The organism is Streptomyces sp. NPDC030183 (assembly GCF_055573455.1).
This window is the reverse complement of record NZ_JBVIBK010000010.1, coordinates 112592-224779: the sequence shown is the minus strand read 5'-3', so window position 1 is coordinate 224779 and position 112188 is coordinate 112592. Positions and strand designations below refer to the sequence as shown.

104 protein-coding genes, 1 tRNA gene, 1 other RNA gene, 2 pseudogenes and 1 riboswitch (2 of these 109 only partly in view) are annotated in these 112188 nt (G+C 71.7%); of the genes and pseudogenes, 56 read left to right on the top strand and 52 right to left on the bottom strand.

The genetic code is table 11. The features are described from left to right. The 6 genes from ACZ4Z2_RS14795 to ACZ4Z2_RS14770 all read right to left on the bottom strand — a co-directional run. Window positions 1-304 carry the start of a glutamine synthetase family protein gene (locus tag ACZ4Z2_RS14795; RefSeq protein ID WP_468075853.1) on the bottom strand. The gene continues 1088 nt to the left of window position 1, outside the view, so only the first 304 of its 1392 coding nucleotides appear in the window; it begins with the start codon at window positions 302-304; its stop codon lies off the left edge, out of view. Window positions 305-342: 38 nt separating this feature from the next. Then, window positions 343-1776 (bottom strand): amino acid permease, encoded by a 1434-nt coding sequence (locus ACZ4Z2_RS14790; protein WP_468075852.1) that lies wholly within the window; start codon window positions 1774-1776, stop codon window positions 343-345. A gap of 172 nt (window positions 1777-1948) precedes the next feature. Continuing rightward, complete coding sequence (locus ACZ4Z2_RS14785) at window positions 1949-2953, bottom strand: hypothetical protein (protein WP_468075850.1); 1005 nt, start codon at window positions 2951-2953, stop codon at window positions 1949-1951. Window positions 2954-3169: 216 nt separating this feature from the next. After that, the gene (locus ACZ4Z2_RS14780; RefSeq protein WP_468075848.1) at window positions 3170-3364 is read right to left on the bottom strand and encodes a hypothetical protein; all 195 of its coding nucleotides are present in this window, start codon (window positions 3362-3364) and stop codon (window positions 3170-3172) included. Continuing rightward, a complete protein-coding gene (locus ACZ4Z2_RS14775) occupies window positions 3364-3804 on the bottom strand; it encodes a hypothetical protein (RefSeq protein WP_468075846.1) in 441 nt (146 codons plus the stop codon). Before ACZ4Z2_RS14775 ends, ACZ4Z2_RS14780 begins: the two co-directional genes overlap by 1 nt. A 109-nt stretch (window positions 3805-3913) precedes the next feature. Continuing rightward, on the bottom strand, window positions 3914-5152 hold the full coding sequence (locus ACZ4Z2_RS14770) for a helix-turn-helix domain-containing protein (RefSeq protein WP_468075844.1): 1239 nt from the start codon (window positions 5150-5152) through the stop codon (window positions 3914-3916). A 743-nt stretch (window positions 5153-5895) separates the two neighbouring features. Here ACZ4Z2_RS14770 and ACZ4Z2_RS14765 point away from each other — a divergent pair. From ACZ4Z2_RS14765 to ACZ4Z2_RS14725, 9 genes are all read left to right on the top strand, one after another. Then, on the top strand, window positions 5896-6330 hold the full coding sequence (locus ACZ4Z2_RS14765; protein ID WP_468075842.1) for an NUDIX hydrolase: 435 nt from the start codon (window positions 5896-5898) through the stop codon (window positions 6328-6330). Window positions 6331-6365: 35 nt separating this feature from the next. Then, complete coding sequence (locus ACZ4Z2_RS14760) at window positions 6366-8255, top strand: radical SAM protein (RefSeq protein ID WP_468075840.1); 1890 nt, start codon at window positions 6366-6368, stop codon at window positions 8253-8255. After that, window positions 8252-8893 carry a hypothetical protein gene (locus tag ACZ4Z2_RS14755; protein ID WP_468075838.1) on the top strand — a complete coding sequence of 214 codons (642 nt, stop codon included), beginning with the start codon at window positions 8252-8254 and terminating at the stop codon, window positions 8891-8893. Before ACZ4Z2_RS14760 ends, ACZ4Z2_RS14755 begins: the two co-directional genes overlap by 4 nt. Next, window positions 8890-9618, top strand: a complete 729-nt coding sequence (locus ACZ4Z2_RS14750) for a hypothetical protein (protein WP_468075836.1) — start codon at window positions 8890-8892, stop codon at window positions 9616-9618. The genes ACZ4Z2_RS14755 and ACZ4Z2_RS14750 overlap by 4 nt, the downstream gene beginning before the upstream one ends. Then, a complete protein-coding gene (locus ACZ4Z2_RS14745) occupies window positions 9615-10259 on the top strand; it encodes a nucleoside/nucleotide kinase family protein (RefSeq protein ID WP_468075834.1) in 645 nt (214 codons plus the stop codon). Before ACZ4Z2_RS14750 ends, ACZ4Z2_RS14745 begins: the two co-directional genes overlap by 4 nt. 11 nt (window positions 10260-10270) lie before the next feature. Next, window positions 10271-11167, top strand: a complete 897-nt coding sequence (locus tag ACZ4Z2_RS14740) for a protein kinase domain-containing protein (RefSeq protein WP_468075832.1) — start codon at window positions 10271-10273, stop codon at window positions 11165-11167. Between the two features lie 114 nt (window positions 11168-11281). Continuing rightward, complete coding sequence (locus ACZ4Z2_RS14735) at window positions 11282-11431, top strand: hypothetical protein (RefSeq protein WP_468075830.1); 150 nt, start codon at window positions 11282-11284, stop codon at window positions 11429-11431. A 104-nt stretch (window positions 11432-11535) separates the two neighbouring features. Next, the gene (locus ACZ4Z2_RS14730) at window positions 11536-12456 is read left to right on the top strand and encodes an aKG-HExxH-type peptide beta-hydroxylase (RefSeq protein ID WP_468075828.1); all 921 of its coding nucleotides are present in this window, start codon (window positions 11536-11538) and stop codon (window positions 12454-12456) included. After that, window positions 12453-13814: a serine hydrolase domain-containing protein gene (locus ACZ4Z2_RS14725; protein ID WP_468075826.1), complete on the top strand. Its 1362-nt coding sequence runs from the start codon at window positions 12453-12455 to the stop codon at window positions 13812-13814. Before ACZ4Z2_RS14730 ends, ACZ4Z2_RS14725 begins: the two co-directional genes overlap by 4 nt. Before the next feature lie 141 nt (window positions 13815-13955). Here ACZ4Z2_RS14725 and ACZ4Z2_RS14720 read toward each other — a convergent pair whose 3' ends face one another. The 5 genes from ACZ4Z2_RS14720 to ACZ4Z2_RS14700 form a co-directional block, all read right to left on the bottom strand. Then, the gene (locus ACZ4Z2_RS14720) at window positions 13956-14525 is read right to left on the bottom strand and encodes an ATP-binding protein (RefSeq protein ID WP_468075824.1); all 570 of its coding nucleotides are present in this window, start codon (window positions 14523-14525) and stop codon (window positions 13956-13958) included. A 541-nt stretch (window positions 14526-15066) separates the two neighbouring features. Further along, window positions 15067-16491, bottom strand: a complete 1425-nt coding sequence (locus tag ACZ4Z2_RS14715) for a DUF6177 family protein (RefSeq protein WP_468075822.1) — start codon at window positions 16489-16491, stop codon at window positions 15067-15069. Beyond that, a complete protein-coding gene (locus ACZ4Z2_RS14710; protein WP_468075820.1) occupies window positions 16488-17321 on the bottom strand; it encodes an immunity 49 family protein in 834 nt (277 codons plus the stop codon). Before ACZ4Z2_RS14710 ends, ACZ4Z2_RS14715 begins: the two co-directional genes overlap by 4 nt. Before the next feature lie 46 nt (window positions 17322-17367). Beyond that, window positions 17368-19875 (bottom strand): hypothetical protein, encoded by a 2508-nt coding sequence (locus tag ACZ4Z2_RS14705; protein WP_468075818.1) that lies wholly within the window; start codon window positions 19873-19875, stop codon window positions 17368-17370. After that, complete coding sequence (locus ACZ4Z2_RS14700) at window positions 19875-20264, bottom strand: DUF6507 family protein (RefSeq protein ID WP_468075816.1); 390 nt, start codon at window positions 20262-20264, stop codon at window positions 19875-19877. The genes ACZ4Z2_RS14705 and ACZ4Z2_RS14700 overlap by 1 nt, the downstream gene beginning before the upstream one ends. 470 nt (window positions 20265-20734) lie before the next feature. Here ACZ4Z2_RS14700 and ACZ4Z2_RS14695 point away from each other — a divergent pair, with 470 nt between their 5' ends. Further along, entirely contained in the window at window positions 20735-21919 is a 1185-nt protein-coding gene (locus tag ACZ4Z2_RS14695) for a DUF6907 domain-containing protein (RefSeq protein WP_468075814.1), read from the top strand. A 245-nt stretch (window positions 21920-22164) separates the two neighbouring features. Here the strand turns inward: ACZ4Z2_RS14695 and rnpB are convergent. The 3 genes from rnpB to ACZ4Z2_RS14680 all read right to left on the bottom strand — a co-directional run bounded on the left by rnpB (window position 22165) and on the right by ACZ4Z2_RS14680 (window position 24367). Continuing rightward, window positions 22165-22569: RNase P RNA component class A (gene rnpB / locus ACZ4Z2_RS14690), an RNA gene on the bottom strand. A gap of 18 nt (window positions 22570-22587) precedes the next feature. After that, window positions 22588-23529 carry a DMT family transporter gene (locus tag ACZ4Z2_RS14685; protein WP_468075812.1) on the bottom strand — a complete coding sequence of 314 codons (942 nt, stop codon included), beginning with the start codon at window positions 23527-23529 and terminating at the stop codon, window positions 22588-22590. Between the two features lie 82 nt (window positions 23530-23611). Further along, entirely contained in the window at window positions 23612-24367 is a 756-nt protein-coding gene (locus ACZ4Z2_RS14680) for a helix-turn-helix domain-containing protein (protein ID WP_468075982.1), read from the bottom strand. Between the two features lie 366 nt (window positions 24368-24733). Between ACZ4Z2_RS14680 and ACZ4Z2_RS14675 the strand changes: the two genes are divergently transcribed. Further along, window positions 24734-25645 carry a DUF6924 domain-containing protein gene (locus ACZ4Z2_RS14675; RefSeq protein WP_468075811.1) on the top strand — a complete coding sequence of 304 codons (912 nt, stop codon included), beginning with the start codon at window positions 24734-24736 and terminating at the stop codon, window positions 25643-25645. Window positions 25646-25812: 167 nt separating this feature from the next. Then, window positions 25813-26418, top strand: coding sequence for a LuxR C-terminal-related transcriptional regulator (locus tag ACZ4Z2_RS14670; protein ID WP_468075980.1), 606 nt, complete (start codon window positions 25813-25815; stop codon window positions 26416-26418). An 18-nt stretch (window positions 26419-26436) separates the two neighbouring features. On the opposite strand, the gene ACZ4Z2_RS14665 is transcribed toward ACZ4Z2_RS14670, so the two are convergent. From ACZ4Z2_RS14665 to lanKC, 4 genes are all read right to left on the bottom strand, one after another. Then, entirely contained in the window at window positions 26437-28314 is a 1878-nt protein-coding gene (locus ACZ4Z2_RS14665; RefSeq protein WP_468075809.1) for an ATP-binding cassette domain-containing protein, read from the bottom strand. After that, window positions 28311-30461 (bottom strand): ABC transporter ATP-binding protein, encoded by a 2151-nt coding sequence (locus tag ACZ4Z2_RS14660; protein WP_468075807.1) that lies wholly within the window; start codon window positions 30459-30461, stop codon window positions 28311-28313. Before ACZ4Z2_RS14660 ends, ACZ4Z2_RS14665 begins: the two co-directional genes overlap by 4 nt. Before the next feature lie 84 nt (window positions 30462-30545). Continuing rightward, a complete protein-coding gene (locus tag ACZ4Z2_RS14655; RefSeq protein ID WP_468075805.1) occupies window positions 30546-30674 on the bottom strand; it encodes a SapB/AmfS family lanthipeptide in 129 nt (42 codons plus the stop codon). 6 nt (window positions 30675-30680) lie between these two features. Next, window positions 30681-33296: a class III lanthionine synthetase LanKC gene (gene lanKC, locus ACZ4Z2_RS14650; protein ID WP_468075803.1), complete on the bottom strand. Its 2616-nt coding sequence runs from the start codon at window positions 33294-33296 to the stop codon at window positions 30681-30683. A gap of 284 nt (window positions 33297-33580) precedes the next feature. On the opposite strand from lanKC, the gene ACZ4Z2_RS14645 reads away from it, so the two are divergent. Both ACZ4Z2_RS14645 and ACZ4Z2_RS14640 read left to right on the top strand, forming a co-directional pair. Then, window positions 33581-34402, top strand: a complete 822-nt coding sequence (locus tag ACZ4Z2_RS14645) for a MerR family transcriptional regulator (protein ID WP_468075801.1) — start codon at window positions 33581-33583, stop codon at window positions 34400-34402. Then, on the top strand, window positions 34399-35142 hold the full coding sequence (locus ACZ4Z2_RS14640; protein WP_468075799.1) for a hypothetical protein: 744 nt from the start codon (window positions 34399-34401) through the stop codon (window positions 35140-35142). Before ACZ4Z2_RS14645 ends, ACZ4Z2_RS14640 begins: the two co-directional genes overlap by 4 nt. On the opposite strand, the gene ACZ4Z2_RS14635 is transcribed toward ACZ4Z2_RS14640, so the two are convergent. Beyond that, complete coding sequence (locus ACZ4Z2_RS14635; protein ID WP_468075797.1) at window positions 35093-36640, bottom strand: RNB domain-containing ribonuclease; 1548 nt, start codon at window positions 36638-36640, stop codon at window positions 35093-35095. The two genes, ACZ4Z2_RS14640 and ACZ4Z2_RS14635, sit on opposite strands and share 50 nt — an antisense overlap. A 235-nt stretch (window positions 36641-36875) precedes the next feature. On the opposite strand from ACZ4Z2_RS14635, the gene yaaA reads away from it, so the two are divergent. Both yaaA and ACZ4Z2_RS14625 read left to right on the top strand, forming a co-directional pair. Next, complete coding sequence (yaaA, locus tag ACZ4Z2_RS14630; protein ID WP_468075795.1) at window positions 36876-37658, top strand: peroxide stress protein YaaA; 783 nt, start codon at window positions 36876-36878, stop codon at window positions 37656-37658. 42 nt (window positions 37659-37700) lie between these two features. Next, a pseudogene (locus tag ACZ4Z2_RS14625) lies at window positions 37701-37946 on the top strand (keto-deoxy-phosphogluconate aldolase); the annotation flags it as partial. 12 nt (window positions 37947-37958) lie between these two features. Here ACZ4Z2_RS14625 and ACZ4Z2_RS14620 read toward each other — a convergent pair. The 3 genes from ACZ4Z2_RS14620 to ACZ4Z2_RS14610 are packed head-to-tail and all read right to left on the bottom strand — an operon-like array spanning window position 37959 to window position 41092. Beyond that, complete coding sequence (locus tag ACZ4Z2_RS14620; RefSeq protein WP_468075793.1) at window positions 37959-39419, bottom strand: bifunctional RNase H/acid phosphatase; 1461 nt, start codon at window positions 39417-39419, stop codon at window positions 37959-37961. A gap of 57 nt (window positions 39420-39476) precedes the next feature. After that, window positions 39477-40220 (bottom strand): zinc ribbon domain-containing protein, encoded by a 744-nt coding sequence (locus tag ACZ4Z2_RS14615; protein ID WP_468075978.1) that lies wholly within the window; start codon window positions 40218-40220, stop codon window positions 39477-39479. Continuing rightward, window positions 40217-41092 carry a Nif3-like dinuclear metal center hexameric protein gene (locus ACZ4Z2_RS14610; RefSeq protein ID WP_468075791.1) on the bottom strand — a complete coding sequence of 292 codons (876 nt, stop codon included), beginning with the start codon at window positions 41090-41092 and terminating at the stop codon, window positions 40217-40219. Before ACZ4Z2_RS14610 ends, ACZ4Z2_RS14615 begins: the two co-directional genes overlap by 4 nt. Before the next feature lie 264 nt (window positions 41093-41356). Between ACZ4Z2_RS14610 and ACZ4Z2_RS14605 the strand changes: the two genes are divergently transcribed. Further along, window positions 41357-42745, top strand: a complete 1389-nt coding sequence (locus ACZ4Z2_RS14605) for a hypothetical protein (RefSeq protein ID WP_468075790.1) — start codon at window positions 41357-41359, stop codon at window positions 42743-42745. A gap of 143 nt (window positions 42746-42888) precedes the next feature. Further along, the gene (locus ACZ4Z2_RS14600) at window positions 42889-43050 is read left to right on the top strand and encodes a hypothetical protein (protein WP_468075788.1); all 162 of its coding nucleotides are present in this window, start codon (window positions 42889-42891) and stop codon (window positions 43048-43050) included. A gap of 556 nt (window positions 43051-43606) precedes the next feature. Here ACZ4Z2_RS14600 and ACZ4Z2_RS14595 read toward each other — a convergent pair. The 5 genes from ACZ4Z2_RS14595 to ACZ4Z2_RS14575 form a co-directional block, all read right to left on the bottom strand. After that, window positions 43607-44557, bottom strand: coding sequence for a 3-oxoacyl-ACP reductase (locus tag ACZ4Z2_RS14595; RefSeq protein WP_468075786.1), 951 nt, complete (start codon window positions 44555-44557; stop codon window positions 43607-43609). Window positions 44558-44667: 110 nt separating this feature from the next. Beyond that, window positions 44668-45744, bottom strand: a complete 1077-nt coding sequence (locus ACZ4Z2_RS14590) for a Zn-dependent alcohol dehydrogenase (protein WP_468075784.1) — start codon at window positions 45742-45744, stop codon at window positions 44668-44670. 93 nt (window positions 45745-45837) lie between these two features. Further along, window positions 45838-46698, bottom strand: a complete 861-nt coding sequence (locus ACZ4Z2_RS14585) for a MaoC/PaaZ C-terminal domain-containing protein (RefSeq protein ID WP_468075782.1) — start codon at window positions 46696-46698, stop codon at window positions 45838-45840. Window positions 46699-47035: 337 nt separating this feature from the next. Next, window positions 47036-47893: a hypothetical protein gene (locus tag ACZ4Z2_RS14580; protein WP_468075780.1), complete on the bottom strand. Its 858-nt coding sequence runs from the start codon at window positions 47891-47893 to the stop codon at window positions 47036-47038. Between the two features lie 56 nt (window positions 47894-47949). Continuing rightward, complete coding sequence (locus ACZ4Z2_RS14575) at window positions 47950-48489, bottom strand: SigE family RNA polymerase sigma factor (protein ID WP_468075778.1); 540 nt, start codon at window positions 48487-48489, stop codon at window positions 47950-47952. A 236-nt stretch (window positions 48490-48725) separates the two neighbouring features. Here ACZ4Z2_RS14575 and ACZ4Z2_RS14570 point away from each other — a divergent pair, with 236 nt between their 5' ends. Both ACZ4Z2_RS14570 and ACZ4Z2_RS14565 read left to right on the top strand, forming a co-directional pair. Continuing rightward, the gene (locus ACZ4Z2_RS14570; RefSeq protein ID WP_468075776.1) at window positions 48726-50213 is read left to right on the top strand and encodes an MFS transporter; all 1488 of its coding nucleotides are present in this window, start codon (window positions 48726-48728) and stop codon (window positions 50211-50213) included. Between the two features lie 142 nt (window positions 50214-50355). Next, entirely contained in the window at window positions 50356-51006 is a 651-nt protein-coding gene (locus ACZ4Z2_RS14565) for a class I SAM-dependent methyltransferase (protein ID WP_468075976.1), read from the top strand. 31 nt (window positions 51007-51037) lie between these two features. On the opposite strand, the gene ACZ4Z2_RS14560 is transcribed toward ACZ4Z2_RS14565, so the two are convergent. Next, window positions 51038-51502, bottom strand: coding sequence for a TerD family protein (locus ACZ4Z2_RS14560; protein WP_468075974.1), 465 nt, complete (start codon window positions 51500-51502; stop codon window positions 51038-51040). Window positions 51503-51711: 209 nt separating this feature from the next. Then, a pseudogene (locus ACZ4Z2_RS14555) lies at window positions 51712-51930 on the bottom strand (restriction endonuclease); the annotation flags it as partial. A 1464-nt stretch (window positions 51931-53394) separates the two neighbouring features. Between ACZ4Z2_RS14555 and ACZ4Z2_RS14550 the strand changes: the two are divergent. The 4 genes from ACZ4Z2_RS14550 to ACZ4Z2_RS14535 all read left to right on the top strand — a co-directional run bounded on the left by ACZ4Z2_RS14550 (window position 53395) and on the right by ACZ4Z2_RS14535 (window position 56842). Continuing rightward, window positions 53395-54384: an N-acetylmuramoyl-L-alanine amidase gene (locus ACZ4Z2_RS14550; protein ID WP_468075774.1), complete on the top strand. Its 990-nt coding sequence runs from the start codon at window positions 53395-53397 to the stop codon at window positions 54382-54384. A 172-nt stretch (window positions 54385-54556) separates the two neighbouring features. Beyond that, window positions 54557-55387 carry a hypothetical protein gene (locus ACZ4Z2_RS14545; RefSeq protein ID WP_468075772.1) on the top strand — a complete coding sequence of 277 codons (831 nt, stop codon included), beginning with the start codon at window positions 54557-54559 and terminating at the stop codon, window positions 55385-55387. Window positions 55388-55508: 121 nt separating this feature from the next. Further along, entirely contained in the window at window positions 55509-56519 is a 1011-nt protein-coding gene (locus ACZ4Z2_RS14540; protein WP_468075770.1) for an LLM class F420-dependent oxidoreductase, read from the top strand. Between the two features lie 35 nt (window positions 56520-56554). Continuing rightward, on the top strand, window positions 56555-56842 hold the full coding sequence (locus tag ACZ4Z2_RS14535) for a hypothetical protein (RefSeq protein WP_468075768.1): 288 nt from the start codon (window positions 56555-56557) through the stop codon (window positions 56840-56842). Between the two features lie 207 nt (window positions 56843-57049). On the opposite strand, the gene ACZ4Z2_RS14530 is transcribed toward ACZ4Z2_RS14535, so the two are convergent. Genes ACZ4Z2_RS14530 through ACZ4Z2_RS14520 form a run of 3 tightly spaced genes read right to left on the bottom strand, consistent with a single transcriptional unit; the run spans window position 57050 to window position 60395 of the window. After that, a complete protein-coding gene (locus ACZ4Z2_RS14530) occupies window positions 57050-58129 on the bottom strand; it encodes a prenyltransferase (RefSeq protein WP_468075766.1) in 1080 nt (359 codons plus the stop codon). Next, a complete protein-coding gene (locus tag ACZ4Z2_RS14525; protein ID WP_468075764.1) occupies window positions 58126-58914 on the bottom strand; it encodes a class I SAM-dependent methyltransferase in 789 nt (262 codons plus the stop codon). Before ACZ4Z2_RS14525 ends, ACZ4Z2_RS14530 begins: the two co-directional genes overlap by 4 nt. Next, complete coding sequence (locus ACZ4Z2_RS14520) at window positions 58908-60395, bottom strand: glycosyltransferase family 4 protein (RefSeq protein ID WP_468075762.1); 1488 nt, start codon at window positions 60393-60395, stop codon at window positions 58908-58910. The genes ACZ4Z2_RS14525 and ACZ4Z2_RS14520 overlap by 7 nt, the downstream gene beginning before the upstream one ends. A 209-nt stretch (window positions 60396-60604) precedes the next feature. Between ACZ4Z2_RS14520 and ACZ4Z2_RS14515 the strand changes: the two genes are divergently transcribed. Further along, a complete protein-coding gene (locus tag ACZ4Z2_RS14515) occupies window positions 60605-61255 on the top strand; it encodes a TetR family transcriptional regulator (RefSeq protein WP_468075760.1) in 651 nt (216 codons plus the stop codon). A gap of 393 nt (window positions 61256-61648) precedes the next feature. Here ACZ4Z2_RS14515 and ACZ4Z2_RS14510 read toward each other — a convergent pair whose 3' ends face one another. Further along, window positions 61649-61882 (bottom strand): ferredoxin, encoded by a 234-nt coding sequence (locus tag ACZ4Z2_RS14510; RefSeq protein ID WP_468075758.1) that lies wholly within the window; start codon window positions 61880-61882, stop codon window positions 61649-61651. Next, entirely contained in the window at window positions 61882-63372 is a 1491-nt protein-coding gene (locus tag ACZ4Z2_RS14505) for an aldehyde dehydrogenase (protein ID WP_468075756.1), read from the bottom strand. Before ACZ4Z2_RS14505 ends, ACZ4Z2_RS14510 begins: the two co-directional genes overlap by 1 nt. A gap of 178 nt (window positions 63373-63550) precedes the next feature. On the opposite strand from ACZ4Z2_RS14505, the gene ACZ4Z2_RS14500 reads away from it, so the two are divergent. Continuing rightward, a complete protein-coding gene (locus ACZ4Z2_RS14500; protein WP_468075754.1) occupies window positions 63551-64579 on the top strand; it encodes an MBL fold metallo-hydrolase in 1029 nt (342 codons plus the stop codon). Between the two features lie 81 nt (window positions 64580-64660). Here ACZ4Z2_RS14500 and ACZ4Z2_RS14495 read toward each other — a convergent pair whose 3' ends face one another. Beyond that, entirely contained in the window at window positions 64661-65359 is a 699-nt protein-coding gene (locus ACZ4Z2_RS14495; protein WP_468075752.1) for a phosphotransferase, read from the bottom strand. Between the two features lie 44 nt (window positions 65360-65403). Continuing rightward, a riboswitch (cobalamin riboswitch) is annotated at window positions 65404-65528 on the top strand. A 126-nt stretch (window positions 65529-65654) separates the two neighbouring features. Here ACZ4Z2_RS14495 and ACZ4Z2_RS14490 point away from each other — a divergent pair. The 7 genes from ACZ4Z2_RS14490 (at window position 65655) to ACZ4Z2_RS14460 (ending at window position 73805) form a co-directional block, all read left to right on the top strand. Next, the gene (locus ACZ4Z2_RS14490; protein ID WP_468075750.1) at window positions 65655-66980 is read left to right on the top strand and encodes a prenyltransferase/squalene oxidase repeat-containing protein; all 1326 of its coding nucleotides are present in this window, start codon (window positions 65655-65657) and stop codon (window positions 66978-66980) included. Next, complete coding sequence (locus tag ACZ4Z2_RS14485; RefSeq protein ID WP_468075748.1) at window positions 66977-67702, top strand: SCO2322 family protein; 726 nt, start codon at window positions 66977-66979, stop codon at window positions 67700-67702. Before ACZ4Z2_RS14490 ends, ACZ4Z2_RS14485 begins: the two co-directional genes overlap by 4 nt. Before the next feature lie 256 nt (window positions 67703-67958). Beyond that, a complete protein-coding gene (locus ACZ4Z2_RS14480; protein WP_468075972.1) occupies window positions 67959-69056 on the top strand; it encodes an energy-coupling factor transporter transmembrane component T in 1098 nt (365 codons plus the stop codon). Next, a complete protein-coding gene (locus ACZ4Z2_RS14475; RefSeq protein WP_468075746.1) occupies window positions 69053-70915 on the top strand; it encodes an ABC transporter ATP-binding protein in 1863 nt (620 codons plus the stop codon). Before ACZ4Z2_RS14480 ends, ACZ4Z2_RS14475 begins: the two co-directional genes overlap by 4 nt. Beyond that, window positions 70912-71772 (top strand): ECF transporter S component, encoded by an 861-nt coding sequence (locus tag ACZ4Z2_RS14470; protein ID WP_468075744.1) that lies wholly within the window; start codon window positions 70912-70914, stop codon window positions 71770-71772. Before ACZ4Z2_RS14475 ends, ACZ4Z2_RS14470 begins: the two co-directional genes overlap by 4 nt. A 347-nt stretch (window positions 71773-72119) precedes the next feature. Beyond that, a complete protein-coding gene (locus ACZ4Z2_RS14465; protein ID WP_468075742.1) occupies window positions 72120-72533 on the top strand; it encodes an aggregation-promoting factor C-terminal-like domain-containing protein in 414 nt (137 codons plus the stop codon). Window positions 72534-73094: 561 nt separating this feature from the next. Continuing rightward, on the top strand, window positions 73095-73805 hold the full coding sequence (locus ACZ4Z2_RS14460; protein WP_468075740.1) for a hypothetical protein: 711 nt from the start codon (window positions 73095-73097) through the stop codon (window positions 73803-73805). A 50-nt stretch (window positions 73806-73855) separates the two neighbouring features. Here ACZ4Z2_RS14460 and ACZ4Z2_RS14455 read toward each other — a convergent pair whose 3' ends face one another. Further along, window positions 73856-74068, bottom strand: a complete 213-nt coding sequence (locus ACZ4Z2_RS14455; protein WP_468075738.1) for a hypothetical protein — start codon at window positions 74066-74068, stop codon at window positions 73856-73858. After that, window positions 74065-74445, bottom strand: a complete 381-nt coding sequence (locus tag ACZ4Z2_RS14450) for an ATP-binding protein (protein ID WP_468075736.1) — start codon at window positions 74443-74445, stop codon at window positions 74065-74067. Before ACZ4Z2_RS14450 ends, ACZ4Z2_RS14455 begins: the two co-directional genes overlap by 4 nt. 147 nt (window positions 74446-74592) lie before the next feature. On the opposite strand from ACZ4Z2_RS14450, the gene ACZ4Z2_RS14445 reads away from it, so the two are divergent. Together ACZ4Z2_RS14445 and ACZ4Z2_RS14440 are read left to right on the top strand one after the other, a co-directional pair. Next, window positions 74593-75441, top strand: coding sequence for a helix-turn-helix domain-containing protein (locus ACZ4Z2_RS14445; protein ID WP_468075734.1), 849 nt, complete (start codon window positions 74593-74595; stop codon window positions 75439-75441). Next, window positions 75401-75697: a DUF397 domain-containing protein gene (locus ACZ4Z2_RS14440; protein WP_468075732.1), complete on the top strand. Its 297-nt coding sequence runs from the start codon at window positions 75401-75403 to the stop codon at window positions 75695-75697. The genes ACZ4Z2_RS14445 and ACZ4Z2_RS14440 overlap by 41 nt, the downstream gene beginning before the upstream one ends. On the opposite strand, the gene ACZ4Z2_RS14435 is transcribed toward ACZ4Z2_RS14440, so the two are convergent. Next, the gene (locus ACZ4Z2_RS14435; RefSeq protein ID WP_468075730.1) at window positions 75681-76850 is read right to left on the bottom strand and encodes a steroid 3-ketoacyl-CoA thiolase; all 1170 of its coding nucleotides are present in this window, start codon (window positions 76848-76850) and stop codon (window positions 75681-75683) included. The two genes, ACZ4Z2_RS14440 and ACZ4Z2_RS14435, sit on opposite strands and share 17 nt — an antisense overlap. A gap of 224 nt (window positions 76851-77074) precedes the next feature. On the opposite strand from ACZ4Z2_RS14435, the gene ACZ4Z2_RS14430 reads away from it, so the two are divergent. Then, window positions 77075-78310 (top strand): cytochrome P450, encoded by a 1236-nt coding sequence (locus ACZ4Z2_RS14430; protein WP_468075728.1) that lies wholly within the window; start codon window positions 77075-77077, stop codon window positions 78308-78310. A gap of 77 nt (window positions 78311-78387) precedes the next feature. Next, window positions 78388-78981, top strand: coding sequence for a glycine betaine ABC transporter substrate-binding protein (locus tag ACZ4Z2_RS14425; protein WP_468075726.1), 594 nt, complete (start codon window positions 78388-78390; stop codon window positions 78979-78981). A 26-nt stretch (window positions 78982-79007) separates the two neighbouring features. Here ACZ4Z2_RS14425 and ACZ4Z2_RS14420 read toward each other — a convergent pair whose 3' ends face one another. After that, on the bottom strand, window positions 79008-81035 hold the full coding sequence (locus ACZ4Z2_RS14420; protein ID WP_468075724.1) for a bifunctional glycosyltransferase 87/phosphatase PAP2 family protein: 2028 nt from the start codon (window positions 81033-81035) through the stop codon (window positions 79008-79010). A 313-nt stretch (window positions 81036-81348) separates the two neighbouring features. On the opposite strand from ACZ4Z2_RS14420, the gene ACZ4Z2_RS14415 reads away from it, so the two are divergent. Both ACZ4Z2_RS14415 and ACZ4Z2_RS14410 read left to right on the top strand, forming a co-directional pair. Then, window positions 81349-82641: a DUF2330 domain-containing protein gene (locus ACZ4Z2_RS14415; RefSeq protein ID WP_468075722.1), complete on the top strand. Its 1293-nt coding sequence runs from the start codon at window positions 81349-81351 to the stop codon at window positions 82639-82641. 115 nt (window positions 82642-82756) lie between these two features. Beyond that, window positions 82757-83428 carry an O-methyltransferase gene (locus tag ACZ4Z2_RS14410; RefSeq protein ID WP_468075720.1) on the top strand — a complete coding sequence of 224 codons (672 nt, stop codon included), beginning with the start codon at window positions 82757-82759 and terminating at the stop codon, window positions 83426-83428. Between the two features lie 47 nt (window positions 83429-83475). Here ACZ4Z2_RS14410 and ACZ4Z2_RS14405 read toward each other — a convergent pair whose 3' ends face one another. Next, a complete protein-coding gene (locus ACZ4Z2_RS14405) occupies window positions 83476-83871 on the bottom strand; it encodes a hypothetical protein (protein ID WP_055519135.1) in 396 nt (131 codons plus the stop codon). A 118-nt stretch (window positions 83872-83989) separates the two neighbouring features. Between ACZ4Z2_RS14405 and ACZ4Z2_RS14400 the strand changes: the two genes are divergently transcribed. Beyond that, window positions 83990-84394 carry a DnaJ family domain-containing protein gene (locus tag ACZ4Z2_RS14400; RefSeq protein ID WP_468075718.1) on the top strand — a complete coding sequence of 135 codons (405 nt, stop codon included), beginning with the start codon at window positions 83990-83992 and terminating at the stop codon, window positions 84392-84394. Window positions 84395-84540: 146 nt separating this feature from the next. Here the strand turns inward: ACZ4Z2_RS14400 and ACZ4Z2_RS14395 are convergent, their stop codons facing one another. Together ACZ4Z2_RS14395 and ACZ4Z2_RS14390 are read right to left on the bottom strand one after the other, a co-directional pair. Further along, on the bottom strand, window positions 84541-85158 hold the full coding sequence (locus ACZ4Z2_RS14395; RefSeq protein WP_468075716.1) for a hypothetical protein: 618 nt from the start codon (window positions 85156-85158) through the stop codon (window positions 84541-84543). 5 nt (window positions 85159-85163) lie between these two features. Continuing rightward, window positions 85164-85883, bottom strand: a complete 720-nt coding sequence (locus ACZ4Z2_RS14390) for a hypothetical protein (protein WP_468075714.1) — start codon at window positions 85881-85883, stop codon at window positions 85164-85166. 254 nt (window positions 85884-86137) lie between these two features. On the opposite strand from ACZ4Z2_RS14390, the gene ACZ4Z2_RS14385 reads away from it, so the two are divergent. Beyond that, complete coding sequence (locus ACZ4Z2_RS14385) at window positions 86138-86668, top strand: GNAT family N-acetyltransferase (protein ID WP_468075712.1); 531 nt, start codon at window positions 86138-86140, stop codon at window positions 86666-86668. On the opposite strand, the gene ACZ4Z2_RS14380 is transcribed toward ACZ4Z2_RS14385, so the two are convergent. Beyond that, complete coding sequence (locus ACZ4Z2_RS14380) at window positions 86625-88745, bottom strand: MDR family MFS transporter (protein ID WP_468075710.1); 2121 nt, start codon at window positions 88743-88745, stop codon at window positions 86625-86627. The genes ACZ4Z2_RS14385 and ACZ4Z2_RS14380 overlap by 44 nt on opposite strands. Before the next feature lie 198 nt (window positions 88746-88943). Between ACZ4Z2_RS14380 and ACZ4Z2_RS14375 the strand changes: the two genes are divergently transcribed. Both ACZ4Z2_RS14375 and ACZ4Z2_RS14370 read left to right on the top strand, forming a co-directional pair. Further along, complete coding sequence (locus ACZ4Z2_RS14375) at window positions 88944-90014, top strand: peptidoglycan-binding domain-containing protein (RefSeq protein WP_468075708.1); 1071 nt, start codon at window positions 88944-88946, stop codon at window positions 90012-90014. A 45-nt stretch (window positions 90015-90059) separates the two neighbouring features. Further along, window positions 90060-90434: an antibiotic biosynthesis monooxygenase family protein gene (locus ACZ4Z2_RS14370; protein ID WP_468075706.1), complete on the top strand. Its 375-nt coding sequence runs from the start codon at window positions 90060-90062 to the stop codon at window positions 90432-90434. 43 nt (window positions 90435-90477) lie between these two features. Here ACZ4Z2_RS14370 and ACZ4Z2_RS14365 read toward each other — a convergent pair whose 3' ends face one another. Both ACZ4Z2_RS14365 and ACZ4Z2_RS14360 read right to left on the bottom strand, forming a co-directional pair. Continuing rightward, window positions 90478-91143: an HAD family hydrolase gene (locus ACZ4Z2_RS14365; protein WP_468075704.1), complete on the bottom strand. Its 666-nt coding sequence runs from the start codon at window positions 91141-91143 to the stop codon at window positions 90478-90480. Between the two features lie 167 nt (window positions 91144-91310). Next, window positions 91311-91892: a TMEM165/GDT1 family protein gene (locus tag ACZ4Z2_RS14360; RefSeq protein WP_468075702.1), complete on the bottom strand. Its 582-nt coding sequence runs from the start codon at window positions 91890-91892 to the stop codon at window positions 91311-91313. 660 nt (window positions 91893-92552) lie between these two features. Between ACZ4Z2_RS14360 and ACZ4Z2_RS14355 the strand changes: the two genes are divergently transcribed. From ACZ4Z2_RS14355 to ACZ4Z2_RS14335, 5 genes are all read left to right on the top strand, one after another. Further along, window positions 92553-93197: an HNH endonuclease family protein gene (locus ACZ4Z2_RS14355; protein WP_468075701.1), complete on the top strand. Its 645-nt coding sequence runs from the start codon at window positions 92553-92555 to the stop codon at window positions 93195-93197. Window positions 93198-93341: 144 nt separating this feature from the next. Continuing rightward, window positions 93342-94991 carry an alkaline phosphatase D family protein gene (locus ACZ4Z2_RS14350; protein ID WP_468075699.1) on the top strand — a complete coding sequence of 550 codons (1650 nt, stop codon included), beginning with the start codon at window positions 93342-93344 and terminating at the stop codon, window positions 94989-94991. A gap of 166 nt (window positions 94992-95157) precedes the next feature. After that, window positions 95158-97215 (top strand): FAD/NAD(P)-binding protein, encoded by a 2058-nt coding sequence (locus ACZ4Z2_RS14345; RefSeq protein ID WP_468075697.1) that lies wholly within the window; start codon window positions 95158-95160, stop codon window positions 97213-97215. 54 nt (window positions 97216-97269) lie between these two features. After that, window positions 97270-97722, top strand: a complete 453-nt coding sequence (locus ACZ4Z2_RS14340; protein WP_468075695.1) for a DoxX family protein — start codon at window positions 97270-97272, stop codon at window positions 97720-97722. A gap of 300 nt (window positions 97723-98022) precedes the next feature. Continuing rightward, window positions 98023-98634, top strand: coding sequence for a DedA family protein (locus tag ACZ4Z2_RS14335; protein ID WP_468075693.1), 612 nt, complete (start codon window positions 98023-98025; stop codon window positions 98632-98634). 64 nt (window positions 98635-98698) lie between these two features. Here the strand turns inward: ACZ4Z2_RS14335 and ACZ4Z2_RS14330 are convergent, their stop codons facing one another. Further along, window positions 98699-98932, bottom strand: coding sequence for a DUF2277 domain-containing protein (locus tag ACZ4Z2_RS14330; protein WP_468075692.1), 234 nt, complete (start codon window positions 98930-98932; stop codon window positions 98699-98701). 190 nt (window positions 98933-99122) lie between these two features. Here ACZ4Z2_RS14330 and ACZ4Z2_RS14325 point away from each other — a divergent pair, with 190 nt between their 5' ends. Further along, window positions 99123-100034 (top strand): ketopantoate reductase family protein, encoded by a 912-nt coding sequence (locus tag ACZ4Z2_RS14325; RefSeq protein ID WP_468075690.1) that lies wholly within the window; start codon window positions 99123-99125, stop codon window positions 100032-100034. A 24-nt stretch (window positions 100035-100058) separates the two neighbouring features. Here the strand turns inward: ACZ4Z2_RS14325 and ACZ4Z2_RS14320 are convergent, their stop codons facing one another. After that, a complete protein-coding gene (locus tag ACZ4Z2_RS14320) occupies window positions 100059-100988 on the bottom strand; it encodes a LysR family transcriptional regulator (protein WP_468075688.1) in 930 nt (309 codons plus the stop codon). 137 nt (window positions 100989-101125) lie between these two features. Here ACZ4Z2_RS14320 and ACZ4Z2_RS14315 point away from each other — a divergent pair, with 137 nt between their 5' ends. Both ACZ4Z2_RS14315 and ACZ4Z2_RS14310 read left to right on the top strand, forming a co-directional pair. Further along, a complete protein-coding gene (locus ACZ4Z2_RS14315) occupies window positions 101126-101479 on the top strand; it encodes a hypothetical protein (protein WP_468075687.1) in 354 nt (117 codons plus the stop codon). Window positions 101480-101633: 154 nt separating this feature from the next. Then, window positions 101634-102320 (top strand): hypothetical protein, encoded by a 687-nt coding sequence (locus tag ACZ4Z2_RS14310; protein ID WP_468075685.1) that lies wholly within the window; start codon window positions 101634-101636, stop codon window positions 102318-102320. An 80-nt stretch (window positions 102321-102400) separates the two neighbouring features. On the opposite strand, the gene ACZ4Z2_RS14305 is transcribed toward ACZ4Z2_RS14310, so the two are convergent. After that, window positions 102401-102472: transfer RNA gene (locus tag ACZ4Z2_RS14305), tRNA-Val, on the bottom strand. 183 nt (window positions 102473-102655) lie between these two features. Between ACZ4Z2_RS14305 and ACZ4Z2_RS14300 the strand changes: the two genes are divergently transcribed. From ACZ4Z2_RS14300 to ACZ4Z2_RS14290, 3 genes are all read left to right on the top strand, one after another. Continuing rightward, window positions 102656-103450 carry a DUF4097 family beta strand repeat-containing protein gene (locus ACZ4Z2_RS14300; protein ID WP_468075684.1) on the top strand — a complete coding sequence of 265 codons (795 nt, stop codon included), beginning with the start codon at window positions 102656-102658 and terminating at the stop codon, window positions 103448-103450. A gap of 196 nt (window positions 103451-103646) precedes the next feature. Then, window positions 103647-105047, top strand: a complete 1401-nt coding sequence (locus tag ACZ4Z2_RS14295; protein ID WP_468075682.1) for a hypothetical protein — start codon at window positions 103647-103649, stop codon at window positions 105045-105047. 91 nt (window positions 105048-105138) lie between these two features. After that, the gene (locus tag ACZ4Z2_RS14290; protein ID WP_468075680.1) at window positions 105139-105801 is read left to right on the top strand and encodes a DUF4383 domain-containing protein; all 663 of its coding nucleotides are present in this window, start codon (window positions 105139-105141) and stop codon (window positions 105799-105801) included. Here the strand turns inward: ACZ4Z2_RS14290 and ACZ4Z2_RS14285 are convergent. The 3 genes from ACZ4Z2_RS14285 to ACZ4Z2_RS14275 all read right to left on the bottom strand — a co-directional run bounded on the left by ACZ4Z2_RS14285 (window position 105789) and on the right by ACZ4Z2_RS14275 (window position 110570). Beyond that, a complete protein-coding gene (locus ACZ4Z2_RS14285) occupies window positions 105789-106928 on the bottom strand; it encodes an amidase domain-containing protein (protein WP_468075679.1) in 1140 nt (379 codons plus the stop codon). The genes ACZ4Z2_RS14290 and ACZ4Z2_RS14285 overlap by 13 nt on opposite strands. 107 nt (window positions 106929-107035) lie before the next feature. Beyond that, a complete protein-coding gene (locus tag ACZ4Z2_RS14280) occupies window positions 107036-108328 on the bottom strand; it encodes a polysaccharide deacetylase family protein (RefSeq protein WP_468075677.1) in 1293 nt (430 codons plus the stop codon). A gap of 46 nt (window positions 108329-108374) precedes the next feature. After that, entirely contained in the window at window positions 108375-110570 is a 2196-nt protein-coding gene (locus tag ACZ4Z2_RS14275; RefSeq protein ID WP_468075675.1) for a transglycosylase domain-containing protein, read from the bottom strand. 396 nt (window positions 110571-110966) lie between these two features. Between ACZ4Z2_RS14275 and ACZ4Z2_RS14270 the strand changes: the two genes are divergently transcribed. Beyond that, window positions 110967-111191 (top strand): FmdB family zinc ribbon protein, encoded by a 225-nt coding sequence (locus ACZ4Z2_RS14270; RefSeq protein ID WP_468075674.1) that lies wholly within the window; start codon window positions 110967-110969, stop codon window positions 111189-111191. 85 nt (window positions 111192-111276) lie between these two features. After that, entirely contained in the window at window positions 111277-111981 is a 705-nt protein-coding gene (locus tag ACZ4Z2_RS14265) for a DedA family protein (RefSeq protein ID WP_468075672.1), read from the top strand. A 31-nt stretch (window positions 111982-112012) separates the two neighbouring features. Here ACZ4Z2_RS14265 and ACZ4Z2_RS14260 read toward each other — a convergent pair whose 3' ends face one another. Further along, window positions 112013-112188, bottom strand: the 3' end of a protein-coding gene (locus ACZ4Z2_RS14260) for an HAD family hydrolase (protein ID WP_468075670.1). The gene runs 643 nt beyond the window's last position; the window shows 176 of its 819 coding nt (coding positions 644-819); its start codon lies beyond the right edge, outside the window — the gene reads right to left on this strand; the stop codon is at window positions 112013-112015.

Genomic DNA, 112188 nt, shown 5'->3' with positions numbered 1-112188 from the left:
ACAGGGCCGGTTGCACGGACAGGTCCTGGTAGCCGGTCTCCCATGAGGTGAGAGCGAAGCCGTCCGCCGGACTCATGTCGATGTCGGTGGCCAGGACGTAGGCGCACACCTCGGCGCGGTGATGCGCGACGCGCTTGAGGAAATGGTCCGCGTCGTAACGCTTCCCCTTCAGTCTCCCCTGTAGATCGGGGACGGCGAGCAGCACCGTGTCGATGGCGCCCGCCTTGACGAGGTTCCGCAGGTCGGACAGGGAGAACGCCTTCTCGGAGCGCCCGCGCTGCTCGGGGACGGACGCGGCAGTCATGCGTGCCACGGTGCCGTTGCCGCTCGTGGTCCTCGTCATCAGACGACCTCGTCTTCGTACGTGGCCGCCGAGCGGTCGAAGTTCTGGGCCGGCACCTCGTACGAGCTGCCCTGCTTCCGCCACCACGCCCATGCCAGCGCGAGGACGACGAGCAGAGCGACCGGCGCGTAGTTGAAGGTCTCCACGGACACCAGGCCGCCGCCGGCGGGGCGGGTGTGCGGCAGACAGAACAGCGCCGTCACGAACACCACCCAGACAACGGCGATCGTGCCGACGGCCACGCCCCAGCTGCCGAGGTTCCATGGGCCGGGCCGGAAGCGGTCCCGGTTCTTGACGCGCAGGTAGATCGGGATCGCGTACGCCGGAGTGATACCGACCACGTTGATGCTGGTGATCGCCGCGTACGCGACCGGGCTGTACAGGCTCGGCAGGGCCAGCACGGCTGCGCACACTACTGCCAGCAGCACGGCCATGCGCGGAGTGCCGGTGCGGCGGTCGACCTGGCGCCACAGGTGCGAGCCCGGCAGCGCCCCGTCACGGGAGAACGCGAACACCATCCGGCTGGCCGCGGCGGTCTCGGCGTTGCCACAACACAACTGCGCGATGATCACGATCAGGAGGAGTGCCTTCGCCCCCGCCAGGCCCAGGGCATCCAGGAAGATCTGCGCCGGAGGCACCCCCGTCGCCGTGGCCACGGTGCCCGCGTAGTCCTGAATCGCGAACGTGAGCCCGGCGAGCAGGACGAACCCTGCCAGCCACGACCAGCCGATCGCGTGGATGATCCCGCGGGACGCGGACACCTGCGCGTCGGTCGTCTCCTCCGACAGGTGCGCGGAGGCGTCGTATCCGCAGAACGTGTACTGGGCCAGCAGCAGACCGAGCACCGCCGCGTAGAGGGGGCTCCAGCCGGTGTTGTTGACGAACTCGCCGAACACGAAGTCCGAGGACTGGTGATGGGAGGGGACGATCGCCAGAGCGCCGACGATCACCGTGACGCCGCCGAGGTGCCACCAGACGCTGATGCTGTTGAGGATGCTGACCAGCCGGACCCCGAAGAGGTTCAGGGCGAGGTGCAGGGCGAGGATGCACAGGAAGATCACCATGATCTTGCCCGGCGTCGGCTCGAATCCCCACTGCAGGTTGAACAGGGCACCCGTGAACAGCGCGGCCCCGTAGTCGATGCCGGCGATCGCCCCGAGCAGGCCCAACAGATTAAGCCAGCCCGTGTACCAGCCCCACTTCCGTCCGCCGAGCTGCTCCGCCTGGTAGTACAGGGCCCCGGAGGTCGGATAGGCGGAGGTCACCTCGGCGAGGGCAGCGCCGATGAACATCACCATGGCACCGACGACGAGCCAGCCCCACAGCATCACCGACGGGCCGCCGGTGTTCAGGCCGAAGCCGTACAGGGTCATACAGCCGGACAGGACGCTGATGACGCTGAAGGAGATCGCGAAGTTTCCGAACGGCCCCATGCGTCGGGTCAGCACGGGCTCGTAGCCGAGCTCCCGCAGGTATGCGTCATCGGACTTCCGGGACGACGCACGGGGGTTCGGACTCAAGCGGGACACAGGTCAGCCTCCAGGCTCAGAGAGAAACAAATGGACAGGTTCATGCCAATGGGACTTCATGGGCAGCTGATTCTGGTTACGGGTGCACCCCGGCGCGTGGCCTGCGGGTACGGGCGTAGGCCAGGGACTCGGCGCGTGCTCGAAGAAGCAGCGCCTCACCCGGGTCTGGCCCTACGGCCCCGTCATGCACCGACGCCCACGGCTCGCGGGCCGCGTACGGGCCCATCGCCTCGAACACCTCGGCGGCTTCCAGATACTGGTGGCCGGCCCACAACGCGTAGGCAAGAAGGCTCAGGTCAGCCACTGAGCGCTGCTCTCCGTGCGTTTTGTGGAACCAGTCTCGGAAGGCGGTCAGCGTGTAGTCGAGCGTCGACTCCTGCGCCCACTGTCGCCGCCACAGCGGATCGACGCGCGATCGCCGTCGGAGCTCGACCTGCGCGTACGCGGGCAGAAGCAGCAGTGCCGATCCGACGGGCCGCTGCGAGGCGACGGCCCGACCGAAGTCGACGACCGCGGCCAGGGAGGCACCCGGCGGACCATCCAGGGAGAGCATGAACTGCAGCACCCGGTGGTAGGCCTCCCGATTGAACGGGTCACGCCGGTTGACCTCGTACAACAGCCCCCACGGACCGCTGGGCATCATCGGCTCTCCGGGGTTCACCCGGTGTTCCTGGCGCAGCTGCCGAGTGTCGATCTGCGCCAGAGCCAGGAGGCACACCCACGGCACGGGATCATGCGGCGCGCGACGAGCCGCCAGCAGCGCATCACGCCGAGCCCTGATCTCGAACTCCATCGTCTGCGGATGCTGTTGCCTGTGCGCGCGCAGCGCCCGCTCGACGGCCACGCGGGCACCCATCAACTGCGCGTCGTAGCTGCCAGGCTCTTCGTCGAGCCACACGCCCACCACATCCGACCGGGCGGCAGCCACCGCCAGCAGCTGGGTGCGTGACGTTCGCAGTGCCCAATGCGTGGCCGTGGCCAGCAGCAGTTGCCGTGCCGTTCTCCAGCGGCCGGCCTGCAACTCAACCAGGGCCACGCCCAGGTCGTCGTCGTGGCCGGCGGGGTGATACACGAGGCGCATCAGAGTCCCCCGCCGTGAACGGGACTGTGGCGAAACGCGAGTTCGAGGCCGCTCGTCCGGCGTGTTCGAACTGTGCGAGGCGGCGTCGTGCGCTCTGGGTTGAACGTCAATGTCATCGGGGGCCTCAGGCAAGTTGGGGGTGGGGCCGCGAAGTGGGTGGGTGCATCGCCGCTGGGAAGCGAAGCAGTGACCGGGTCGGGGACCGAGTCGGGCTGCCTAGAAGCGAACCTGGCCGATCATGTCCGCGATGCTGGTCATGAACCGGTCGATGCTCGGAGCCACAGAGGTGCTCGACAGGAAGAACCCGAAGAGCGCGCAGACGATCGCGGGTCCAGGATTCACGGACTTGCTGCGGATCAGAACGACCACGACGATGCCGAGCAACAGCACGAACGAGATGCTCAGAGCCATCAGGAGGCCGCTTCCTCCGCAGACCCCTGCCGCTCCCTGCGTGCCTGGCTCAGCGCGCGGCGCAGAGCATCGGCCCGGGTCAGCGATCGCGGGGCCTTGGGAAAGACGTGCCAGTGCATCCCCGGAGGCGTCGTGCTCTCGGCGGACGGCACGACGACGTGGCACTTCTGCCCCAGCGCAACGGTCCCCGGCTCCTCCCAGCGGGCCGCGGTGCCCACCGGAACCAGGAAGTACAGCCGGGGCTCCGGACCCCCGTGGTCCAGGATCACCGGGCCGACCGGCTCGCCACCCTCGCCGAGGATCTCGATCGCGCGTCGGCCCACGGCCTCCACGGCGCGTACGGCATCCCACCACTCCCCCGCCGAGCACAGCTCGGGCTCCTCGCCGATGGGCATCCAGCGCGGCGGGTTCGCACGAGCCGCGGGACTGTCGTCGGACATGGAAAAGGCCTCCTCACCACTGCGTGTGAAGAGACCATTCCATTCAGCAAGGTGCCCTGCGCGGACAGTCTGTCCGTGGGGTCCGTTCGTTGAGATCCTTGACAGAAGCTCAGGTTGTGCTGATGCCCGTCCAACTGCCGAACGTGCAAAGCTCGTTGGAGGGGTGCGAGTCCATCCTGAGCAGCGCGGCGGTGGTCTCGCGAACGGACGGGTGGAACCGTGTGTGGTTGGGTGCGACCTTCCGTGCGCGCTTGAGGTCCGCGAAGGCACCGTCCCGGTCGTTCTCCGCGAGCTTCGCGGAGGCCACGTCGATGAAGTGGTGGCTCGACCGCTCACCGACGGTCGTGCTGGGCGGCGCCCACTCTCCGCCGGAGACCGGAGACCACTCGCCGAGACGGGCGAGGGCCTGCTCGGTGTCACCCGTGTCGATCATCGCGTGCACCTCGTGGATGCGGATGTTCGTCGGGCCGAACGACATCTCGTACGCCAGGGAGTCCCGGTTGCCCGCCATGCTCGCGACCTGCTCCGCCTCCCGGAGGTAGTCGTCGGCGCGATCGGAGTTGTTCTCGCGGGCTTCGAGAACAGCCAGTTTCAGCAGCAGCGCACCGTCGACCGCGAGCGCATCCTGCGTGAAGGAGTGTTCGGGCTGGAACCGCTCCAACTCGGTCCGCAGCCCGAGAAGCCTGCGGCGCGCCGGCGAGTACGCGCCCTGTCGCAGCATCGCTCCCGCGACCAGGTAACCGGCGGTGAACTGCATCAGCGGGTCACCGGAATGGTCGGCCGCCCAACGGACGCGCTCCAGCGCCGTGTTCGACAGGTCGTGGTGCCCCATCTTGTGGGCCAGCGAGTTCACGGCGCGATAGGCCCGGGCCAGGTGCCAGAACGCCTTGGCCCGGTCGCCGTTGTCACCGCCGAGGGCCACGTGCGTCAGTTCGGTGATGATCGGCGGAAGCAGGGGGCCCATCGGAGCGTAACGGGCGTCGCGCCGCAGGGCCGCCACCTGGTCCACCTCCGAAGCGAGCACGGGGAGCGCCCGCGGAGCGATCTCCAGATCGTCGGGGCTGTCGTAGCAGAGCAGGAGGCGGCGGAGCTCGGGTATGACGGCGTGGACGCCGTCCTCCGCCTCCGGCTCACCGTAGTACGGCTGGCCGGTCAGGACCTCGGGGCCGAAGCGCAGCGCCTTGGCGAGAGCCAGCACCAGCGAGGGTGAGGCCTTGCGTGCGCCCGACTCCAGCTTCTGCACGTAGCTCGGGGAAACGGCGACCTTCTGTGCCAGTTGGGCGGCAGACAGTTTCCGCGTCCTACGAGCGATACGGAGACGGTCTCCCAGCGTCAGGTTTTCACTCATCGGTGGCTCTGTCCCTTCGCGATGGAGCACTCAGGTCAGGGTACGGAAAAGGCCCTGGACCGCGACCGTGGTCGCCAAGTGTTAACAGAGCCGGAAGCGCCCCGATCGGCGGGCGAAGCCTGCTGGTGCCACCTTCAAGCTTCCAGCAAAGGCTTTGGATTCTGGCCAAACAGGGGCATCACCCCACAAACAGGCCAACATTTGGAAGTCGTTGCAGCCCTGTCGTCAAGAGCCCACAGAGAAGTGCCTATGGACAAACTGTCCGCGCCACGTTGACCCGCGACGACCTTCAAGACTGCCGAACCGCGAACCTCAACGGGTCGCTCGACACGCCACCTCCGCACCCCCGATGGCCAGTAGACCACGCCACGGGCGCTGCCTCGCCCGGGCGGCGCGGCGGCAACGGAAAGCCCGGCACCTTTACCACAACTCCATTCTACAGAAGCCGAGTTCACCAAGAGTTCCTACGGACAGCCTGTCCGCTGAGAGCACCAAACAGCTGGCAGGCTCTTTTACAAGGCCATCGCCCAGGGGCGGTCAGGTCGCGCACCAACTCCCATCAGCCGCATACGAGTTCGACCGGTTTCAGGAGTGCCGTGACGTCCAGTCACAAGATCTAGACTCAGGGTCGCGCGCCAGGTACCGGATGCCCGCCACAAGGTGGTCTACGAGTCCGTGCGCCATGACCTCGGGCGTTGCCACCGTTCGCGCCCGGTTCCAACGAGTTGAAGAGGGGTGTTCCCGTGCCCGAGAAGGTCACCAAGGACAAGGTTCTCTGCTACGTCGTACGCGACGGCAAGCTGTTGGTGTTCCGTCACACCAACTACAGCTACGAGGAAGTCGGCATCCAGGTTCCGGCCGGCAGTATCCGTGAGGGTGAGACCCCGGAGTCGGCGGCCCTGCGCGAGGCCCGCGAGGAGACCGGCCTCAAGGACTTCAAGATCGTACGCAAACTCGGCGAGACCGAGTACGACATCAGTCCGTACCGGTTCGAGATCCAGCGCCGTCACGTCTTCCACCTGGAACTCACCGAGCCGACCCCGGAGCGGTGGGCCAGCCAGGAGGACCACGACGGCGAGCAGGAGCCCACGCACTTCGAGTGCTTCTGGGTCCCGCTGGAGGCCGCCCACATCCTCCAGTCCGGCCAAGGCGCCCTGTTGGGACGCCTGTCCGACTGATCCCCTTCCGGTCTCGGCCACCCAGGAGGCAGCCGATGCGCCACACCCCCGAACAGCACGACCCGATCGCCCAGCTGTACCGAGGACTCGACACCGAGGACACTGCCAGCGCCGTATCGGTGATCTTGAAGTTACGCGGTGACACCTGCGACATCGACTGTCTGTACTGCTACGAGAAGCGCAAGGAAGCCCCGGGAGGAGCCCGAATCGACGCCGGTCAGGTGCACCGGCTCGCCGAGCTCTTCCGGGGGCGCCCCCTCGCGGTCGAACTACACGGCGGGGAACCGCTGACCGCCGGCCGCGACCACATCGCCGACATCCTGCGAGAACTGGCCGCACTGCCCAACGTCGTCCGCGTCTCACTCCAGACCAACGGCGTGCTGCTGGACGAGCAGTGGCTGGACCTCTTTGACGCGCTGTACCCCCGCCTGCAGATCGGCATCTCCCTGGACGGCGACGCCCGGGGCAACGCCTGGCGAGTCGGCTACGACAGCAGACCCGTCTACCCGCGCGTCGCCGACGCCCTGCGGCTGCTGGGCAGTCGTGGGCGGAAGGTGGGCGTGATCGCGGCGGTGACTCCCGCCGTGCTCGGCCGCGCCGAGGACGTCCTCGACCACCTCACGGACTTCAAGGCCGTGAACGCGGTCAGCTTCGTTCCCTGCTTCGACACCGCTGTCCGGCGTCCGACCGCTGTCACGGGCCGCCGCGTGCCGGCGAGCCGCATCCTCCAGCAGGCTGCCGTGGGCGACGCCGACGGTCCTGGCTGGGCCATCAGGCCCCACGAGTACGTGGAGTTCGTACTCGCCGCGACCTCCCATTGGATCAGCACCGGTCGCTTCGGCCGTGTGAAGTTGGAACCGGCCGTCTCGGCCATCCGGCGGCTGCGCGGGCTGGGCTCCGGCTTCTGCCACTTCTCCGACATGAAGTGCGACCACGTCTTCACTCTGTACCCCGATGGCCGGCTCGGCAGTTGCGACGAACTTCCGTGGCCGCAGGCCCGGCTCACGCTCCTCGACGAGAACCCTGTCGAATCCGATGTCGTCAAGGCTCAGCAAGGCTCGAACCTGCTGAACCAGGGCAAGGCCTTGATGGAGAAGTGCGTCACCTGCGACTACCGGTCGACGTGCGGCGGCGGCTGTATCGCCACGCGGTGGCGCTACGACCTGGCAGGGGATCAGGACGCCTACTGCGACTACCGGATACGGTTGATCGACGGTATCGCCGCGCTCCTCGCCCAACCCGGGCACACGACAGGTGTCTGGTGCCGCACAGCGCGCTCGCGTCCACGCACACCGAACAGCATGCGTGACGTCGGCGCCTTCCTCGCCCGCTGGAACCAGGCCGATTCGTTCAGGTCGCCTGTACGCGTCCTCACCAGCGCGCACGGCAACATCAACACCGTCGGCCTGCCCGGAGTCCACGAGGCCGACGACCTGGACCCGGCACATCCCCAGTGGCACGAGGCGATCGAGCCCGGGATCCGGCCCTTGGTCGACGCCATCACCAGGGACTGGCAGCTTGTCACGTACGACAGCTGCCAAGGGCACCCCTACGCCGGCTTGGAACTGCGGCCCGCCGAGCGCCGGATCGGCATCCTCCCGCGCACCCCGGCCGAGTACGCCGCAACGGCCGCCGCCTTGTGCCGGGCACTCACCGTAGCCGCCGTTTCCCTGCCGACCACGGTGAGTGTGACCCTCGGACGGTCCGAACTGGAGTGCGAGACCACGGGCCGGACAACGCCCGTGTTGGACCTGACACTGCTGCCGACTCCCGGCCACGACTGGGCAGCGTACTTCGACGCCGTGGACACGGCCACCGCGGTCATCGCGGAAGCCTTGCGCAACGAGCGCCCCACGCCACAGGCCGAATGCCCGTGCCCGGTACCGCAGACCGCCGCAGATGCTGCCGAGGGGGTGATGGCGTGATCAGCGCCGCGGACACTCAGACCGTTCACCAGCTACTGGGGCGGATCGTGTACTTCCACGCCCTGATCATCGAACCCGCACTCCGGCCGGGTCCGCCGCCCGAGCCAGGTCCGGCGTGCTGCAACCACGGCGTCCCGGCACTCGGAATCCGCCGCACCGTCGACGAACTGCTGCCCGACTCGGCCTGGGCCGCGCTCGGTGACGTCGCCGCCACACTCCCGGATCACCACCGTCCTTGTCCCGACGCCGCCGGGGCGTGCTGCGCCACCTGCTCCATCGCGTCGGCGGCTGCGGCCGTGGCAGCCGGATGGGCTCAGACCGAGTGCCATGGATACCGGAAGGAAGACGCCACGGAAGCGCTCCTGCGCGTCTGCGGAGATGCGGCGACCGTCAGACTCGGGCGGGTTTTCGCCGCCCAGCACGACGCCCCGTGCCCCGCGCTGCTTGGGTCCGACGAGGTCCTGGCCATGCGGGAGGCACTGCCCGGCCCGGAGCAGCTTCCGCTGACCGGCGAGCTCCTGGCCCTGTGGGCCGATCCGACCGTGACCACCCACCAGCCCGTGGCCAGTTGGCTCAACCACTGCACCGGCCTGGACGACGTCCGCCGTGTGCTCGACACGAGGAGGAGCGGCACGTGATCCACATAGCCGAGACCGTCACGGTCGGCAGCGTCGAGGGGTTCCTCGACGACGACGAGCGAGCCCGACTCGCCACCGTGATGAGCGGCTTCCTCGCAGACGAGGGGCCTGCCCACTTCGACGCGGGGCGGACGACCTCGATCCACGAAATCCCCGGCCACTCCCCCGAGCAGGCAATGGCCGTGTACGAGCCGGCCGGGCGGGTGGAGGTTCCACGAATACCCGGCGAGGCGGAGAAGCTGCTGCAGCACGCCTTCGACCGCGCCCGCCCGGCCCTGTCGCGTGTCATGCCGTCGATCACCACCTGCCGTCCTTGGACGTACGTCGAATACGGCCCCGGCCAGCACATCACAGGCCACGTCGACGGCATCGCCCCCGACCCACTGGCCTGGCCGCGGCAGATCGCCGGAATCAGCGTGGTGATCAGCGAGGCGGAGGCCGGCGGCGCGTTCTACGTCGAGAGCTGCTCCAGCGACCACCTGTGGAACGCCCGCCTGGAGGGCCGAACGGACGGCTACGCGGACGGCATGTGGCTGGCCCACGACGGATCGGACCTCTCCGCCGACTGGTTCACGGCAATGCCTCGGACCCGGTGGAAGGTGCACCCCGCGCCGGGCACCGCGCTGCTCTACGGCTCCCAGCTCACCCACGGCACCGAGCCGGTGACCCGTGGCCGGGTCTCGAAGTTCATCAGCTGGCTGATCGCCGAGAAGCCCGAGGAGTGAGCCTCGTGTTACTCGCCCTGGAAGGCATCGCCGGATCGGGGAAGAGCACGTTGCGTGACCGGCTCCTGCGCTTGGTTGCGGCCGAGGGCATCCAGGTCGGCCATGTCGGCCAGTTCTCGTGGCTGTCCTTGGAGGCGACCCGGACCATCATCGGGCTGCGTGCCGGCCGACCGGCACAGGACAGCGACCAAGCGGTGGCGGCCGTTCGCCGAGATCTTGAGCTCCATGCCCGCCACAATCTCGTCCCCGCCAGGTCCGTCGGGCCGCTGATCGCCGACAGGCTCACCCTGTCGACGGCGTGTCTGCTCGCCGTCCTACACGATCGGCCTGTCGCCGACTGTGTGCGGGAGTTGGCCGATGTGGCGGCAGCCAGGGCCGAGCTGACCGTGCTGCTGACGACCCCACCCGAGCTCTGCCGCACACGGCTGTCCCGCCGGTCCACCCCGCGCCGCTTCGGCGAGGACCTGCCGACCGCGGCCCGGCTCGCCGAGCTGTACGAGGCGGCAGCCACCGCGTGGTCCGAGGCGACCGGGCTGCCCGTGCTGCGGCAGTCATGCGCCACCGAGTCCGATCTCGACCTGCTGGCCGCCGCTTGCATGGACCGGCTACGTGCAGCCGTCCCGCGAGTTGCCCGAACCTGAGGAGCCTCTCCATGCGACTTCACCCGCTGCATCCCGCTTCGTGGGTTCTCGATCAGGTCCGTTCCGCAGGGTGGGACGTGCTCGACCTGCTCTCGTTCACCCGTGCAAGCACCTTGGTGCTCGTCAGCCGCGACAGCGCGCCCGCAGTGGTCCTCAAGGCCGGCTTCGGCGGCAACCACGTCCTAGCCGAGCTCGACGAGGACGATCGCAGAGCCGCCTACGGGTTCTACTGGTATGCCGCAATGACCCAGGCCGAACGGGCTCTGACCCGCGAGGACTTCCGCCACGAGATCGACGCCGCCCGGGTCGCCGAGAACGCCGACCACGTCGTACCGCTACTGGAGGAAGGCAGTACCGACCGGTTCGACTGGTACACCATGCCCTACTGCGACGGCGGCAACTTCCAGCCCCGACTCGCAGCCGCCGCGTCCGGGCAGGGCGAGGACGTCGCGGCGGGCCTGGGCATCCTGGCCGACGTCGCCGAAGGGCTGTGGACCCTTCACGAACGTGGGATCGTGCACCGCGACGTCTACCAGGAGAACGTCCTCGTCCACCACGGCCAGGGACTGATCACCGATCTCGGAGCCGCCCGCCGGATCAACACCCCTCGCGGGCCGGTCAGGCGCGGCCCGGAGGTGCACTGGCCGCCGGAGTACTCGACCTGCTACGACCGCGCCACCCCCGCCGCCGACGTCTTCAGCCTTGGGGTCCTGGTGTACCGCTTCGTGTGCGCGGACATCCCGCGCCACGGTCACTCCCGGCTCGACGCCGCCCCCTCCATCCTCCGCTCGGTGATCCCCGCGGCCCTCGCTTACGCGCCGGAGGACCGACCGACGATGGCCGAGCTGCGCGACGCCCTCCGGCGGACGGCCATCCCAGCCACCGCGCTGACCCAGCACGGTCATTGACCCACTCCGCTGGAGGGAGACCGCGGTGCCCACCGCCCGCTCACCGCCGCACGACGTGGCGCCACACCCAGTACACGGACCCAACATCTCCGTCTGGAAAGGACGAGCACTCTCATGGACAACGACCAGATCAGCGCCTTCCTCGCCGCCGTGGACGACCTGCGCGGTGAGGACGAGACCGTCCGCACCACCGCTCACACATCCAGCGTCTCCGCTGAGGGATGGCCGACCACCGAGGCCCCCACTGGCTCCGACGCGGCCTGAGCTCCACGCACCACACCAGCAGCCGAGCATAGGTGAGCACAGCCTGGGGTCGGACCACCACTTGGTCCGGCCCCAGGCCCAACCCCGCCGGAAGGACCCGCCTCGTGAACACGACCACCATGGACTTCTCGTTCGAGCCGATCCGGACCCTGCACCGCGACCGCGCCCGCCAGATCCACACCCTCATACAGTCCGCCACTCAGCATCCGACCGAGACAGAGGTGCCGTCGGCGGTCGCCGTCGACTACTGCCTGGCCCACCACGTCCTAGAAGGTGCCGAAGCCGCCGCCCGAACCCGCGACGCCGCTGTCTTCGACTGGTACGGCGCGCACCCGGACGCGGACACTCCAGACTTGTCCACACACACCCTCGTCGGCCCGCGCGTCGTGGTCGCTCCCGACCTGGACCGCCTGCCTCGCTCGGGAATCTCGGAGACCCCCTATTACGTGCTGGGCCCCGACACCACCGCCGCCCCGACGGCCCTGCGAGAACTGGTCGCCACCGCGTGCGCCACCGGCGCCCGGAACGGATTCGCCTCCCTGCTGGCAGACCACGCCGTCGTCGTCTGCCTGCTGCGCCGTAAGGGGCTCGGCGACACCCTCGACAGTTGGACCATCACCCGTCTGCCCGGCACCGTCTTCTGCGACCATGTCGGCGACCCCGTAGTCGTTGCCCGCGATCTCATCCACGAGGCGGGCCACAACTGGCTCAACGACGCCTTGACCGCGACTGCCTGCAAGATCAGCGACGAGGCGCGGTTCCACTCCCCGTGGAAGAGGACGATGCGCCCCGCCTTCGGCTTCCTGCACGCCTGCTGGGCATTCCCGCTGACCATGATCTACACCGCCCGTGTCCTGGAGGAGACCACCGGAGACCTGCACCGCTTCCTGGCCGCCTACCTGGACCAGCAACGCGCCCTCCTCTCTCAAACTGCCAACGACCACGCCGACGCGCTCTCCCTCGTCTCCGACACCGGCCTGCGGCAGCGTCTGTACTCCGTCCACGAGGAAGCCCTCAGCCTGTGAACAACTGCGCCCATCTGACAGCCTCCGTAGCCACCGGGCCCGGGGCCGGGACGCCTGAGCCTGGCGTAATCCTGCTCATCCGCCCAGTCGGCGGGCCAGCGACGCAGGCACACGCCGGAGCAGCGAGCCTCGAAATGAACACGCCCATCACAGAGAACACCGCCTTCAACGTCGGCTCCGTCGCCAAGCAGATCACCGCGTACCTGTGCGTGAGCGCTGCCCGTGCCGGCCTGTTGCGACTCGACAGCTCCGTGGACAGCATCCTCCCCCGCTTCCGCGTCCCCGGCGTGACTGTCGCCGAACTCATCCAGCACCTCGGCGGCATCCGTGACGCCGAGTCCATGCTCTCCCTCGCCGGGCTCCGTGACCTTGACCACTACACCGCCGACGACTTGCTGCAACTGGCCTATCGCCAGCGCGACCGAGCCGTGGAACAGGGCCGGTTCCTCTACAGCAACACCGGTTACCTCCTCCTGGCGGAGGTTCTGAGGCACGTCCACAACGCCCCGCTGCAGAAAATCGCCGAGCAGCAGGTCTTCGCCCCGCTCGGTATGTCCTCAGCACGTTTCAAGGGTGATCCGCGCGAGGTCATCGCCGGCTCGGCGTCCAGCTACCAAGCGACCGCCACCGGCTGGTCCCACGAGCAGCGCCCCGTCACCCTGCCCGGCCCAGGCTCACTGTGGTGCACCGCCGCTGACCTGGACCGCTGGCTCGGCCACCTCTGGCACGAATGGCAGACGACACCCGACGGCACGCTCCCGTTCGGGCAAGACCTCAGCTACGGGCCCAGCGACCACGCCCACTTCACGTACGGGGCCGGCCTGTACGCCGATCCGCGTCCCGGCCGCACCGCCGTCTTCCACTACGGACACGAGCAGGGCTTCTCCGCTGCAGCCTTCCTCACCAGCACCGGCCTCCGCATCGTCTGTCTGTCCAACCACTCCGGCATCGCGGCCGACCACATCGCCGCAGCAGCCATGACCGACCCGGCCCACGACGCCGCCACCGACACCGGACGACGCCTGTCCCGCATCCTTCGCGACCAGTCCTCACCGAGAAACGCGGCGGCGGACGACCGCAGCAGCGAGGAGGAGATGCCGCATGCACCGGTCGGTACATACGCCTGCGGGGAGGTACCAGGAACGGTGCGCCTCACCCTCAGCGGGGACTCCCTCTACCTGTGGCGGCGTGGCACCCGAGACCTTCTCACAACCACCGGCACGTCGACATACGCGGCGAACGGCTACACGCTGACGCTGCCGACGAAGCTGACGGGCGGCAAGGAGACGCAGGTCGACAGTTTCGTCCTTGACCTCGATCGCGCCCCGGGGCTGCGCTATCAGCGGTGCCCCGACTGACATGCTCGTCCAAGGGAGGCACATCGGCGTTGCAAGACCGGTCGCTCACCGCGCACAGAAGCTGCTCGGTTCCGAAGAGGCGTGCCCAGCCTGTGGCGCTTCCAAGCGGGCCGCAGGAGTCCACTGCTTCGAAGCACGACCTCAGGCGGCTTGATGCTGCTTCCTCATGGCGGGTGGACCGAACGGCAACCACGAGTTGATGGCCGAAGGTGACATGCGGGGTTGGTCATCGGCACCTCGCTCAGCGGATCCACAACCACGAACTGAAGACGGCGCACCTGCCGAGCTGCTGCCCATACCACCTACTGATGGCTCCGCCACGATCTCGAACCACATCGTCTTGCCCTGCGGTTCCGGTTGTGTCCCCCAGGCATCCGCCAAGGCGTCCACCAGCAGCAGGCCTCGACCACTCTCATCGTCCATCCCGACCTCAACGACGCTCGGCACCGACGCATTGGTGTCCGTGACTTCGACTCGAAGCCGTTCATAGGATCGCCTCACTGAGACCTCGCACGGGGCCCCCGTGTACAGGATGGCGTTGGCGATGACCTCGCTGGCCAGCAACTCGATGGTCTCCAGTGCATGGTTCGACAGTGGAAGGCCGAGATCCTGGGCCAGCGAGACGACTCGGCGGCGGGCAGTCGGGACAGCATCGACAGTGGCCGCAACCGTAAATCCGCATGTCGGATGTTCGGGACCGCGACGCGCCATGACAATAACCTCACCTCGGTAGTGGCCTCAGTGAAGAGAAGACTTCCACTCGCCAGGTCCCGTACGAGGACAGTCTGTCCGTAGGTGCATCCAGCAAGGCGCCTTGAACCACTCAGGGGTTGTGGTATTTGACCAGAACCTGGTGACGCCGGGAAGAGAGAAGGGCGTATGTCACGTTGCACCGTAAGCTTCCATACCTCGCGCCAAACCTACCCTGCCGAACACGACTGCACTCACCGTGACCGATTAACTGCCGACGACGCCATACCCGGACAGTTCTCAGTGGCGTTCAACGACTCGAAATACGTGCCCGGCATCGTTGTCTTGCCGAGGACTTCGCGCACAGAGAACCGAGCCCTATTGACCGCGTCCGCCCTGCGTACCAGCTAAGAGCAGAGTTCGCACGCTCAACCGGCGACAGAGCTCATGGACCGTTGTCCAGGAGCATGAGTAGGAACCCTGACAGGGCGGCATAACGACTGCCTCCGGCAGGCTTCGCATCATCCACCTTTGCCACTGACGAGTTCGGCAGGGTCCCCGGCTAGATCGCTCCAGGAGCCGCCTTGAAATGGGTAGTGAGGTGCTGCAACGCGTTCCACGCATCAGCGTTGGTTCCGTCGCCGAAGGGGTAGTGCAGGGCCGGGTGCTTGCGTGCGCCCAGGAGTTTGGGGCTTAGGGCGAGGGGCGGGCGGCGGGCGCGGGTGAGCCCGATGGCGTTGACGTCCCGGGCACCGAGGGTGAAGGACACCGGGATGGGCGGAGCCGCGAGACGCGGGGGCAGCGTCAGGTCCGCGCGCCCTGCCCGGAGCGTGGTGAGCATCGACACCAGGCCGTGCTCATCGACCAGCGCGGCTGCAAGGGATTCGACGGCGTCCAGAGGGACGTCCGCAGCTGATGTGTATCCGAGGGTGAGCGTGATGTCCTGGGCGACGCCAGCCTTCGTGCGCGCCGTACGAAGGGTGGCGATGGACGGATGGCCCTCTGCGCCGATCGCGACAAGATGGGTCGGAGAAGGCGACCGTTCGCGGGCCAGATCCGTCAGCTGGCGAGGTGACCAGGGCAGGTTGACCGGCTCTGATGTACTCCACCCCACCGGCGCCGAGCCGGTCAGGTGGCGCCAGGCGGTCTCCAGGCTGCGGCCGAGGACCAGGTCGGCGGTGGGGGCGTGGAGCGTGCGGAAAGTGAGGGTCAGCTGGCGTTCCGAGGTGGACTCGGTGTTCTGGGTGAACGCGTCGGCCACTGTGGTGCTGGTGGGGTTGAACGTTCCCTGCTTCCAGGCAAGGGCGACCCCGGACAGGCCGTCGTAGTAGCCGCCGGCCGGGTCCTGGACCACCCACCGGTTGGGGGCGCCCCGCAGCGCTGTGCGCAGGGGGAGAGTGAGCCGGGTCTGGGGCGGGGTGACCAGGTGCAGGGCGCGGTTGGGGGCGCTCGTGGTGCGGAGCACTTCGGAGAGCCAGGTGGTGAAGGCGAGGACGGGACGGTCGGAGATGACGACCGCCGTGGAGTCGGTCAGGACGTCGACCGAGGGAACGGCGGGAGCGGAGAAGCCGACGACTTGCTCTGCGTCGTCGGCCGACTGCTCCTGCGGAATGGCCACCAGGAGTGTCGTACGTGTGCCGCGCGGCCACACCGTCCCGCCGAGCAGCGTGGTCAGGCGTCCGCACACCGAATCAGCGAGAGCTTCTGCTTCGGGTACCGAGGTCGAGGCGTGGGTCTCGGTCCACCAGTACGGCGGCGGCGGCGCGGACACATCGGGGCCGAGGAGGCGTTCCGCTTCGCCGGGTGTGTGGACCAGGAGCGGCGCCTCAACGGAGACCAGCGGACGGCCGACACTGGTGCACAGCTGAAGGACACCGCCGTCACCGGTCGAGGTCAGCCCCAGGTCGGGGCCGCCGGCGGAGAGGCTGGCGAGCAAGGAGCGGGTGTCCGGCATCTTCGGGGTGAGAGCTATGACGTCCTTGGTCACGTCGGGAACTCGCCGACCCAGGAACGTTCGAGGAGGTGCTTGGGCAGGTACGCGGATTCGACGTCGACCGGGATGTCCGCGTCGAACGCCATGCAGGCGACGGCCAATGGCCCCAGAGCCACGAGGCCTTCGCTGCTCTGTGACCGTGTCTCGCTGTCGGTCCAGTACTCGCGATGCCAGGTGAGTGCTTCCGCCAGAGCCGTGTTGAAGGACTCCGGCTCCTGCCGCTGGTAGCGATGGAACATTTCCAGCGGCGGGTAGAGGATTTTCAGCATGAGCTCGGCACTGGCGATGTGGGGGGCTGCGGGGTCCGTGCCGTCGATCGCGGCCACCAGGGTGTTCCAGGTTTCCGGACGGCCGAACCAGGCGTTCTGCAGGGTCTCTACCCAGGCGTAGATGTATTCGTCGAACTCCACACCCGATGCGCGCAAGAATGAGACGGGCACGCGGGCGAGTTGATCGAGACGCTCGTTCTCCCGGCAGATCACCGCCAAGTAGTACGTGGTGAGCCAGTTACCGGCGTGCAGATACTCCTGCGGGCCGGTTGCCGGAAGACTCTTGATCTCACCTTTGCTTCCGATCCTGCATGGGACAGGACCTTCCGTAGCGGCTCCGGAGATGAACAGGCCCGATCCGACCTGCATCGCGGTGACCCACGCCTCCCACGTCGGGAATTCTTCGCCCACGGGATCCATCAGGCAGTTCCATTTGGCGACGGTCAGTGAATAGTCCAAGGCGTCGAATCGGTCGAACTCTGATGTTTCGAGTTCTGCAAGCGCTTCCTCGTTGCTCTGGACGATCGGCGCCATGGCTACGGCCACGTTGTCCACGGGGAAGTCGTGACGGGGAATATGGATGACCACGCGCCCATCTTTCTCACTTGATTTTCATGTGTTCAATGACGACGCCAGCATAGAGGGTGCCGTCCGGTTCCTGGACCTTGACCAGGACGTACTGCAACTTCCCGTCCTTGAGCGCCTGCCTGAACTCCCACGCGAGTGCGGCGTCCCGACCGCCTCGTTTCGTCATCTCGCCCAGAATGGTCCGCAGGTACAGATACGTCCCCTGCTTCACTCGCATACCGGCCGCCCCGCCGTCGTCGCCGACGTGCGGTTGCGCAGGATCCTCGGGGTCCGCCCGCCCCTGTCGCCACTGGAGGTCGTTTCCCGGCGCCTTGTCCTCGACGATCAGGATCTTGTCTTTCTCGAGCCTGTATGCACCGTCGAACATGTGGGCCCCTGTGGGCGTCTTCGGGAGGTCGATCTCCTGAGCGTCCGGGAACTCACGTCGAATGGCGTGGAGCCTGGACGCTTCCTCGCCCAGCCTCTCGGAGATCTTGCTGTTCGGAGGCACGCCTCTGAGCTCTTTGCCATAGACCTCTTGAGCGGCGGCAAGGGCCTCGCGGTTCGATGCCGAGGGCGTCTCGTCGAAAGCTTTCTGGGCGTTCATGAGATCCATATAGGCGCGACGTTCAGCAGTCCTTTTGTCGAGCCTCGGAAGAACGTCATCCGGAGCGGTACTCCGCGGAAGCGGCTTCGCACCGAACCGGGTCTCGGACGGACCACTCGGCAGGTCGTGTTTGGCCACGAAGCGCCCTTGGGCATCCTTCACGAGCTGGGGAAGTTCGACGCCGTCGACGAGCCCGATGTTGGGCTTCCTGCGTCCGAGGGTGTCGTAGTGCTTCTTGCGCCACTCCGGGTCTTCGTTGGCCTTCCGGACGTGCTCGTCCTGGATCGCCTTGCGCTCGGCCGTAGTCAGCTTCCGCTGTCCTTCGTCACGGGAGCCGTCGCCGTCCGCCCGATCCGCCCGATGCCCATCGGTTCCTGTGGGCCGTGTGACGCGATCACGCGGCCCGCCATGTCCAGGGTCGGAGCCGGTTGGGGTCCCCCTGCCCGTTCCCGGTCCGTCACCCGAACCATGCCCAACACCGTTCCCTGCGGCGCGCTCGCCCGTCCGGCCCACGTCGGCAACAGAATTCCTTCCCGCGTGAGCACCGACGAGTTCAGGCTCCCTGACTCCTGTCACCGGGGCGCGGGACGTCGAGTCGTCACCGGCTCGGGCGGCGGACGACGGCTCGGCCTTGGCCTGGGAGGCGTGCTGGTGAAGGGTGCCGTCGGCGTTGAGCAGGTGGCCCTTGTCGGTGAGGTAGACGACCCTTCCGGTCGCGTCGTCGACGTACGGGATCGCGTTGTCGGGGACCTTGGGCGACCGGAGGGCATCGCCTCGTTCGAGCAGGTCGAGTGTCGCCCCGGAGTCAAGTCTCTTCAAGGTGCTGAAGGCGTCACCGACCTTGATGTACGCGAACTTGCCCGCCTTGCCGACATACGTGAACGGGTCGACAGCCCGGCCCACCTTGCCCACCACCGACACGGCACGGGCCGCCGCACCGGTCCGGCCGGCACCGGTGGCCGCCGCGCCCGTCCCTTCGGTGCCCAGCAGGCCAAGGACGTTGAAGCTGACGGCGCCGGCGGCCCGGGCCGGGTTGCTCTCCCATGTGTCCCAGGCGACGAAGCCCTTGACGGTCTGCTTGTAAGTGGTGCGGGAATCACGCAGCCACGAGGGGAGTTTGTCGTCGGGCACCAGCCACCAGGTGCCGAAGGTGGCGCCGGTCAGGAACGAGGCGGTGCCGAGCTTGGCCAGGCCCGTCCAGGCCTCGCCCGCCGCGTCGGAGCCGTCCGCGCCGAACAGGGTGCCCACGCCATGAACGGTGCCCATCACACCATCGGTCCAGAAACCGTCCCAGACCTGCCCTGTCGTGTGCGTGAACCAGTCCCAGCCCTCGTACTCCTGCTCGACCGCCGCACCCCACGGGGTCTCCCCTGCCTGATCGAGGTCTTTGGCGCGATAGCCGTACATGTTCTCGCCGTGCGAGCCGTCGTCGACGGTCAGCGCGGTGCCGCCGACCAGAGCGGTGATCTTGTTGTGGCAGGCGAGCTCGGCGGCCTGGAACGCGGCGACCGTGGCGTTCACGTCATGCCACAGGTCATTGTTGGTGTCGACCTTGTCCTTGTCCTTGCGCCAGTCGTCGTCCCCGGCCAACGAGTCCACGAACGTCCGCGCATCCGCCTTGAGCGTCGCCAACTTCGCCACCAGCGGCCTGACTTCGACTCCGTACTCGTCCAGCGCCCCGGCGACCTTCTCCAGATCGTCCGCGAACGCGTCTGCCTTCGCCTTCACCGGCTGCGTCGACGAGAACAGGTCATGGGCCTCCGGGGCACGGTAGAAGGCCGACAAACCCTGGAAGGCGGTGTGCAGATCCGCGCCCGAGGCCCGGAACTGGCCCGCGTTCGCGTACAGCAGCATCACGTCGACGCCGAGCGTGGACAGATCTCCGAGGAACTGCGGTATGCCGGAGGGGTCGATGAGATTCGCCTCGTCAGCCATCACTGACCCTTGGCCGGCGAGTCGACTCCGGGCAGCTCGACCTTCGGTTCCTTGGCGGCTTCCCGCTGCGCGTTGGCCGCCAGAGTCAAGTCGCCCTCGATGTAGTGCCCGGTGGCTTCCGCCGCCCCGCTCAGCGACTTAGACGCCCGCTGGGCGATGTAGAGCAGGTCATGGCTCCAGCGCTGCAGGAACTCCCCCAGCGCCGCGCCCACAACCCCGACCGTGCTGGTGTAGGGCCCGTGCTGACTGGTGATCATCCCCGCTGCCGAAGCCGCCTCCTCCAGGTTCCCCTGGATCGCAGAACCCGCTTCCAACAGGTTTTTCCCATGCGTACCCGACGTCTCCAGAACACCACGCACCCCGACCGGGTCTATGTCCCACCCCGTCACACCGTCTCCCAACCCCCGTACACGTCAAGAGCCACCCGATACAGAGCGTCAGCCCCTGCCGCCACACCGACCGTCCCGACAAGGCAGACACCCCGTCGATCATCGAACATGCTCTCGCGTACGCCAGTGCAGACACAACATCGCACCACGGCATGAGGCTGGAACCAGTCAGTTCACCAGGCGAGAACGGGCGCCTGCTCGCCCCCTTCAACCGAAGCGATTCCACCAGTTCGCCGACGTCACGTTGCCTACACAACGCTCCACCGCGCTCCGCTGCGCCACAAAGTCGCGCAGTCTACCGCTGAGCGGCCAGTTCTGAGGCAAGTGCCGCTCGAACGGAGAGGCAGGCGCCTGACCTTGGCGAGGCTGGACGACCACGAGGACCCAAGCAGCAGAACAGCCGTGCATTCGACAGTTGCGCCCACAGGCCAACGTCTCTGCCTCAGCCTTTCTGCAACAAGGAGAGAAGCGTGAGCATCATCGCAACGACAGCCACTGAGAGCGACGAGGACTTCCCCGCCCAGGCCCTCCAACTTGCCGACGCCCCCTCGAAGCCCCCGACCGAGGCAAGCCCCGATTCCAGCGACCGGCAGCCGTGCACCGTCCACCCTGACTGGTGCACAGAAACCGGCAGCCACCACGACCACTTCGGAACACTGCACACCGTCAAGGGCAATGACGGCCGGGAGCTGCTGAACGCGCACCTTCTGGATCTGTCCGGTTCGAAGCCAATCATCGGCCTGGGGGACACAGACACGACTGCGGCCGAGGCCCGCGTCAAGGCGACGGAGCTTCGCAGGTTCGCCGACGAGCTCGAGACCCTCGCCGACAAGGCGGAGGTCTCCGCCAGCCACGACCAACCGGGCACTCCGCAGACGACCGCCTGCCCCGACGGCGTCTCGTTCTGCGATGGAAACCCCAGGGACCACGAGGACCCACGCGAACACCTTCACCACGGCCCGCTCATCGCCATGGGAGCTCACCGCCCTTACTCCTGTCAGCGCAGGGACGGCATCATGGCGTTCCAACTGTCCCAGCTCGACGACGAAACGCCCGGGCTGGACTTCGTGGCCGGCGGCGACTGGCCGACGCTCGACCTCGGAGAGGTCGACGAACTGATCAGCGACATGAGCGCGCACTTGGCGAATCTCCGGGCAGCACGTACGCAGCTCGCGTGCCTGGTACCCAGGCGGACCGGCGAGACGGCCACAGCGCTTGACCGCACCTGGATGTACGACGACAGGTACGGCACCCGGCACACCGTCACCTGCCCGTCCTGGTGCACCACGGACCACACCTACGAAATGAAGGGCAGGCCCCACCCGGCCGACGTACACCACCAGATGTACGGCGCTGTGGCCTCTGCCGAATACACCGAGGCCTACGAGGAGTTCGAGTCCTGGCAGGTGCTCTGCGCACACCTCGCCGTAAGTCCGGACTCGACAGTCAGCCCGGCCTACCGAGTCCCGCACGTACTGGTCGAAGTAGCCGCCGACATGTACACCCGCCCGATGGGTCCGGACCAGCTGGCCGAGTTCATCGAAACGGTGGCTGGGCAGCTGGAAGAGCTTCGCGCCATGCACCCTCGGCTCACCGCAGCCCGCGCCGAATGGGCCGCGCGGAACGACACGACGGCCGACGCCGAGGCTGCGTAACCCCGCCGGGCCAGGACCGCCACGATGCCCGCGGCTCCAGCGCCATGCTCCAACAGCTGTCGCGAACACCCAGCTCAGAGGCGTCGCCCGCCCCTCCGCTCCAGGGACTTTTCAGGGACTTTCAGCTCTGTCTGAGGGACTTCCGAGGGACTTTTTGCCGCCTAACGCGGCAAGCTCCTGAAAGACCGGAAAGGGCCTCCGACGCAGGTCAGAGGCCCTTCCCCAGGCAAAGCCGCATGTGGCGGCAGACGAGTCGGGCTGTACGCCGGGTTCTGTTCCGGGGGTCCTCGCGGACCTCCCGGTGACGGCCATCCATCTAGGGCCGGTGTTGCCACCGGCCTCGTGCGGTCTACCCGCGGACTCGGGCGGGCAGCCCTCCAACGTCCGCGCAGGGCCGCTTCTTAGGGCGGCCCCTCTTGACCTTGCTCCGGGTGGGGTTTACCTAGCTGCCCAGGTCACCCTGGGCACTGGTGGTCTCTTACACCACCGTTTCACCCTTACCGAGGACCGAGGTCCCCGGCGGTTTGTTTTCTGTGGCACTGTCCCGCGGGTCACCCCGGGTGGCCGTTAGCCACCACCCTGCCCTGTGGAGCCCGGACGTTCCTCGGGAAGTCCCCTAGGGGGCTCCACGCGGCCGTCCGCCCGGCTCGTCTGCCGTGTCGACCATGTTACCGGGCGGCCGGGGCGCCCCGTCCCCTTCGACCCCGTACCGACGGCCCCCGTACCGACGACGCCCTCCCCGTCGGCCTCGGTCCCCCGGACGCCGCCGTCGCCAGGAACGAGCCCGCCAGGATCAGGGCGAAGGCCACCAGGACCGTCCCCGTCAGGCGCTCGTCCAGGAAGAGCGCGCCCGCCGCCACCGCCACCGCCGGGTTGACGTACGTGAAGACCGTCGCCCTCGTCGGGCCGACCTCGCGGATCAGTTCCAGGAAGACGACGAAGGCGAGCGCCGTGCAGATCACTCCCAGGCCCGCCAGGGACGCCAGGACCGAGGGTGAGGGCATGGTTTCCGGCCAGGTCAGAGCCGCCGCCGGGGCGTAGACGATCGCCGACAGGAGCAGGACCGGGGCTATCAGCTGCAGCGTCGGGACCTGCTTCAGGTGGCGGGCCATGATCAGTGGGGCCGTGGCGTAGCCGATCACCGTGACCGCCACCTCCGCCAGGGAGCGCGCGTCGCCCCCGGTCAGGTGCGGGACCGTGAGGACCCCTACTCCGGCCAGGCCCAGGATCAGTCCCGTCAGCCGCCGGGCGCCCAGGTGTTCCGTGTCGCCGAAGAAGCGGGTCAGGAGGACCGCCACGATCGGTACGCCCGCGATCAGGAGGCCGGCCGTGGAGCTGGAGAGGTGGCGTTCGGCGTCGGTCAGGGTCCACCAGGGGCCGATCACCTCGATCACGGCGAAGGCCAGCATGGGGCGCCAGTGGGTCCGTACGGTCGCGGCCAGTCCGCCCTGGCGGATCGCGAAGGGGAGCAGGAGTGCCGCGCCCAGGGCGCAGCGGACGAACACCACCGTCGACGGGGACACTCCGTCCACCGCCACCTTGATCATCAGATAGGGGATGCCCCAGAGGACTCCCATCACGGAGAAGAGGAACCAGCCGCGTGCAGTCATGGAATCAGTGTCCGGCCGGTGGGGGCCCGGGTCTTGAACGTTGTTGCAGGGAGAGGAGGGCGGGCGGCCCGCCCGTCGGGGCCTACTGTCGTACGCCCGTCCGGTACGCCGCCGGGGTCACCCCGAGGACCCGTCCGAACCAGCGGGTCATGTGGGCCTGGTCGGCGAAGCCCACCTGGCCGGCGACCTCTGCCGGGCGGCCGCCGAGTTCCAGGAGGGTGCGTGCCCGGCTCACCCGGTACTGGGCCAGCCAGGCGTACGGGGGCATGCCCATCGTCGTGCGGAAGGCGCGCAGCAGTTGGTAGCGGGAGAGGCCCAGGTCGGCGGCCAGGTCTGCGAGGGAGGGCGGGGCCTGGAGTTCGTCGGCGAGGCGGTCGCGTACCGCGAGGGCGATGGTGCCGGCGCCGGGGACCGTGTCGGAGGAGGGGCGGGCCGTGGAGTGGCGGCGGGCCAGCGCCGTGAGCAGCCAGGGCAGGCGGGACTCGGCCTCCAGCGGGTCGGGGCAGGTGCTCAGCTCGGTGTGGGCGGTGCGTAGGGCGGCGGCCAGTTCGGGGTCGTGGAGGAGGGGCTCGCGGAAGTGCGGGGTGCCGCCGAGGATGCCGTCGGTGAGGAGGGTGGGGGCCGGGTAGAGGGCGCGGTAGGCGTAGGTGCCGTACGCCGACTCGCCGGTGTGGACCTCCCCCGGGGCCAGCACGACGATCGAGCCCTCCCCCACGGTGAGGGCGCCGCCCCGGTAGTCGATGCACGAGGCGCCGAGCACGCAGATTCCCACGCTGAACTCCTCGTGGGTGTGCGGCGCGTAACGGTGGCGGTCGAAGCGGGCGGTCAGCAGGTCCAGGGGGCGGTCCGGACCGCCGAGGGTCGCCCGTGTCCACCGGGTCCGCGGTTCCTGCTGCGTCCGCGCGTGTGTGTGCTGCGTCTGCCTCTGTGTCTGATGCGTCTGCTGCGGCTGATGCCTCTGCCGTGTCTGATGCGTCTGCCGTGTCCGGTGCGTCTCCTGCTCGGTGCCGCCCACGTCCCGCGCCCCCTTCGACGGTCGTCCCCGACGGTGCAACGCGCGAGTGGCTCGATTCCCTTCCCACGCCGGGCACCGGGCTGCCGGCCCGGCCGCGGCAGCCGGTGACCCGGACCCGTCACCAGGCCCATTCCATTCCACCCTGCCCCTCTACGCTTCCGAGACGTAAGCGGCGGGCACAGAAGCACGATGGGGTTCTCCGTGCAGCGTTCCACCTGGCCGCTCCTCGACGGTCGCACCCGGCCACTCAAGGTGAAGGAATGGGGGGACCTGGCCGTCATGGATCCCGACGCCGGCAAGCCGCCGCGCGGACACGGGTTCCTGGCCGCCGAGAAGGACTGGCTGCACATCGACGCCGGAAGCAGCCTGGAGAACCCCGTCGTCACCCTCTACGCCGGTCAGGACCCGGGTGCGGAGTGCGGCTGGGACGAGGTCGAGGAGATCACCGTGGTCTCCACGACCGGCTTCCTCGCCCTGTGCGACAGCGGGTACGAGCCGTTGCGCAAGGAGAATCTCGCCACCGCGGGAGCCGGCCCCTACCTGGTCCGCGTCCACGCCAGCGACCGTTCCTCGAAGGACAAGCGGCCCCGCTTCCTGATCCAGGTCATCCCCGGCGACCGTACGAGCGCCGAGCCCGAAGCGCCCTCCGCCACCATCGAGGACGCCGCCGCCACCATCGAGGACGTCGCCGGGCCGCTTCTGGTGCGGACGTCCTTCGAGCAACCGGACGCGTGGGCCCGCCTGCTCCAGGCTGTCGAAGAGGGCTCCGAGCGCCATGAGCCGCTGGAGTCGCTCACCGTCGTCGACAACCGCGCCTACGCCGGCTTCACCGCGGAGCAGGTTCTCGCGCGGATCGGGCGCGACGACGAGGACTGGCCGAACAGCACGCTCGTCCTCGTCGCCGACGAGCGGGCACTGGGCTCGGCGGAGTACCCCTTGCTGGCCGTGAACAACCTGCCCGACGAGGACGACGCCCCGTTCAGGATCACTCTCGCGGCCGCCGGTTCCCTCGTCGACAACATGGAGCTGGCGAGCACCTACTTCGGCGAGTGGGCCGTCGGTGTCGAGGCGGACGGCGTCTACCGGGAAGAGCACGACTGACAGCTCGCCGGACCATGCCTCACAAGGCGCCTATCGGATCAGAGCATGACATTCCGGCACATGGAGTGATGATCGGCGATACTTCCCATGACGTCTTCGGGCATTCCGGAGTGCGGGCGTTCCGGAATGCCGGTGAGGGAGGCCGCGTGGGCTCGGGTGGGAGCGATGTGATCCGTGTGCTGCTCGTGGAGGAGACCGGGCTCGTGCGCGGGGCGTTGGCGGCTCTGTTGACGCGGGAGGACGACATCGAGGTCGTCGCTGCCTCTCCTGGGCATGAGCAGACCGTTGCCCGGGCTCTGTCGCATCGGCCCGACGTCGTCGTCATCGATGTCGACGGGGGTGAGGACGGCGCGCTCGGGACCTCGCGTGAGCTGGCCGTGCGGTTGCCCGAGTGCCGGACGCTGTTGGTGACCGGGGCCGCCACCGCCGGGTTTCTGCGGCGGGCGCTCGCCCTGCGGGTCATGGGGCTCATCGGGAAGAACAGCAACAGCGACCTGCTGGCCCAGGGCGTGCGCAGGGTGGCCTCCGGGGAGCGGTTCGTCGATCCCGAGCTCGCGTTGGTAGCGCTGTCCTCGGAGGAGAGTCCGCTGACCGCCCGCGAGAGCGAGGTGCTGCGGCTCGCCGCCGAGGGCATGCCGACCCGTGAGATCGCCGAGCGGCTCGCCCTGTCCGTGGGGACCGTCCGCAATCACCTCAACGCCGTGTCCCGGAAGACCGACGCCCGGAACCGGATCGACGCCATTCGCATCGCGCGCGAGGCTGGGTGGTTGTGACGGTCACCCGGTCGGGACTCAGGACGGGACCTTCGTCGTCGTTCTGTCCCAGTGGCCTATCAGGTCGCGGTAGAGCTCGCAGGTCGTCATCAGCTCGTCGTGGGTGCCCAGCGCGTGGCGGGGGCCGTCCAGGACCAGGGTCAGATCGGCGCGCAGGGCCGAGCTGATGCGGTGGGCGCAGACGATCAACGTGGACGGGCGGGTCGCGAAGGCGCGTTCGGCGCGGGCCTCCGCCGAGGGGTCCAGGTGGCAGGTCGCCTCGTCCAGGAGGCGCAGGTGGGTGGGGGGTAGCAGCGCCCTCACCAGGGCTATCTGCTGGCGCTCTCCTGCCGAGAGGCGGGTGGGGTCCAGCTGTGCCTCGTAGCCGCCCAGGCGTTCGATCAGGGCGGTCGCGCCTATTTCCTCCACCGCCTCGTCCAGGGTCGCGGTGGGTGCCGTCGGGTGGAGGTACGTCAGGTTCTCGCGCACGGTGCCGGTGAAGACGTACGCCTCCTGGGGGATCAGTACGCGGGCGTCGCAGAGCCGGGTCGGGTCCAGTGCGCCGACCGCCGCACCGCCCAGGCGGATCTCTCCGGTCTGCGGTGCCAGGAGGCCCGCCGTCAGGGCCGCGAGCGTCGACTTTCCCGCGCCGCTCGGGCCCACCACCGCCAGGTGGGTTCCTGGGGGCAGGGTCAGGTCCAGGTCCTGCACCACCGGTTCCGCGGTCCGGGCGTAGGAGAAGGTGACGCCGTGCAGTTCTACGGCGCCGTCTCCGGGGACGGTGCGCAGAGGCGAGGGGGGTGAGGGGCGTGAGGGGGGTGACGGGTGGGGTGTGGTTCCCGCCGACGTCGTCTCCCTCGTTCCCTCCGTCGTCTCCAGGATGCGGGTCGTCGTCACCAGGAGCCACAGGCCGCTGCTTCCCACCCCCTGGACCAGGCCCCGGAGGGCCGGCTGGAGGCTCTGGGAGATGTACGTCAGGGCGCCCAGGATCGCGCCCGCCGTCACGCCCCGGTCCACCAGCCACGGCGCGCCGAACAGGATGAGCGCCAGGGGGAGCCAGCCGCCCACGCCGAGGGCCGCCGTGCGCAGGGCCGTGAGGCGGGCCAGGGTTTTCGCCGCTTCCGCGGCCGTGTCGATGAGGGCTCCGGTCCGGGCCCGTACGAGGTGTTCGGCGCCGCAGGCCGTCACGTCGCGGAGGCCGCCGGCCACCGCGTGCACCTGCTCGGCGATGGCCTCGTCCGCCAGGACCACCGCCCGCTGCCGTGCCGCCAGCGCCCTCAGGGCCAGCACGAACAGGGTGAGCCCGGCGGCCAGCGGCGGTACGACGAACAGCAGGAGCGCCGGGTCCAGAGCCGTCAGGCCCAGCAGCACGCTCACCGCCGTCACCGTGAACGTCTGGACGAACATCACGACCGCCCCGTACGACTCACGGGCGATCTCCACCTGCTCCGTCAGGCGCGCCACGCCCGCGGTGTCCGCGGGGTGGCCGAGGCCGGCGGAGCGGCGCAGGGTGCCCATGGTGACCAGCGAGACCAGGTCGTCGCGGAACGGTTCCACGACGTCCGCCAGGTGCAGCGTGGCCTGGCGCGTGCCCCAGGCGCCGATCAGCACGGAGATTGCCAGCAGGCCGAGCCAGCCGAGGCCCTCGGCGGTGCGGCCCGCGAGGAAGCCGTCGTCGACGGCCTTCGCGACCAGCCAGCCCGAGAGCAGCGCGGGGACCGCCTGGACCAGGGACCAGCCGGCGAGCCGGACGAATCGCCGGCGGCGCGTGCGGAGAGTGGCCCGCAGGAGGCCGCGTGCGGTGGGCGGGGCCGGCGCGGTCTGCGGTCGTGCGTCGTGTGGGTGGGGCGTGCGCTCAGGTCGTCGTGCGCCGCGCGGGTTCGGCGGGCGCTCCGGTCGCGCACCCGTCGGGCTCACCGCCCGCTCCCGTCATGGGCGCGCCCGGATCGTACGGTCCCGGTCCCGGATCGTACGGTCCCGGTCCCGTCGTGCGCCGCCCGCTCGGGGCGTACGGTCCTGGTCCCGTCGTGCGCCGCCTGCTCGGGGCTTACGGCCCGCTCCCGCGCTCTCTCCGAGCGCGGCTCCCGCTCCTGCCCCTCCCCCTCCTGCCCCTGCCCCCTGAACACGGCCCGGTACTCCTCGTCCTCCCACAGCTCTCTGTGCGTGCCCTCCGCCCGTACGTGCCCGTCGGCCAGCCAGACGACGTGGTCGGCCCTGGCCGCCGTCGACGCCCGGTGGGTGACGACCAGGCGGGTGCGGTCGGCCAGGGGGCCCGTCGCGGTGAGGGCCTGGGTGATGTGGTGCTCGGTGACCGTGTCCAGGCTGGCGGTGACGTCGTCGAGCACGAGGAGGCGGCCCGTCGGGGCGCACTGGGTGAACGCGCGGGCCAGGCCGAGCCGTTGGGTCTCGCCACCGGACAACGGGGTCGAGGCCAGGGGCGTGGCGTAGCGGTCGGGCATGGTGCGGATGAACGGGTCGGCCCGGGCCGCGGACGCCCCGGCCCGTACCTCGGCGTCCGAGGGGGTGCGGGGGCCGAAGGCGATCGCGTCGGTGAAGGTGTCGCCGAGCAGGGCCGGGCGTTCGAAGCCGTAGGCCACGGTGCGGCGCAGTTCCGTGCGGTCCACCTCCCGGAGGGGTACGCCGTCGAGGCGGACCTCGCCGTCGTCGGGGTCGGTGAGGCGTCCGGCGAGGGCCGCAAGGAGCGACTTGCCGGAGCCCGAGCGGCCCACGACGGCGGTCAGGGTGCGGGGGGCGAGGTCCAGGTCGATGCCGTTGAGGGCGGTGGCGCCGTCGGCGGTGCGGACCGTCACCCGGCGGAACTCCAGGTGGCCGCCGCCCCCGGGCGGCAGGCGCCGGATGCCGTACGTGGCCGTCGGTTCGTCCAGCACGTCCGCGACCCGGCCCGCGGTGGCGCGGGACGCGGCGAGCTGGTTCACCGACCCGACCAGGGAGCTCACGCCGGTGGCCAGCAGGACGTACTCGCTCGCGGCGAGCATCTGGCCCGGTGTGATGCGGCCGCGGGCCAGTTCGAAGCCGGCCACGGCCAGCACGGCGACCTCCAGCAGGGGGACGATCGCGGCGTCGCGCGCCGAGACGCGGGCGAACGCGCGCCACATGCCCCGGCCGTGGCGGTGCAGCTCCGGCAGCGGTTCCAGGACGCGGTCGGCCTCGCGGGTCATGGTGCCCGCGGCGGTGATGGTGCGGATGCCGGTGAGGGCGTCGGCGAGACGGGTGGCGATACGGCCCTGGACGGCGAAGTAGCGGTCGTTGAGGTCGGACACGTCGCGGACGAAGGCGCGGACGATGAGGACGATCAGGGGGAGCCCGGCGACGAACGTCAGGCAGAGCCAGGGGTCGATGAGGGCGAGCGCGATGATGGCGCCGATCGGCGGGATCAGTTCCGTCACCGCCCAGACGAGGCCCGAGGGGGCGCTGCCCGCCTGCGCCGAGTTGCCGACGAGACGCGTCACCAGGTCGCCGGGGGTGTGCCGGCGGGTGGCGCCTGCGCCCAGGTCGAGGACGTGGCCGAGCAGGGTGTGCCGCAGCCAGGCGGTGGAGCGGGCGTTGGCGACGGCGCCGGCGTAGTCGTCGGCCGCGTCGCACACCACCAGCAGCCCGACGGCCACGGCGGACAGGGTCAGCCACAGGACGGCGTCGCCGTCGCCGAGCACCGCGTCGACGGCGCGGCCCATCACGGCGGGCAGCACGACGAAGACCACGGCGAGGAGGAGCGACGCCACGGCGAGGACACCACCCCAGGCACCGCCCCGCCGCACCACCCGCAACAGGAGCCGATCCGCCGGTCCCCGGTTCACCGCCCCGGCGTCGTCCACCGCGCCCCGCTCCCCCGACCCGGCGTCGTCCACCGCGCCCCGCTCCCCCGACCCGGCCGCGCCCACCGCCGCACCCCCGCCCACCGAACCAGCCGCGTCCACCGCACCCCCGCCCACCGACCCGGCCGCGCCCACCGCACCCCGGTTCGTCGCGGGGCCGGCCGGCGCGGTCTTGTCCGCCGGGTCGCGGTCGGCCTCAGGGTGGCTGTCCGGCGTCGTTCGTCGGTCCACCGGCCGCTCCTGTCGTCGCACGGTTCCAATGAAGGAGCGGGGGCACCGGAAGTGCCCCCGCCGTGGCGGTTGGAGGCCGAGCCTCTAGCAGAAGAGCAGGCTGAAGATGCTGCCTCCTCCGATGAAGCATCCCTTGCTCGCCCGGCTGCCCAGGGGCGGCTTCAGCCCGGTCTCGGACTCGATGGTCATGCCCTGCAGTTCGAGAAGCGACATCGATCCTCACCTCCTCTCTCTTACGTGAGTGGCGAACGGAAGGTCGTGTGCGGCCGCACCCGGTGTCAGGAACGGCAGGCCGGTCGGCCGGGAGTGGAAGGCAGCGCCCAGGGCGAGCAGGACGCCCGCGCCACCGGTCGCGAGGTCCATCGACAGCCGCATCAACTGGTCGCCGGGGAAGGCGAGGCGGCCGTCGAGCAGGCAGGCGTGGCGGGCCAGGCGGCGTACATGGCCGGCGATCACGGGATCCCGCTCGGCGGCCGTACCGGGCGGGTGGGCGCGGCTGAGGTGCAGGATCATCCCGGCGACACCGTCGAAGAGGCCGGGCTCGACGTAGAAGGACGCCCTGGCCGCCCTGCGGATCGCGGCGGCGGCCGTCGCGAACGTCTCGTCCGCGCGATGGGCCAGGTAGTCGTCGAGGACCATGCCGATGCCCACGCTGCCGTCGGCGAGGTAGGGCATGGTGCGGTAGCCCTCGTTGACCTCCATGGACCCCTCCTCGCGCACGACGCAGCGGCGCAGGTCCTGGCGGAGCGCGGTGGCGGCCAGATCGAGGTGTGCCGGGTCGCCGCCCTGCTCGTACAGGCGCAGGAACAGCAGGGCCGGCCCGGACGACCCGTACATCAGCCCCGCTCTCGGGTGCGTGCCTCCGCTGGTCTCGGGGACGCCGTCGGCCGGGCCCAGCCGGGCGGCGACGAGGTCAGCCACGCGGTGGGCGGCGTCCCGGCAGGCGCTGTCGCCGGTGGTCGTCGCGAAGTGGAGCAGGGTGAGGCCGATGCCGGACAGGCCGCCCTTGAGGTCGAGGGCCAGGGCGTCCCAGCGTTCGGCCTGGCACATGTCGAGGATCTTGACGGCCTCCTCGTGGTGCCCCAGGTGCTCCAGGACGTACGCGATGCCGTGCAGGCCGTCGTAGAAGCCGAGGTGGGTACCGCGCCGCGACCGGAGCGCGCGCCGGATCAGCCACTCCTCGTGCTCGGGGCGGCGTCCGGCACCGGCCACGTCCAGCGCGTACAGGACGCCGGCCGCGCCGTGGGCCACATCGAGACCTCCGCCGGGGAAGGCGAACTGCTCGATGTCGCCGGGGAAGAGCCGGTCGTGCCGCTCGGGTGTGGCGGCGGCGAGGACGGCGCCGGCGATCGAGTCCCGGGCGCGCAGCCAGCCGGAGCGGTCCGGTTCGAGGCGGGGTTCCGTGTCCGCCCCGGCGGCCGTCCCGCCGTCACCGGTGATGGTGCGGACGGCCTCGTCGAGGAACGGGCGGGGGACGGGGAACAGCCGTGCGGCCTCCCGGGCGAGCTGTCCGGCCTTGCCGCGGTCCAGCTCGATCAGACCGGTCAGGGGCATGAACAGGGCGAGCCGCAGGCAGGCCAGGGCGTACCGGTCGATGTCGAAGCCGCTGGCCCCGCTCGGGGCGACGAAGCCGGGGGCCGCGAGGACCTGGTGGGAGGCCCTCGCCACGTCGGCCGCGCCCTCGAAGTCGATCAGCACGGCCCCGCCGTCGGGGCGGACGAGCACGTTGTACGTGTGGACGTCACCGATCACGATGCCCCGCTCGTGGACCGCCGCGACCGCGTCCTCCACCTGCCGGACGATGTCCAGGGCCCAGAAGGTGTACTCGGCGAACGCCGCCGGGTCCGGGTCCAGCGCGGCGAGCGGGGAGCGTTCGACGAACAGGTCGTGCAGGGGTGTCCCCTCGATGTAGTCCTCGACGAGGAAGTGGTGGCCGCCCAGTTCGAAGTGGTCGCGCAGCGCGGGCACGCAGGGCAGGCCGCGCAGCCGCTCGAGGGCCTCCCGTTCGCGCTCCAGCCGGGTGACGGCGTCCGCGCCGTCGGGGGTGAGCCCCGCGTGCGGCCGGGCCTCCTTGAGGACGACCCGTTGCCCGCCGCGGGTGTCCACCCCGGCGTAGAGGCCGCCGCCGTTGGAGAAGTGCAGTGCCCTCTCGATGCGGTAGGGCAGGTCGGTGACGGTGGTCCGGCGGCTCTCGGCGAGGTGGGGTTCGAGGAACTCCGGCAGCCGCACCCATTCCGGGACCTGGAAGGTCGGTCCGCGCACATCGGGCACCAGCCGCCCCGACGGGTCCTCCACCGCCTGCTCCACCACCCCGGCGTCCGATACGCAGTACCGGTCGTCGAAGGCCCCGTACCTGACGTAGAGCGGGCCGGCGCCCCACCGCAGGTCGCTCAGGATGTACGGTCCCGGCTCGCCGCCGATGACGGCGTCCAGTTCGGTGAGGACGCGCTCGCACTGGGCCTCGTCCCGGGGGTAGATGGTGACGAACTTCCCGCTGGACCCGCGGTGCGCGTACTTCATGTTGGCGAGGAACAGGACCTCGACGCTCGGCAGGAACTTGAAGGGGATGCGGCGCGGTACGCAGTGGTCCCACACCGCGTCCAGGATCGACTGCGCGTTGTCGGGACGCGCCGAGGCGTGGATCTTCCAGCCCTGGGGTGGGAGGACCACGTCGGTGGGGCGGCAGACGAGCCAGTCGCCGAGTTCCTGACGGGACCAGAGATCGGGAAGCGGACTCCGCGTCTGCCGGAACCCTTCGCTCGTCCGCGTCCGGGACGCCGGCGTGTCGTAGAAACGCGGGTCGGTCAGGCAGTAGAGCTCGTACCGCTTGTCCACGGGGCCTCCAGTCGGGCCGCGCCCCTCAGGGCGTTCTCCCGGTGCGTTCCAGGACGTTCCCCAGTGCGCCTCAGGGCTTTCCCGGAGCCTCTCCTTTCCCACGATGGCAGAGGCGCCGGGGCGCCTACATCATTCGTCTGTCACCGGCCGGGTGTGGGATCCGCATGGGGGGTCCGTGCGTTTCGCACACCCGGCGGGTGTCGGGCGCACTCGCCGAGGGTTGCCGCGTGGGCTGCGCCGGTCTCGTTTGACCCTGCCGCGACGTCAACGTTTCTACTGGTGCCATGCGGATCGGAGAGCTGGCCGCGACCGTCGGGGTGACCACGCGGGCGGTGCGGCACTATCACCACCTGGGGCTGTTGCCGGAGCCGGAGCGGCGGGCCAACGGGTATCGCGACTACACCCTGCGGCACGCCGTCGTGCTCGCGCGGATCCGCCGGCTGACGGAGCTGGGGCTCGGGCTCGCCGAGGTACGTGACGTGCTGGCCGATGACGCGGGGCGTGAGCTCGCCGAGGTGCTCGGGGAGCTGGACGAGGACCTCGCGCGGCAGGAGTCGGCGATCCGGGAGCGGCGGGCCCGGCTGCGGGTCCTGATGGAGGACGCGCGGCGGGGGCGGCTGCCTGCCGAGGGACCCGTGTCGCCCGAACTGGCCGCTTTCTTCGGGAAGTTCGGGCCCGTGGCGCCCGAGTCCCCCATGGCCGCCAAGGACCGCGAGGTGTTCGCGCTCCTGGAGACCACCGCTCCCCCGGAGGTTCGGGCCGAGCTGCTGGTCGGGCTGGAGGCCATGATGGCGGCGCCCGGCGCGGTGGAGCGGGCGCACGAGGCGTACGCGCTGCTCGACGACCTCGCCGACGCCGGCCTCGACGACCCGCGTGTCGACGAGGCCGCCCGGCTCCTCGCGGACCTCATCCCCGCCGAGCTCATTCCGGCCGACCTCGACCTCGGTCTCGGCCTCGGCAAGGGCACTGGGACCGGCACCGGCGGCTCCGACGCGCGCGGCGGCGGCAACAGCAGCTTTCTGCAGGCCTTCTTCGCCGACTTCGCTCCCGCCCAGGCGGAGGCCATCCGCCGCACGTTCCGGATACTCACGGAGGACCGCCGATGAACCCACCGAGGACGCAGAGCACGCGGATCACGCGGATCACGCAGAAAACGCGGAAGAGGCGGAAGACTCGGAAGACGCGGAAGACACCTGCGGTACTGATCCGGGCCCACCGGGTCGGCCGCGCCCTCGTCCGGCATGAACTCCTGCTGCTGGCCAGCCTGTTGCGCTGGGTGGTCCGGCGACCGCACGGGGTCGGCGGCGGGCGGGCCTTCGGGTACGCGCGGGGGCAGGGCGCGATGATGCTCGGCTTCGGGTTCGTGTGCGTCGTCGAGACGGTGACGATGTCCGTCCTCCTCGACGACCATCCGTCGGCGCACCGGGTCTTTCTCGTCCTCGACCTCTACACCGTCCTGATCGTCACCGGACTGCACGCCGCATCCGTGACCCGCCCCCACGTCCTCACCGACACGACCCTGCGGCTGCGCCGCTTCGCCTCCGTGGATCTCCTGGTCCCGCTCGCCGATGTCGCCTCGGTCCGCCGCGAGCTGTGTCTGACGCACGAGAAGAAGGACGGGGAGCTGAGCCTGGAGGCCGGTTCGCGGACCACCGTCACCCTCGAACTCGCCCGCGAGGCCGAGTACTCGACGTTCTTCGGGCGGCCCAGGGTGGTACGGCTCGTGCGGTTCCACGCCGACGACGCCGAGCTGCTCGTGGGCGAGATCGACCGACTCCGCCGGGACCAGGGGGACATCACGCCGGCACGAAGCGGACCTTCGCCACTCCCGGCTCGGCCTGGGTGAGCCGTACGCGCAGCCGTTCCCCCAGGGGGAGCGGCTCGCCGTCCCGGGCGTCGACGCGGCCGATGACCGCCGGGGACTCCAACTGGACGGTACCGGCCACCGATGCGCCCTCCCCGGCCGCCCCTTTACGTTCCACCACGTCCACCACGCACCCCTCGAAGACCTCGCCGACCCTGTTCCGGAGCAACGCGGCTTCCACCAGGTCCACGCACTCCCGCTCCACGCGGCTCGCCAGACGGCCGCCGACGGACATCTCCTCGGGGAGGGTGTCGAGGGCGGCCAGCACCCAGTCGGGGGCCGGGGTGCCGGAGGCCGCGGCGAGGCAGAGTTCCGAGGTGTAGCGGTCGACCAGACGGCGGAGCGGAGCCGTGCAGTGGGCGTAGGGCGCGGCCACGGCGGAGTGCGTCGTGATGTCGGGGCGGTCGCCGTCGCGGAAGACCGTGTAGTGCGCGCCGCGCAGCAGCGTCGTGCACTCCTGGAGGAAGGCGGCGTGGCGGGGGTCGCGCGGGTCGAGGGTGCGGACCAGGTGCGCGTACGAGACGTGGTGCGGCCAGTCGACGCGCAGTGCCTTCGCGGTGCGACGGAGCCGGCCGACGGCGCCGTCCGGGGCGGCGGGCAGCGTACGCAGGATCCCGGTGCCGTGGCCGAGCATCAGCTCGGCGGCGGCCATGCCGGTGAGCAGGGAGATCTGGGCGTTCCAGCCGTCGGCGGGGAGGGGCGCCCGATAGGCGAGTTCGAGTGCGTACGTCCCGGACGCCGCATGGCTCTCGGGGTCGGGGTCGTACGTCCCCTGCGTCCCCCGGCCCTGGGTGTCGTCCCGTTCGACGATCTGCTGTTCGGGGACGTTGAGGGAGATGCCGCCGCGTTCCGCTTCGCGGCGCTCGCGCAGCTGCCCGATCTCCCTGAGGAGGGCGAGGGGTTCCTCCGCGGTGCCCGCGTCGATCTCCTTCTGCACCGCCTCGTAGTCGAGCCGGGCGTGGCTGCGGACGAGGGCGCGGCGCACGTCGACGCTCTCGGTACGGCCGTCCGCGTCGAGGTCCAGCGTCCACAGCACCGCCGGGCGGGTGTGGTCCGGGAGGAGGCTGGCGGCGCCCTCGGAGAGGCAGGCGGGATGGAGGGGGACCTTGCCGTCGGGGAAGTACAGGGTCGTCACCCGGCGGTGGGCCTCCACGTCGAGCGCGGTGCCGGGGGTGACGAACGCGGCGACGTCGGCGATGGCGTACCGGACGCGGTAGCCCCGGCCGCCGCCCCTGCCCGGTCGGCGGGACAGGTGCATCGCCTGGTCGAGGTCGGTGGAGGCGGGCGGGTCGATGGTGAAGAGGGGGATGTCCGTGGCGTCGTACGACGGGAGGCGGGGCGACTTCGCGGCGTGCTCCGCCTCGACGAGGACCTGGAGCGGGAAGACGTCGGGCACCCCGAGTTCACCGCGGAGCGCGCGCAGGGCCGCCCGCAGGGGAGCCTCGGGGGCGCCCAGGACGCGGAGGTGGCGGCGGGGCATGCGTCGAGCGTAGGGCGGTGCGGGCGCGACGGCATGCCGACGGGAGTCCGGTGCGGGTCGGCACCGCTTGTCGGCACCGGTTGTCGGCACCGGCTGTCGGCACCGCTTGTCGGCACGGGTGGTGGGCATGGGTGGTCGGCACCCCGGCGGGGGCCCCGGTGCGGGCCGACCGGGTAGCCGGATGGTCGGCGCGCACCCCGTACCCTGTCGCGGAGCCCTATCCGAAGGAGTACCCGTGCTCGTCCTGCTGCCCCCGTCCGAAGGAAAGGCCCCCTCAGCGGGCGGCGCTCCGCTGAAGCTGGAGTCCCTTTCCCTCCCGGCGCTCACCGAGGCGCGGGAGGCCGTGCTCGGGGAACTGGTCGAGCTGTGCGCGGGCGACGAGGACAAGGCCCGCGAGGTGCTCGGCCTGAGCGAGGGGCTGCGCGGCGAGATCGCCAAGAACGCGGAGCTGCGGACGGCGGGGGCACGGCCGGCCGGCCAGATCTACACCGGTGTCCTGTACGACGCCCTCGACCTGGCCTCCCTCGACAGCGCCGCGAAGAGGCGGGCCGCCCGTTCACTGCTGGTCTTCTCCGGGCTGTGGGGCGCCGTCCGTGTCACGGACCGCATCCCCTCGTACCGCTGCTCGATGGGCGTGAAGCTGCCCGGCGTCGGAGCGCTCGGCACGCACTGGCGTACGCCGATGGCGTCGGCGCTTCCCGAGGCGGCCGGCGACGGACTCGTGCTGGACCTGCGGTCCTCGGCGTACGCCTCCGCGTGGAAGCCGAAGGGCGAACTCGCCGGGCGGACGGCGACCGTACGGGTGCTGCACGCGCCGACCCGGAAGGTGGTCAGCCACTTCAACAAGGCGACCAAGGGCCGCATCGTCCGCGGTCTGCTGTCGGCCGGCGCCGCGCCCAAGGACCCGGCGGCACTGGTGGAGACGCTGCGGGACCTCGGTTACGTGGTGGAGGTCGAACCTCCGGCGGGGGCGGGGAAGGCGTGGACGCTGGACGTGCTGGTGACCGAGGTGCACTGACGCCACCCAGCGCGTCGTGGACTGACGGCCCCCTTCTCACGGAAGTTCTTCCCGGCGCAGGCGGCGGGCGGTACGGCGTATCTGAGGTCGCTCGCGGGGCCCTTGCCGCAGGCGCGGTTCTGTCCAACCGGCGGGATCATGCCGGACAACGCGCCCGAGTACCTCTCCCTCCCCAACGTCGGCTGTGTCGGCGGGACCTGGATGCTGCCGGCCGACGCGATCGCCGCGCGGGACTGGGCGCGGGTCGAGGCGCTGGCGCGCCGGGCCGCCGCTCCGCGGGAGGCGTAGGGCGGCCGCCGCTCAGCGCAGATGGGACGTGTCGTTGAGGAGACGGAGGGTGGCGTTGCCGTCGGCGTAGTACGCCAGGGCCGTCAGGGAGGCCGCCGAGAGCTCCATGCGGAACAGGGACTCGGGGGGTGCGCCGAGGGCCAGGCGGACCAGGGTCTTGATCGGGGTGACATGGCTGACGAGCAGCACCGTGCGGCCCCGGTGCGCCTCGGTCAGCCGGTCGCGGGTGGCGGCGACCCGGCGGGCCACGGCCTCGAAGCTCTCGCCGCCGCCGGTGGGCTCCGCGTCCGGCGAGGCGAGCCAGGCGTTCATGTCGTCCGGGTACCGTTCCCGCACCTCGCCGAAGGTCAGCCCCTCCCAGGCGCCGAAGTCGGTCTCCCGCAGTCCGTCCTCGACGGTCACGCCGAGCCCGAGGCGGGCCGCGACGATCTCCGCCGTCTCCCGGCAACGGGCCAGCGGCGACGACACGACCTCCTGGATCGTCCCCCGGGCGGCCAGCGCGGCGGCGACCCGCTCCGCCTGGTAGCGGCCGACATCGGACAGGGACGGGTCGGAACCGCCGCTCCCCGAGAACCGCTTCTGCGGTGTCAGGGGCGTCTCCCCGTGCCGGAGCAGTACGAAGGTGGCGGGGGTGCCGAGATCAGGGGCGGCCGAGGCGACGTTCCTCGCGGCCCGGACATCGTCGGCGGCCTTCCTGACGGCAGAGGACCCGGCGGCGGCCCCGGCGGCAGCAGAGGGCCCGGCGACGGCGGAGGCCTCGGCGGCAGCAGAGGCCCCAGTCGCGGCGTCCGACTCCGCGGCGGCGTCAGCCTCGGCGGCGGCCGTATGCGTGGCCGCGCCGCCCCCGTTCCCGGCCTCGCCCCGCGCCCCCGCCAGGGCGGCCCTCGCCCGCGCCGCTCCCGCGGCCGCGTCCCCGGGAGGACCCGACGGCTCCGGTACGGCGGAGGCGGCCGGGAGGGAACCCGCGGCGGCCCCCGTACCCGTACCCGTGCCCGTACCCGCACCCGTCCGGGTCGCCCGGGTGTCCAGGTCCGCCGTGGACGTGGACGGCGACCACTGCTCGCCCCGTTTGCCCGCGTCCATCGCCTCGTTGGCGAGCCGGTCGGCGTGCTTGTTCTGGTCGCGCGGGATCCACTCGTACGTGACGTGGCCGGGCGGGAAGACCCGCAGGGCCTCGGCGGCCAGCGGCTTCATGTCGGGGTGCTTGATCTTCCAGCGGCCCGACATCTGCTCCACGACGAGCTTGGAGTCCATACGGACCCGGACGACGGCCGCCGGGTCCAGCTGGTACGCCGCCTTCAGACCCGCGATGAGGCCCCGGTACTCGGCGACGTTGTTCGTGGCGACCCCGATGTACTCGGCGGCCTCCGCCAACGGCTCGCCCGTCGCCCCGTCGAGGACGACCGAACCGTAGCCCGCGGGCCCCGGGTTGCCCCGGGACCCCCCGTCGGCCTCGACGATGAACTCCCGCACCACACCAACCTCTTGGTCTGTCGACTACGGCCGCTCACCGGCCCCGGCACACCCCGGCTACAGACCCGACTCCGCCGTGCGCACCAGGATCCGGCGGCAGTTCTCGCAGCGGACGACCGTGTCGGGCGCGGCCTTGCGGATCTCGCTCAGCTCGGTGATCGCCAGCTCCTGGCGGCAGCCCTGGCAGGTGCGCTGGTACAGCTTGGCCGCGCCGATGCCGCCCTGCTGCTCGCGGAGCTTGTCGTACAGCTTGAGCAGGTCGGCGGGGACGGACGCGGCGATGACCTCGCGCTCCTTCGTCACCGAGGCGGCCTCGCCGTCGATCTCCTCGAAGGCCGCGTCCCGGCGGGCGGTCGCGTCGTCGATCCTGCCCTGGACGGCGCCGACCCGCTCGGTCAGCTCGGCGACCCGCTCCTGCGCGGACTCCCGGCGCTCCATGACCTCCAGGACGATGTCCTCCAGGTCGCCCTGCCGCTTGGCGAGGGAGGCGATCTCGCGCTGGAGGTTCTCCAGGTCCTTCGGGGAGCTGACCGCGCCCGAGTCCAGGCGCTGCTGGTCGCGGGTGGCGCGCTGGCGCACCTGGTCCACGTCCTGCTCGGCCTTGGTCTGCTCGCGGGCGGTGTCGCTCTCCTCGGTCTGCGCGGCCACGAGGAGGTCGCGCAGCTGGGTGAGGTCCTTCGTCAGCGACTCGATCTCGGCGTGCTCGGGCAGGGACCTCCGCTTGTGCGCGAGCTGCTGGAGACGCACGTCGAGGGCCTGGACGTCGAGGAGTCGGATCTGGTCGGCGGGCGCGGCGTTCAGTTGGGGGCTCCCAGGTTCTCGGTGGCGGTGGTGGACGCCGCGTGGGCGGTCCAGGGGTCGGTGACCGTCTTCGAGACGTGGACGCGCAGGCCCCATCCCTTCCGGTCGGAGATCTCGTCGAGCTGGGCGGCGGCCAGCTCGCACCAGGGCCATTCGGTGGCCCAGTGCGCCGCGTCGAGCAGCGCGAGGGGGGTGGCGGCGGCCTCCGTCGTACGGGCGACGGCCTCGGAGGCCGGGTGGTGGCGCAGGTCCGCGGTGAGGAAGGCGTCGACACCGGCCGCGCGTACGTCGTCGAAGAGGCTGTCGCCCGAGCCGCCGCTGACGGCGACCGTGCGGACGACTGCCTCGGGGTCGCCGGCGACCCGGATGCCCTGCGCGGTGGCGGGCAGCCGCTCGGCGGCCCGCGCGGCCAGCTCCCGTACCGTCAGCGGATGGTCCAGCTCGCAGACGCGGCCGAGGCCGCGCCGCCCGGCGGGGTCCGAGGGGTCCGGCACGAGCGGCCGTACGACCCGCAGGTCCAGCGCCCCGGCGAGGGCGTCGCTGACGCCGGGATCGGCGGTGTCCGCGTTGGTGTGGGCGACGTGCAGCGCGATGTCGTTCCTGATGAGGGTGTGCACGACACGGCCCTTGAAGGTGGAGGCCGCCACCGTCGTCGTCCCGCGCAGATACAGCGGATGGTGGGTGACCAGCAGGTCCGCCCCCAGCTTCACCGCTTCCTCGACGATCTCCCGGACGGGGTCGACGGCGAACAGGACGCGGGTGACCTCCTGGTCGGGGTCGCCGCAGACCGTGCCGACCGCGTCCCACCCCTCGGCCCTCTCGGGCGGCCAGAGGGCGTCGAGCTCGGTGATGACTTCAGACAGACGGGGCACGGACAAAGGCTACCTGCACCGGTGCGGTCCCCGACCGGCCACGGGTCACTTGACCAGCCGCCCGGCTTCCGCGACCACGGCGACCGCTGCCCGCCCGCCACGGTCGCTGCCTGCCACGCCGCCCCTCGACGCGTCCGGCAGCACATCCCTCGCCGTTCCCTCAGGTGAATCGCTGGACGAGCACCCTTATGTGTGAAGGGAAAGCCCGGTTGTCCCACGTCTGTGCGCGCGAAAACTAGCTTCGTGGCCGGAGGTGATCGAACGATGACGGCCTGTGCATCCCCATCCCCCACGACGGGCCACGGGAACGAGGCGGGACCGGGGCGCGACGGGAGCGAGGAAGGCGGCCCCGGCGACGGGAAGCAGAAACGGTCCGCGTCACCGCCCGGCTGCGTGATCACCGCGGACGGCAGCTACGCGGCACGCCTCGCCCTCGCCGGCGACGACTCCTGGTTCCCCGAGCGCTGGACCCTCGACGGCCCCGAGCCGTACGCCGTGCCGCTGCCCGCCAACCAGCCCGAGGAACCCGGCACCGAGGTCCTCCCCCTGACCGACGGCCGTGTCCTCATCCACCGGCTGGCCGCCGAGCGGCATCTGTTCTCGCTCCTCTACCCGACCGGCCCCGGCACCGGCGAGCTGCTCCTGGGCGCGGTCGAATGCGGGGACCCCGCCACCGAGTTGCGGCTGCTGCCGCCCGGCCCGTGCGGGGAGTGGGCGTACGCCCTCGCCGTGGGCCGGAGCTCCACCGCGGTGTGGCTGGTGGCGGGCGGGGCGTTCGGGCCGGAGCGGGTGGCGGAGGTGCCGGGGCGGTGCTCGGGCGGGGTCTGGCTCGACGGAGCGGGCCGACTGCTCGCTCTGGACCGGGAGTCGGACGGCCGGACGAAGACGGTCGTGGTGGACCTGGAACGGGACGGCGAGGTCTCGCCCCTCCTCCAGATCGCGGACGACAGCAACGACCGGCTGCTGCTGGCCGACCCCGACAGCGGGCTGCTGCTGATCAGTTCGGACGCGCCCTCGCCGGGCCGCGACCGGCTCGGCTGGGGTGTGCTGGGCAGCACCCTGCCGGTCCGCTTCCCCGAGTGCCTGCGGGTCCCCGACGACCACCGCATGACTCCCTTCGCCATCCAGCCGGGCCAGATCCTGACCCCGGAGAGCTGCGCGGTCGCGCTCCGGGTGGACGGCGCCCGGGGCAGTTGGGTCGGCCTGTGGCGCCCGTCCTCCCGGCAGGTCCACCACCTGCCGGCGCCCGAAGGGTGGTTGACGGGGTCCGGGCTGTGGACCAGGGACGGAGTGCTGCACCTGCCGTACACCACGGGGTTGGTGCGGTGCGGCGTGGCCCGCGTGGGCGTGCCGTGGGGGGACGAACCGGATGCCTGCGAACCGGCGCACGAGGGTGCGCGGGGGGTGGTGCCGGCCGACGAGGGAGCGCCAACGGGTGTGTGCGGCGGACTCGGTACGCCGGATGTGCCGGGAGCGCCGGATACACCGAGTGCGCAGGGCGCGCCGAGTGCGCCGGGCGGGGTGGACGAAACCGCGGCGCTGTCGTCCGGAGCCGAAGGTGTGGTGGCGGGCGGGCCTGTCGTCGCCCGACCCGTGCCGTTGCAACAGGCGCCGCTGGAAGGGCGGGTGAGCGAGGAGGTGACCGTCGGGTGAGGTGCTCGTGCCGGGTCCGTGGGTGTTTCGGCCAAGGCTTCACCGTGCAGGCCGACACGCCCTCGGGTGCCTTCGGATCGTGTGCCGGAGGCCGTTAAACTCACCCGCCTGTAAGAAGATCATGCCGACGGGGAACACTTTCCATGAGCGACGCACACACCACTCAGCCGCCCACTGCCGACCCCCACGAGGCGGAAGGCCATGGCAGGCACCGGGGCCAGATCGCGGCCCACGACGCCGATACGACACCTCGCGGGCGTCACCGCAAGCCGGTCGAGCAGGCGGAGACGACGACGGCCGCCTGAACCGGGGCCCGGTCAGGCGATCCGAAGAAACGTCAATCCCACGCCGGACCGCTCCCCACCGTCACACCCGGCCCCGCCCCGCCACCCATGGGGCGGGGCCGTCCCGTGGGCGGAGCGGATGGCCGAGGCGGGCGGCTGAGGTGGGCGGCTGAGGTGGGCGGCTGAGGTGGGCGGCTGAGGTGGGCGGCTGAGGTGGGCGGCTGAGGTGGATGGGCGGGACGGGGCCGTCGCGTGGGCGGGTGAGCGGTCGGGCAAGGTGAGTGAGGCGGGCGGCCGAGCAGGTGGTTGAGGCGGGCGCCGAGCGGGATCGGTGAGACGGGCAGCCGAGCAGGAGGGGCGGGCCGGCGCCGACCCAGCAGGAGGGGCACGGGGCGGGTAAGCGGCCCCACAGGATCGGTGCGGTAAACGGCCCCCCAGGACGGTGCGGCGGGCGGCCCCGCAGGAGGGGTGCGGCCGGCGGCCCCGCAGGAGGGGTGCGGCCGGCGGCCCCGCAGGAGGGGCTGGGCCAGGGCGGCCCAGCACGGTGGGTGCGGTGAGCGCGCCGCGCGAGGGGGCGTCAGTCGGTGCCGTTTCCCTTCCTGAGCACCAGTACCTCCGTCGCCGCGAAGGTCTCCCCCCGGGGGCGGTCGGCGTAGTACGGGGTGAGGAGGCCGTCCAGTTCCTCGTACGTGAACACGTCCTGCTTGGTGTCGAACTGGGCCCGCACACGCGGCCGTTCGACGATCGCGACCATGCCGCCGTGCACGACGAGCAGCTGCCCGTTGATGTGGCCGGCCGCGGGTGAGGCCAAGTAGCCGACGAGCGGCGCGACATGTTCGGGGGCGAGCGGGTCGGGGCCCTGCTCGGGGCGGGCGAGGCCGGCGAACACGTCCTCCGTCATCCGGGTCCGGGCCCGGGGGCAGATCACGTTCGCCGTGACGCCGTAGCGGGCGAGCGCCTGTGCCGAGGACGTGGTCAGACCGACGATCCCGCCCTTGGCCGCCGCGTAGTTGGGCTGCCCGGCCGAGCCCGCGAGGAACGCCTCCGACGAGGTGTTCACGATCCGCCCGTACACCGGCTCACCGGCCGCCTTCGACCGCTCGCGCCAGTGCGCGGACGCGAACCGGATCGTGTTGAAGTGGCCCTTGAGATGAACCCGGATCACCGAGTCCCACTCGTCCTCGGACATCGAGAAGACCATGCGGTCGCGCAGGATGCCCGCGTTGTTGACCAGGATGTCCAGCTTCCCGAACTCCCCGATCGCCGTGTCGACCAGCTCGCGCGCCCGGCCGTGGTCGGAGACGTCGCCGGTGTGGACGAGGGCACGGCCGCCCGCGGCCCGTATCTCCGCGGCGACCTCCTCGGCGGGCCCGGTGGACGCGCCGCCGCTGCCGTCCCGGCCCGGCTGCCCGTAGTCGTTGACGACGACGGCCGCACCGAGCCGGGCCAGCTCCAGCGCCTCGGCCCGGCCGAGACCCCGGCCCGCGCCGGTGACGATCGCCGACAGTCCCTCCAGTGGCAATGACATGGGCATCCTTGAAGTCGTCGGGGTTCGTCCGGGCCGCCGGCAGAGCCACCTGGCCGTCCGGGGCACCCGGGTCGTCCGGGTCGCCCAGGGGCCCGGGGCGACCGCCGGCGTCAGATCTCTATGCAGGTCCGCAGCGCGGCCCCCGTGCGCATCTGGTCCAGCGCCTCGTTGATGTCGGCGAGCGGCACCCGGTGGGTGATGAGGCCCTCCAGGTCGATCCGGCCGGCCCGCCACAGGGCGATGGTCCGCTCGTAGGAGCGCAGGACGTCACCGCCGCCGTACATGGAGGGCAGGACGCGCTTCTCGTCGAAGAACAGCTCGAACATGCTGAGCTGGAGGAAGTCGTCCATGGCGCCCGCGCCCACGACGACGAGGGTGCCGCCGCGCCGGGTGTTCTCGTACGCCGTGCGGGCGGTGGCCGAGCGGCCGACGACCTCGAAGACGTAGTCGAAGCCCTCCCCGCCGGTGACGGACTGCTTGGCGTCGGCCAGCTCGTCCGGGGAGACGGCCCTGGTGGCGCCGAACCCGAGCGCCGCCTCGCGGCGCGCGACCACCGGATCGACGGCGACGATCTCGGCGGCGCCCTTGAGCCGGGCGCCCTGGATCGCCGAGATACCGACACCGCCGCAGCCGATGACGGCCACCGAGGAACCAGCCTCCACGTCGGCGGTGTTGAGGGCCGCGCCCAGCCCGGTGGTGACCCCGCACCCGATGAGGGCGGCGACGTCGAACGGCACGTCGTCCGGGATCGGCACGGCGCACCCGGCGTCGACGACGACCTCCTCGGCGAACGTGCCGGTGCCCGCGAAGCCGAACACGTCACCGGAGGGCCGCCGGAAGTTGGGGGTGCCGGCGTTGAGGAACCCGGCGAGGCACAGCTGGGTCTGGCCGCGCTTGCAGGCGGGACAGCTGCCGCAGGCCGGCAGCCAGCAGACGACCACCCGGTCGCCGGGCTTCAGACCGCTCACGCCCTCCCCCACGTCGAGGATCTCGCCGGCGCCCTCGTGGCCGGGGACGAACGGGCCCGGCTGCGGCAGCACCCCGGCCATCGCGGACAGGTCCGAGTGGCACAGCCCCGTGGCCCGCACCCGGATCCTCACCTTGCCCGGCCCGAACCCCGCGGCCTCGACGTCGTCGAGCACCTCCAGCTTGTCCTGGCCGATCTCGTGCAGTACGGCTGCGCGCATGGTGCGGCTCCCCTCAGGAGTACCTGCCGGCAGTGACCCGCCCGGAGCACTGAACCTGTCCGGCGTACATGACCTACGGCTGTGCTGAAGTGCTCACGCGTGTGTGACGAGGGTGTCCGCCAGCACCGGCGCGTCGTCCCGGTCGGCGGCGCTCACCGCCACGCGCACCGAGCGGTCGTCCGGCCGCCACATGCGGATGCGGAGGGCCTCGCCCGGGAAGACGACTCCCGCGAAGCGGGTGCCGTACGAGCGGACCCGGGCGACCTCCCCGTCGAGCACCGTGTCCACGACGGCCTTGAGCGTGATCCCGTAGGTGCACAGCCCGTGCAGGATCGGCCGGTCGAACCCGGCGCGGGCGGCGAACTCCGGGTCGGCGTGCAGCGGGTTCCAGTCGCCGGAGAGGCGGTAGAGCAGCGCCTGGTCCTCGCGGACGACGCGCTCCACCTCCTTGTCCGGGGCGGTAACCGGTGGTTCCTGGCGGGCGGACGGGCCGCGCTCACCTCCCCAGCCGCCCTCGCCGCGGACGAAGATCTGGGCCTCGTTCGTCCACAGGGGGCCGTCGGTGTCGGCGACGTCGGTGCGCATGACGAGCACGGCGGCCTTGCCCTTGTCGTAGACCGCCGCCACCCGTGCGGTCGCGGTCGCCCGGCCGTCGACGGGGATGGGCCGGTGCAGCTCCACACGCTGACCGCCGTGCAGGACCTTGGCGAGGTCGACGTCCACGCCCGGGGCGTTCAGGCCGCCGATGACGTCCGGTGAGCCGGCGCCCGCGACGGTGGCGAAGCTCGGCAGGACGTGCAGCCGGGACTCCAAGGTGTAGCGCAGCTCGTCGGGGGCGGTCGCGGGGATGCCGGCACCGATGCCGAGGTGGTAGAGCAGGACGTCCTTGCGGGTCCAGGCGATCTCGGCGGAACGGGGCTCGGCCGCGAGGGCCTTGGCTGCGTCGATGGGCATGGGGCTCCTGTTCTGCGAAGAACCTCGGGATGAAGAACCTCGGATTCGGTGAGGAACCTCGGATTCCGTGAGGAACCTCGGAACCTCGGCACGACCGTCCGCACCAGCGGCCGCGCCGAGGTCGTCACGGGGGTCCGGAACCCGCCCTTCTAGAACGCGTTCCAGTCCGGCGACCCTCTGTATAGCCGAGGCGCGTGCACTTGTGAAGACTGCTGACACCGTGTCAGATGCGGACCCGGAGCCGCCGCAGGTGCGGGACTCTGTCCCGGGTGCCCACCCCCGCAGGCCACCCGGCAACCATCCCCCGGCCCGCCCCCGGCCCGCCCCCCTCACCCCCTCACCGCACGACCTTCACCGACTCGTACTCCGCGCCCTTCGGTGCGAGGGCCACGAACCAGCTCACCGGGGAGCCATCGGCGTCGACGACGCGGGGGCTGCGGAGGTCCTCGTACGAGGGCAGGTCGGACTCGCGGTTGACGTCGACGGACGTGCCGTCGGACCAGGTGACGCGGACCTGTTGGGCGGTCGGGGCGACCTCACCGATGACCAGGCGCTTGAGGGCGCCGTCCGTGTCCTGGCCGCCGGTGGGCAGGGGCATCGCGAACGCCTGGTGGTCCGTGCCGGCCGCGGTCCACTCCTCGCCGTCGAGCACCTTGTCGGTCTGCCCCGGAGCCACGGACAGATGCACGAAGTGCCAGGCACGGCCCACGAGTTCGGCGGGACCGTCCACGTCCGTAGGCTTGTCGCCGCGCAGCGCCATGGCGGCGAGCTGCTGCTCCGCCTCCTTCTCGGTCCTCGGCGCATCCCAGAAGTCGACCGTGACCTTCCAGTCACGGCCCCGCTCACGCCCCGAGGCCAGCTGGGTGCGGTGCGGCTGGTCGAGGTGCCGCTGCTCGAGCTCGGCCGGTGTCGTGGCCGCCGGGGGCACCGAGACCCGACCCCCGTCCGTCGCCCCGGTCAGGGCCAGTGCTCCCGTGGAGCCCGCGAGCACCACGGTCACCGCCGCCGCGACGGCCCAGCGGCGGGCCTTGCGTCGACGGCCGCCGCGGACCACCGCCTGGTAGGGGGCTGTACCGATCTCCACCTCGTCGGTCGCCTCCGCCAGCAGCAGGGCGATGTCCCTCTCCAGCGCGGTGCTTCCGGTGAGGTCGCCGAGCGTGCCGTCGCCGCCGTAGGTGCCGTCGCCCCGGGTCATGTCCCGCTCCGCCTTCCCGTGTCCGCCGTCGATACCGTGTGTGTCGCCTGCGCCCTTCACTTCCGTCCCCCCTGGGTCACCGTCTCGGCCAGTCCCGGTATCGCGCGGAGCTTCGCGATGCCCTTCGCCGCGTTGCTCTTCACCGAGCCCACGGAACAGCCCATCGCCTCCGCCGCCTGGCTCTCGCTGAGGTCCTCCCAGTACCGCAGGACCACGGCCTCCCGCTGCCGGGGCGGCAGCTGGGAGAGCGCCTTGAGGAGCGCGCCGCGGTCGTCGGCCTGGGCGATGCGGTCGCCGCTGTCCGGCACCTCGGGCACCAGGTCCGAGTCACTCCTCGGCGCGAGGAACTCCTTGAGTCGCCTGCGGTGCCTGCGCGCATGGGCGTTGATCATGACGCGCCGTACATAGGTGTCCGGGTCGTCCGTCGAGGCGACCCGGCGCCAGGCCGCGTAGACCTGCTCCAGCGTCGTCTGCACCAAGTCCTCCGCGGCGTGCTGCTCCCCCGTGAGAAGAAACGCCGTGCGCATCAGCCGTGGCCAGCGGCCGACGAGGAAGCTCTGGAACTCCTCGTCCCGAGCCTGTTTCCGATCCCCCATGAGCACCTCCTAGATGTCTTTAACAGTCCACGAGGGCCCGGATCCGTTGCCTCGTCCGGCGGAGAACTTCGGACGGCCTCGCCGCGCCCGGGCAGCGGCACCCAACGACCTGACGGACGATCACATCCCCATGGGCTGGTCAAGAATTCCTTAGCCACTCGAACCATCGGAATAGTTGCCCTGGTCGACGAGGTTGGCCCCTCACGCACTCTCTTCCGGCCAGGAGGCCCCGCTCCATGACGCGTCCGCACACACCCGCCCCCACCGAGCCCACCACGAGAACGAACGGCGGGATCGTCCCCGTGCTGGCCTTCGCGGGCATCGTGGTCGCGGTGATGCAGACCCTGCTGGTCCCGGTGATCAAGGATCTCCCCCAGCTCCTCGACACCACCCCCGGCAACGCCACCTGGGTCCTGACCTCCACGCTCCTCTCGGGTGCCGTGGCCACCCCGATCATGGGCCGGCTCGGCGACCTCCACGGCAAGCGCCGGATGCTGCTCGCCAGCCTGGCGGTGATGGTGGTCGGCGCGCTGATCAGCGGTTTCACCAGCGCCCTGGTCCCGATGATCGTGGGCCGCACCCTCCAGGGCTTCGCCATGGGCGCGATCCCGCTCGGCATCGGCCTGATGCGCGACGAGCTGCCCCGCGAGCGCCTCGGCTCCGCGATGGCCCTGATGAGCTCGTCCATCGGCGTCGGCGGCGGACTCGCCCTGCCGCTGGCCGCGGCCGTCGCCCAGAACACCGACTGGCACGTCCTCTTCTTCGGAGCGGCCGGCCTCGGCGTCCTGTCCATCGTGCTCACCCTCGTCGCCGTGCCCGAGACGAAGACGCGGGCGCAGGGCTCCTTCGACCTCCTCGGCGCGCTCGGCCTCTCCCTCGGCCTGGTCCTCTTCCTCCTGCCCATCACCAAGGGCAGCGACTGGGGCTGGACCTCCGTGACCACGCTCGGCCTGTTCGCCGCGTCGGCCCTGGTGCTGCTCGGCTGGGGCGTCCTGGAGCTGCGCGTCCCGGCGCCCCTGGTGGACCTGCGCACGACCGCCCGCCGCGAGGTGCTCCTCACCAACCTCGCCTCGATCATGGTCGGCGTCTCCTTCTACGTCGTCTCCCTGGTCCTGCCGCAGCTCCTCCAGCTGCCCACCGCGACCGGCTACGGCCTCGGTCAGTCGATGGTCGTCGCGGGCCTGTGCGTGGCGCCGCTCGGCCTGACGATGATGTTCACCGCTCCCGTCTACGCCCGGCTGTCCGCCAAGTACGGCCCCAAGAGCACCCTCATCCTCGGTCTGCTGATCATCGCGGTCGGCTACGGCGCGGGCCTCGGCCTGATGAGCGCCGCCTGGCAGACGGTGGTGGTGTCGGTGGTGCTCGGCACGGGCATCGGCCTCGCCTACTCCTCGCTGCCCGCGCTGATCGTCGGCGCCGTCGACCCGTCCGAGACCGGCGCCGCGAACGGCCTCAACACCCTCATGCGCTCCATCGGCACGTCCGTGTCGAGCGCCGTCATCGGCATGGTGCTCGCCGACACCGCGCACCACGTCGGCGGGGTCGCCGTCCCCACCATGCACGGCTTCCGGGTCTCGTTCCTGATCGCCACCGCCGCGGTCGCCGTCGGCATCCTCCTCGCCGTGTCCCTGCCCGGCCGCCGCCCCGCGAACGGCCCGACGCTCCTGGCGAGCAGCGCGGACGACAAGGCGGCCGCCGAACGCCCGGTCGAGCGGGTGTCCTGACGCCGAGCCGCCGGGTGTCCTGACGGCGCCGACGGGCCCCATGGCAGCATGGGGCACCCCCGGTCCGTACGGCCCTGAACGTCTGTACGGCGTCCGCACGCCCGGCGGCCCCGCGCCCGCCCACGCCACCTCGGAGGACCCCATGCCCGCGGCCCCCAAGCCGGAGATCCTCGCCGCGTTCGAGTCGGCCAAGGGGTTCATGCCCGTGGGTGAAGGGCTGGCCCTGTACGCGGCGGCCGTGGAGGCGGGGCGCCTCGGGCTCCCGCTGCTGGAGGTCGGCACGTACTGCGGCCGCTCGACGGTCCTCCTCGCGGACGCGGCACGCGAGGCGGGCGTCACGGCGATCACGGTCGACCACCACCGGGGCAGCGAGGAGCAGCAGCCGGGCTGGGAGTACCACGACCCGGAGACCGTCGACCCCGAGATCGGGCTGATGGACACGCTGCCCACGTTCCGCCGCACCCTGCACAGGGCGGGCCTGGAGGAGCATGTGATCGCCCTCGTGGGCCGTTCCCCGCAGGTGGCGAAGGTCTGGAACTCGCCCCTCGCCCTCGTCTTCGTCGACGGCGGCCACACGGACGAGCACGCCACCGCCGACTACGAGGGCTGGGCCCCGCATGTCGCCGAGGGCGGCCTGCTCGTCATCCACGACGTGTTCCCCGACCCGGTCGACGAGTTCACCGGCCAGGCCCCGTACCGGATCTACCTGCGGGCCCTCGCCTCCGGCGCCTTCACGGAGGTCTCGGCGACGGACTCCCTGCGGGTGCTGCGGCGCACGGGCGCCGGTATCTGACCGGAACCGGCGCCGGAGAGGGCACCCGGCCCTACGCCACCTCTATCCCGTAGTCCTGGACCAGTTCCTCCAGGCCGCCCCGGTAGCCCTTGCCGCCCAGGACGAAGTCCCAGTCGCCGTTGGCGCGGCGGCGGAAGGAACCGAGGACCAGGGCGGTCTCGCCCGGGCGGCCGTCGGAGACGTCGAGGCGGCCCTGTTCGGCGCGTGACGGGTCCAGGAGCCGGATGCAGGCGTCGGTGAAGCCGGACAGGTCGGCGTCGGGGTTGACGGCGGGGTCGATCGCCGCCACGAGGACGAGCCGGTCGGCCTCGGCGGGCAGCGCGTCGAAAAAGACCCGGATCGCGGCCTTGTCCGGTGCCGCCGGCGGCAGCGCGCGGACCGTGCCGTCGGGGGTGCGGAGGTTGTTGTAGAAGACGAAGTGGTCGTCGCTGAGCACCCGGTCGCCGTGACAGACGAGCGCGCACACGTCCAGGGCGACGGCGCCGCTCCATCCCATGCCCAGCACGCTGAAGTCGTCCTCGGCCCCGTCGGCGCGCCGGGGTCGGGGTTCGTGACCATGGCCTGCCGGGGGTCCGACGCCGTCCGCTGCGCGGGGACGGCGCGCCCGTTGCCCGTGCCCAGGCGGCCGCGCAGACCGTGCCGGTGCAGCAGGTCGACGAGTTCGGTGCCGGAGACGAGTTCGAGCGGCTTGCCGTTGGCGAAGGTGTGCGAGCCGGGGCCGAACTTGGACGTCGTCACCAGCACGCCCTTGTTGGCGCCCGCGTGCTGGACGGTGCCGTAGAGGTCCCGGACGGCCGTCGGCGGGACGGTGTTGCGGTAGCGCTTGACCTGCACGACGATCTTGCCGCCGCGGATCGGCGCCGGGTCGAGGGCGTCGACGTCCACACCGCCGTCGTTGGAGCGCTGGGTGGTGACCGCCTGCATCCCCATGGCCTGGAAGAGTTCGGCGACCAGCGCCTCGAAGGCGACCGGGTCCATCTCCAGCAGGTCGGGCTCCTCGTCGCCGCCGTGGGTGACGACACCGTTGCCGACGTCGGCGGGCCGGCGGCCGGGCCGTACGGCGGTGCGCTGGTCCGGCTTGGCGGACAGCTGGCCGCGGAGCCCGTCGAGCAGACAGTCGACGGCGCTGACCTGCTCCAGGTTGAGCCCTGTGAACACCGCCCGGGGCGCCATGACGCTCGCGAGGACGATCTGCGCGCGCCGGCCGGTCGCCGGGTCGTGGTCGTCGACGAACCCGTTGAGCGTGACCGCCTCCAGGGCGCCGAACTCGTCGGCCGCGAAGAGATCGTGCAGCACGAGCAGGACGCACTGGGCGAGGACGTCCCGGTAGAGGGCGCGCCGCTGGGTGACGGGCCGGGCCGTCTCCTTGTCCTGGTCGGCGTTGTACAGGTAGCGCACGGACTTCGCCTCGGGGACGACGTCGAAGCGGGGCAGTTCCCAGTCGAGGACGAGTTCGCGGGCGGCCGCGTCGTACGCGGCGGAGACCTGGCGGGGGAAGCCCTCGGGCCAGGCGGCGGAGGCGTAGAGCGCGGCGGAGAAGTACTCCACGGCGGCCTCCGGGTCGCTGCCGGCGCGCAGGGCCGCCGTCATCTCGGTGACGCCCGCGTTGTGGCGGCGGATGTCCGCCAGTTGCCCGTCGGCCCACTGCTGGTACTGGCGCTGGTACTGGTCGAGTTGCCGCTGCCGCTGGGCCTCCGCCGCCTGTGCCGCGTGCCAGTCCTGCTCGAACCGGGCCCGCGCCTCGGCCTGCGCCTGCGCCCGCCGGCCTGCGGTCCAGCCGCCCTGGGCCTGGTAGTGACCGGGGTCCGGCATGGGCACCGGCTGGGCGAGCGCGCCCGGGGCGAAGGGCTCCAGCCGCTCGGAGCGGGTGAGGGCGGCGGCGCGGAACGCCGGGGCCCGGCAGCCGGCGGCCAGCAGCCCCTGGAGGGCGGCGACCTGCGCGTCCAGTTCCTCGGTACGCCGCCGGGCCTCCGCCTCCCTCTGCTGCCGGTACGCCTGCTGCTGCTCACGGTGGCTGCGGGCCACCTCCCGCTGGTACGAACGCTGCTGGCGCTCGTACTCCCGTTGCTGCCTGGCCCGCGCCTCCAGCTGACGCTGCTGCTGGCGCTGTGCCTCGGCCCAGATCCCGACCAACCCGTTGGAGCGACGACTCATCCCTTACAGGCCCCTCCCCCAGGGCCCTGCCACTGCCCGGCCGAGCCCTGCCCCACGACAAGCAGTAACTGGCCGACTCTACCGTGCGACCGCGTGTCCGCCCATCCGCTGGTCACACCCTGTTTCCGGGCCGCGCCCCCGCACGGGGGAAAGGGGAGCGGCGGGCGGGGGCGAAGTGTGGCGGTACGGCGTCGTGAAGCCGCCGGCGCCGGCCCGCCCCGTATGGTGGCAGGCGTGTCGTACGTAGGCCCGGACTTCGATCCGCCCCAGCCCCGCCGTTCGCCTCTGCGCCGCCCTCTGACCGTGGCCGTCGCCGCCGTCGTGGTGGGGTCGGTCGCCGGTTGGGGGGTGTGGCAGGCCGTCGGCGACCCCGGGGACGACGGGTCGAACCGGGCGGCCGCGCGCAACCAGCCGAGAACCGCTCCCCCGGCGTCGCCGACGCCCTCCGCCGCGCCCACCTCTTCCGAGGACGGCGACGGCACGGACGGGAAGAAGGGGGGCGACGGCACGAAGGCGAGCCCGACGGCCTCCTCCGGGGCGGCGGCCGACGGCACCCTGAAGGGCAAGGTCGTCGTCATCGACCCCGGCCATAACTCGCAAAACTTCCGGCACACCGCCGAGATCAACCGCAAGGTGAACATCGGCACCGGGATGAAGGAGTGCGACACCACGGGGACGTCGACCAACGACGGTTACACGGAGGCCGAGTTCACGCTGGACGTGTCGCGCCGGGTCCGGGCGCTCCTCGAACAGCAGGGCGCCACGGTGAAGTTCACGCAGGACGGCAACCGGGAGTGGGGCCCCTGCATCGACGAGCGGGCCCGGATCGGCAACGCGGCGGAGGCCGACGCGGTGGTGTCGATCCACGCGGACGGCTCGGCGGCCGGCAACCGGGGCTTCCACGTCATCCTGCCGGGCGCGGTGCACGAGGGCGCCGCCGACACCCGGCCCATCGTCGGTCCCTCCCGCGATCTCGGGGAGCGCATCGCGGGCAAGTTCGTCCGCGAGACGGGGAGCGCGCCCTCCAACTATGTGGGCGGAGGTACCGGTCTCGTCACACGTCAGGACCTGGGCGGTCTCAATCTGTCAACGGTTCCCAAGGTGTTCATCGAGTGCGGCAATATGCGCGATAGCAAGGACGCGGCACTGTTGACCAGTGGCACATGGCGGCAGAAGGCCGCGCAGGGGATCTCTGAGGGAATCGTGAGTTTCCTGCGCGGGTAGGGGGAGGGTCGTGATCATCGTGGCAATCCCGACGTACGGCTACGTCGGGTGGACGATATGGTCATCCCTACGATGAGGGGCCACCCCCGCGCTTCCCGCCAGAGCCTGACGGCGCCATGGTGAACAGCGACGCCTCCACACCGATGACGAGACGACTGACGAAGGACCTGAAGTGAATATCCGCTCCCTCACCAGAGGCGACGGCGTCGTGATCGGAGCAGCGGTATTGCTGTTCATCGCGTCGTTCCTCGACACGTTCGACGGCTCCGGAGACGACATCCCCAACGCCTGGGACAACCTTGGCCTGGTGATGAGCATGTACGTCGGCGGCATCATCGGTGCGGTGCTGATCGTCATCTCCCGTGCGCTGCCGCAGCCGCCCAAGCTCATCGGTCTCGACGTGGCTCAGCTCGGAGTGGGTCTGACGATCTTCGCCGCGTGGACCTCGTTCTGGTCCATCATCGACCCTCTGGGAGCAGTCGAGGAGCTCTTCGGCGCCTTCGGGAGCTCGGAGCCTGACGCCGGTGCCGGTCTCATCCTCGGCCTGATCGCCGCTTTGGTCCTGGCCGCCGCGGCCGTCGCCACCCCCCTCGTCCCCGCGCTGAAGGCCGCCCTCGTCGGCGCCCCGCGTCCCGCGGCCCCGCAGCCCTACGGTGCCCAGCCTCCCGGTGGTTACGGCTACCCGGGTGCCGGCGCCCAGGCGCCGTACGGTGCGAGCCAGCCCCAGCCGGGGCAGCCGGGCGCGCCGTTCGGTGGTCAGCCGCAGCCGCAGCAGGCGCAGGCCACTCCGCAGCCGCCCGCGGGCGACTTCTCGCCCTTCTGGTTCGCCGTGCCGGTGGCGCGTCCGCTGTTCGCCGAGGACGGTTCGCAGTCGACGATCGCCGAACTGGCGCCGGGCACCTGGTACCTGGCGGTCGAGCAGCGCGGCGCCCACCTGGTCGCCCAGACGCAGGACGGCCGTCGCGGTGTCCTCCAGGACACCACCGGCATCCAGCGCGGCTGAACGCGGCACCGACCGCGGGCCCTCACCGTACGACCGGCCCCTCGCTCTTCCGAGCGGGGGGCCGTTGTCGTACAGTCGCTCTCCCCACCGGAGGAACTGACGGAGCGTCAGGAGGCGGCGTATGCGGCTCGGTCTGGCACTGGGGTACTGGGGGCGTGGCCCGTCGGCGGGTCATGTGGCGCTCGCCCAGGAGGCGGAGCGGCTCGGGTACGACTCGGTGTGGACCGCCGAGTCGTGGGGGTCGGACGCGTTCACGCCGCTCACCTGGATCGCGGCGCGCACGTCGCGGATCAAGCTCGGGACGGCCGTGGCGCAGATGGCGGCACGGTCGCCGACGACGACCGCCATGCACGCGCTCACCCTCGACCATCTCTCGGGCGGGCGGATGCTCCTCGGGCTCGGGCTGTCCGGTCCTCAGGTCGTGGAGGGCTGGTACGGGCGGCCGTTCCCGAGGTCGCCGCTGACCGCGACCCGGGAGTACGTCGACGTCGTACGGCAGGTGCTGCGGCGGGAGGGGCCCGTCGAAGTGGACGGGAGCTTCCACGGGTTGCCCTACCGCGGGCCGGACGGCAGCGGCGTGGGCAAGCCGTTGAAGTCCATCACCCATCCCCTCCGGCCCGACCTGCCGGTCCTGCTGGGCGCGGAAGGGCCGAAGAACATCGCGCAGACCACGCGGATCGCGGACGGCTGGCTGCCGTTGTACTGGTCGCCGACGCGGACGGAGGTCTACGAGGCGTCGCTGACCGACCTGCCCGAGGGGTTCCTCATCGCTCCCATGGCGCGGGCTCGGCTCTGCGACGACGTCGCCGAGGGGCTGCTGCCCGTGAAGATGATGCTCGGCTTCTACATCGGCGGGATGGGGCACGCGAAGCGCAACTTCCACGCCGACCTCATGGCACGCATGGGGTACGAGGAGGAGGCGCGGCGGATACAGGCGTTGTTCCTCGACGGCCGCCGCGAGGAGGCCGTGCTCGCGGTGCCGGACGCGTTCGCCGACGAGATCTCACTGGTCGGGCCGAGGGAACGGATCGCGGAGCGGCTGGAGGCGTGGCGCAAGGGCCCGGTGACGGACCTGCTCGTCGTGGCACCGGACCGGCCGACGCTGCGCGTGCTGGCGGAGCTGAACTCCTAGGGTTTCAGCCAGGAGTTAGCGGCAACCCGTCAGGCATGTCTCGATATAGCGGCTCCAACCAGGCGGGCCGGGTCATAGCGATCGTCGCGGACGTGATGGCCTTCGTTATCGGCCTGTGGATCCTGATGTATCTGCTGGGTGCGAACGGCGCGAACGACTTCGTGCAGTTCATCCATGACGCGGCCCGCTGGCTCGCCGGCTGGTCCCACGACCTGTTCACCTTCGACGAGCAGTGGGCGCGGGTCGTCGCCGGGTACGGACTCGCGGCCGTGGTCTACCTGTTCGTGGGACACGCGATCGCGAACCGCATGCACCGCCACTGACGCTTCGCGGAGTGGGTGCGGGTGCGTTGCGGCCGCTGGATGACTGCGGCTGAGTGGGGGCTGTCCGCGCAGTTCCCCGCGCCCCTCAGAAGCAGGGGCCGGCCCCCGGTCTTTCTGGGGCGCGGCGAACTGCGCGAGCGGCCACGGACGACGCGCTGTCGGCCACGTCGGCCACGAAGCGCAACCACCCCACCCGGAGGCCGGACCTCAGCAACACTCCGAGTCGTCGAAGTCGTCCAGGCCGCGCGGCAGTCGCTCCCCGCCGAACACCGCGCACGTCGCCTCGTCGCCGCCCAGCGCGGCCACCGCGAGCAGCAGGGAGCCCGCGGTCCAGGAGGTCAGTTCCTCGGGCCAGACGGCCCGGTCCTCGAAGACGTAGCCCGTCCAGTACAGGCCGGTCGCGGGGTCGCGCAGGTGCTGGATGGACTGGAGGATCTCCAGCGCCCGGTCGGACTCGCCCATCGCCCAGAGGGCCAGGGCGAGTTCGGCGGACTCGCCACCGGTGACCCAGGGGTTGGGGACGACGCAGCGTACGCCGAAGCCGGGGACGAGGAAGCGGTCCCAGCCCTCCTCGATACGGGACTTGGCCTCGGCGCCCGTCAACGCGCCGCCCAGCACCGGGTAGTACCAGTCCATCGAGTAGCGGTCCTTGTCGAGGAACCGCTCGGGGTGCCGGCGGATCGCGTGCCGCAGCGCGCCCACGGCCAGCTCCCAGTCCGGCTGGGGTTCCTCCCGCTGCTCGGCGATGGCGAGCGCGCAGCGCAGCGCGTGGTGGATGGAGGAGGAGCCGGTCAGCAGGGCGTCGGTCACCGGCGTGCCGTCGTCCTCGCGCTTCCAGCCGATCTGCCCGCCGGGCTGCTGGAGCCGCAGGACCCACTCGATCGCCGCGTACACGGCGGGCCACATGCGGTCGAGGAAGGTGTCGTCGCCGGTGGCCAGGTAGTGGTGCCAGACGCCGACGGCGATGTAGGCGACGAAGTTGGTCTCCCGGCCCCGGTCGGTGATGTCGTCGGCGTCGCCGTCGGCGTACGCGGCGTACCAGGAGCCGTCCTCGTTCTGGTGCCGGAGCAGCCACGCGTAGGCGCGCGCGGCGGCCTCGTGCTCACCGGCCGCGTCGAGGGCCATGGCGGCCTCGACGTGGTCCCAGGGGTCCAGGTGGTGTCCGCGGAACCAGGGGATCGCGCCGTCCTCCCGCTGCGTCGCGAGGATCCCGCGGACGGTGGCGGCGGCCTGCTCGGCGGTGAGGACCCCGGGCAGGACCAGGTGTTCTGTCCGGGGCGTCGTCACTTGGCGGCCACCCCGGCCTCGGCACCGGTCCCGGCTGCCGTCACGTCGCCGTCGGCGTCCGCGATACGCGGCAGGTGCGGCTTCGTCGCGTACACCACGAAGCTCTTGCCGATCAGCGGGTTGAGCGCCTGCTCGGCGACCCGGGTGGCCAGGGGCTTCTTCATGATGTCCCAGACCAGCAGCTTGTGGTACGCGCGGACCGGCAGCGCCTTGTCGTTGTCGACGCCGAAGGCGCACTTCAGCCACCAGTACGGCGAGTGCAGGGCGTGCGCGTGGTGGGTGCCGTACGGCTTGAGGCCGGCCTCGCGGACCTTGCCGAGCAGTTCGTCCGCCTTGTAGATGCGGATGTGGCCGCCCTCGACCTCGTGGTACGCGTCGGACAGCGTCCAGCAGACCTTCTCGGGGCCGTAGCGCGGGACGGTGATCGCGATGCGGCCGCCGGGCCTGAGCACCCGGACCATCTCGGCGAGCACGCCCTTGTCGTCGGGGATGTGCTCCATGACCTCGGAGATGATGACGACGTCGAAGGACTCGTCGGGGAAGGGCAGGGCGAGGGCGTCGCCCTCCATCGCCGTGGCCGTCGCGCCCTCGGGGGCCTCGCCGGCCTCCTTCATCGCCGCGAACCACTTGGCGACCTCGCGGATCTCGTCGCCGTTCTGGTCGAGGGCGACGACCTGGGCGCCGCGCCGGTAGCACTCGAAGGCGTGCCGGCCCGCTCCACAGCCGAGATCCAGGACGCGGTCCCCCGGGGCGAGCGGGAACCGGGAGAAGTCGACGGTCAGCACGTGGCCCTGCTTTCGCGGTCGGCGCTTTCGCGGTTTGCTTCAACTGCTTCTTCGACGGCCTCGTGGGCGTCGACGACTCGGTCGGCGGTGGGGTCGGCGAGGCGGCCCGCCGCCGGTACGGCGCGGGGGGCGGTGCTCGCGGCGGCCCCCGCCGGGCGCCCCTCGGCGCGGGCGATGGCCTCGCGGTAGTGGGCGACCGTGCCCTCGGCGGCCTTGGCCCAGGTGAACCGGCGCAGGACCCGCTCGCGGCCCGCGTGGCCGAGCCGGGCCCTCAGGTCGGCGTCGCCGAGCAGCCGGCTCAGCCCGGCGGCCAGGGCGCCCGCGTCGCCCGTGGGCACCGCGAGGCAGGTCTCGCCGTCGGGTCCGGCGACCTCCGGGATGGCGCCGCCGGTGGTGGCGACCAGGGGCGTGCCGGTGGCCATGGCCTCGGCGGCGGGCAGCGAGAACCCCTCGTACAGGGAGGGCACGCAGGCGACCTCGGCGGAGCGGACCAGGTCGACCAGCTCGGCGTCGGAGATGCCCTTCACGAAGTCGACGGCGCCGTCGAGGCCGTAGCGCTCCATGGCCTGCGCGACGGGGCCCTCGGTGGGCCGCTTGCCGACGACGACCAGGTGGGCGGCGGGGTGCTCGGTGCGGACCTTCGCCAGGGCCTCCACGAGGAAGACGAGGCCCTTCAGCGGCACGTCGGCGCTGGAGGTCGTGACGATCCGGCCGGGTATCCGCGCGACGGACGGGTCGGGCGAGAACAGGTCGGTGTCGGCGCCGATGTGGACGACGTGGATGCGGTCGCCGCGGACGCCGAGGTGGTCGACGATCTCCTGGCGGGAGGTGCCGGAGACGGTGAGCACGCCCGGCAGCCGGCGGGCGACGCGCTTCTGCATGCGGGTGAAGGCGTACCAGCGGCGTACGGAGGTGCGGCGCTGCCAGCCCTCGGCGGCGTCCAGCTCCAGCTGCCGGTCGACGGTGATGGGGTGGTGGATGGTGGTGACGAGGGGGGCGCCCACATCGCCCAGCAGGCCGTAGCCGAGGGTCTGGTTGTCGTGGACGACGTCGAACGCGCCGCGCCGGGCCCGCAGATGGCGGCGGGCGCGCAGGGAGAACGTCAGGGGCTCGGGGAAGCCGCCGGTCCACATCGTCGCCACTTCGAGCGCGTCGATCCAGTCGCGGTACTCGTCGCGCTTCGGGGTGCGGAAGGGGTCGGGCTGCCGGTACAGGTCGAGGCTGGGCAGCTCGGTGAGGGAGAGTGTGCCCGGCCCGTCGCCGGGCACCGCGTCCTCGTCGAGGACGGGGTAGGGCTGGGAGCCGATGACCTCCACCCGGTGGCCGAGGCGGGCGAGCTCGCGCGAGAGGTGCCGTACGTACACGCCCTGGCCCCCGCAGAACGGGTTCCCTTTATAGGTGAGGAGCGCGATGTTGAGCGGTCGGCCGCCGTCGGCGGCGGGGCTGGCGTGATGCCCCGCCTCACTGGCCTCAGCGGTCACTCTCGGGCCCCCTTCTGCCTGTGTTGTCCGGTGAGATTACGTCGGGACGGTAATCTAGAACAAGTTACAGACTTGATCGTTCAAGGAGCACTGAATCTACCGGCAGGTAGGGCCGCGGTGAGCGGTGGATCAGGTGATTCACGCCACGGCACGCGCCCTGGCATGCTGTCGGATCGCACGCCCTCACCGACTGTCACGGAACGGTACCCATGCCTGCGGAAGCCAAGGTGGACGCCAGTAGCGCGAGACAGGAACAGCGCCCGGAGTCGCGGCCGGACTCGCCGCCCCTCACCCAGCGGCAGGAGGCCCGCCGGCGCCGGATCCTGCACGCGAGCGCGCAGCTGGCCAGCCGGGGCGGTTTCGACGCCGTGCAGATGCGGGAGGTCGCCGAGTCCTCGCAGGTCGCCCTCGGCACGCTCTACCGCTACTTCCCCTCCAAGATCCATCTGCTGGTCGCCACGATGCAGGACCAGTTGGAGCACATGCACGGCACGCTGCGGAAGAAGCCGCCGACCGGCGAGAGTGCCGCGGAGCGGGTGGCCGAGACCCTGATGCGGGCCTTCCGCGCGCTCCAGCGCGAGCCGCACCTCGCGGACGCCATGGTCCGCGCGCTCACCTTCGCCGACCGCAGTGTCAGCCCCGAGGTGGACCAGGTCTCCCACCAGACGACGGCGATCATCCTGGACGCCATGGGGCTGGAGCACCCCACCCCCGAGCAGCTCTCCGCCGTCCGCGTCATCGAGCACACCTGGCACTCGGCCCTGATCACCTGGCTGTCGGGCCGCGCCTCCATCGCCCAGGTGAAGATCGACATCGAGACGGTCTGCCGCCTGATCGACCTGACGACACCGGAGGAGTGAAGGAACCGGGCGCGGAAGGACCAGGCACAGGAGGGACCAGGCGCAGGAGGGACCGGGCACAGAAAGAACCGGGCCCAGAAGGGCCCGGCGCATAATGAAGGACCTACGAGACGGGTTCCCTGCGCCGGTATTACCCGGATCAGGTGCTGGGGGTCGCCGTCGGTCCTGTACCAGCGACCTCCGGCCTCTCAGCCCGACCGTCGACGTCGGCACCAGCGGAGACCTTCGTCTCTCGCTTGCGTCGGCTACTCCGGTCGAACTCCCTCACTCGTCCCGTAGGCCGAATTCCAGAATAGAACGCCCGTAGGCGTATGCAACCCCCTGAATCGGATTTTTTACCCCATTCTCCGGGTCGCCCTCCAGGCCACGGCCTCCAGTCCGCTCCAGCTGCCGCTACTCCTCGGGCGGGAACACCGGCTCCCCGCTGCCCAGCAGCGTGATCGAGATCGCCTCCACCGGGCAGCCCTCCGCCGCCTTCAGGATGCCCTCGCCCGCGTCGGTGTCCGGCTCGACGGGGTGGGACTGCATCGCGGAGTCGAGGCGGAAGGCGCCGGGGGCGAGGTGGGTGCACTGGGCGGAGCCGATGCAGATCCCGCGGTCGACCTCCACGTGCCAGCGGTCGCCCATCAGCCCGCCCCCTCCCCCGCGGCGGCGCCCGCGGGCGGCACGTACCCGGCGGGCAGGTGGATCATCTTGTGCTCCAGGTATTCGCCGTAGCCCTCGGGGCCGAACTCGCGCCCGAGGCCGGAGTTCTTGTAGCCGCCGAAGGGGCCGAACATGTCGAGGCTGAAGGTGTTGACGGAGTACGTGCCGGTGCGGACCTGGCGGGCGATGTCGATGCCGCGCTCATCGTCGGCGGTCCAGACGCTGCCGCTGAGGCCGTAGTCGGAGTCGTTGGCGATCCTGACGGCCTCGGCCTCGTCACCGTACGGGAGGAGGCAGATCACCGGCCCGAAGATCTCCTCGCGGGCGATGCGCATGGAGTTGTCGACGTCGCCGAAGAGGGTGGCGTCCACGTACCAGCCGTGGTCGAGGCCGGCGGGGCGTCCGCCGCCGGTGAGGATCTTGGCGCCCTCCTCCTGGCCGATGCGGATGTAGTCGAGGCTGCGGCGCTGCTGCCGCCGCGCCACGAGCGGGCCGAGTTCGGTGGCGGGGTCGAGGGGGTCGCCGACCTTGAGCGCGGAGGCGGCGGCCGCGAACGCCTCGGCGAACTCGTCGTAGCGGGTGCGCGGGACGAGGATGCGGGTCTGGGCGACGCACGCCTGGCCGTTGATCATCCAGGCGAAGGGCGCGATGCCGTTGACGGCGGTCTGCGCGTCGGCGTCCGGCAGGATCACCGCCGCGGACTTGCCGCCCAACTCCAGGGTGACACGGGTGAGGTTGCGGGCGGCGACCTCCATCACGCGCTTGCCGGCGGCGACCGAGCCGGTGAAGGAGACCTTGTCGACGCCCGGGTGCCCGACGAGGTACTCGCTGACCTCGCGGTCGGCGGGGAGGATCGACAGGACGCCCTCCGGGAGCCCGGCCTCGGCGGCGATCTCCGCGAGCAGATAGGCGTCGAGCGGGGTCTCGGGCGACACCTTCAGGATCGCGGGGCAGCCCGCGAGCAGCGCCGGGGCGAGTTTGGCGGCGGCGGTGAACTGCGGGACGTTCCACGGGACGACGGCCGCGACGACCCCGACCGGCTCGCGCCGCACCAGGATCTTGCCGAGCACGCCGTCGCGGTGCTCCTCGTGGGTGAAGTTGCGTGCCGTGGTGATCGCCGCGTCCCAGACCATCATCGAGGCGAGGGCCTGCACCATGACGCTGGAGGTGAACGGGGTGCCGTTCTGGGCGCTGATGAGGCGGGCGAACTCCTCGTGGCGCACGGCGAAGGCGTCCTTGACGCGGGTGACGACCTCGATGCGCTCGTCGAGGGTCAGCCGGGGCCACGGCCCTTCGTCGAAGGCCCTCCGCGCGGCGGCCACGGCCCGGTCGACGTCCGCCCGTGAGGCGTGCGGTACACGGCCGATGACCTCCTCCGAGTGCGGGGAGACCACCTCGATGACGTCCGTGCCCAGGGGATCCGTCCACTCCCCGCCGATGAACAGCTGTCCGTGTTCCACGAGCTCGGTCATGGCCGACTGCCTCCCCGGGGCCGATCTCTGACGGTGCATCAGATATGGCGATAGGGGAACTGATACCAGCTCCGGTCGCAGGAGTCCACGGGCGGATGACGGCCGATGGCGGTCGGCTCGGCCTCCCATCGAAACCTGTTCTAGTTATAGTGACCGGACGGCGGCGATTGGGGAGCCCATGGCGCAGGTGAACGACCACGGCGGCGGCGTCCGGTCTCTTCGGGTCCCCATCCCGGACAACCCCCTCGGCCACACGCTCGTGTATGTCGTCGACACCGATCGCGGGCCCGTGCTGGTCGACACCGGCTGGGACGATCCGGCCTCCTGGGACATCCTCCGCGAGGGCCTCACGGCGTGCGGTACGTCGGTCGGGGAGGTCATCGGCGTGGTGATCACCCATCACCACCCGGACCATCACGGCCTGTCGGGCAAGGTGCGGGAGGCGTCGGGCGCCTGGGTGGCCATGCACGCGGCGGACGCCTCGGTCGTGCGGCGGACGCGGGAGACGCGGCCGGAGCGCTGGTTCACGTACATGGCGGCCAAGTTGACGGCGGCCGGCGCGCCCGAGGAGCACGTGGCCCCGCTGCGCGCCCCGCGTGGTCGCCGCACCCTGCCGGGCCTCTCCCCCGCGCTCCCCGACCGCGAGATCGTCCCCGGCGAACTCCTCGACCTCCCCGGCCGCCGCCTCCGCGCGATCTGGACGCCCGGCCACACCCCCGGGCATGTCTGCCTGCACCTGGAGGAGGACCACCCCGCCGAACTCCCGGGCCGGGGGCGGCTGTTCTCCGGCGACCACCTGCTCCCCGAGATCAGCCCGCACATCGGCCTGTACGAGGACCCCGACGACACGACGGTGACCGACCCCCTCGGCGACTACCTCGACTCCCTCGAACGCGTCGCCCGCCTGTCCCCGGCCGAGGTCCTCCCGGCCCACCAGTACACGTTCACCGACGCCCCGGCCCGGGTACGGGAACTGCTCGCGCACCACGAGTCCCGCCTCACCGACCTGCGCGGCCTCCTCACCACCCCGCTCACCCCCTGGCGACTCGCCGAACGCATGGAGTGGAACCGCCCCTGGTCCCAGATCCCCTACGCCTCCCGCAACATCGCCGTCGCCGAGGCGGAGGCCCACCTACGCCGCCTGGTGAAACTGGGCCGGGCCGAGGCGGTGACGGGGAGCGATCCGGTGACGTACGTGGCGGTGTGAACCTGGCGGCGGGATGCGCGGCAGTGTGAACCGAGCGACGCCGTACGCAGCAGTGTGAACCGAGCGGCGTTTTGCGTGGCCTCAGCGAGCGCCGGCCGAACGGATCAACTCCCGGACCCGGTCGAGCAGCCGCACTTCCCGCCCGCTCATCGTCGGGTTCTTCGCCCGGCGGGCGATCGCTTCCGTCAGTCCTTCCTCCGTGAGGGCTCCGCTGAGGGCCACGTGGCCGTTGCGCGGCTGGTGAACGAGGAGGCCGGTGAGGGTCGCGTGGGCGAGGGAGGCGCGGGGGTCGGCGGTGTCGGCCGCGACCTGCGCGAGGATGACCGCCGACATGCCCCAGTCGAGACCGGGCGGGCCCTCCTCACTGTTGGCCCAGTCGATGACGCGGGGGCCGTCGGGGGTGAGGAGGACGTTCTCGGGGTGCAGGTCGAGGTGGAGGACTCGGGCCGCCGGGTCGGTGGAGCGGCGGGGCGGGAGCGCGTGCAGCGCGTGGAGGAGGCGGGCCAGTTGGGCGCCGGCCTCCTCCGGATCGAGGGCGCCCGCGGCGATGGCCTCCAGCATGGTCGGGCCCGAGAGCCGTTCGAGGACCAGGTCGGTACGGGTCGCCGTGCGGACGCGGGGTGCGGGATAGCCGTGGGCGTGCACGTGCCCCATGATCTCGGCCTCGGCGATGGCGTCGCCCCAGCCGTCGCGGTAGCGGCGCAGCACCCATGCGCTGTCGGCCTCGATCTCGTAGACGTCCGCCGTGCGCCCCGCGCCCAGCAGTCTCCCCGTTCGCATGTCCCCGAACCTACCGCCCGGCACGGGCGGCCCACAGGCCGGTTTCTACCGGCAGGTAGAGTGGCCGGGTCGTCACGCCCGTACAGGGGGAAGCCGGTGCAAATCCGGCGCTGACCCGCAACCGTGAGCCGAAGCCGCCCCAGGGATCGGCGAGTCGGACTGCCCTGTGCGGAACTGTGACCGGCTCGCGTCACCGGCGTCCGCCGGTGTACGGCACCGTCGAGGAATACGGAGCCGAGCCGCCCGGCGTCGCGCCGTGGCGCCCGGCTCCCGTCAGGGAGAGGCACCGCCGATCATGAATGTCCGCCGCAGCGCCGCGGTCGTCGCCGTACTGGCCGCCACAGCCGGGGTCGGCACCGGACTCGGTACCGGTCTCGCACCGGCCGCCCTCGCCGACGACACCGCCCCCGCCGCGCCGTCCGCGTCGCCGTCGCAGGCGATACCCACCGGCCTGTACGGGTCGACGGACCCCAAGTACGACGGTGTCTGGCGGCAGTCGCTCACGCTGGTCGCCCTCGACGCCGTGGGCGAGAAGCCCGGCGCCGGTGCCGTCGAGTGGCTGCTCGGCCAGCAGTGCGCGAACGGGGCGTTCGCCGCGTACCGGCCCGATCCCACCGCGAAGTGCGACGCCAAGACGGCCGTCGACACCAACAGCACCGCCGCCGCCGTGCAGGCGCTCGCCGCCGTCGGCGGTCACGACGCGGAGGCCGAGCGGGCCGTCGGCTGGCTGAAGGACAACCAGAACGACGACGGGGGCTGGGGCTTCGCCGCGGGCGGGCCCAGCGACGCGAACTCCACGTCCGTCGTCATCGGCGCGCTGACCGCCGTCGGCGAGACACCCGGCGCGCAGAAGAGGGCCGGCCACTCCCCTTACGACGCCCTGCGCGCCCTCGCGCTCCCCTGCGCCGTCGGCACCGAGGGCAGCGGGGCCTTCGCCTACCAGCCCGACAAGAAGGGCGGGCTCGCCGCCAACGCGGACGCCACGGCCGCCGCCGTGGTCGGCAGCCTGGGAGAAGGGTTCGTCGTCGACGCCGGGAAGACCGGGGAGGCCGGCAGTTCCGGGGACTCCGGCGGCCCTGGTACGACCGGGGAGTCCGGGGCCGCCGCCGGGTGCTCCAGTGGCACCTCGCCCGAGGACGCGGCCCACAACGGCGCCCTGTACCTCGCCGGTGCCCTCATCTCCGACGGCTACCTGAAGTCCGTCCTCCCGGGCGCCGACGACCAGCCCGACCTCGGCAACACCGCCGACGCGGTCGTGGCGCTGGCCGCCGCCGGGGACACGGAGGCCACCGGGAAGCCGCTCGCCTGGTTGAAGAAGAACTACGGCCCCTGGGCGGCGAAGTCCGGCCCCGCGGCGTACGCCCAGCTCATCCTCGCCGCGCACGCCGCCGGCACCGACCCGCGCGACTTCGGCGGCGCGGACCTCGTGGCGCAGTTGGCCGAGACCGGCCCGGCGCGGGACGTGGACGACTACAGGAGCGTGCCGGACGACGGCACGGCCGACGGGGACGGGGGCGACGGGGGCATCGCGACCGGTGTGGTGCTGGGCGCCGGCCTCGGCCTCGCCGCTCTCGCCGGGGCGGCACTGACCCGGCTCACCCGGAAGCGGCGCCGGCCATGACCCGGGCACGGCCGCGGAGGCCCGCCGGGCGCCTGACCGCCGCGCCGGCGTCGGTCGTACTCGTCCTGTTCCCGCTGGTGGGGCTGGGCGGGCCGGCCCATGCCGCCGCGTATCGGTACTGGTCGTTCTGGGACCGAGGCGCGGACGGTTCCGGGTGGGTGTACGCCACGCAGGGGCCGTCGACCGCGCGGCCCTCGGACGGGGACGTCCAGGGCTTCCGGTTCGCCGTCAGCGCGGACTCCGACGACGCCGCCGAGCCGCGCGGGGCCGCCCGCTTCGACGCCATCTGCTCGGGTACGGCCGCCCGCGACGGGCAGAAGCGGATCGCGCTCGTCATCGACTTCGGCACGGCCGCGGACGCCCCCGCCGGTGAGACGCCCCCGCCGCCGCGCACCGCCTGTGCGCGTGTGCCGTCGGACGCGACCACCGCCGACGCGCTGGCCGCCGTGGCGAAGCCGCTCCGCTATGACACGAACGCGCTGCTCTGCTCCATCGCCGGTTACCCCCGGAAGGGCTGCGGGGAGGTGGTCGCCGGTGACGAGTCGTCCGACACCACCGGCTCGGGCGCGAACACCACCGGCCCCGACGCCTCGAACACCTCCGACGCCTCCGACGCCTCCGACGAGAAGGGGCCCTCCGTCGGCCTGTTCGCCGGCGCGGGCGCCGTCGCGGTGCTCGGGGCGGCGGCGGTGTGGCAGGCCAGGCGACGCCGCCGTGACTAGCCACGGGCCGGTGGACAGCGGGGACCACCGGTGGGCCGCGCGCGCCGCCGAGGGCGCACGGGCCGCTGAGGCCACGGGGGCCGCCCGAGCCACGCCGGCCGCCTACGTCACGGAAGCAGCTCAAGCCAAGCCGGCCGCCCAGGCCACGCGGACCGCCCGAGCCACACGATCCCCGCACCCCACCCACCCCCAACGCCCCTCCCCCCGCAGCGTCCACGGCCACCACCCGCACCCCCTCGCCTGGTGGCTCTGGGCCCTGGGGCTCGGTACCGCCGCGTCGCGTACCACCAACCCGCTTCTCCTGGCCCTCCTCATGGCCGTGGCGGGCTACGTCGTGGCGACGCACCGCACGGACGCCCCCTGGGCCCGCTCCTACACCGCGTTCGTGAAGCTCGGTCTGGCGGTGTTGGTCATCCGGCTGGCCTTCGCAGTGGTGCTCGGCTCCCCGATCCCCGGCACGCACACCCTCCTCACGCTCCCCGAAGTCCCGCTCCCCGAATGGGCGCAGGGCATCCGCCTGGGCGGCCGGGTGACGGCGGAGGGCGTGCTGTTCGCCCTGTACGACGGTCTGCGCCTCGCCGCGCTCCTCATCTGCGTGGGCGCCGCGAACGCCCTCGCGAACCCGGCCCGGCTGCTGAAGTCACTGCCCGGCGCGCTGTACGAGGCGGGCGTGGCGGTGGTGGTGGCGATGACGTTCGCCCCGCACCTGGTGGCGGACGTGCAGCGGCTGCGCGCCGCCCGGCGGCTGCGCGGGCGGCCGGACCGGGGGCTGCGGGGGTTGCTCCAGGTCGGACTGCCCGTCCTGGAGGGCGCGTTGGAACGGTCGGTGGCCCTGGCCGCCGCGATGGACTCGCGTGGCTACGGCCGCACCGCCGAGGTCCCGGCCCCCGTCCGCCGTACGACCGCCGCGCTCACCCTCGGCGGACTGCTCGGCGTCTGCGCGGGAACGTACGGCGTCCTGACCGCCGCCGGCGGCACCTACGGCCTCCCCGTCCTGCTCACCGGCCTGGCCGCCGCCCTCGCGGGCCTGCGCCTGGGCGGCCGTCGTTCGCCCCGCACCCGCTACCGGCCGGACACGTGGGGTGTACGGGCGTCGCTGGTGGGGGCGTCGGGCGTGGCCGTCGCCGTACTGCTGGTCCTCTGCGAGGCGTACGACTCCGCCGCCCTGCACCCCACCGTCCTGCCCCTGACCGCCCCGGCCCTCCCGCTGTGGCCGGCCGCCGCGGTCCTGGTGGGCCTGCTGCCGGCCTTCACCGTGCCCGGGCAACCGCCGGCTCCGGTCACCACCGACACCGCCCCCGACACCGCCCCCGACACCGCCCCCGACACCGCCCCCGACAAGGACAACGCATGATCCGTTTCGAGGACGTGTCCGTCACGTACGACGGTGCGGCCGAACCCACCGTGCACGCGATGGACTTCGAGGTCCCCGAGGGTGAACTCGTCCTGCTGGTGGGGCCGTCGGGCGTGGGGAAGTCGACCGTACTGGGTGCCGTGAACGGGCTCGTACCGCACTTCACCGGGGGCACCCTGCGCGGGCGGGTCACGGTGGCGGGGCGGGACACCCGTACGCACAAGCCGCGCGAACTCGCCGACGTGGTGGGCGTGGTGGGGCAGGATCCGCTCGCCCACTTCGTCACGGACACCGTCGAGGACGAACTCGCTTACGGCATGGAGTCGTTGGGGCTGGCGCCGCCCGTGATGCGGCGACGGGTGGAGGAGACGCTGGACCTCCTCGGCCTCGCCGGTCTCCGCGACCGGCCCCTCGCGACGCTCTCCGGGGGCCAGCGGCAGCGCGTCGCCATCGGGTCGGTCCTGACCCCGCACCCCGCCGTCCTGGTCCTCGACGAGCCGACCTCCGCGCTGGACCCGGCGGCGGCGGAGGAGGTCCTGGCGGTGCTCCAGCGCCTGGTCCACGACCTCGGCACGACCGTGCTGATGGCCGAGCACCGCCTCGAACGCGTCATCCAGTACGCCGACCGGGTCGTCCTGCTCCCCGCGCCGGGCGCCCGCCCCGTCCTGGGCACCCCGGCCGAGGTGATGGCCGTCTCCCCGGTCCACCCCCCGGTGGTGGCCCTGGGCCGCCTGGCCGGCTGGACGCCGCTCCCCCTGACGGTGCGGGACGCCCGCCGCAGGGCGGCCCCCCTACGAGCCCGCCTGGCATCCCGCACTCCCGAGACCCCGCCCGGCACCGCCACCGTCCAGGGACGCGGGGAACTGCCCGCCCAGCCGCACACCGCCCGCACCCGGCACACCACGGCCCAGCCCACCCCCTCCCCCGCGCCCGCCTTCCCCCGACTGCGCCGCCTCCTCTCCCGCGAACCGGCCCCCACCCCCGCCCCCGCCACCCCGCCCACCGGTCCCGCGGCCCACCCGAAAGCCACCCCCCTCGCCGAAGTCGCCTCCCTGGCGGTCCACCGCGACGGCATCCACGCCCTCCGCCACGTGGACCTCACCCTCACCCCCGGCGAGACCCTCGCCCTCATGGGCCGCAACGGCGCCGGCAAGTCCACCCTCCTGTCCGCACTGGTCGGCCTGGTGGCCCCCGCGGCCGGTTCCGTGCGGGTCGGCGGGGCGCGACCGCACCGCACGGCGCCGCGGGACCTCGTACGCCGGGTCGGTCTCGTCCCGCAGGAGCCGAGGGACCTGCTGTACGCGGACACGGTCGCGGCCGAGTGCGCGGCGGCGGACCGGGACGCGGGCGCCGAGCCGGGCACGTGCCGTCGACTGGTGGACGAACTGCTGCCCGGGGTGACGGACGCCACGCACCCCCGCGATCTGTCGGAGGGCCAGCGGCTGGCGCTCGCCCTCGCGGTCGTGCTGACGGCCCGGCCCCCGCTGCTGCTCCTCGACGAGCCGACCCGAGGGCTCGACTACGCGGCCAAGGCCCGCCTGGTCTCCACGCTGCGCGGGCTGGCCGCCGGGGGCCACGCGATCGTGCTGGCCACGCACGACGTGGAGCTGGCGGCCGAACTGGCCGACCGCGTGTTGATCCTCGCCGACGGAGAGGTGGTCGCCGACGGCCCGACCGCCGAGGTGGTCGTCGGCTCCCCCTCCTTCGCCCCGCAGGTCACAAAGATCCTGGCCCCGCAGAAGTGGCTGACGACGACCCAGGTGAGCCACGCCCTGAGCACCGAGCGAACGGCAGAGCGAACGGCCGAGGGAACAGCAGGGCCGACGGCAGGGCAAACGGCCGAGCAGGAGCGCCCATGAACCACGCCTCCTCCCCTCACCCGCACCCAGGCCCCAGCCCTCACCCCCGCCCCCGTCCCGTCCCCTTCTCCCTCCGCTCCCTCCTGGCCCTCGCGCTCGTCAGCCTCGTCGGTGCCGCCGCCTTCGCCTGGCCCTTCTTCGCGTCCCCCGGTTCGCAGGTCAGCGCGCACGCCCAGGACGCCCCCTGGCTCTTCGCCGGTCTGCTCGTGCTGCTCGTCGGTGTCGTCGCGGCGACGATCTCCGAGGCGGGGATGGGCGCGAAGGCGGTGGCGATGCTCGGGGTGCTCGCGGCGACCGGCGCGGCGCTGCGTCCGATCGGCGCGGGCACGGCGGGGCTGGAGCCCATGTTCTTCCTGATGGTGCTCAGCGGGCGCGTCCTCGGTCCGGGCTTCGGCTTCACGTTGGGCGCGGTGACGATGTTCTCGTCCGCGCTGCTCACCGGCGGTGTGGGGCCGTGGCTGCCGTTCCAGATGCTGTCGATGGGCTGGTTCGCGATGGGCGCCGGGTTGCTGCCGGGCGCCCGGCGGCTGCGGGGCCGCGCCGAACTCGCGCTGCTCTCGGCGTACGGCTTCGGCGCCGCCTTCGCCTACGGCACGGTCATGAACCTCTACGGCTGGCCCTTCATCGACGCGCTCGCCTCGAACATCGCCTTCCAGGCGGACGCGTCCCCCGCCGCCAACCTGGCCCGTTTCCTCGCGTACTGCCTGGCCACCTCGCTCGGCTGGGACCTGGGCCGCGCCGTCGTCACCGTCGTCCTGACCCTCACGCTGGGCGCCCCCGTGCTGCGGGCGCTGCGGCGGGCCACGCGGCGGGCCGCCTTCGAGAGCGCGGTCACATTCGACCCGCCCGCGTCCTGAACGCGGAGTCGGCCCTCGTACACGGACCGTCGCGGGCGCGGTGAAGCACCCCACAGGACGCATGTCACATACGAAGCGGGGCCGTAGATCGAATCGCGTGGCATGCGCACGCCGTAACAGCGCCTGACCTGCGGATTGAGAGCCACGTCACAGAGGCCGCACTCCACACGCATACGGCCACAACTAGCAAAAGGGGTGTTTGCGGACAGGTCCCCCGGGCTGCTTCTGTGGACGAGTCGCACGGCGCCGACCACCCCCACGGGCTCGGCGCCGACGTACGCCCCCACCGCACAGCTCGCGGTGACGGAATGCCCGCGACACAACCGTCCCCGAAGAAAAGGTTCCCCGTGACTCGCACGCTTCTCCGCCGCATCGCCTCCCCGAAGAAGGCCCTCGCCGGTACCGCCGTCGTCGCCGCCACCGCTGGTGCGCTGCTGACCGCCGTGCCCGCCCAGGCCGCGCCCTCGGAGGCCGCGCAGGCCCAGGCGACCGCGAAGAAGATGATCGCGAACTCCGCCCAGTACACCTGCTTCTCCAACATCGTCGACCACGAGAGCGACTGGAACGTCAACGCGACGAACGCGTCCTCCGGCGCCTACGGCCTGGTCCAGGCGCTCCCCGGTTCGAAGATGGCCTCCGCCGGTTCCGACTGGAAGACCAACGCCGCCACCCAGATCAAGTGGGGCCTGGACTACATGAAGGACCGCTACGGCAGCCCGTGTGGCGCGTGGAACTTCTGGCAGGCCAACAACTGGTACTGACGCGTCCCGCGCGACCCCCGCGCGACCGGCTGGACCACAGCTGAAGGCGGCGGCCCCCCGATCCCCGGGGCCGCCGCCTTCGCCCGTTCTCGGGAGTCGCTCCGGTCAACCGGGGAGCCGGGGGGGTGATCCGCCGGGCCACCTGCACGAGCGAGTCCGCGCCCGGCGTGGTGCCGCCGCCGGCCTCGGCGAGGGCGAGCACCCAGGCGCCGGAACCGGAGCACCACACCACGGACGTGACGTTCTGCGCCGGACGCACCACCTGGGCGGTCCGGCGGAAGGCGGCCCGCCCCAGCCGGTCGACCGTTCCGGAGGGTTGTTCCTCGACCCGATTCAGGGGGCGAATCGATTCCGGTGGGACAGCCGACCAATAGGCCTACCGCCCTCCCGCAGTCGGCGTCCTGCCCTCCTGGACGCTGCCCCAAGAGACAATTCCGCCGGCTCCCCGCTCACTCGTAGGTTCGATGCGACCCCAGGGGGCGTGAGGGCAACGCCCGGACGCCGCCCGGGACACCTGTCCGTACGCCCAGTGCGGCGACCCGTTGACGAGGAGAAACCACCGTGCGCAACCGCACCATCGCGACCGCCGTGGCAGCTGCGGCCTCCCTGGCCCTGTTGGGCGGCTCCGCCCAGGCGTTCGCCGCCGACGCCGCGCCCGCCGCGCCGTCGCAGCTGACCGTCGACGCCTACAAGACGTGGCTGAAGAAGAAGCCGGGCACGGAGTCGAAGGACACGCTGCGGGCGTTCAACCGGCTGACCCCGGCCCAGCAGCGCAAGTTCGTCGGCTACCTCCAGGACCCGAAGGTACTGAAGGCGTTCGTCGTCGCGCACAGCGGCAAGATCCCCAGCCTCTCCTACGGGACGACCGTCAAGTACAAGAACGACATCACCTTCACCACCCGCACGTCGGCCGCCGCCCCCGGTGAGAAGGACCAGCGGACGATCACCCTGACCACCAGGTCGACCGAGCGGATCTTCGACATCCCGGTCACCGAGTTCACGACCGTGCTGACCTACGAGACCAAGGGCGGCAAGATCACCGGCAAGGGCTGGAAGACCAAGAGCAACGGCAGCAACCAGAACGCCGCGTTCGCCTTCAAGCTCTCCAAGGCCCGTACCGTGTCCAAGGACAACACCCTGTCGGGTGTGAGCAACTGGACCGGCACCCCGCAGTTCAAGAGCGCCGGCACCGCGGCCGTCAAGAAGTTCCAGGTCGTCACCAGCAAGGGCGCCCGCACCCACCACGCCCAGATCGGCAACGGCACCCGCTGACGCCCGGCCCGGCCGAAGGACCCCCTACGGCCGGGGCTCGTCCCGGCAGGTCAGGATCCCTGGCGCGCGCACGCGCAGTGACCGTGCCGGGGCTCCTTCCCGCCGGCCCGCACGAACGCCTCCCAGTCGTACCAGTCACCCCGGTAGAAGACGGGTCGGCGCAGGACGTCCACGCCCACGACCACCATCGGCCCGGCAGCGCGCTCTCCCTGAGCGACCCGACCGCCGTACTCCCCTCGGGTCCCGCCCGCCACGCCACTCACGCGGACCGCTCCTCTCCGCCGCACCGGCACTCGAACCAGACGGTCTTGCCGTCGCGCCACCTGCCCACACCCCACTTGTCCGTCACCGCGTCCACCAGCCGGAGCCCCCGCCCGCCGTCCGCGTCCGGCGCCAGGCCCTCCCGGAGGACGGGGAGTTCACCGGACCCGTCCGTCACCTCCACCCGGACCCCGGCCGGCACCCGCAACAACAGCAGCGTGCAGCGGCGGTCCGGGACGTGCCGTACGACGTTGGCGAGCAGCTCCGTGACCCCGAGTTCCACCGCGTCGGTCAGTTCCGGCATCTCCCACTCGTCGAGGTAGGAGCGGACGATGCGGCGGATGTGCTGCGCGGAATGCTCACCGACGGTGAAACACATCCGGTGCTGGGCAGGACGAGCGCCCAGAACGATGGGGGGAAAGTATCCGTTCACACCACAAGGGTGACCTGGCGCAACTACTGTCGGCGACAGAACAGACACAACCTGTTCAACAGTGAGTTCAAGCTTCAACGAGGGGACAGCACCATGACCCAGATCAACACCCTCGACCCCGGCGCCTCACCGCTCGACTACTACGGCTACGAGTTGCGGCGCTGCCGGGAGGCCGCGGGCCTGACACAGAAGCAGTTGGGCGACATCCTGGGCTACACGTCGTCGCTGGTGGGGCAGATCGAGACGGCGAGGAAGGTGCCGACGCCCGAGTTCAGCGAGCGGGCGGATGTGGCGTTGGGGACCGATGGGCTGCTGTCCCGCCTCCTTATGTTGGTGATGCGCAGCCAACTCCCGGGCTGGTTCCAGCAGGTCGCAGAGCTGGAGGGACGGGCGTCGGCGATCTACATCTTCCAGCCACAGCTCGTGCACGGCCTCCTGCAGACCCAGGCGTACGCCAGTGCCGTACTCAGCGCCGTGAGCGACAACGCCCTGGAAAGTCGCACCGCCGCGCGAATGGCGCGCCAACGCATCTTCGAGAAGGACAAACCCCCGGTGTTCTGGGCGGTACTCAGCGAAGCCGTGCTCTATCAGAAGATCGGCGGGCCGGAGGTCATGCGGGCCCAACTGTTGAAACTGTTGGCCTACGAGCGCAACCCGCGCGTGAGCGTCCAGGTGCTGCCATACGAGGTCGGCGTGCACACCGGGCTAATGGGCTCCTTCGACATCTTCCACTTTGCCGGAGACCCCACCATCGTCTACAGCGAGGACTACGACACCGGCCACCCCACCGCCAATCCAGACGCGGTGGAGTCCAGGTCGCTCCGATACGATCATCTGCAGGCTGCGGCGCTGTCCGTGAGGGACTCGGCAGAGCTGATCCGGCACGTGGTGGAGGAACGCTATGGGAAGCAACTCAAGGCCGACAGGCGCCCAGTGGCGTAAGTCGAGCTACAGCGGCGACACCGGCGGCTCCTGCGTCGAATGCGCCCCCCTCGGCCCCCTCACCTGGCGCAAGTCGTCGTACAGCGGCGACCAGGGCGGCGAGTGCGTAGAGATCGCCGCAACCCCCGCCTCCTCCCTCACCCCCACCCCCACCCTCCTCATCCGAGACTCCAAGAACCCGGCGGGACCCCATCTCACCCTGGGTCCCGCCGCGTTCACCACCTTCCTCGGCTGGGCCTCTACAGCCGCTGGATGATCGTCCCGGTGGCGAGTCCGCCCCCGGCGCACATCGTCACCAAGGCGAACTCCTTGTCCGTGCGTTCCAGTTCGTGCAGCGCGGTCGTGATGAGCCGCGCTCCCGTCGCCCCCACGGGGTGACCGAGCGCGATCGCGCCGCCGTTCACGTTGACCTTCTCCAGGTCCTGCTCGAAGACCCGCGCCCAGCTCAACACCACCGACGCGAACGCCTCGTTGATCTCGACGAGGTCGATGTCGCGGAGCGACATCCCCGCCTTGCCCAGCACCGCCTTCGTCGCGTCGATCGGGCCGTCGAGGTGGAAGTGGGGGTCGGAGCCCACGAGGGCCTGCGCGACGATCCGGGCCCTCGGCCGCAGCTTCAGCGCCCGCGCCATCCGCTTCGACGCCCACATGATCGCCGCCGCGCCGTCACTGATCTGGGAGGAGTTGCCGGCGGTGTGGACGGCGGTCGGCATGATCGGCTTCAGGCCGGCCAGCGCCTCCGCGGAGGTGTCGCGCAGGCCCTCGTCGCGGTCCACGAGGCGCCACATGCCCTGCCCGGCGGCCTGCTCCTCCTCCGTCGTGGGGACCTGGACCGCGAACGTCTCCTTCTTGAAGCGCTCCTCGGCCCAGGCGACGGCGGCCCGTTCCTGGGAGCGCAGGCCCAGCGCGTCGACGTCCTCCCTGGTCAGGCCCCGGTGGCGGGCGATGCGTTCGGCCGCCTCGAACTGGTTGGGGAGGTCGACGTTCCACTCGTCGGGGAACGGTTTGCCGGGGCCGTGCTTGGAGCCCGACCCGAGCGGCACGCGGGACATCGCCTCGACGCCGCAGCTGATGCCGACGTCGATGACCCCGGCCGCGACCATGTTGGCCACCATGTGCGACGCCTGCTGCGAGGAGCCGCACTGGCAGTCGACGGTCGTCGCGGCCGTCTCGTAGGGCAGGCCCATGGTCAGCCACGCCGTGCGCGCCGGGTTCATGGACTGCTCGCCGGCGTGGGTGACCGTGCCGCCGACGATCTGTTCGACGCAGTCGGCGGGGATGCCGGTGCGGCCGAGGAGTTCGCGGTAGGTCTCGCCCAGGAGGTAGGCGGGGTGCAGATTGGCGAGCGCGCCACCGCGCCTGCCGATGGGGGTGCGTACGGCTTCGACGATCACGGGTTCCGCGGCCATGGGGATCCTCTCAACGGTTACCCGCGCGGCGCGGGGCGTCCCGGCCCGGCCCGCCACGCAGAACTAGTACGCGTTCTAGTTCCCTCCAGCAGTCTGCTGAGCCCGGCTCGGGCAAGGCAAGGGGCGTGCGGCAATTGGGGTGCGCGTACCCCTTGCCACTTGTAGAACCCGTTACTACGGTCACCGCAATTCCGTCATATCTGATGCTCCGTCAGGAGTTGCCGATGCCCTGTCCAGCGCTGCCCGACGGGTTCGACCTCACCGACCCTGACCTGCTGCACGATCGTGTCCCCCTCCCCGAGTTCGCCGAGCTGCGCCGCACGGAACCGGTCCACTGGCTCCCGCAGGCACCGGGCGTCGCGGGCTTCGCGGACGAGGGCTACTGGGCCGTCACCCGGCACGCGGACGTCAAGTTCGTGTCGACGCACCCCGAGTTGTTCTCGTCCTTCCTGAACACCGCGATCATCCGGTTCAACGAGCACATCGAGCGGGACGCCATCGACGCGCAGCGGCTGATCCTGCTGAACATGGATCCGCCGGAGCACACCCGGGTGCGGCAGATCGTGCAGCGGGTCTTCACACCGCGGGCGATCCGCGCCCTGGAGGCCAACCTGCGCGAGAGGGCCCACGCCATCGCGCGCGAGGCGCTCGCCCGCTCGGGCCCGTTCGACTTCGTCACCGAGGTCGCCTGCGAACTGCCCCTGCAGGCCATCGCGGAGCTGATCGGCATCCCGCAGGACGACCGGGCGAAGATCTTCGAGTGGTCCAACCGGATGATCTCCTACGACGACCCGGAGTACGCCATCACCGAGGAGGTCGGCCAGGAGTCGGCCACCGAACTCATCGCGTACGCCATGAACATGGCCGCCGACCGCAAGCAGTGCCCGGCGAGGGACATCGTGAGCACGCTGGTCGCCGCCGAGGACGAGGGGAGCCTCGCCTCGGACGAGTTCGGGTTCTTCGTGCTGATGCTGGCGGTCGCCGGCAACGAGACCACCCGCAACGCCATCACCCACGGCATGCACGCCTTCCTCACCCACCCCGAGCAGTGGGACCTCTTCAAACGGGAGCGCCCGGCGACGGCCGCCGAGGAGATCGTCCGCTGGGCCACCCCGGTCAACTCCTTCCAGCGCACCGCCACCCAGGACACCGAACTCGGCGGCAAGCGGATCAGGAAGGGCGACCGAGTCGGCATCTTCTACGCCTCCGCCAACCACGACCCCGAGGTGTTCGAGAACCCCGACGCCTTCGACATCACCCGCGATCCGAACCCCCATCTGGGCTTCGGCGGGGGCGGCCCGCACTTCTGCCTCGGCAAGTCCCTGGCGGTGCTGGAGATCGACCTCATCTTCAACGCGATCGCCGACGCCCTGCCGAACCTACGGCTCGTCGGCACCCCGGACCGACTGCGCTCGGCCTGGATCAACGGAGTCAAACACCTCCAGGTCGCCGCGGACTGACGCGACCACCCCAACTCGGGCCGACGGCCTCCCGGCGCCGTCGGCCCGTTCCGTGCGCACGAATCTTCCGCAGGACTGTGAGCCGTCTCCCATTCCGCGGCCGCGCCGGTCACGCGGAGCGCGAGCCGGCCGTGATCGGCAGCGACGGCTCCGCCGAGAGCCGGGTCGTCGCGGCGCTCTACCGCGAACTCCTCACCGCCGCCGGGCAGCGGGTGCGGACCGCGAACACCGCGTACGCGTCCCCCGCCCACACCGCCCAGGCCGTGGTGGACGGCGAGATCAGCATCGCGCCGGCCTACGAGAGCACCATGCTGCGCGCCCTGCCGGGCGGCCAGACCATGCCCGGCAACATGGAGGCGACGCTGAGCATGGCCCTGCCTCCGGGGATCGTCGCGCTGCCGGCGGCCGCGGCCCAGCGCGGGCTCGTCGTCGTGGTCTCCGCGGCCACCGCCGACCGGTACGGACTGCGCGGCCTCGGCGACCTCGGCGCGGCGAAGCGCCGGCTGACCCTGGGCGGCCCCGCCTCCGGCGATCCCGGCGCCCCTTCCGTCGCCTCCGTGAAGAAGGCGTACGGCGTCACCCTCACCCCGGCGGGGACCTCGCGGACGGCGGACGTGCTGGTGCTGCACAGCGGCGATCCCGCGCTCGCCCGAGGCGGGCTGATCGGCTGACGCTCAGCCGACGACGGGGCTGACCGTCACCCGCGGACGGGGTCGCGTGGGCCGCTCGTGGCGGTCCGCTCGGCCCCGTCGTCCGTCTTCCCGTCGTCCTGGTGCGGCTTCGCCCGCGGCCCCGTCAGGACGTAGGTGAGGGCGAAGCCCGCGCCGACCACGGCCGCGCCGCCGACCGCGTCGAGGATCCAGTGGTTGCCGGTGGCGACGATCGCCGCGACCGTGAAGGTCGGGTGCAGCAGGCCGAGGGCCTTCATCCACCACCGGGGGGCGACGATCGCGATGGTGAGCCCGCACCACAGGGACCAGCCGAAGTGCAGCGAGGGCATCGCCGCGTACTGGTTGGTCACCTCGGTCAGGGTGCCGTAGTCCGGCTTGGAGAAGTCCTGGACGCCGTGGATGGTGTCGATGATGCCGAGGCCCGGCATCAGCCGGGGCGGCGCCAGCGGGTAGAAGAAGAACCCGACGAGCGCGAGGACCGTGGTGAAGCCGATGGCCGTCCGGGCCCAGCGGTAGTCGGCCGGGCGGCGCCAGTAGAGCACGCCGAGGACGGTCAGCGGCACCACGAAGTGGAACGACGTGTAGTAGAAGTCGAAGAAGTTCCGCAGCCAGCCGACCTGGACCACGGCGTGGTTGACCCAGTGCTCGATGTCGAGGAACAGCGCCTTCTCGATCGCGAGGATCTGCCGGGCGTGCTCCTCGGCCACGGCCCGGCTGCCGGCCGCCTCCAGCCGGGTGCGCTGGTAGGCGGCGTAGGTGACGCGGATCAGCAGCAGTTCGAGCAGCAGGTTCGGGCGGGTGGCGACCCGGCGCAGCAGCGGGGCCCAGCTGAAGCGGGTCTCCGTCCGCGGGGCGTACTCGGTGGGGATGGGGCTCCGGTAGTACTCCGAGGTGCGGGACAGGAACGGCACCACCAGGGCCGAGGCGAGCGCCGCGAGCAGGACGACGTTGTCCCGCAGCGGGTGCAGGACGCCCATGTTCGGCACCATCATCTTCGCGGGCAGCGTCATCACCAGGACGACGGCGACCGGCCACACGTAACGCGACGACGCCCTCTTGCCGACCCGGCCGACCGCCGCCAGCAGCACCCACAGCAGCTGGTGCTTCCAGGACGTCGGCGAGACCACGACCACGACACAGCCGGTGAGGGCGACGGCGAGCAGCAGCTGTCCGTCGCGCGCGTAGCGGATGGCGCGGCGCATGCCGAGCACGGCGACGGCGGCGGCCAGCGTGAGGAACACCGCGATCTCCAGCGGGCCTTCGAGGCCGAGCCGCAGCAGCGCCCCGTGCAGCGACTGGTTGGCGAGGTCGTCCGCCCGGCCGCCGAGGCCCACGCCCGCCAGATGGTGCACCCAGTAGGCGTACGAGTCGTGCGGCATGGCCGCCCAGGCGAGGGCGGTGGCCCCGGCGAAGGTGACCCCGGTGCTCGCGGCGGCCCGGCGGCGGCCGGTGAACCACAGCAGTGGCACGAACAGCAGCACGGTCGGCTGGAAGGCGGCGGCGACCCCTATGAAGGCGCCGCTGGCGCGCTCGCCCCGTACCGCGAAGCAGCCGGCGAGGACGAGCAGGACGGGGATGATGCTGGTCTGGCCCAGGTAGAGGGTGTTGCGGACCGGCAGCGACAGCATCAGCAGGGTGACCGCGACGGGCGCCGCCAGCAGCGCCGTCCGGCGGGTGACCGGCTGCGGCAGGGCGCGGGCGGCGACCAGGCCGAGGGCGACGACCAGCAGGAGGGTGCCGAAGGTCCAGCCCCAGCCGAGGGCCTGTTCGGCCGCACGGGTGAGGGGTTTGAGGACGAGCCCGCCGAACGGGGTGCCTGTGAAGCGCGTCGAGTCGTACAGCGAGCCCGTGACGTGCAGGACGCCGTCCGGTCCGACCCAGGTCTCCAGGTCCGTCAGCCGTTCGCTCCTGGGTGTGCGCAGGACGAGGGCGATCTGTCGCGCCGCCAGGACCGCCGCGACCAGCCAGAGCACGGCGCGAGCCGTCCCCAGTCGTGCCGCCGCCGTACCCGTGCCCACGGCACCGCCCGGTCCGCTCTGTTCCGCGTTCGCCACGCCCTGTCGCCCCTCCCGCCCCGTTCGCCGTCTCATGAAAAGGCTTTCACCCCCCTCGTGGTGAGACGCGGGCAACCCCCGCTTCACCTGACGGCCGCTCGTGTTTCGTCCGGAAGACGATAGTCCGCGCGCGGCGGTCGCACGGCTCAAGGGCGCGACGGGGATCACGGACGCACATCGCGGACGCACATCACGGATGCACAGCACGGCCGGGGTTGTGACCGGCCACGGACAATCACCTGGGAGCATGGGCCCCTGCACGGACGCACGGCGGGAAGGGCGACGGGGGATGGCACGGGGGACGGCTCGGGGGATGACCCGGGGGACGAACGGCTTCGTACGGGGGCGCACGCGCCCGGCACGGGCGACGCGGGGACGGCTGGCGGTCCTCGTCCTGGCCCTGCTCGGGTTCCAGCTGGCGTCGCTGGTGGCACCGGCGTACGCCTGCGGGTGCGGGGCGATGGTGCCGGACGCGCAGCGCCGCGTCCATGTGAACCGCGAGACGTCCGTGGTGCGCTGGGACGGCCGCGAGGAGCAGATCGTGATGCGGCTGACGGTCGCCGGGGACGCCCGTACGGCCGCGTGGATCATGCCGGTGCCGAACCGGGCGACGGTGGAGCTGGGCGACGCGGCCGTCTTCGACCTGCTCGCCGCGGAGACGGCGCCCGAGTACCGCGAACGGGAGTACTTCTGGCCGCGGTCCGGCGACTGGCCGTTCGACGCGTTCGAGGACGACGGCTCGGCGGGAGCGGCGCCCGGCGAGGGCGCGGTCGACGTCGTCGGCCAGGAGCGGCTCGGGCCGTTCGACGTGGCCCGGCTGACCGCCACCGACTCCGGGGCCCTCGGCGACTGGCTCGACGAGAACGGCTTCGCGCTGCCGGAGCGCCTGGACGGCGCGCTGGAGCCGTACGTCCGCCAGAAGTGGGAGTACGTGGCGGTCAAGCTGGCGCCGGCGGAGACGGCCGGGGACGTCCCGCTCGGCGGCACCCTCGACCCGCTGCACCTGACCTTCGCCAGCGACACGCCCGTCTACCCGATGCGGCTGTCGAGGCTCGCCACGACCCCCCAGGCCCTCGACCTGTACGTCCTCGCCGGGCACCGCATGGAGCCCCGCTCGGCGATCGGCGGCGGGACGCCGCGGGTCACCTTCGCCGGGCGGCTCGGCGCGCCCGACCGTCCGCTCGTCGAACTCACCGCCGGGGGCACGGACTACCTGACCGCGGTCGAGCAGGACTTCCCCCAGCCGTCGCGGATCTCCGGCGATCACACGCTGGGGCGGGCGGCGACCGACGACCCCTATCGAGAGGTGATCTACATGGACGAGATGTGGACCGTGGGAGGCATCCCCGGCTGGCTGTTCACCTTCGGGCTCGGCATCGCCGTGCTCGCCGTCAAGGCGGTGGCCGTCGCGATCGTGCTCCGCCGCAACGCCCGCAAGCAGCCGCCGCTGCCTCCGGTGGCGCCGGGCGCGTGGATACCGCCGGGCGGCCATCACCCCGGACACCCGCAGGCGGGATACCCGCAGGCCGGGTACCCGCAGGGCGCGCCCGTGCCTCCGGCCGCTCCCGCCCCGGGGGCGGACCACAAGCCCCATCAGGGCGCCTGAACCGAACGACTGAAACACGCACGGCAAACGCCTGACAGGGGAGGGGCCTGCGCCTACTATTCGTTAGCGCAACTAGTTAGCCGATCTAACTAGCTATCGGAAAGGGCGCAGGTCCATGAGCAGCTCGCAGGTGTGGGACGACGTCGACGCCTACTTCACGACCCACCTCTCCCCCAACGACGCGGCCCTGGAGGCGGCGTTGCGCGACAGCGAGGCCAATGGGCTCCCGCACATCAACGTCGCCGCCAACCAGGGCAAGCTGCTCCAGCTGCTCGCCCTGATCCAGGGCGCCCGCCGCGTCCTGGAGATCGGCACGCTCGGCGGCTACAGCACCATCTGGCTGGCCCGCGCGCTGCCCGCCGACGGCAGGCTGATCACCCTGGAGTACAGCCCCGAGTACGCGGAGGTCGCCTGCCGCAACATCGCCCGCGCCGGGCTGGACGCGCTCGTCGAGGTACGGGTCGGGGCGGCCCTGGACTCGCTGCCCAAGCTGGCCGACGAGAACCCCGAGCCGTTCGACCTGGTCTTCATCGACGCCGACAAGGCCAACAACCCGCACTACGTCGAGTGGGCCCTGCGACTGACCCGGGCCGGCAGCCTGATCATCGTCGACAACGTCGTACGGGGCGGCCGTGTCGCCGACGCCGACAGCGCCGAAGCGGACGTCCGGGGCACCCGCGCCGCCATCGAGCTCATCGCCTCCCACCCCAGGCTGGACGGCACGGCCGTCCAGACGGTCGGCACCAAGGGGTACGACGGTTTCGCACTGGCTCGGGTGGTGGACTGAGCCGGGGACGACGCCGGGCCGCGGCGCCGTCCCCGGGTGCTGTGGTCTCAGAGCTCGTGGTAGAAGCCCACGTTGACGCTGCGCGGGCCCGTGCGGTCGACGATGACGAGTTCGCCGGAGCCGTTGTGCGGGAGCTTCGCGGTGCCGCCGTACGGGAGCGGCTGCGGCGGGTGGCCCTGGAGGGCCAGGCGCACCTCGGAGGAGGGCTCGGCGTGGGTGCCGCGCAGCCAGGTCACCTGCCAGGTGCCGTCGGGGCCGCAGAGGAACTCCAGGTGCACACGGGAGACGAACAGCCAGTCGTCCGGGGTCGCGAGACGGCACACCGCCCGGTCCCGGCCCACCCGGAGCACGGCGCCCGGCTCGCTGGGCGCGTCGGCCATCTGCATGCCGGCCGTCGCCCCGGCGTCCGCCTCGGACACCGAGGCCATGGTGAGTTCGAGCACGTACCGCTCCTAACGGGTCAAACTCCGATTGTCGCTGGACACGGCGCGCTCGACGCACCGCCGCCGCATGATAAATCGCCGGATCGTCCGCTTGTGCGGGGTCCGGCACAATGGACGCATGACCGAGCGGAAGCCACCCGGTGTCAGCTTCGAGTCCTTCGTCGACAAACAGATCCGCGACGCGGAGGCGCGCGGCGACTTCTCCCACCTTCCCGGAGCGGGACGACCGCTCGAAGGTGACGACACGACGTACGACGAACTCTGGTGGATCAGGCGGAAGATGGCCCGCGAGGGGCTCTCGGTGCTGCCGCCCGCGCTGGCGTTGCGCAAGGAGGCGGAGGACGCGCTGGCCGCCGCCGCGCGGGCCCCGTCGGAGCGGGCCGTGCGGAAGATCATCACCGAGGTCAACGCGAAGATCCGCGACATGATGTTCCGCCCGCCGCCTGGGCCACCGCTGGGCCTGAAGCCGTACGACGTCGAGGCGATCGTCGAGGAGTGGCGGGCCGGGAGGCGGCGACCCTGACGGGACCCGGCGTGCGGGCACCTCGCGCACGGGGCCGCGCCCGGGTACGCACGGGTACGCGCCGGGGGCCGCACACGGGTACGCATGCGGGAGGCCGCGCCCCCGGGCACGACCGGGGGCGCGGCCTCGTCACGGGGCCGGCGCCGCTACAGACGGAGCAGTCGTTCGGTCAGCTCGCGGTAGTCCCGCAGCGCCAGGCGGAGTTGTTCCGTGTCGGAGGAGGCGGTGCGCTCGTCGCCGGTGGTCTGCCAGGCGGCGCGCAGCGTACGGCGCCGCTGGTTGACCGCGTCGGCGAAGCGGGAGGCCGCCTCCTCCAGGATGTGGTCGGCCTCCTCCACGGCCGTTCGGGGCTCGTCGACGAAGCCGCCGACGGCGTGCTGCAACCGCAGGCTGAGCTTGTCGGTCTCCTCGTGCGGCAGCAGATGCCCGCCGGAGCCATGGCCCGCCCCGGCCGGGGCCTGGCTGTCCGGGGTTCCGGCGGAGCCGGTGGTGCGCAGGGTGGTGGTGTCGCCCGAACCGGCAGTGCTCACGGTGTCGGTGGCCCTGCCGGTGGAACCCGTGGCACCGGTGGTGCTGCTGCGGCCGGTGTTGACGGCGTTGCCGGTGTTGCCGGTGCTGTTGGGGCCCACGGTTCCCTTGGTGATGGCGGAGCCACTGTTTCCGGTGGCGCCGTTGGTGTAGGGCGTGCCGCTGGTCGCGGTGCTCGCGGGGCGCGGCTCACGCCCCCGGGTGCCGCCGTCCCCTGTCGTCGTGTGGTCGGTCATCCCCCTCAACTCCCCTTCGCGTGGCGCCGGGTCATGCCCCACGGCAGATGGTGTCGGCCGTTGGAGCGGGCGGCGGTGGTGGTGGTCGTGTGGCGGCGGTCGACCGCGGTGCGGTCGGGTTCCGTCCCGGCGTCACGGTCGGCCCGCGTGTCGCGGCGGCCGGGTGCCACCAGGTCCTCGAACAGGGCGCGGGCCTCGACCATGGCCTCGCGCATCTCCTCGGTACCGGCACCCGCACGGCCGTCGGTGGTGTCCGCGGGGCCGCCCTGGGCCACGCGGTGCAGTCGGCGGTAGCCGTGGACGTGGTGCGCGTGGTGGACGGAGAGCGCCTCCAGCTGGGTCTCGTAGCGGCCGCCGTCCGGGAAGCCGCGCGCCCCGGCCAGGTCGGCGATCAGCCGGTCCGCCTCGACGACCGCCTCGCGCGGCGAGTCGACGAAGCGTTCCTGGGCGGCGGCCCAGCGGGCCTCGTACCGTTCGCGCTCCGCGCTCGGCAGCGGACGCCGCTCCAGGGAGCCGTGCCGCTTCACGCGCTCGGCGAGTTCGCGGGCGGCGGCCCGCTCGTCGCCGTCGTGGTGGGCCACGGTCCGGTCGTACTCGGGTCCGAATCGCCGCTTCAGCGATCCGCCGCCGTTCGAGGCGCCGCGGGCGCGCAGGGTCAGGACGGCCGCGACAACGACCACGGCCGCCACGATCACGATCAAAGCGATGATCACGCCTGTGGACATGAGTGCCTTCCAGGTTCGTCGGCCCGGGGTTCTCGGCTCGGCGGGCCGTCTTTCGCCCCGGGTTGCCCGAACGACATCGTTCAAACGACGACAAGCCCCCACCCAACGAACCACCCCCGCCCGCCCCCCTCGCCGATCCCGGCCGAAGTGCCCCCGAAGCGCGGGCGGTTGAGGCCGGCCGCCCGCCCCCTCCGCCCCACCACCCCCGGAAACCCGCTCGCGCGTGGTTCCCCCCGTCGCCGAGAATTCACGGCATGCACTTCACGCCGGCCGCCTGGTCCATCGCTCCCGAACCGTTCGACTCCGCTGTCGCCGGTGCGCTCTGGCGGGCGTACTACACGGAGGTCAGCGACCGCTGGTACCTGCTGCACGAGGGCCGGGTCACCGAACCCGAGGAGTTGGAGCGGGAGATCGCGGCGGACACCGGGGACTACCTGGCGCCGCCGGACGGGGTGCTGCTGGTGGCGCGGTACGGCGGCGAGCCGGCCGGTATGGCGGGCGTACGGCTGAGGGACCCGGCCACGGCCGAGCTGAAGCGGGTCTTCCTCCGCGAGGAGAGCCGCGGCAAGGGCGGCGCCGCCCTGCTCGTGGCGGCCGCCGAGGACGCGGCCCGGCGGCTCGGCGCCGAGCGGATCGTCCTCGACACCCGTGCCGACCTCGTCGAGGCCCGTGCGCTGTACGCGCGGCTCGGCTACGAGGAGAGCGAGCCCCACAACGACGACCCGTATGCGGACCACTGGTTCACGAAGGCACTCCGGCGGCGGGAGGTTCCGACGGCCGGGTGACCGGCCGCTCGTCGTGCGGCCGCTCGGAGTCCGAGCCGCACATCTCCGCGGTGAGCTCCTCGACCAGGCGGACCAGGTCGGTCGGCCGGTCGGGCCCCCACCAGTCGCCCAGCAGCTCCGCCAGGGACTCCTCACGGGCCTTGGCGAGCCGTTCGGCGGCCTCGCGCCCGCTGTCGGTCAGCACGAGGTCGAGCCCCTCACGGCGCGCGAGGTGCCGCTCCTCCACCTGCCGCGACGCGGCCATGATCACGTCCAGCGGCAGGGCACTGCGCTCGGCGAGCACGGCGGGCTCGACCCAGCCGTACCTGCGGATCCGCAGCAGCAGCCAGCTCGCGGCGGGCAGCAGGTCGTAACCGGCCCGCGCGGTGATCTTCCGGTAGATCTCCCGCCGCCCCTCCCGCGACCCGAGCAGCGACAGCGCCCGGCACACCTCGTCGTACGACGACCGCTCCACGGGGTTGCTGGCGAAGGTCTCCGTGCCGTCGGGGGCCGTCACCGACGCGCGCAGCCGGTCCTCGCGCAGGAACCAGGCGAGGACGAAGCCGAGGAGGGCGACCGGCGCCGCGTAGGCGAAGACGTCGGTGATGGCGGCGGCGTACGCGTCGAGCGCGGCGGGACGCAGCGAGGACGGCAGCCCGGCGATCTCGCGCGGGTCCGCCTCCAGCCCGTCCACGCTGACGCCGGGCGGCAGCCGGGCCCCGTCCAGCGCGCTCGACAGCTTGTCCCCGAGCCGCCCGGCGAAGACGGTGCCGAAGACGGCCACACCGAACGCGGCCCCGATGGACCGGAAGAAGGTCGCGCCGGACGTGGCGACGCCCAGGTCCTCGTACGGGACGGCGTTCTGCACGATCAGCACGAGCACCTGCATCACCAGGCCCAGCCCGAGCCCGAAGACGAACAGGTACGCGCTCACCTCACCGTCACCGCTGCGCGCGTCCAGCTGGCGCAGGAGCAGCAGCCCCAGGGTGGTCACGGCGGTGCCGGCCACGGGGAACACCTTCCACCGGCCGGTACGGCTGACGATCTGCCCGGACACCGTCGACGCCAGCAGCAGACCGAACACCATCGGCAGCATGTGGACACCCGACATCGTCGGCGACACACCGCGCACGACCTGCAGGAACGTCGGAAGGAAGGTCATCGCCCCGAACATCGCGAAGCCGATGACGAAGCTGATCACGGCGGACAGGGTGAAGGTGCGGACGCGGAAGAGCTTCAGGGGCAGGACGGGTTCGGCGGCCCGCCGTTCCACCGCCACGAAGACGACGGCGAGGGCCACGCCCAGCACCGCGAGACCGATGATCCGCGGCGAGCCCCAGGCCCAGGTCGTACCGCCGAGCGAGGCGACGAGGACCAGGCAGGTGGCGACGGAGGCGATGAGGAAGGTGCCGAGGTAGTCGATGACGTGCCGCTCGGCCTTGCGCGGGACGCGCAGCACGGCGGCGATGACGATCAGGGCGACCGCCCCGACCGGCAGGTTGACGTAGAACACCCAGCGCCAGCTCAGATGCTGGGTGAACAGCCCGCCGAGCAGCGGCCCGAGCACACTGGTGGCACCGAACACGGCCCCGAACAGCCCCTGGTAGCGGCCCCGTTCACGCGGCGGGACGAGATCGCCGACGATCGCCATCGACAGGACCATCAACCCGCCGCCGCCCAGGCCCTGCAAGGCCCGGAACCCGATCAACTGGGGCATGTCCTGCGCCATTCCGCACAGCGCCGACCCCACGAGGAAGATGCCGATCGCCGTCTGGAACAGCCGCTTGCGGCCGTACTGGTCCCCGAGCTTGCCCCACAGCGGTGTCGCCGCCGTCGCGGCCAGCATGTAGGCGGTCACGACCCACGACAGATGGTCCAGCCCGCCGAGATCGCTCACGATCGTCGGCAGCGCCGTCGACACGATCGTCTGGTCCAGCGCGGCCAGCAGCATCCCGAGCAGCAGCGCCCCGATGGACACCATGACCCCGCCGGACACCTGCTCGGCCGGGGCCGCCGCCGGACGGCGGGGCGCGGCCGGGGACGGCGGCTGCGCGCCCGGGGGCCGCGCGGCCGGAGCCCCGGCGGTGTCGTCGGTCATGGGACCTCCCGAGGGCCTTGGAGGGTCTCGTACGGCGTCCCCGGTTTCCTCGTTCCCCCGGGGTTCATTCCATCGTGGGCGGTGTGACCGGTTATGGCCTGTCGAGCCGCTGCGGCGCCCGTCACTCCTGTGACGATCGGGAGGTTGTGTGACGACGGTTTGCATAAACTCGGGAGTCTTCACGGGGAGGGACCACACGTGAGTGAACCGAACAGCCACATATGCCCGGAGTGCTTCGCTCCCCGGGCCGCGGACGGGACCACGTCCTGCGCATGTGGCCGCCGCGCCTCCGAAGCGCTCCTGGAAGCCCGTACGGCGGAGGCGGCCGCAGCCGAGGACTTCGATCCGCTGCGCATCCGGCCGTACGTGGAGCTGGGCGACGCCGGGGCGGAGCACGAGCACCGCGACCCCACCGGCTCCCCCGCGGACCGGGGGCACGGACGCGGCCAGAACCACCCCGGGCCCGCCGGGCCGGTGACGATGCGGCTGGCGGCGTACAGGGCCCCGCACCCGGACAGCTCCCCCTCGCCGGACGACCGCACCCGGCCGCTCACCGTCCCGCCGCCGCCCCCGGCCTCCTCCCCGCCCCCGCACGCCCGCTCGTCGACGCCCGCACGCCCCCGCTCCGCACGCCGTCGCCGCCGTACGGGCCTGGTCGTCGCCCTCGGGGGCACGGCGGCGGCCTGTGTGATGGCGACGGCCGGCTTGATGAGCGGCCTGTTCTCCTACGAGGCGCCCGAACGGAACGGGGCGCTCCCCGACGACGTACGGGCGAGCGCGCCGGACACCTCCGCGGACGGGGACGGATCGCCGTTGGAGACCCCGGAGGAGACCGCAGGGGGCGGGGCGCCCGCGCCGGCACCGCCCGGCGGCGCCGCGCGGCCCAAGCCGTCCACGAGCCCGTCCCCGTCCGCCTCGCGGACGTCCGCGTCGCCGTCCGCGTCCCCGTCGCCCAGCGCGGACGAGGCGTCGCCCAGCGCCCGGGCCTCCGAGAGGTCGACGGCGGACGACGCGAACAAGGCGGACAGCCGGCTCGGGACACCGAAGACCCTCCGCCTGGGCGACGACGACCCCGAGGTCACCGAACTCCAGCTCCGGCTGCGCCAGTTGGGCTTCTACGACGGTGACATCGACCAGAGCTTCGACCGCCAGGTCGAACAGGCCGTCGTCGACTACCAGACCAGCCGGAGCGTCTCGAAGGACGACGAGCCCGGCGTCTACGGCCTCGCGACCCGAGCCCGCCTGGAAGCGGAAACCCAGGAACCCTGACCGGGCCCACGTACCCGTCCCCGCCCGGTGATGCAGGATGGCTCCATGAGCATCGTCAAGATCAACGTCCTCACGGTCCCCGCCGAGCAGCGCGAGGTGCTGGAGAAGCGGTTCGCCTCCCGCGCCGGGGTGGTGGAGAGCTCCGACGGGTTCGAGTGGTTCGAGCTGCTGCGTCCCGTCGACGGCACCGACAACTACCTCGTCTACACCCGGTGGCGCGACGAGGCCGCCTTCGAGGCGTGGATGGAGGGCCCCATGAAGCAGGCCCACCAGGGCGGCGGTCAGGGCGGCGGCCAGGGAGGCGCTCAGGGCGGTGGCGACCAGCCCTCGGCCGACCGTCCCAAGCCGGCCGCGTCCGCCTCCACCGTCTGGTCCTTCGAGGTCGTCCAGCAGACGGGCCCGAAGAGCGCCGGGGCCTGACGCCCGTCGCACCGCGCCCCGCCAGGGGCGCGGCGGTGCGGCGCTACCCGATGTGCAGCCGGACCAGCCCGTCCTCGGCCGTCTCGACGCGCACCGCCCGCAGGTCGGGCACCACCACGTCCGGCCCGTGGGCGGCCGCGCGCGGCCCGATCCCCACGACGCGCATACCGGCGGCGCGCCCCGCCTCGACACCCGCCCCGGAGTCCTCGAAGACCACGCAGTCCTCGGGGGCGACGCCCAGCTCGGCGGCCCCCTTCAGGAACCCCTCGGGGTCGGGCTTGCTCGCGCCGACGGACTCGGCGGTGACCCGGACCTCGGGCAGGGCCAGCCCGGCGGCGGCCATGCGCGCGGTCGAGAGGGGAACGTTCGCGGAGGTCACCAGCGCGTGGGGCACACCGCCGGCGACGAGGGACGCGAGGAACTCCGGCGCGCCCGGGACGGCGACGACCCCGTCCACGTCCGCCGTCTCCTCCTCCAGCATCCGCGCGTTGTCCGCGTGGTTCTGCTCCATGGGCCGGTCCGGCAGCAGCACGGCCATCGTGGCGTAGCCCTGGCGCCCGTGGACCACCCGCATGATCTCGGCACCGTCGAGCCCGTTCCGCTCGGCCCAGCGCCGCCAGACCCGCTCGACCGCGGCGTCGGAGTTGACGAGGGTGCCGTCCATGTCGAGCAGGAAGGCGCGGGCGGTCAGCACGGTGGTGGCCGTCATCGGCAGGCTCCAGACACGGGAACACGGGAAAGGGGCCGGACGGTCCGGAGACCGGGGATCGGCCCCGCGAGGACAAGGCGGCCCCGCCCACCGGTCAGGGAATGCGGGCGGGAGCCACTTTGTTCCTCCACGGTACAAAACAAAAGGGGCTCCCGCCACCCCCTCTTTCATCCCGTCACGGCTTCCCACAGACTCCACACACCGAGCCCCGTCATCAGCACGGCCGCGACCTGCGTGATCAGCTTCAGCGGCACCTTCTTCATCAGTGCCCGGCCGCCGACGATCCCGAGTCCCGCGACGGCCCACAGGGCGAGGACCGCCCCGAGTCCCACGGAGAGCGGGTCGTCGTACCGGGCCGCGAGGTTGGCCGTCATGATCTGGGTGAGATCACCGAACTCGGCGACCAGGATGAGCATGAAGCCCGCCCCGGAGACCTTCCAGAAGCTCTGGTTCTCGGGCCGGCGGATCTCCTCCTCGTCCTCGTCCTTCTTCATGAGCAGCACCGCCGCGCCCCCCAGGAACAGCACGCCGGTCAGCGCGTGCACGATCTGCTGGGGCAGCAGGGTCAGGACGCTGCCCGCGGCGACCGCCAGCGCGACGTGCAGGGCGAAGGCCGCGGCGACGCCCGCGAAGACGTAGGAGGCGCGGTAGCGGGTGCCGAGGACGAGGCCGGCGAGCGCGGTCTTGTCGGGGAGCTCGGCGAGGAAGACGACGCCGAAGACGAGCGCCGTGACACTGAAGCTGATCAAGGGTCCTCAATCGGTCGGGCTGCCCCACCGAGAGAGACCGTCCGCTGACGCGACACCTCGGCACGGCAGCACACGTTCACCCGTGCGGGGTCGCACGGGTGTGCACTGCTTGCCGAAGGTCTCGCTGGCGGGCCCCTTGTCCATGGGCCCGCTCCGGGCGCCGGCTCAGACGAGCTGAGCAGTATGTCGACGGTCCCGGCGAAGAGCTACTCCCCTTCTGCGGGGTCCATGGTACGGGAAGGGATTTCCGGCGAGCGCCTGGCAGCTCGGGGGTTGCGGCTGTCGTCGGCGAGTGCGGGCGGGTGGGGCTGGTCGCGCAGTTCCCCGCGCCCCTGAAGGCTTGGCCCTGCGGCCCGGCCTTCAGCTGAAAGCACGGGGCGTGGCCCCAGGCGCTTTTCCAGGGGCGCGGGGAACTGCGCGAGAAACCACGACGCACCCGCACTCGCCGACAACAGGCGCACCCCCGAGCCACTAGGCGCCGGGGCCCGAGCCACTAGGCACCCGGCCCCCGCGAGACCCCGCGTCACGATCCCGCGCAAACCCTTGTCGTGTCATGCACACGTCATTAACTTCTCACCCGACGCTCATCCGCCGGCAACACCCCACGGCGACCCTTCAATCGCTCGCGCCCCAACCCCCCCGGCCCCACAAGGAGTTCCCATGCGCAGGTTCTACGCGCGTCGACGGCTCAGCATACTCACCGCGCTCAGCGGACTCATAGCCTCCGCCGCGCTCCTCAACGCCCCCACCGCCTCCGCCGCCCTGCCGACCCCGGTCAGCGGCGCCACCGCCCGCGGCTACCTCGCCACCCTCACCGTCGCCCCCGAGGACCGCACCGGGTACAGCCGGGACCTGTTCAACCACTGGATCACCGTCAGCGGCACCTGCAACACCCGCGAGACGGTCCTCAAGCGCGACGGGTCGAACGTCGTCACCGACTCCGCCTGCGCCTCCACCAGCGGCAGCTGGTACTCCCCCTACGACGGCGCCACCTGGACCGCCGCCTCCGACCTGGACATCGACCACCTCGTCCCGCTGGCCGAGGCATGGGACTCCGGCGCCGACAGCTGGAGCAGCTCGCAGCGCCAGCAGTTCGCCAACGACCTGACCCGTCCGCAGCTCATCGCCGTCACGGACAACGTGAACCAGGCCAAGGGCGACCAGGACCCCGCCACCTGGATGCCGTCGCGCACCGCCTACCGCTGCACGTACGTCCGCGCCTGGGTCCAGGTGAAGTACTACTACGACCTCTCGGTGGACTCCGCCGAGAAGAGCGCCCTCACCGGCTATCTCGCGAACTGCTGACACACCCGGCTCGCCCGGGGCACCCGGAACCTCCACGGTCTCCTCCGTCGTTCCGTACGGTACGGGGCGACGGAGGAGGGGGACCCGAGGGACCAGGACGTCCCGAAGGGGAACCCCGACCAGAGAGGGAGCGGGTGATCGCCGATGGCGGAACTGCGCCTTGGCCCATTGCTGCGGTACGCGGACGGCTCGACGGCGACCGTCTGGGTCGAGACGAGCCACCCCTGCACGGCCGAGGTGCGCTGCGCCGGCGGCGGAGGCGGCGAGGGCCGCACGTTCCAGATCGCCGGCCACCACTACGCGCTGGTGACGGTGACGGGCCTGACCCCGGGCACGTCCTCGTCGTACGAGGTCCTCCTCGACGGGACCCCGGTCTGGCCGCCGGCGGACTCCCGCTTCCCGCCGTCCGAGATCCGCACCCCGGCCGAGGACGATTCGGTCCGCGTCGCCTTCGGTTCCTGCCGCTGGGCCGCGCCGCCCCACGGCGACCCCGACCCGGTGGGCCCGGACGCCCTCGACGCGCTGGCCTCCCGTATCGCCGCCGATCCGGACGCCGAGCGCCCCGACGTCCTGCTCCTCCTCGGCGACCAGGTCTACGCGGACGAGACCTCCAAGGCCACCCGCGCCTATCTCGCGGCCCGCCGCGACCTGCGGGAACCGCCGGGCGACCAGGTCGCGGACTACGAGGAGTACACCCACCTCTATTACGAGTCCTGGCTCGACCCTGGCATCCGCTGGCTGCTGTCCACCGTGCCGACCTGCATGATCTTCGACGACCACGACGTCATCGACGACTGGAACACCAGCGCGTCCTGGCTCGCCGACATGCGGGCCACCCCCTGGTGGCAGGAGCGCATCCTGAGCGGGCTGATGTCGTACTGGGTCCACCAGCACCTCGGCAACCTCTCCCCCGCCGAACTGGACACCGACCCGGTGTACGCCGCCGTACGCGCCGTCCCGGACGGTACGGAGGTCCTGCGCGCGCACGCCACCGAGGCGGACCGGGACCTCGCCTCGGTCCGCTGGAGCTACCGCAGGGACTTCGGACGCGTCCGCGTGCTGATGCTCGACAGCAGGGCCGCGCGGGTCCTCGACGAGGCGAACCGGTCGATGCTGGACGCCGGCGAGGCCGCGTGGCTGCGGGAGCAGGCGCTGGACGATCCCGGCTCGTGCGACCACCTCCTCATCGGCACCTCGCTGCCCTGGCTGCTGCCCCACCTCGTGCACGGCGCCGAGTCCTGGAACGCGGCACTGTGCCGGGGCGTCCGCGGGGAGCGCTGGGCGCGGTTCGGGGAGAAGGTGCGGCGGGGGGCGGATCTGGAGCACTGGGCGGCGTTCCCGGAGTCCTTCGAGGCGCTGGCCGCGTTGACGGCCGAGGCCGGCTCGGGGGCCGGGGCCCCGGCGACCGTGCTGGTGCTCTCCGGGGACGTGCACCACGCCTACATCGCCGAGCCGTCCTGGCCCGCCGACGCCCCGGCCGTGCCGGACGCCCGCGTCCTGCAGCTGACCTGCTCCCCGGTCCACAACTCCGTCCCGCTCTCCATGAAGCTCGGTTTCCGCTTCGGCTGGAGCCGCGCGGGGCGGGCGATCGGGCGGTGGCTCGGACAGCACGGGCGCGGCGAGCGGCCGTCCATCGACTGGCACAAGACGGGCGGCCCCTGGTTCGGCAACCAGCTCATGACCCTGACCCTGCGCGGCCGTTCTGCCCGGCTGCGGTTCGAACAGACCCGGGCGGCCCGGCGGGGCGGGAAGGCGCGGCTGGAGACGGTGAAGGATTCGGCACTCACCCCTTAATACCGCCATTGGACATGGTTGCTACCCCTGTTGTCCGGGATGCGCGTGAGGCATCCCACACTGGGTCTCCTGAAGGGGTTCAGCGCCCCGTTCGCGTGCCGTGCGACGGCATGATGAGGCGGACCGTCCGCTTCCTCTCGGGCGGTCCGCCGTAGCGCGCCCGAGGATGCGCCCCACACGCACGGGAGTTACGCCCTTGTCCGAGTTGCCAGGGACCAGCGACATCGGCGTCGCTCTCGTCGGCGCCGGCCCCCGCGGCACCAGCGTCCTGGAACGGCTCTGCGCCTCCGCCCCCGAACTCCTGCGTCCCGGAACCCGGTTGACCGTCCATGTCGTCGACCCGGCCCCGCCGGGACCCGGCCGGGTGTGGCGCACCGACCAGTCCCCGCGGCTGCTGATGAACACCGTGGCCTCGCAGGTGACCCTCTTCACCGACGAGAGCGTGGACTGCTCGGGCCCGATACGCCCGGGGCCCAGCCTCCACGAGTGGGCCGCCGCCCGTTCGGACCCCGGCGGCCCGCCCGCGCCCGGCCCCGACGACTATCCGACCCGGGCCCAGTACGGCCGCTACCTTGAGTGGGTCTTCGCCGAGGTCGTGCGGGGCGCGCCGCCCTCGGTCCTGGTACGGACGCACCGCACCCGCGCGGTCCGCCTCGACGACGCCCCCGACGGCGGTCAGCGCCTCACCCTCGCCGACGGCCGCGTCCTGACGGACCTCGCCGCCGTGGTCCTCGCGCAGGGCCATCTGCCCACGGTCCCGGACGAGGATGAGCGCCGTACGACGGCGTACGCCGCCCGGCACGGTCTGCGCCACCTCCCGCCCGCCAACCCGGCCGACCTCGACCTCTCCTGTCTCGCCCCCGGCGAACCGGTCCTGCTGCGCGGGCTCGGCCTCAACTTCTTCGACCACATGGCCCTGCTGACGACGGGCCGGGGCGGCCGGTTCGTGGACGAGCGGGACGAGGAGTTCGCCGGCGAACAGGACGACGGGGCCGAGGGGGAGCCGGGCGCCCGGCGGCCGCGGTCGCCGCGCTATGTCCCCTCGGGCCGCGAGCCCCGCCTCTACGCGGGTTCGCGGCGCGGTGTGCCGTACCAGGCGCGCGGCGACAACGCCAAGGGCCCCTACGGCCGCCACCTGCCGCTGGTGCTGACCCCCGAGGTGATCGCGGGCTTCCGCAAGCGCGCGGACTCCGGGGAGGCGCCCGACTTTCTCGCGGAGATATGGCCGTTGGTCGCGAAGGAGGTGGAGACGGTGTACTACGAGGCGCTGCGGCGGGCCAGGGGCGAAACGGCGCCGGCGCACGACGTCTTCCGCGAACGGTTCCTGGGCGCCCCGCACCGCAGCCCCCGGGAGGCCGCCGTACTCGACGAGTTCGGGATACCCGAGCGGGACCGCTGGTCCTGGGAGCGTGTCCAACGGCCGTACGCGGGGCAGGTCTTCCCCGATCCGGGGGCCTGGCGGGACTGGCTGCTGGCCCATCTCCGCGAGGACGCCGCACGGGCCGCCCTCGGCAATGTGGCGGGCCCGGAGAAGGCCGCCCTGGACGTCCTACGGGACCTGCGCAACGAGCTGCGGCTGATCGTGGACCACGGCGGGCTGGCCGGCGACTCCCGCCGGGACCACCTGGACCGCTGGTACACCCCGCTGAACGCCTTCCTGTCCATCGGCCCGCCCCGCAGCCGGATCCAGGAGATGACCGCGCTGATCGAGGCGGGCGTCCTGACGGTGCTGGGGCCCGGTCTGGAGGTGCGGCCGGAAAACGGGGCCTGGCGCGCCCGCTCCCCCGAGGTACCGGGCTCCGACGTCCGGGTCACCACGCTCGTCGAGGCACGGCTGCCCGAACCGGACCTGCGCCGGACCGCCGACGACCTGCTCGCTCGCCTGCTGCGAGAGGGCCGGTGCCGCCCGCACCGGGCGGACGGGCACGAGACGGGCGGCCTGGACGTGACATCCCGGCCGTATCACCTGATAGACCGCCATGGCGTGCCGCACGCACGGCGGTTCGCGCTGGGCGTGCCGACGGAGGGGGTGCACTGGGTGACCGCCGCGGGAGCCCGGCCCGGCGTGGATTCGGTCACCCTTTCGGACGCGGACGCGGTGGCACGAGCGGTTCTACGTGCGGTGATGGGCGGAAATTCCGACCAAGCGGAGGTAAGGACCTGGCCAGATGTTGAACTTGTAACAAACGCTGAGCAGTGCGTAACTGGAGTGACCCGCCGGTAATCCCGTCCCCACCGGTCCTCCAGGGACCGGGTGATACCGAAGGAGTCACCCCCCATGACCGGACGCCTCAACAGCGCCCAGCCATACGTTCTCGGGTTGTTCCGCATCGTCATCGGACTGCTCTTCACCTGCCACGGCGCCAAGGGCCTCTTCGGCGTCCTCGGCGGCGTCGACGGCCAGGGCGGAACGGCCACCACCGGAGCCTGGCCCGGCTGGTACGCGGCCGTCATCGAACTCGTCGGCGGCAGCCTGGTCCTGCTGGGCCTCGGCACCCGCTTCGCCGCGTTCATCGCCTCGGGCGCCATGGCCTACGCGTACTTCAAGGTCCACCAGCCGCAGGCCCTGTGGCCCGTCCAGAACGGCGGCGAGGGCGCGGCCCTCTACTGCTGGGCCATGTTCCTGCTGATCTTCACCGGCTCCGGCGCGCTCGGCCTGGACAGGTTCATCGCCAAGCGCTCGACGGCCCAGAGCAGGGAGGCGAGGAAGCGCGAGCCGGTGGCGGTCTGATCCGCCGCCCGCACGGGGACCGGTCGGGCCTCGCCCACCGGTCCCCCTCTCTCACCTCTCCCGCTCTCGCCTCTCCCTCTCTCACCTCTCCCGCTCTCGCCTCTCCCTCTCTCACCTCTCCCGCTCTCGCCTCTCCCTCTCTTCCCCTTCTCCTCCCCTTCTCCGGGGGCCCCTTCCGGCCGAATGAACAGCCTGTGACGGACACATGAGCCCCTGTGAGCCGTCCGTCGTACCCGGGGCGTACGCTGTCCGGTTATCACGGGATCACCGTGGTGTCGGGGGACAACAGGAGAGTGCTCGGTGCTTGAGAGTCTGGGTTGGCTGACCGCCGGCCCATGGATCTACGCCGTCGTGGCCGCGTCCATCGTGCTGGACGTGTTCCTCCCGGTCCTGCCGAGCGGTGTCCTGGTCGTCGCGGCGGCCACGGCGGCCGCGGCGGAGACGGCGGCGGGCGCGATGCCCCGCGAGGTCCCCGATGTGCTCGTCCTGCTTCTGGCCGCGGCCACGGCGTCCGTCCTCGGCGATCTCGTGGCGTACCGCCTGGCATGGGCGGGCAGCGCGCGCCTGGACCGGGCGATCGCCCGCTCCCGGCGCCTGACCACCGCGCAGGAACGTCTCGGCGCGGCGCTCGCCCGGGGCGGCGGCCTCCTGGTCGTCATCGCCCGCTTCGCCCCCGCGGGCCGCTCGGTCGTCTCCCTCGGCGCGGGTGCCGCCCGCCACCGCGCCCGCGACTTCCTCCCCTGGTCCGCCCTCGCGGGCCTCACCTGGGCCGCCTACAGCGTCGCGCTCGGCTACCTCGGCGCCCACTGGCTGGGCCCCACCTGGCTCGCGACAGCGGTCTCCCTGGCCGCCCTCTTCGGCGCGGGTGCGGCGGCGGCGTACTTCATGCGCCATCCGCGCGCGACGGGCTGACGGACCGCGTGCTCACGGGCTGACGGGCCGATCCCCCTCGGGAGGGCCGGAGGCGTGTCCTGTCCTACCCGGCCGCCCGTCGGCCCGCCGCGCCCCGCACCTCCAGCCCTTCCAGGAGCTCGGCCGTGGCGGCGGCGACGGTCTCGACGGCGTGGTCGAACACCTCGCGGTTGTGGGCGGCGGGCGCGCGGAACCCGGACACCTTGCGTACGTACTGGAGAGCGGCGGCCCGGATGTCGTCCTCGGTGGCCTCCTCGGGCATCGCGGGCGGTCGCAGGGTCTTGATGCTTCGGCACATGAGCCCAGTCTGCCGCGCGCACCCCGCTCCCACCTGAGGATCAGACGGAATCGGAGCCGAGCCCATCAGGGTCAAGCAAATCCTTGGGCATCGGCAAGTTCCTCCGAGGATTGACTCCCACCCTCGCCCCTTGTGATCATCGCGGAGGCGGTCGGCCGCCCGACGAAGGCGACACAGAAACGAGGGGACCATGTCGACGAACGAACGGCTCACCGTGGCGGTGCTCGGCCCCGGCGGTGTGGGCGGCCTGCTCGCCGCGCTCCTCGCCCGCGCGGGCAACCGCGTCATCTGCCTGGCGGGGGACGAGACGGCCCGCGCCCTGGACAAGGACGGCATCAGCGTCACCAGCCCCCGCTTCGGCGACTTCACCGCGCGCGTGGAGACGGCCTCGGAACTGCGCGAACCGGTCGACGCGGTCCTCCTCACGGTGAAGCACACCGCCCTCGGCCCGGCCCTCGACCGCCTCCCGGCGAGCTCCCTCACCCCTGACACCCTCGTCGTCCCGTTCCTGAACGGCGTCGAACACCCGGCGGCCCTGCGCGCGCACTACGGCGACAGCGCCCACATCGCCCCGGCCACGATCCGCGTCGAGTCGACCCGCGTCACCCCGGGCGTCGTCGAGCACGGCAGCCCCTTCGCGGAGGTCGACCTGACCGGCGACACGGCACCGCGCGACCGCCTCAACTCCCTTGCGGGCGCCCTGGAATGGTCCGGCGTCGCCACCCGTGTCCTGCCCGGCGAGACGGCGGTGCTGTGGGCGAAGATGTCGTTCCTGGCCCCGTTCGCCCTGCTGACGACCCGTTACGGCCTGCCCCTGGGCGAGGTCCGCACCCGCCACCGCGAGGAGCTGACGGCCCTGGCCGAGGAGACGGCCGCGGTCAGCGCGGCGGTCGGCGCCCCGGTGGACCCGGCCGAGGCGGTACGCCGCTACGACGCCTTCCCGCCCGGAACCAAGTCGTCCATGCAGCGCGACGCCGAGTCGGGCCGCCCGCTCGAACTGGACGCGATCGGCGGCGCACTGCTCCGCGCCGCCGAGCACCACGGGGTACCGGTCCCGGTGGCGGAGAGGGTGGTGGCGGCCCTGAGGGCGGCGGGCCACTGACCCCGCCCCACCGCACCCGGCGCCTCACCCCTCGGCTGCCGCCCGCACCGCTCCTCCCACCCGCACCGCGTCCCGGGCCACCGTGTCGGCGAAGGCGCGGGCCGGGGGCGAGAGCGCGTCCCACCGCCGTACCGCCCAGCCGACGGTCAGCGGCGGCAGACCGGGGACCGGGACGAAGCGCAGGCCGGGGTGGCCGGGGCCGGTCCAGCCGGGCAGGGCGGGGACGACGGCGTGGCCGACACCGAGTTCGGCGAGGAGGATCGCGGTGTCCCAGTCGGCGACCCCGGCTCCGGAGGGTCCGGTCTTTATCCCCAACTCCCGGTAGGCGGCGTCCAGATGGGCGTAGGAGGTGGAGTTCTCCGGCAGTCCGATGAGCCGCATCCCGTCCAGTTCCCCGGCCTCGATCCGCTCCCGCCCGGCGAGCTTGTCGTCGGCGCGGACGGCGAGCACCCAGGGGAGTTCGACGACGGCCCGCTGTTCGATGCCGCGCACGGCGGGCCCGAGGGTCACCCAGGAGAGGTCGAGATCGCGCGCGGGATCGGCCAGCGCGTCGACGCACCCGGCGCTGGACCGTACGGTCTGGAACTCCAGGCCCACGTCCGGGTACGACCGCCGGAAGTCGACGATGCCCTGCGCCATGAAGTGCCGCACGGTCGTGCCGCCGGTGGCGATCCGTACGACGCCGCCGTCGCCCCGCACCATCTCGGCGAGCCGCCGCAGGGCCAGGTCGAGCCCGCTGATCCCCTCGGCCGCGGCCTCCTGGAGCACCCGCCCGGCCCGGGTGGGCACGACCCCACGGGCCTGCCGTTCGACCAGCCCGACCCCGACCTCCCGCTCCAGCCGCCGCACGTGCTGACTGACCGCCGACTGCGTACAGCCCAGCTCCCGGGCCACCGCACTGAGACTCCCGGCCCGGCAGACGGCGACGAAGACACGCAGATCATCAAGAGTCACGCAGGGAAGGTACCAAGAGACCCAAGGGAGAGCTTGGGTGAACCTGGTAAACCCATTCGAAGGACACCACCTGACACCACCCCGGAAGTGCCGGAAGGAACTCGCATCACAAAATCGAACAGGCGTAGCATTGCCGCGTGGCTAAGACCTATGACTTCCCCAGTGACCTCCTCGCCGGCCAGGAGGAGCTGCATCAGGTCCGGGCCGAGCTCCTGGCGCTGCTGAAGCGGCTGCCCTGGTCCGTCGAGCCCCTGGACGGTTTCAGCGACGACAAGGGCTGGCGCCGGATCGAGCGCCCCGCCTCCCCCGGCTGGACACCCGACGAACAGGCCGAGGTCGAGAAGCTCCGCGAGCGCGAGCGCGAACTGGCGGTCTTCGTCAGCTGCCACCGCTTCTGGGCGGAGGTGGCCCCCGAGGAGCGCGTCGCGGCCCGCAGCCGCCTGAAACACACCCGCGAGACGGCGAACGAGCCCCCGGAGGACGGCGCCTGATGCCGCATTCGGGCTTCGGACAGCACCTGATGCCCCACCGGCCTTCGCGGTTCCGGGTCGGCTCATGTGTCACAGAATGATCCCGAAGCCTTCACACGGTTCATACATCAACTACATTCGCCCCTCACGCACAAATCACCGCCAGGGGGGCGAGATGAGTCAGCAGTACCCGCAGTCCGGACCCGGGGGACCGCAACAGCCGGGCTGGGGAGCACCACAACCGCAGTACCCGCAGCAGCCCGGATGGGGCGGACCGCCTCCGCCGCCGAAGAAGACGCCCGTCGGCATGATCGTCGGACTCGGCTGCCTCGGCGTCGTCGTCCTCTTCGTCATCCTCGGCGCCATCGGCGCGATGGCCGGAGGCGGCTCCAGCAGCACCAGCAAGGGCACGGCGGTCAGCAGCGACGACGACAAGGGCACCGAGGCCGAGAAGAAGAAGGACGACGCGCCCGCGGCCGACCCCGAGCCCAGCACGAAGTCCGGGAAACCCGAGAAGACCGAGGAACCCAAGAAGGCCGACAAGCCCGAGAAGCCGAAGAAGCAGGTCGTCACCTTCAAGGTGTGGGGCACCGCCCCCGACGGCGTTCTCGGCCCCCTCGACATCACCTACGGCTCCGACAGCGACAGCCGGGCCGGGACGTGGAAGAACGGCAAGTTCACCGCCACCCTCCCCCTCGACGACGACGCCCTCTACTACACGGTGATGGCCCAGCTCCAGGGCTCCGGAGACATCAACTGCTCCGTCACCGTCGACGGACACACCGAGAAGGCTCACGCGTCCGGCGACTACAACATCTGCCACGCACAGGCCAACGCCGGTCTCCTCGGCGGCTGGGACTGACGCGGACAGAACCAGGAAACGGCCCCTCGGAGATTGCTCCGAGGGGCCGTCATCAGGTGTTGACCGGGTCTGCCGATCGGTGGGCGCGGACGGTTTCGAACCGCCGACATCCTGCTTGTAAGGCAGGCGCTCTACCCCTGAGCTACGCACCCGAGTACGAGTCGACAGCCTACAGTGCCGTGGGCCGTGCCCCGCAAACCGGTAACCGGGGGTTATCCCCACCTTCGATGCGGGAGCGGCCCGGATCCCCCCGCGAGGCCCCGCTCCGTACGGTCGAGGGACGCTCGGCGGATGCCGGCGGACACGGCAGGGACCGGCCCCAGGGGGAGATCGTCATGGCTCGTACGGCAAGCAGTTCACGCAGGTCCCGCAGGTCCCGCACGGGGACGGTGGCCGTCGCCGGGCTCGCCGTCGCGCTCATGGCGTCCGTCGCCGCGTGCGGGGCGGACGCCGGGGACGACCGGGAGCCGGAGCACCGGACCTTCGCCCTGGAGGGCCGTACGCTCACCGTCGACTCGGACGACTCCGCCCTCGACCTGGTCGCGGCGGACGTGGACGAGGTCGAGGTGACCCGGTGGTTCGAGGGGCGGGTCGTGGTCGGCGGGAACCCGCGGGTGACGTGGGAGATGAAGGACGACCGGCTGAAGCTGCGGCTGAAGTGCTCCGGCATCGTCGCTGACTGCTCCGCCCGGCACCGCATCGAGGTGCCGCGCGGGGTGGCCGTCGTCGTGGAGGACGGCGACGGGAGTGTGCGCGCGAAGGGGTTCGCCCAGTCGTTGAAGATCACGACCGGTGACGGCGCGGTGCGGGTCAGCGACTCCAGCGGCCCGCTGGAGATGCACAGCGACGACGGCTCCGTGCACGCGCTCGGCGTCGAGTCGCGCAGCGTCCGGGCCAGCACGCAGGACGGCTCGGTCAAACTCGAACTCGGCGCCGTGCCCGACCTGGTGGACTCCCGCAGCGACGACGGCTCCATCACCATCGGGCTGCCCCGCCAGGCCGCGTACCGGGTGACGACCGGGAGCGACGACGGTTCCGTGAACGTGTCCGTGCCCCGTGACTCCGGCAGCTCCCACGTGGTGAAGGCCCACACCGAGGACGGCTCGGTCACCGTACGCAACGCCGGCTGACCGCCCGACCCCCTTCCCCTCTCCCCCTCCCCCTCCCCCTCCCCCGACGGTGGTCGGCCGCCGGCTCGTCCCACGGCCGCCGCCCCGCCCGGTGATTTCGTCCCTGAACCGATCGGCCCGTGTTTTCGTCCTTGACCGGTGGGAGAATGGCACCGGTCAGCACCGGTCAGGGCGGATGACAGCACGGGAGAGGGATGTGACGGCGACACCAGCAGAGCCGTACACGCCGATTGTGCCCAGCGCACGACAACCCCACAGCCGTGCACCTCGACCTCACTCCGCCGCCCGGGACGCCCTCCTGCTCCTCGGTCTCCCCCTGTTCGCCGCGCTTGCGTTGCCCGCCGCGTTCGCCGGGGGCGGCACCCGGCGGTGGTTCGGGGGCCGGGCGGAGGGGCAGCGCGCCGAGGCGCAGGCGGCGAAGGACGCGGCGGCGGCCGCGTTCTACGAACTGGACACCGCGCAGCGCGACCTGCGGATCTCGATAGAGACCATCACGGCGGTGGACGACTCCCCCGCCGCCCGCCAGGCCGTCTCCGCCTTCGAGGCGCTGGGCCGGCGGATCGACGAGGTCAGCGGCCGGTACATCGCCGCCGTCGACGCCCATGATCTGGACCGGGACGACCTGGAGGCGTCCGCCGCCGCCCGGGCCCGGACCGAGCTGACCGCCGCCAAGGACGAGCTGGGGCGGGTCAAGCAGGAGCTGGACCGTTTCACCGAGGGGCTCGGCCCGCTGCTCGGCAAGGCCGAGACGCAGCTGGCCCGGCTCGCCCCGGCCGTGGAGCGCGCCCGGCAGGGCCTGCTCGCCGCGTCCAACGCCCTCGACGCCGTACGGGAGTCGGGACTGAAGGCGGACGACCTCGCCGCCCGGCTCGCCGCGCTCGCGCCCGAGCTGACCAAGCTGAACCAGGGGGCCGGCCGGCACGGCGTCCCGGAGACCCTGGAGCGCGCGGACCGGGTCGTGCGCGAGGCGGAGGCGGTGCGGGCGGAGGCCGAGCGGCTGCCGGAGAAGGCCGCCGAGATCGATCACCGCCTGGTGTCGCTGCGGACCCGCGCGGAGGCGCTGGGCACGCGGGCGGGCCAGGTGCCGCAGGTGCTGAGCGAGCTGCGGCGGCGGTTCGTCGCGGCCTGCTGGCAGGACCTCCAGCAGGTGCCGGACCAGGCCGCGGCCGACGTCGAGCAGGCCCAGCTGAAGCTGCGCGAGGCACGGGCCGCGCGCGACGCGCAGCGCTGGCCGGACGCGACGGCGCTGCTGTCGACCGTGCGGGCGCTGCTGAACCGGACCGACGAGGCGGTCTCCGCGGCGGGCGACCGGCTGCGGCGGCTGAACGCCGTGCAGAAGGACCCCCACCAGGAGATCGACCGCACCCGGTTCGCGATCCGTGACGCGCAGCGACTGGCCATGGCGGGCCGCTCCACGCCCGATCCCCGGCACGCCCGGCCGCTCGACGACTCGGTGGCCCGGCTGGACCGGGCGATCGCCTCGCTGGAGGGCCGGCACCCCGACTACTGGCACTTCCTGACCGAGACGGAGTCCGTGCGGCAGAACGTGTCCCAGGTGGTCGACCGGATCCGCAAGGAGCGCGGCGCGGGGGCCTGACCGGGCCGGTTCGCCGGGCCGGTTTGCCCGCCGGTGCGGCCCGGCGGATGCTGAAGGGGTACGGGCCTCCGCTCACGCCTAGGAGGCGGATATGGCCACGCATGCCACGCACTCCCCGCGGTCCCAGGGCAAGCACGCGGGTCCCCGGCGGCGGATCAAGATCGACGAGCATCTGCCCGTCGACCACCGGTTGAACCGGGTCTACCGGTTCGGGGCGGGTCTGATGGGCCTGTTCCTGGTCGCCTTCGGGATCCTCGGCCTCATCGGCGAGGTCGGCTGGTTCGACACGCGCGGGGACGAGGTCGCGGGGCTGAACACGAACGGCACGCTGAGCGTCCTGTCGATCGCCGTGGGGCTGCTGCTGCTCGTCGGCATGGTCATCGGCGGCAACTTCGCCTCCACGCTGAACATGACACTGGGCGTCCTGTTCATCCTGAGCGGCTTCGGCAACATGGCCCTGCTGGACACCGACTCCAACTTCCTGGCCTTCCGTATCCAGAACGTCCTGTTCAGCTTTGTCGTCGGCATCCTGCTGATGACGTTCGGCATGTACGGCAGGGTCGGCACCGCGCTGCCGCACGACAGCCCGTACTGGCGGGCCCGGCATCCGGCCCAGGCGGAGCGGGACGACCGGGTGCGGGCCGAGGCCGAGGAGAGCAGGCGGAAAAGGGCCGACGCCCTCACCGAAGGCGGAGAGGGCGCCGGAAAGGCTCCTGAGCGGAACCGACGGGGTCGGCCGTCTCAGGTGCGGTAGGCGTAGTAGTACGCGTTCGGGTACGAGGCGATGATGCTCGCCACCGAGCGGCGGTAGGTGTCCGCGTCGTGGTACGTCAGGTACGGGACGCCGCTGGAGCTGCGGTAGGTCACCATCATCGAGTGGTCCTTGTCGCCGTTCCGGTCGAAGTCGACCTGGAGGACGTCACCGATGTCCAGCTGGTAGACGTTGGCGAGCGGCGTGGTGCGCTTGGCGGTCTGGGTGAACCAGGACCACTCGTTGACGCCGATCCACGCGTCGGCCGTGCCGTTCGAGGCGTAGTACCAGGTGTCGTACTCCTCCGGCGTGACCGTGGAGATCTGCTTCCAGCCGCCGGCCAGGAGGCCCTGGCTGAGGTAGTTGGTGCAGTCACCGCCCATCGAGTTGTACTTGCGGTACGCCGGGTTGTAGTTCTTCCAGTACTTCTCGGTGTACGCCGCCATCGCCTGGTAGTTGTACTTCCCGCCGTTGATCGTCTTCGGCGCGGAAGGAGCGGGCCAGCTGGTGGCGGCCCTGGGAGCCTGGTAGACGGCCATCGGCGAACGGCTCAGCTTGCTGTCCGCCGCCGGGGCGACGGGGTCGTTGATGCGCTGGGCGCCGCCGTCCGTAGACTTCATGGCGGTCAGTTGCCACGTGCCACCAGACGCCGTGAAGGTGAGCTGGTGGTGCGCCTCGAAGCCCGTGGAGGCGGGCTCGTCGCCGCGTATCTTCTTGTACTTCAGGCTCGTCCGCTCGGTGATCTTCACCGTGGCCTTGGTGCCCTTGGCCTTGGTGCTGTCGACGGTGACCTGCGTGTCGGCCGAGGTGTACTCCTCGCCCAGGGCCGCGAGGCGCGCCTTGGTGGCGCGCAGGGCGCTCAGCTTGCCGTCCTCGACCTTCTTCTGGGCGCTGGACAGCCTGACGCCGCCGGTGGGCTTCAGCGACTTGCGGGCGGCCCCGCCACCGACGAGCACGGCCGTGCGGTCGGTGAGCACGTTGTCCGCGACCCGGCCGAACGCGTCCTTGGTCGCCTTCGTCACCTTGGGTGTCGACCCGGCGGCCTGCGCGGCGGTCATGGGCAGCAGCGCGGTTGCCAGCACGGCCGCCGCGACGGTCGAGCCTGCGAGGCTCAACGTCCTTGATCTCACTGCATTCTCCTTGCCCCCGAGTTGGTCGTACCCGGGGACCGAATCTTTACATGACCCCCTCAAGTGGAGTAAGGCCAGGGGGAATAACAAGTCAGAGAACGGGAAGACTACTTGACCACTGTGGCCCAGTCCGGGGACTGACCGGGGTCCAGATTGCGCAGGTTCGCCAAGGTCGACGGCTTCTGTACGTCCATCCAGTCGGCCAGTTCCTGGAAGGACACGCACTTCACGTCCTTCTTGGTGCAGACCTTCTTGATGATCTCGTCGACGGCGTTCATGTAGATGCCGCCGTTCCACTGCTCGAAGTGGTTGCCGATGAACAGCGGCGCCCGGCTGCCGTAGTAGACGCGGTTGAAGCCCGACATGTAGGTGTCGATGGTCTCCTGCTGCCAAACCGGGTAGTTGGCGGGGTCGCCCTCGGTCTGGCCGTCCGACTGGTTGTAGAGGAAGTTGAAGTCCATCGACAGCGCCTGGTAGTCGTCGTTGAACGGCAGCATCTGGAGCGGGAAGTCCCAGATGCCCTCCTTCTTGGCCGGCCACACCTGGAAGGCGCCCGGCGAGCTGGCGTCATAGCGGTAGCCGAAGCCCTTGGCCGCCTTCATCAGGTTCTTCTGCCCCTCCAGGCAGGGCGCGCGGCCGCCGGTGACGGCCTTGACGTCGAAGGGCAGCGGATCCATGTCCGTGTAGCCGGTGTTGGTCTTCCAGTTCTCCAGGAAGGAGTTGAACTCCTCGATCTCCTGCTTCCACTCCGCGACGCTCCAGTCGCCGCCGCCCTTCTCCCCGCAGAAGTGGCCGTTGAAGTGGGTGCCTATCTCGTTGCCCTCGCGCCAGGCCGCGCCGAGTTCCTCGATGGTGGTGCGGATGTGGTCATCGGTGGGGTAGCTGATCGCGGCGGAGCCCTTGTCGTGCTGCGGCGGGTCGTAGAGGTTCTTCTTGTCCTTGGGCAGCAGGTAGATGCCCGTGAGGAAGAACGTCATGTGCGCGTCGTACCGCTTGGCCATCTGCCGGTAGTGCTCGAAGAGGTTGTCGTCGCCGGCCAGGGCGCCGTCCCAGGAGAAGACCACGAACTGCGGGGGCTTCTCCCCCGGTTTGAGCGGTACGGCCTTCAGCTGCCCCTTCTGCGGGCCGGTGTACGACGTCGAGCCGTCCCCGATGACCTTGACCTTGCCGTCCCACTTCGGTTCGGCGGCGTTCTTGGTGGAGTCGCCTTTGCCGCCCTTGCCCCCGGAGGACGACGCCGTCGGCGCGGTACTGGCCGTACGGTTCAGCACCATGTAGCCGCCGACGAGGGAGGCGACCACGAGCAGCGCGGCCAGGGTCAGGAACTGCGGCCGGGTGGTGCGGCGGGGCTGACGTGCTTTGCGGCGGCGGCCTTTGTGCGACTTGCTGCCAGGCTTCATGTGCGGCTCATTCTGCGAGGGTGGCGGGTCGGGTGCTCATCGGGCGTCAGCCGACGCTCGTCGCACGGGACCAGATGTCGTAGGGCACGCCGGCTCCGGGGGTGCCGGCGATGCCGTCGAGCCGCAGCGGCTCCAGGCTCTTGGACAGGTCGATCCGGTACACCACGACCGCGGTCGACACGTCGTCGGCGGTGCCGACGTACCAGGCGGCCTTGTCGTCCTGGGTCGTTCCCCCCTTGCCCGCCACCTCGTAGGAGGCGGCACCGGGCGAGGTGGGGTGGTCGCCGCGGAAGGCGTCCGTGAGCGCCTCGGTGACCTGCCGGGCCACTTCGGCGCCCACCGCCCGCTTGGGCTTGGGGGTGGACATCGCGACCCTGGATCCGTTGTGGGTGATCTTCCGCACCGAGTACGGCTCGGTGTGCCGGCCCTGCGCGGCGAACGTGCTGTAGCCGCTGGCCATGCGGATCGCGCTGGGGGTGGCGCTGCCGACGGACATGGCGGGCACCTGCGCCCCGAAGCTGGACGACAGCAGTCCGGCCGCCTCGGCGGTGTCGCGCACCTTGTCCAGACCGGTGTCCATGCCGAGCTGCATGAACGGGGAGTTCACCGACTTGGCGAGCGCGTCGTGCAGGGTGATCTGCCCGTAGGACCGCTTGCCGTCGTTGCGGGCGCGGACCCGCTTGCCGTTGCGGTCCCAGTAGGGGCCCTCGGGCGTGGTGACGATGACGCCGTCGTCGCCGTTGTAGAGCGTCTCCGGGGTGACAGGTGTCGCCTCGCCGTCGCGTTCCTTGACGACGCCGTGCTCCAGGGCGGCGGCGTAGACGAACGGCAGGAAGGCGGAGCCGGACGGGACGGTGGTCGCGTTGGACTCGTTGTAGCCCTGTCTGCGGTGGTCGGGACCGCCGTAGACGGCGAGGATCCGTCCGTCGGCGGCGACGGAGGACGCTCCGAAGTGGGCGGACGCGGCCTTTTTGCGGTTCTTCTTCGCGACGCTCTCGCGGGCGTCGGCGACGGCGTCGGTCAGCTCGGTCTGCCGCTCGCGGTCGAAGGTCGTGTAGATCTGGTAGCCGCCCATGTCGAACTCCTGGTCCGGTATCTTCGCGGCCTTCTTCGCGTACTGGGCGGCCAGCTCCACGAGGTAGTCGCTCTGCTTGCCGGTGTCGTACTGGTTCGACTGCTTCAGCGGCTCGGGGAACTTCTGGTACTTGGCGCGCTCGGCCTCGGAGAGCTTGCCGAGCTTGACCATCCGGTCCAGGATCCACTCCCAGCGCACGACGGCGCGGGCGTGGTTGGACCGGCTGAGGGAGGGGTCGTACAGGCCGGCGCCCTTGAGGAGGGAGGCGAGGAAGGCGGCCTCGCTCGCGTTCAGCTGGCTGACGTCCTTGCCGTAGTACGCCTGGGCGGCCCGCTGGATGCCGTAGGTGCCGCGGCCGAACCAGCTGGTGTTGAGGTAGCCCTCCAGGATCTCGTCCTTGCTCATCTGGTTGTCGAGCTTGATGGCGATCATCGCCTCGTCGAACTTGCGGCTGAGCGAGCGGTCCTGGGTCAGGTAGACGTTCTTGACGTACTGCTGGGTGATCGTCGAGCCGCCCTGGGTGTCACCCTCACCCACGGTGCGCACCAGGGCCCGGGTGATACCGCTGAAGGATATGCCGGGGTCGGAGTAGAAGCTCGAGTTCTCCGCCGCGAGGACCGCCCAGCGCACGTCCTCGGGGACGTCCTTCAGGGGCATCGCCTGGCGGCGCACCCAGCCGGTACGGGCCATGGGCGTGCCGTCGGACCAGAAGTAGACGTTGTCCTGCTGGGTGGCGAAGGTGTTGAGGTCGTCCGGTATGTCCGTGGCGGCGTAGGCGATGGTCAGCAGCATGGTGCTGAGCCCCACGGTCAGCCCCGCGGCCCCCACCGACTGCCGCCAGGACGGCACCCAGCGGCGCCAGTCGGTCCGGCCGGGCCGCGGGTACTGCGGGCGTATTCGGCGGGCGTACGGGGCCAGGGGGGCGAGCCGCGGGCCCACGGCCCCGAGGACCCTGGCCCGGACCGACGGTCTGGCGGCCTTGCGCCTGTCCCGCCGGCCGCCCGGCGCCGGCTGCTCCTGCCGGTTCTCCAGCATGCCCGGTTCGAGCACCCGCAGCTGCATGGTCTCGTCCGCCGGCGGCGGCGGGGCCTTCAGCTCCATGGTGAACTCGGACTCCGGGAGCTGCTGCTCCTGCCGCCCCTGTGCCGCTCCACGTCGGCGGCGCATACGACCCTCTCCTTCACCACTGACCATGGCGCGCTCCGGCGTGGGGGCGGCTCATGGGCTGCGCGGCGGCGATTCTGCGGGGCGCGGCAACCTTTCGCCCGCCCACGGCGACATACCGACCGGGGGACGTGGCTCCCGATCGACTCAGGACAGCGGTCACGACTGTCCCCCCTCCCCATTTGGCATCGCCCGCGTGAAAAGTCACAGCCGCCACACACGCGACTGTGAGCTCCCGGCCCCCCGGTCCCCCGGCCGCCCGGTCTCCACACAGCGACCACAAATTATCAGTCACTTTCACAACCGCCCCGGTCGGCAGCGTGAAAATCTGGCCAGTGTGACCGACCCGTCGAAAATCGGCTCTCCTGGCGACGCGCCGCGGCCGGTTAGCCTGAGCGCATGCCTCGCTACGAATACCGCTGCCGGACCTGCGGCGACACCTTCGAACTGAGCCGGCCGATGGCCGAGTCGTCCGCCCCCGCGGACTGCCCCTCGGGCCACCAGGACACAGTCAAGCTCCTGTCGACGGTCGCGGTGGGCGGCTCTGCCGCCGCTCCCGGACCCGCGCCCCGGGCGGGCGGCGGCGGGGGCGGCGGATGCTGCGGCGGCGGTTGCTGCGGTTGATCACACCGGGTTCAACGGCCCCCGGCCCGGGAGCGTTCATCCGCATCTCAGGCTCCCTTCAGCTTTGTTCCCCTAGCCTGCGCCCATGACAGCCATGCAAGCGGAGTCGATGAGCGGCGCGCCCCTGTGGATCATAGGGCTGATGGATCGGCTGGGGGCACCGGGGGCCGGTCTGGCCGTCGCCCTGGAGAACCTCTTCCCGCCGATCCCCAGCGAGGTCATCCTGCCCCTCGCGGGTTTCGCCGCGAGCACCGGCCGGATGGACCTCTGGGCCGCACTGCTGTGGACCACCGCGGGCTCCGTCATCGGCGCCCTCGCCCTCTACGGCGTGGGCGCCCTCCTGGGCCGTGACCGCACCGTCGCGATCGCCGCGAAGCTGCCCCTGGTGAAGGTCTCCGACATCGAGCGGACGGAGGCGTGGTTCCTGCGGCACGGCACCAAGGCGGTCTTCTTCGGCCGGATGATCCCGGTCTTCCGCAGCCTGATCTCGGTGCCGGCCGGCGTCGAACGCATGCCCCTGCCCGTCTTCACGCTGCTCACCACGTTGGGCAGCGCGCTCTGGAACACGGTCTTCGTCCTGGCCGGCTACTTCCTGGGCGCCAACTGGACCGAGGTCACGGCGATCGTCTCGACGTACTCGAAGATCGTCCTGGCGGCCGCGGCGCTGGCCGTGCTGGCCTTCGTACTGATCCGCTTCCTGCGGAGGGACAACACCAAGGGGGCGCGGGGAACCGCGCGCGCGACCACCGACGACCGGCAGCCCGCGGACCGCGGCACCCCCACCCCCTGACCGGACGACGCCCGGCCGACGGGTCCCCGCGTCAGCCCTCCCGCGCGGCCCGGAGGAACTCCCGCAGGATCCGCTCCCCGGCCATGACCCCCCGCTCAGGCAGCGCCGTGATCGTCGGCCCCGACCAGCCGGCGTCCGCCAGCTCCCCGTGCCCCGGCCGCCACGCCCGGTCCGCCGCCAGCAGCAGATCCGCGTCGAGCAGCGAGT

What these genes read in the sequence shown, in the direction of transcription:
- ACZ4Z2_RS14790 (WP_468075852.1), bottom strand. Translation starts at nt 1,776, where the DNA reads ATGGGGCCGTTCGGAAACTTCGCGATCTCCTTCAGCGTCATCAGCGTC.
- ACZ4Z2_RS14785 (WP_468075850.1), bottom strand. Translation starts at nt 2,953, where the DNA reads ATGCGCCTCGTGTATCACCCCGCCGGCCACGACGACGACCTGGGCGTG.
- ACZ4Z2_RS14780 (WP_468075848.1), bottom strand. Translation starts at nt 3,364, where the DNA reads ATGGCTCTGAGCATCTCGTTCGTGCTGTTGCTCGGCATCGTCGTGGTC.
- ACZ4Z2_RS14775 (WP_468075846.1), bottom strand. Translation starts at nt 3,804, where the DNA reads ATGTCCGACGACAGTCCCGCGGCTCGTGCGAACCCGCCGCGCTGGATG.
- ACZ4Z2_RS14770 (WP_468075844.1), bottom strand. Translation starts at nt 5,152, where the DNA reads ATGAGTGAAAACCTGACGCTGGGAGACCGTCTCCGTATCGCTCGTAGG.
- ACZ4Z2_RS14760 (WP_468075840.1), top strand. Translation starts at nt 6,366, where the DNA reads ATGCGCCACACCCCCGAACAGCACGACCCGATCGCCCAGCTGTACCGA.
- ACZ4Z2_RS14740 (WP_468075832.1), top strand. Translation starts at nt 10,271, where the DNA reads ATGCGACTTCACCCGCTGCATCCCGCTTCGTGGGTTCTCGATCAGGTC.
- ACZ4Z2_RS14735 (WP_468075830.1), top strand. Translation starts at nt 11,282, where the DNA reads ATGGACAACGACCAGATCAGCGCCTTCCTCGCCGCCGTGGACGACCTG.
- ACZ4Z2_RS14720 (WP_468075824.1), bottom strand. Translation starts at nt 14,525, where the DNA reads ATGGCGCGTCGCGGTCCCGAACATCCGACATGCGGATTTACGGTTGCG.
- ACZ4Z2_RS14705 (WP_468075818.1), bottom strand. Translation starts at nt 19,875, where the DNA reads ATGGCTGACGAGGCGAATCTCATCGACCCCTCCGGCATACCGCAGTTC.
- ACZ4Z2_RS14685 (WP_468075812.1), bottom strand. Translation starts at nt 23,529, where the DNA reads ATGACTGCACGCGGCTGGTTCCTCTTCTCCGTGATGGGAGTCCTCTGG.
- ACZ4Z2_RS14675 (WP_468075811.1), top strand. Translation starts at nt 24,734, where the DNA reads ATGGGGTTCTCCGTGCAGCGTTCCACCTGGCCGCTCCTCGACGGTCGC.
- ACZ4Z2_RS14655 (WP_468075805.1), bottom strand. Translation starts at nt 30,674, where the DNA reads ATGTCGCTTCTCGAACTGCAGGGCATGACCATCGAGTCCGAGACCGGG.
- ACZ4Z2_RS14645 (WP_468075801.1), top strand. Translation starts at nt 33,581, where the DNA reads ATGCGGATCGGAGAGCTGGCCGCGACCGTCGGGGTGACCACGCGGGCG.
- ACZ4Z2_RS14640 (WP_468075799.1), top strand. Translation starts at nt 34,399, where the DNA reads ATGAACCCACCGAGGACGCAGAGCACGCGGATCACGCGGATCACGCAG.
- ACZ4Z2_RS14635 (WP_468075797.1), bottom strand. Translation starts at nt 36,640, where the DNA reads ATGCCCCGCCGCCACCTCCGCGTCCTGGGCGCCCCCGAGGCTCCCCTG.
- ACZ4Z2_RS14605 (WP_468075790.1), top strand. Translation starts at nt 41,357, where the DNA reads ATGACGGCCTGTGCATCCCCATCCCCCACGACGGGCCACGGGAACGAG.
- ACZ4Z2_RS14600 (WP_468075788.1), top strand. Translation starts at nt 42,889, where the DNA reads ATGAGCGACGCACACACCACTCAGCCGCCCACTGCCGACCCCCACGAG.
- ACZ4Z2_RS14595 (WP_468075786.1), bottom strand. Translation starts at nt 44,557, where the DNA reads ATGTCATTGCCACTGGAGGGACTGTCGGCGATCGTCACCGGCGCGGGC.
- ACZ4Z2_RS14590 (WP_468075784.1), bottom strand. Translation starts at nt 45,744, where the DNA reads ATGCGCGCAGCCGTACTGCACGAGATCGGCCAGGACAAGCTGGAGGTG.
- ACZ4Z2_RS14585 (WP_468075782.1), bottom strand. Translation starts at nt 46,698, where the DNA reads ATGCCCATCGACGCAGCCAAGGCCCTCGCGGCCGAGCCCCGTTCCGCC.
- ACZ4Z2_RS14580 (WP_468075780.1), bottom strand. Translation starts at nt 47,893, where the DNA reads ATGACCCGGGGCGACGGCACCTACGGCGGCGACGGCACGCTCGGCGAC.
- ACZ4Z2_RS14575 (WP_468075778.1), bottom strand. Translation starts at nt 48,489, where the DNA reads ATGGGGGATCGGAAACAGGCTCGGGACGAGGAGTTCCAGAGCTTCCTC.
- ACZ4Z2_RS14570 (WP_468075776.1), top strand. Translation starts at nt 48,726, where the DNA reads ATGACGCGTCCGCACACACCCGCCCCCACCGAGCCCACCACGAGAACG.
- ACZ4Z2_RS14565 (WP_468075976.1), top strand. Translation starts at nt 50,356, where the DNA reads ATGCCCGCGGCCCCCAAGCCGGAGATCCTCGCCGCGTTCGAGTCGGCC.
- ACZ4Z2_RS14560 (WP_468075974.1), bottom strand. Translation starts at nt 51,502, where the DNA reads ATGGGATGGAGCGGCGCCGTCGCCCTGGACGTGTGCGCGCTCGTCTGT.
- ACZ4Z2_RS14540 (WP_468075770.1), top strand. Translation starts at nt 55,509, where the DNA reads ATGCGGCTCGGTCTGGCACTGGGGTACTGGGGGCGTGGCCCGTCGGCG.
- ACZ4Z2_RS14535 (WP_468075768.1), top strand. Translation starts at nt 56,555, where the DNA reads ATGTCTCGATATAGCGGCTCCAACCAGGCGGGCCGGGTCATAGCGATC.
- ACZ4Z2_RS14515 (WP_468075760.1), top strand. Translation starts at nt 60,605, where the DNA reads ATGCCTGCGGAAGCCAAGGTGGACGCCAGTAGCGCGAGACAGGAACAG.
- ACZ4Z2_RS14510 (WP_468075758.1), bottom strand. Translation starts at nt 61,882, where the DNA reads ATGGGCGACCGCTGGCACGTGGAGGTCGACCGCGGGATCTGCATCGGC.
- ACZ4Z2_RS14505 (WP_468075756.1), bottom strand. Translation starts at nt 63,372, where the DNA reads ATGACCGAGCTCGTGGAACACGGACAGCTGTTCATCGGCGGGGAGTGG.
- ACZ4Z2_RS14500 (WP_468075754.1), top strand. Translation starts at nt 63,551, where the DNA reads ATGGCGCAGGTGAACGACCACGGCGGCGGCGTCCGGTCTCTTCGGGTC.
- ACZ4Z2_RS14495 (WP_468075752.1), bottom strand. Translation starts at nt 65,359, where the DNA reads ATGCGAACGGGGAGACTGCTGGGCGCGGGGCGCACGGCGGACGTCTAC.
- ACZ4Z2_RS14490 (WP_468075750.1), top strand. Translation starts at nt 65,655, where the DNA reads ATGAATGTCCGCCGCAGCGCCGCGGTCGTCGCCGTACTGGCCGCCACA.
- ACZ4Z2_RS14485 (WP_468075748.1), top strand. Translation starts at nt 66,977, where the DNA reads ATGACCCGGGCACGGCCGCGGAGGCCCGCCGGGCGCCTGACCGCCGCG.
- ACZ4Z2_RS14475 (WP_468075746.1), top strand. Translation starts at nt 69,053, where the DNA reads ATGATCCGTTTCGAGGACGTGTCCGTCACGTACGACGGTGCGGCCGAA.
- ACZ4Z2_RS14470 (WP_468075744.1), top strand. Translation starts at nt 70,912, where the DNA reads ATGAACCACGCCTCCTCCCCTCACCCGCACCCAGGCCCCAGCCCTCAC.
- ACZ4Z2_RS14450 (WP_468075736.1), bottom strand. Translation starts at nt 74,445, where the DNA reads ATGTGTTTCACCGTCGGTGAGCATTCCGCGCAGCACATCCGCCGCATC.
- ACZ4Z2_RS14445 (WP_468075734.1), top strand. Translation starts at nt 74,593, where the DNA reads ATGACCCAGATCAACACCCTCGACCCCGGCGCCTCACCGCTCGACTAC.
- ACZ4Z2_RS14440 (WP_468075732.1), top strand. Translation starts at nt 75,401, where the DNA reads ATGGGAAGCAACTCAAGGCCGACAGGCGCCCAGTGGCGTAAGTCGAGC.
- ACZ4Z2_RS14435 (WP_468075730.1), bottom strand. Translation starts at nt 76,850, where the DNA reads ATGGCCGCGGAACCCGTGATCGTCGAAGCCGTACGCACCCCCATCGGC.
- ACZ4Z2_RS14430 (WP_468075728.1), top strand. Translation starts at nt 77,075, where the DNA reads ATGCCCTGTCCAGCGCTGCCCGACGGGTTCGACCTCACCGACCCTGAC.
- ACZ4Z2_RS14415 (WP_468075722.1), top strand. Translation starts at nt 81,349, where the DNA reads ATGACCCGGGGGACGAACGGCTTCGTACGGGGGCGCACGCGCCCGGCA.
- ACZ4Z2_RS14410 (WP_468075720.1), top strand. Translation starts at nt 82,757, where the DNA reads ATGAGCAGCTCGCAGGTGTGGGACGACGTCGACGCCTACTTCACGACC.
- ACZ4Z2_RS14400 (WP_468075718.1), top strand. Translation starts at nt 83,990, where the DNA reads ATGACCGAGCGGAAGCCACCCGGTGTCAGCTTCGAGTCCTTCGTCGAC.
- ACZ4Z2_RS14395 (WP_468075716.1), bottom strand. Translation starts at nt 85,158, where the DNA reads ATGACCGACCACACGACGACAGGGGACGGCGGCACCCGGGGGCGTGAG.
- ACZ4Z2_RS14390 (WP_468075714.1), bottom strand. Translation starts at nt 85,883, where the DNA reads ATGTCCACAGGCGTGATCATCGCTTTGATCGTGATCGTGGCGGCCGTG.
- ACZ4Z2_RS14385 (WP_468075712.1), top strand. Translation starts at nt 86,138, where the DNA reads ATGCACTTCACGCCGGCCGCCTGGTCCATCGCTCCCGAACCGTTCGAC.
- ACZ4Z2_RS14380 (WP_468075710.1), bottom strand. Translation starts at nt 88,745, where the DNA reads ATGACCGACGACACCGCCGGGGCTCCGGCCGCGCGGCCCCCGGGCGCG.
- ACZ4Z2_RS14370 (WP_468075706.1), top strand. Translation starts at nt 90,060, where the DNA reads ATGAGCATCGTCAAGATCAACGTCCTCACGGTCCCCGCCGAGCAGCGC.
- ACZ4Z2_RS14365 (WP_468075704.1), bottom strand. Translation starts at nt 91,143, where the DNA reads ATGACGGCCACCACCGTGCTGACCGCCCGCGCCTTCCTGCTCGACATG.
- ACZ4Z2_RS14355 (WP_468075701.1), top strand. Translation starts at nt 92,553, where the DNA reads ATGCGCAGGTTCTACGCGCGTCGACGGCTCAGCATACTCACCGCGCTC.
- ACZ4Z2_RS14350 (WP_468075699.1), top strand. Translation starts at nt 93,342, where the DNA reads ATGGCGGAACTGCGCCTTGGCCCATTGCTGCGGTACGCGGACGGCTCG.
- ACZ4Z2_RS14345 (WP_468075697.1), top strand. Translation starts at nt 95,158, where the DNA reads ATGCGCCCCACACGCACGGGAGTTACGCCCTTGTCCGAGTTGCCAGGG.
- ACZ4Z2_RS14340 (WP_468075695.1), top strand. Translation starts at nt 97,270, where the DNA reads ATGACCGGACGCCTCAACAGCGCCCAGCCATACGTTCTCGGGTTGTTC.
- ACZ4Z2_RS14330 (WP_468075692.1), bottom strand. Translation starts at nt 98,932, where the DNA reads ATGTGCCGAAGCATCAAGACCCTGCGACCGCCCGCGATGCCCGAGGAG.
- ACZ4Z2_RS14325 (WP_468075690.1), top strand. Translation starts at nt 99,123, where the DNA reads ATGTCGACGAACGAACGGCTCACCGTGGCGGTGCTCGGCCCCGGCGGT.
- ACZ4Z2_RS14310 (WP_468075685.1), top strand. Translation starts at nt 101,634, where the DNA reads ATGAGTCAGCAGTACCCGCAGTCCGGACCCGGGGGACCGCAACAGCCG.
- ACZ4Z2_RS14300 (WP_468075684.1), top strand. Translation starts at nt 102,656, where the DNA reads ATGGCTCGTACGGCAAGCAGTTCACGCAGGTCCCGCAGGTCCCGCACG.
- ACZ4Z2_RS14290 (WP_468075680.1), top strand. Translation starts at nt 105,139, where the DNA reads ATGGCCACGCATGCCACGCACTCCCCGCGGTCCCAGGGCAAGCACGCG.
- ACZ4Z2_RS14280 (WP_468075677.1), bottom strand. Translation starts at nt 108,328, where the DNA reads ATGAAGCCTGGCAGCAAGTCGCACAAAGGCCGCCGCCGCAAAGCACGT.
- ACZ4Z2_RS14275 (WP_468075675.1), bottom strand. Translation starts at nt 110,570, where the DNA reads ATGCGCCGCCGACGTGGAGCGGCACAGGGGCGGCAGGAGCAGCAGCTC.
- ACZ4Z2_RS14270 (WP_468075674.1), top strand. Translation starts at nt 110,967, where the DNA reads ATGCCTCGCTACGAATACCGCTGCCGGACCTGCGGCGACACCTTCGAA.
- ACZ4Z2_RS14265 (WP_468075672.1), top strand. Translation starts at nt 111,277, where the DNA reads ATGACAGCCATGCAAGCGGAGTCGATGAGCGGCGCGCCCCTGTGGATC.